The 111,271-nt window shown below is 61.2% G+C and carries 111 protein-coding genes, 1 other RNA gene and 1 riboswitch (1 of these 113 cut by a window edge); of the genes, 64 read left to right on the top strand and 48 right to left on the bottom strand.

What is annotated here, in order from left to right; all coding sequences use genetic code 11:
• From ACL9RI_RS19925 to ACL9RI_RS19910, 4 genes are all read right to left on the bottom strand, one after another.
• On the bottom strand, positions 1-1,996 hold the 5' portion of the coding sequence (locus ACL9RI_RS19925; protein ID WP_422728231.1) for a putative bifunctional diguanylate cyclase/phosphodiesterase. It extends 104 nt beyond the left edge of the window; the window shows 1,996 of its 2,100 coding nt (coding positions 1-1,996); its start codon is at positions 1,994-1,996; its stop codon lies off the left edge, out of view.
• Positions 1,997-2,183: 187 nt separating this feature from the next.
• Complete coding sequence (locus tag ACL9RI_RS19920; RefSeq protein WP_422728230.1) at positions 2,184-2,669, bottom strand: glutathione peroxidase; 486 nt, start codon at positions 2,667-2,669, stop codon at positions 2,184-2,186.
• A 1-nt stretch (position 2,670) separates the two neighbouring features.
• The gene (locus ACL9RI_RS19915) at positions 2,671-3,801 is read right to left on the bottom strand and encodes a PilT/PilU family type 4a pilus ATPase (RefSeq protein WP_422728229.1); all 1,131 of its coding nucleotides are present in this window, start codon (positions 3,799-3,801) and stop codon (positions 2,671-2,673) included.
• A gap of 5 nt (positions 3,802-3,806) precedes the next feature.
• Positions 3,807-4,850 (bottom strand): type IV pilus twitching motility protein PilT, encoded by a 1,044-nt coding sequence (locus ACL9RI_RS19910; protein WP_183680101.1) that lies wholly within the window; start codon positions 4,848-4,850, stop codon positions 3,807-3,809.
• Between the two features lie 78 nt (positions 4,851-4,928).
• Between ACL9RI_RS19910 and ACL9RI_RS19905 the strand changes: the two genes are divergently transcribed.
• A complete protein-coding gene (locus ACL9RI_RS19905; protein WP_422728228.1) occupies positions 4,929-5,630 on the top strand; it encodes a YggS family pyridoxal phosphate-dependent enzyme in 702 nt (233 codons plus the stop codon).
• A gap of 15 nt (positions 5,631-5,645) precedes the next feature.
• Entirely contained in the window at positions 5,646-6,476 is an 831-nt protein-coding gene (proC, locus tag ACL9RI_RS19900) for a pyrroline-5-carboxylate reductase (protein ID WP_422728227.1), read from the top strand.
• Between the two features lie 4 nt (positions 6,477-6,480).
• Here proC and ACL9RI_RS19895 read toward each other — a convergent pair whose 3' ends face one another.
• The 8 genes from ACL9RI_RS19895 to ACL9RI_RS19860 all read right to left on the bottom strand — a co-directional run bounded on the left by ACL9RI_RS19895 (position 6,481) and on the right by ACL9RI_RS19860 (position 11,662).
• Positions 6,481-7,188: an anti-sigma factor gene (locus ACL9RI_RS19895; protein ID WP_422728226.1), complete on the bottom strand. Its 708-nt coding sequence runs from the start codon at positions 7,186-7,188 to the stop codon at positions 6,481-6,483.
• Positions 7,185-7,742: a sigma-70 family RNA polymerase sigma factor gene (locus ACL9RI_RS19890; RefSeq protein WP_422728225.1), complete on the bottom strand. Its 558-nt coding sequence runs from the start codon at positions 7,740-7,742 to the stop codon at positions 7,185-7,187. The genes ACL9RI_RS19895 and ACL9RI_RS19890 overlap by 4 nt, the downstream gene beginning before the upstream one ends.
• A gap of 83 nt (positions 7,743-7,825) precedes the next feature.
• Positions 7,826-8,386, bottom strand: a complete 561-nt coding sequence (locus ACL9RI_RS19885; protein ID WP_422728224.1) for a DUF3455 domain-containing protein — start codon at positions 8,384-8,386, stop codon at positions 7,826-7,828.
• A 95-nt stretch (positions 8,387-8,481) separates the two neighbouring features.
• Positions 8,482-8,847 (bottom strand): hypothetical protein, encoded by a 366-nt coding sequence (locus ACL9RI_RS19880; RefSeq protein WP_422728223.1) that lies wholly within the window; start codon positions 8,845-8,847, stop codon positions 8,482-8,484.
• Positions 8,844-9,230, bottom strand: a complete 387-nt coding sequence (locus ACL9RI_RS19875) for a phage holin family protein (protein WP_422728222.1) — start codon at positions 9,228-9,230, stop codon at positions 8,844-8,846. Before ACL9RI_RS19875 ends, ACL9RI_RS19880 begins: the two co-directional genes overlap by 4 nt.
• Before the next feature lie 84 nt (positions 9,231-9,314).
• The gene (locus ACL9RI_RS19870; protein WP_422728221.1) at positions 9,315-9,668 is read right to left on the bottom strand and encodes a DUF883 family protein; all 354 of its coding nucleotides are present in this window, start codon (positions 9,666-9,668) and stop codon (positions 9,315-9,317) included.
• A gap of 128 nt (positions 9,669-9,796) precedes the next feature.
• Positions 9,797-10,651, bottom strand: a complete 855-nt coding sequence (gene ubiA, locus ACL9RI_RS19865) for a 4-hydroxybenzoate octaprenyltransferase (RefSeq protein WP_183680083.1) — start codon at positions 10,649-10,651, stop codon at positions 9,797-9,799.
• A gap of 75 nt (positions 10,652-10,726) precedes the next feature.
• Positions 10,727-11,662 (bottom strand): hydrogen peroxide-inducible genes activator, encoded by a 936-nt coding sequence (locus ACL9RI_RS19860; protein ID WP_422728220.1) that lies wholly within the window; start codon positions 11,660-11,662, stop codon positions 10,727-10,729.
• A 152-nt stretch (positions 11,663-11,814) separates the two neighbouring features.
• Between ACL9RI_RS19860 and ACL9RI_RS19855 the strand changes: the two genes are divergently transcribed.
• The 8 genes from ACL9RI_RS19855 (at position 11,815) to ACL9RI_RS19820 (ending at position 21,963) form a co-directional block, all read left to right on the top strand.
• Positions 11,815-12,018, top strand: a complete 204-nt coding sequence (locus tag ACL9RI_RS19855) for a DUF3717 domain-containing protein (RefSeq protein WP_422728219.1) — start codon at positions 11,815-11,817, stop codon at positions 12,016-12,018.
• 31 nt (positions 12,019-12,049) lie between these two features.
• Positions 12,050-12,526 carry a D-glycero-beta-D-manno-heptose 1-phosphate adenylyltransferase gene (gene rfaE2, locus ACL9RI_RS19850; RefSeq protein WP_183680077.1) on the top strand — a complete coding sequence of 159 codons (477 nt, stop codon included), beginning with the start codon at positions 12,050-12,052 and terminating at the stop codon, positions 12,524-12,526.
• Between the two features lie 267 nt (positions 12,527-12,793).
• Complete coding sequence (locus ACL9RI_RS19845) at positions 12,794-14,284, top strand: hypothetical protein (protein WP_422728218.1); 1,491 nt, start codon at positions 12,794-12,796, stop codon at positions 14,282-14,284.
• A gap of 8 nt (positions 14,285-14,292) precedes the next feature.
• Positions 14,293-15,765 (top strand): hypothetical protein, encoded by a 1,473-nt coding sequence (locus tag ACL9RI_RS19840; RefSeq protein ID WP_422728217.1) that lies wholly within the window; start codon positions 14,293-14,295, stop codon positions 15,763-15,765.
• Between the two features lie 54 nt (positions 15,766-15,819).
• Positions 15,820-16,260 (top strand): hypothetical protein, encoded by a 441-nt coding sequence (locus tag ACL9RI_RS19835; RefSeq protein ID WP_422728216.1) that lies wholly within the window; start codon positions 15,820-15,822, stop codon positions 16,258-16,260.
• Between the two features lie 32 nt (positions 16,261-16,292).
• Positions 16,293-19,994: a tubulin-like doman-containing protein gene (locus ACL9RI_RS19830; protein WP_422728215.1), complete on the top strand. Its 3,702-nt coding sequence runs from the start codon at positions 16,293-16,295 to the stop codon at positions 19,992-19,994.
• 14 nt (positions 19,995-20,008) lie between these two features.
• Entirely contained in the window at positions 20,009-21,208 is a 1,200-nt protein-coding gene (locus ACL9RI_RS19825; RefSeq protein WP_422728214.1) for a hypothetical protein, read from the top strand.
• Positions 21,209-21,228: 20 nt separating this feature from the next.
• Positions 21,229-21,963 carry a hypothetical protein gene (locus ACL9RI_RS19820; protein ID WP_422728213.1) on the top strand — a complete coding sequence of 245 codons (735 nt, stop codon included), beginning with the start codon at positions 21,229-21,231 and terminating at the stop codon, positions 21,961-21,963.
• Between the two features lie 6 nt (positions 21,964-21,969).
• Here ACL9RI_RS19820 and trmL read toward each other — a convergent pair whose 3' ends face one another.
• The gene (gene trmL, locus ACL9RI_RS19815) at positions 21,970-22,440 is read right to left on the bottom strand and encodes a tRNA (uridine(34)/cytosine(34)/5-carboxymethylaminomethyluridine(34)-2'-O)-methyltransferase TrmL (RefSeq protein WP_300759879.1); all 471 of its coding nucleotides are present in this window, start codon (positions 22,438-22,440) and stop codon (positions 21,970-21,972) included.
• Between the two features lie 51 nt (positions 22,441-22,491).
• Positions 22,492-23,229 carry a ComF family protein gene (locus tag ACL9RI_RS19810; protein WP_422728212.1) on the bottom strand — a complete coding sequence of 246 codons (738 nt, stop codon included), beginning with the start codon at positions 23,227-23,229 and terminating at the stop codon, positions 22,492-22,494.
• Positions 23,230-23,286: 57 nt separating this feature from the next.
• Here ACL9RI_RS19810 and ACL9RI_RS19805 point away from each other — a divergent pair, with 57 nt between their 5' ends.
• The 7 genes from ACL9RI_RS19805 (at position 23,287) to ACL9RI_RS19775 (ending at position 29,370) form a co-directional block, all read left to right on the top strand.
• Complete coding sequence (locus ACL9RI_RS19805; protein ID WP_422728211.1) at positions 23,287-24,204, top strand: methyltransferase domain-containing protein; 918 nt, start codon at positions 23,287-23,289, stop codon at positions 24,202-24,204.
• A gap of 456 nt (positions 24,205-24,660) precedes the next feature.
• A complete protein-coding gene (coxB, locus tag ACL9RI_RS19800; protein WP_422728210.1) occupies positions 24,661-25,869 on the top strand; it encodes a cytochrome c oxidase subunit II in 1,209 nt (402 codons plus the stop codon).
• A gap of 13 nt (positions 25,870-25,882) precedes the next feature.
• Positions 25,883-27,490 (top strand): cytochrome c oxidase subunit I, encoded by a 1,608-nt coding sequence (gene ctaD / locus ACL9RI_RS19795; protein WP_422728209.1) that lies wholly within the window; start codon positions 25,883-25,885, stop codon positions 27,488-27,490.
• A gap of 55 nt (positions 27,491-27,545) precedes the next feature.
• Positions 27,546-27,653: a cytochrome oxidase small assembly protein gene (locus ACL9RI_RS19790; protein ID WP_422728208.1), complete on the top strand. Its 108-nt coding sequence runs from the start codon at positions 27,546-27,548 to the stop codon at positions 27,651-27,653.
• Positions 27,650-28,234 carry a cytochrome c oxidase assembly protein gene (locus ACL9RI_RS19785; RefSeq protein ID WP_422728207.1) on the top strand — a complete coding sequence of 195 codons (585 nt, stop codon included), beginning with the start codon at positions 27,650-27,652 and terminating at the stop codon, positions 28,232-28,234. The genes ACL9RI_RS19790 and ACL9RI_RS19785 overlap by 4 nt, the downstream gene beginning before the upstream one ends.
• Positions 28,231-28,443 carry a DUF2970 domain-containing protein gene (locus ACL9RI_RS19780; RefSeq protein WP_422728206.1) on the top strand — a complete coding sequence of 71 codons (213 nt, stop codon included), beginning with the start codon at positions 28,231-28,233 and terminating at the stop codon, positions 28,441-28,443. The genes ACL9RI_RS19785 and ACL9RI_RS19780 overlap by 4 nt, the downstream gene beginning before the upstream one ends.
• A gap of 66 nt (positions 28,444-28,509) precedes the next feature.
• Complete coding sequence (locus ACL9RI_RS19775; protein WP_422728205.1) at positions 28,510-29,370, top strand: cytochrome c oxidase subunit 3; 861 nt, start codon at positions 28,510-28,512, stop codon at positions 29,368-29,370.
• 115 nt (positions 29,371-29,485) lie between these two features.
• Here the strand turns inward: ACL9RI_RS19775 and ACL9RI_RS19770 are convergent, their stop codons facing one another.
• Positions 29,486-29,686: a twin transmembrane helix small protein gene (locus ACL9RI_RS19770; protein WP_422728204.1), complete on the bottom strand. Its 201-nt coding sequence runs from the start codon at positions 29,684-29,686 to the stop codon at positions 29,486-29,488.
• Positions 29,687-29,764: 78 nt separating this feature from the next.
• On the opposite strand from ACL9RI_RS19770, the gene ACL9RI_RS19765 reads away from it, so the two are divergent.
• From ACL9RI_RS19765 to ACL9RI_RS19740, 6 genes are read left to right on the top strand one after another with little or no spacing between them, the layout of a single operon-like run.
• On the top strand, positions 29,765-30,457 hold the full coding sequence (locus tag ACL9RI_RS19765; protein WP_422728203.1) for an SURF1 family protein: 693 nt from the start codon (positions 29,765-29,767) through the stop codon (positions 30,455-30,457).
• Positions 30,438-31,067 (top strand): SCO family protein, encoded by a 630-nt coding sequence (locus ACL9RI_RS19760; RefSeq protein WP_422728202.1) that lies wholly within the window; start codon positions 30,438-30,440, stop codon positions 31,065-31,067. The genes ACL9RI_RS19765 and ACL9RI_RS19760 overlap by 20 nt, the downstream gene beginning before the upstream one ends.
• A gap of 29 nt (positions 31,068-31,096) precedes the next feature.
• The gene (locus ACL9RI_RS19755; RefSeq protein WP_422728357.1) at positions 31,097-32,266 is read left to right on the top strand and encodes a COX15/CtaA family protein; all 1,170 of its coding nucleotides are present in this window, start codon (positions 31,097-31,099) and stop codon (positions 32,264-32,266) included.
• Complete coding sequence (gene cyoE / locus ACL9RI_RS19750) at positions 32,267-33,160, top strand: heme o synthase (protein ID WP_422728201.1); 894 nt, start codon at positions 32,267-32,269, stop codon at positions 33,158-33,160. It begins immediately after the preceding gene.
• Positions 33,161-33,182: 22 nt separating this feature from the next.
• On the top strand, positions 33,183-33,779 hold the full coding sequence (locus tag ACL9RI_RS19745; protein ID WP_422728200.1) for an SCO family protein: 597 nt from the start codon (positions 33,183-33,185) through the stop codon (positions 33,777-33,779).
• 44 nt (positions 33,780-33,823) lie between these two features.
• On the top strand, positions 33,824-34,882 hold the full coding sequence (locus ACL9RI_RS19740; RefSeq protein ID WP_422728199.1) for an AI-2E family transporter: 1,059 nt from the start codon (positions 33,824-33,826) through the stop codon (positions 34,880-34,882).
• Here the strand turns inward: ACL9RI_RS19740 and ACL9RI_RS19735 are convergent, their stop codons facing one another.
• Together ACL9RI_RS19735 and ACL9RI_RS19730 are read right to left on the bottom strand one after the other, a co-directional pair.
• Positions 34,883-36,223 (bottom strand): hemolysin family protein, encoded by a 1,341-nt coding sequence (locus tag ACL9RI_RS19735; RefSeq protein ID WP_422728198.1) that lies wholly within the window; start codon positions 36,221-36,223, stop codon positions 34,883-34,885.
• Between the two features lie 108 nt (positions 36,224-36,331).
• The gene (locus ACL9RI_RS19730; protein WP_422728197.1) at positions 36,332-37,240 is read right to left on the bottom strand and encodes a LysR family transcriptional regulator; all 909 of its coding nucleotides are present in this window, start codon (positions 37,238-37,240) and stop codon (positions 36,332-36,334) included.
• A 114-nt stretch (positions 37,241-37,354) separates the two neighbouring features.
• On the opposite strand from ACL9RI_RS19730, the gene ACL9RI_RS19725 reads away from it, so the two are divergent.
• The 5 genes from ACL9RI_RS19725 to ACL9RI_RS19705 all read left to right on the top strand — a co-directional run bounded on the left by ACL9RI_RS19725 (position 37,355) and on the right by ACL9RI_RS19705 (position 40,798).
• A complete protein-coding gene (locus ACL9RI_RS19725; RefSeq protein WP_422728196.1) occupies positions 37,355-38,428 on the top strand; it encodes a DUF475 domain-containing protein in 1,074 nt (357 codons plus the stop codon).
• Between the two features lie 128 nt (positions 38,429-38,556).
• Complete coding sequence (locus ACL9RI_RS19720; RefSeq protein ID WP_422728195.1) at positions 38,557-39,132, top strand: TerD family protein; 576 nt, start codon at positions 38,557-38,559, stop codon at positions 39,130-39,132.
• A 45-nt stretch (positions 39,133-39,177) separates the two neighbouring features.
• Entirely contained in the window at positions 39,178-39,873 is a 696-nt protein-coding gene (locus ACL9RI_RS19715) for a TIGR00266 family protein (protein WP_422728194.1), read from the top strand.
• Between the two features lie 30 nt (positions 39,874-39,903).
• Positions 39,904-40,485 carry a TerD family protein gene (locus tag ACL9RI_RS19710; RefSeq protein WP_422728193.1) on the top strand — a complete coding sequence of 194 codons (582 nt, stop codon included), beginning with the start codon at positions 39,904-39,906 and terminating at the stop codon, positions 40,483-40,485.
• 94 nt (positions 40,486-40,579) lie between these two features.
• Positions 40,580-40,798: a YqaE/Pmp3 family membrane protein gene (locus ACL9RI_RS19705; RefSeq protein ID WP_422728192.1), complete on the top strand. Its 219-nt coding sequence runs from the start codon at positions 40,580-40,582 to the stop codon at positions 40,796-40,798.
• Between the two features lie 74 nt (positions 40,799-40,872).
• On the opposite strand, the gene ACL9RI_RS19700 is transcribed toward ACL9RI_RS19705, so the two are convergent.
• The 3 genes from ACL9RI_RS19700 to ACL9RI_RS19690 are packed head-to-tail and all read right to left on the bottom strand — an operon-like array spanning position 40,873 to position 44,666.
• The gene (locus ACL9RI_RS19700; RefSeq protein WP_422728191.1) at positions 40,873-43,197 is read right to left on the bottom strand and encodes a lysostaphin resistance A-like protein; all 2,325 of its coding nucleotides are present in this window, start codon (positions 43,195-43,197) and stop codon (positions 40,873-40,875) included.
• Positions 43,194-43,919 (bottom strand): ABC transporter ATP-binding protein, encoded by a 726-nt coding sequence (locus tag ACL9RI_RS19695; protein ID WP_422728190.1) that lies wholly within the window; start codon positions 43,917-43,919, stop codon positions 43,194-43,196. The genes ACL9RI_RS19700 and ACL9RI_RS19695 overlap by 4 nt, the downstream gene beginning before the upstream one ends.
• A 51-nt stretch (positions 43,920-43,970) precedes the next feature.
• Complete coding sequence (locus ACL9RI_RS19690; RefSeq protein ID WP_422728189.1) at positions 43,971-44,666, bottom strand: ArsR/SmtB family transcription factor; 696 nt, start codon at positions 44,664-44,666, stop codon at positions 43,971-43,973.
• A 76-nt stretch (positions 44,667-44,742) separates the two neighbouring features.
• On the opposite strand from ACL9RI_RS19690, the gene ACL9RI_RS19685 reads away from it, so the two are divergent.
• Together ACL9RI_RS19685 and ACL9RI_RS19680 are read left to right on the top strand one after the other, a co-directional pair.
• Positions 44,743-45,849: a cytochrome P450 gene (locus ACL9RI_RS19685; RefSeq protein ID WP_422728188.1), complete on the top strand. Its 1,107-nt coding sequence runs from the start codon at positions 44,743-44,745 to the stop codon at positions 45,847-45,849.
• Positions 45,846-46,193 carry an antibiotic biosynthesis monooxygenase family protein gene (locus ACL9RI_RS19680; protein ID WP_422728187.1) on the top strand — a complete coding sequence of 116 codons (348 nt, stop codon included), beginning with the start codon at positions 45,846-45,848 and terminating at the stop codon, positions 46,191-46,193. The genes ACL9RI_RS19685 and ACL9RI_RS19680 overlap by 4 nt, the downstream gene beginning before the upstream one ends.
• 12 nt (positions 46,194-46,205) lie before the next feature.
• Here ACL9RI_RS19680 and ACL9RI_RS19675 read toward each other — a convergent pair whose 3' ends face one another.
• Positions 46,206-46,658, bottom strand: coding sequence for a hypothetical protein (locus ACL9RI_RS19675; RefSeq protein ID WP_422728186.1), 453 nt, complete (start codon positions 46,656-46,658; stop codon positions 46,206-46,208).
• Positions 46,659-46,846: 188 nt separating this feature from the next.
• Here ACL9RI_RS19675 and ACL9RI_RS19670 point away from each other — a divergent pair, with 188 nt between their 5' ends.
• Entirely contained in the window at positions 46,847-47,113 is a 267-nt protein-coding gene (locus ACL9RI_RS19670) for a hypothetical protein (RefSeq protein ID WP_422728185.1), read from the top strand.
• Positions 47,114-47,203: 90 nt separating this feature from the next.
• On the opposite strand, the gene rpoH is transcribed toward ACL9RI_RS19670, so the two are convergent.
• The 4 genes from rpoH to ftsY all read right to left on the bottom strand — a co-directional run bounded on the left by rpoH (position 47,204) and on the right by ftsY (position 51,403).
• Positions 47,204-48,094, bottom strand: a complete 891-nt coding sequence (gene rpoH, locus ACL9RI_RS19665) for an RNA polymerase sigma factor RpoH (protein WP_422728184.1) — start codon at positions 48,092-48,094, stop codon at positions 47,204-47,206.
• Positions 48,095-48,680: 586 nt separating this feature from the next.
• Complete coding sequence (gene ftsX, locus ACL9RI_RS19660) at positions 48,681-49,604, bottom strand: permease-like cell division protein FtsX (protein ID WP_422728183.1); 924 nt, start codon at positions 49,602-49,604, stop codon at positions 48,681-48,683.
• Positions 49,601-50,338, bottom strand: coding sequence for a cell division ATP-binding protein FtsE (locus tag ACL9RI_RS19655; RefSeq protein WP_422728182.1), 738 nt, complete (start codon positions 50,336-50,338; stop codon positions 49,601-49,603). The genes ftsX and ACL9RI_RS19655 overlap by 4 nt, the downstream gene beginning before the upstream one ends.
• Positions 50,339-50,344: 6 nt before the next feature.
• Positions 50,345-51,403: a signal recognition particle-docking protein FtsY gene (gene ftsY, locus ACL9RI_RS19650; protein WP_422728181.1), complete on the bottom strand. Its 1,059-nt coding sequence runs from the start codon at positions 51,401-51,403 to the stop codon at positions 50,345-50,347.
• Between the two features lie 294 nt (positions 51,404-51,697).
• Between ftsY and ACL9RI_RS19645 the strand changes: the two genes are divergently transcribed.
• The 9 genes from ACL9RI_RS19645 (at position 51,698) to ACL9RI_RS19605 (ending at position 60,896) form a co-directional block, all read left to right on the top strand.
• Positions 51,698-53,011 (top strand): NAD(P)/FAD-dependent oxidoreductase, encoded by a 1,314-nt coding sequence (locus ACL9RI_RS19645; protein ID WP_422728180.1) that lies wholly within the window; start codon positions 51,698-51,700, stop codon positions 53,009-53,011.
• A complete protein-coding gene (locus ACL9RI_RS19640) occupies positions 53,001-53,804 on the top strand; it encodes a DUF1365 domain-containing protein (protein ID WP_422728179.1) in 804 nt (267 codons plus the stop codon). Before ACL9RI_RS19645 ends, ACL9RI_RS19640 begins: the two co-directional genes overlap by 11 nt.
• Positions 53,805-53,814: 10 nt before the next feature.
• Entirely contained in the window at positions 53,815-55,044 is a 1,230-nt protein-coding gene (locus ACL9RI_RS19635) for a class I SAM-dependent methyltransferase (protein WP_422728178.1), read from the top strand.
• Between the two features lie 2 nt (positions 55,045-55,046).
• Positions 55,047-55,634, top strand: coding sequence for a chalcone isomerase family protein (locus tag ACL9RI_RS19630; RefSeq protein ID WP_422728177.1), 588 nt, complete (start codon positions 55,047-55,049; stop codon positions 55,632-55,634).
• 7 nt (positions 55,635-55,641) lie between these two features.
• Entirely contained in the window at positions 55,642-56,922 is a 1,281-nt protein-coding gene (locus ACL9RI_RS19625) for an MFS transporter (protein ID WP_422728176.1), read from the top strand.
• The gene (locus ACL9RI_RS19620; protein WP_422728175.1) at positions 56,903-57,670 is read left to right on the top strand and encodes an SDR family NAD(P)-dependent oxidoreductase; all 768 of its coding nucleotides are present in this window, start codon (positions 56,903-56,905) and stop codon (positions 57,668-57,670) included. Before ACL9RI_RS19625 ends, ACL9RI_RS19620 begins: the two co-directional genes overlap by 20 nt.
• A complete protein-coding gene (locus ACL9RI_RS19615) occupies positions 57,667-58,125 on the top strand; it encodes a nuclear transport factor 2 family protein (protein ID WP_422728174.1) in 459 nt (152 codons plus the stop codon). The genes ACL9RI_RS19620 and ACL9RI_RS19615 overlap by 4 nt, the downstream gene beginning before the upstream one ends.
• 966 nt (positions 58,126-59,091) lie before the next feature.
• Positions 59,092-60,213 (top strand): porin, encoded by a 1,122-nt coding sequence (locus ACL9RI_RS19610; RefSeq protein WP_422728173.1) that lies wholly within the window; start codon positions 59,092-59,094, stop codon positions 60,211-60,213.
• Positions 60,214-60,365: 152 nt separating this feature from the next.
• Positions 60,366-60,896, top strand: coding sequence for a hypothetical protein (locus ACL9RI_RS19605; protein WP_422728172.1), 531 nt, complete (start codon positions 60,366-60,368; stop codon positions 60,894-60,896).
• A 62-nt stretch (positions 60,897-60,958) separates the two neighbouring features.
• Here ACL9RI_RS19605 and ACL9RI_RS19600 read toward each other — a convergent pair whose 3' ends face one another.
• Positions 60,959-62,662 carry a thiamine pyrophosphate-binding protein gene (locus tag ACL9RI_RS19600; protein WP_422728171.1) on the bottom strand — a complete coding sequence of 568 codons (1,704 nt, stop codon included), beginning with the start codon at positions 62,660-62,662 and terminating at the stop codon, positions 60,959-60,961.
• Between the two features lie 204 nt (positions 62,663-62,866).
• Between ACL9RI_RS19600 and rnpB the strand changes: the two genes are divergently transcribed.
• The 17 genes from rnpB (at position 62,867) to ACL9RI_RS19515 (ending at position 81,969) form a co-directional block, all read left to right on the top strand.
• Positions 62,867-63,218, top strand: an RNA gene (gene rnpB, locus ACL9RI_RS19595) — RNase P RNA component class A.
• A 661-nt stretch (positions 63,219-63,879) separates the two neighbouring features.
• Complete coding sequence (gene mraZ, locus ACL9RI_RS19590) at positions 63,880-64,308, top strand: division/cell wall cluster transcriptional repressor MraZ (protein ID WP_422728170.1); 429 nt, start codon at positions 63,880-63,882, stop codon at positions 64,306-64,308.
• A gap of 9 nt (positions 64,309-64,317) precedes the next feature.
• Complete coding sequence (gene rsmH / locus ACL9RI_RS19585; protein WP_422728169.1) at positions 64,318-65,295, top strand: 16S rRNA (cytosine(1402)-N(4))-methyltransferase RsmH; 978 nt, start codon at positions 64,318-64,320, stop codon at positions 65,293-65,295.
• A complete protein-coding gene (gene ftsL / locus ACL9RI_RS19580) occupies positions 65,292-65,561 on the top strand; it encodes a cell division protein FtsL (protein ID WP_422728168.1) in 270 nt (89 codons plus the stop codon). The genes rsmH and ftsL overlap by 4 nt, the downstream gene beginning before the upstream one ends.
• Positions 65,561-67,339 (top strand): peptidoglycan D,D-transpeptidase FtsI family protein, encoded by a 1,779-nt coding sequence (locus ACL9RI_RS19575; protein ID WP_422728167.1) that lies wholly within the window; start codon positions 65,561-65,563, stop codon positions 67,337-67,339. The genes ftsL and ACL9RI_RS19575 overlap by 1 nt, the downstream gene beginning before the upstream one ends.
• A gap of 8 nt (positions 67,340-67,347) precedes the next feature.
• Positions 67,348-68,862, top strand: a complete 1,515-nt coding sequence (locus ACL9RI_RS19570; RefSeq protein ID WP_422728166.1) for a UDP-N-acetylmuramoyl-L-alanyl-D-glutamate--2,6-diaminopimelate ligase — start codon at positions 67,348-67,350, stop codon at positions 68,860-68,862.
• Positions 68,863-68,864: 2 nt separating this feature from the next.
• Positions 68,865-70,301, top strand: coding sequence for a UDP-N-acetylmuramoyl-tripeptide--D-alanyl-D-alanine ligase (locus ACL9RI_RS19565; RefSeq protein WP_422728356.1), 1,437 nt, complete (start codon positions 68,865-68,867; stop codon positions 70,299-70,301).
• 2 nt (positions 70,302-70,303) lie between these two features.
• Positions 70,304-71,479, top strand: a complete 1,176-nt coding sequence (gene mraY, locus ACL9RI_RS19560; RefSeq protein ID WP_422728165.1) for a phospho-N-acetylmuramoyl-pentapeptide-transferase — start codon at positions 70,304-70,306, stop codon at positions 71,477-71,479.
• A gap of 17 nt (positions 71,480-71,496) precedes the next feature.
• A complete protein-coding gene (gene murD, locus ACL9RI_RS19555) occupies positions 71,497-73,050 on the top strand; it encodes a UDP-N-acetylmuramoyl-L-alanine--D-glutamate ligase (RefSeq protein ID WP_422728355.1) in 1,554 nt (517 codons plus the stop codon).
• A complete protein-coding gene (ftsW, locus tag ACL9RI_RS19550) occupies positions 73,050-74,261 on the top strand; it encodes a putative lipid II flippase FtsW (RefSeq protein WP_422728164.1) in 1,212 nt (403 codons plus the stop codon). The genes murD and ftsW overlap by 1 nt, the downstream gene beginning before the upstream one ends.
• Positions 74,262-74,305: 44 nt before the next feature.
• The gene (gene murG, locus ACL9RI_RS19545) at positions 74,306-75,361 is read left to right on the top strand and encodes an undecaprenyldiphospho-muramoylpentapeptide beta-N-acetylglucosaminyltransferase (RefSeq protein ID WP_422728354.1); all 1,056 of its coding nucleotides are present in this window, start codon (positions 74,306-74,308) and stop codon (positions 75,359-75,361) included.
• A 10-nt stretch (positions 75,362-75,371) separates the two neighbouring features.
• Positions 75,372-76,775: a UDP-N-acetylmuramate--L-alanine ligase gene (gene murC, locus ACL9RI_RS19540; protein ID WP_422728163.1), complete on the top strand. Its 1,404-nt coding sequence runs from the start codon at positions 75,372-75,374 to the stop codon at positions 76,773-76,775.
• 1 nt (position 76,776) lies between these two features.
• Positions 76,777-77,745: a D-alanine--D-alanine ligase gene (locus ACL9RI_RS19535; protein WP_422728162.1), complete on the top strand. Its 969-nt coding sequence runs from the start codon at positions 76,777-76,779 to the stop codon at positions 77,743-77,745.
• 1 nt (position 77,746) lies between these two features.
• The gene (locus ACL9RI_RS19530; RefSeq protein ID WP_422728161.1) at positions 77,747-78,559 is read left to right on the top strand and encodes a cell division protein FtsQ/DivIB; all 813 of its coding nucleotides are present in this window, start codon (positions 77,747-77,749) and stop codon (positions 78,557-78,559) included.
• A gap of 61 nt (positions 78,560-78,620) precedes the next feature.
• On the top strand, positions 78,621-79,853 hold the full coding sequence (gene ftsA, locus ACL9RI_RS19525; protein WP_183679971.1) for a cell division protein FtsA: 1,233 nt from the start codon (positions 78,621-78,623) through the stop codon (positions 79,851-79,853).
• Between the two features lie 157 nt (positions 79,854-80,010).
• Positions 80,011-81,219: a cell division protein FtsZ gene (gene ftsZ, locus ACL9RI_RS19520; protein ID WP_183748240.1), complete on the top strand. Its 1,209-nt coding sequence runs from the start codon at positions 80,011-80,013 to the stop codon at positions 81,217-81,219.
• Between the two features lie 243 nt (positions 81,220-81,462).
• Positions 81,463-81,969: a peroxiredoxin gene (locus ACL9RI_RS19515; protein WP_183679967.1), complete on the top strand. Its 507-nt coding sequence runs from the start codon at positions 81,463-81,465 to the stop codon at positions 81,967-81,969.
• A 136-nt stretch (positions 81,970-82,105) separates the two neighbouring features.
• Here ACL9RI_RS19515 and ACL9RI_RS19510 read toward each other — a convergent pair whose 3' ends face one another.
• The gene (locus ACL9RI_RS19510; protein ID WP_422728160.1) at positions 82,106-82,873 is read right to left on the bottom strand and encodes a class I SAM-dependent methyltransferase; all 768 of its coding nucleotides are present in this window, start codon (positions 82,871-82,873) and stop codon (positions 82,106-82,108) included.
• Between the two features lie 126 nt (positions 82,874-82,999).
• Here ACL9RI_RS19510 and ACL9RI_RS19505 point away from each other — a divergent pair, with 126 nt between their 5' ends.
• The 3 genes from ACL9RI_RS19505 (at position 83,000) to lpxC (ending at position 85,778) form a co-directional block, all read left to right on the top strand.
• Positions 83,000-83,773, top strand: a complete 774-nt coding sequence (locus tag ACL9RI_RS19505) for a helix-turn-helix domain-containing protein (protein WP_422728159.1) — start codon at positions 83,000-83,002, stop codon at positions 83,771-83,773.
• 151 nt (positions 83,774-83,924) lie between these two features.
• Complete coding sequence (locus ACL9RI_RS19500) at positions 83,925-84,767, top strand: DMT family transporter (protein WP_422728353.1); 843 nt, start codon at positions 83,925-83,927, stop codon at positions 84,765-84,767.
• 75 nt (positions 84,768-84,842) lie between these two features.
• Positions 84,843-85,778, top strand: coding sequence for a UDP-3-O-acyl-N-acetylglucosamine deacetylase (gene lpxC, locus ACL9RI_RS19495; protein ID WP_422728158.1), 936 nt, complete (start codon positions 84,843-84,845; stop codon positions 85,776-85,778).
• A gap of 1 nt (position 85,779) precedes the next feature.
• On the opposite strand, the gene ACL9RI_RS19490 is transcribed toward lpxC, so the two are convergent.
• Positions 85,780-86,289, bottom strand: coding sequence for a DciA family protein (locus tag ACL9RI_RS19490; protein WP_422728157.1), 510 nt, complete (start codon positions 86,287-86,289; stop codon positions 85,780-85,782).
• 273 nt (positions 86,290-86,562) lie between these two features.
• Here ACL9RI_RS19490 and secA point away from each other — a divergent pair, with 273 nt between their 5' ends.
• From secA to ACL9RI_RS19470, 4 genes are all read left to right on the top strand, one after another.
• Positions 86,563-89,328, top strand: a complete 2,766-nt coding sequence (gene secA / locus ACL9RI_RS19485; protein ID WP_422728156.1) for a preprotein translocase subunit SecA — start codon at positions 86,563-86,565, stop codon at positions 89,326-89,328.
• 141 nt (positions 89,329-89,469) lie between these two features.
• Positions 89,470-90,708 carry a bifunctional glutamate N-acetyltransferase/amino-acid acetyltransferase ArgJ gene (gene argJ, locus ACL9RI_RS19480; protein WP_422728155.1) on the top strand — a complete coding sequence of 413 codons (1,239 nt, stop codon included), beginning with the start codon at positions 89,470-89,472 and terminating at the stop codon, positions 90,706-90,708.
• The gene (locus ACL9RI_RS19475; RefSeq protein WP_422728154.1) at positions 90,705-91,568 is read left to right on the top strand and encodes an ATP-binding protein; all 864 of its coding nucleotides are present in this window, start codon (positions 90,705-90,707) and stop codon (positions 91,566-91,568) included. The genes argJ and ACL9RI_RS19475 overlap by 4 nt, the downstream gene beginning before the upstream one ends.
• Positions 91,568-91,987 carry an NUDIX domain-containing protein gene (locus tag ACL9RI_RS19470; protein ID WP_422728153.1) on the top strand — a complete coding sequence of 140 codons (420 nt, stop codon included), beginning with the start codon at positions 91,568-91,570 and terminating at the stop codon, positions 91,985-91,987. Before ACL9RI_RS19475 ends, ACL9RI_RS19470 begins: the two co-directional genes overlap by 1 nt.
• Positions 91,988-92,035: 48 nt before the next feature.
• Here the strand turns inward: ACL9RI_RS19470 and yacG are convergent, their stop codons facing one another.
• The 20 genes from yacG to ACL9RI_RS19370 form a co-directional block, all read right to left on the bottom strand.
• Positions 92,036-92,239, bottom strand: a complete 204-nt coding sequence (gene yacG / locus ACL9RI_RS19465) for a DNA gyrase inhibitor YacG (RefSeq protein WP_422728152.1) — start codon at positions 92,237-92,239, stop codon at positions 92,036-92,038.
• 19 nt (positions 92,240-92,258) lie between these two features.
• Positions 92,259-93,014: a cell division protein ZapD gene (zapD, locus tag ACL9RI_RS19460; protein WP_422728151.1), complete on the bottom strand. Its 756-nt coding sequence runs from the start codon at positions 93,012-93,014 to the stop codon at positions 92,259-92,261.
• A gap of 123 nt (positions 93,015-93,137) precedes the next feature.
• Positions 93,138-93,782, bottom strand: a complete 645-nt coding sequence (gene coaE, locus ACL9RI_RS19455) for a dephospho-CoA kinase (protein ID WP_422728150.1) — start codon at positions 93,780-93,782, stop codon at positions 93,138-93,140.
• Between the two features lie 5 nt (positions 93,783-93,787).
• On the bottom strand, positions 93,788-94,657 hold the full coding sequence (locus tag ACL9RI_RS19450) for a prepilin peptidase (RefSeq protein WP_422728149.1): 870 nt from the start codon (positions 94,655-94,657) through the stop codon (positions 93,788-93,790).
• Between the two features lie 169 nt (positions 94,658-94,826).
• Entirely contained in the window at positions 94,827-95,987 is a 1,161-nt protein-coding gene (locus ACL9RI_RS19445; RefSeq protein WP_422728148.1) for an acyltransferase family protein, read from the bottom strand.
• Between the two features lie 124 nt (positions 95,988-96,111).
• Complete coding sequence (locus tag ACL9RI_RS19440) at positions 96,112-97,308, bottom strand: type II secretion system F family protein (protein WP_422728147.1); 1,197 nt, start codon at positions 97,306-97,308, stop codon at positions 96,112-96,114.
• 75 nt (positions 97,309-97,383) lie between these two features.
• Complete coding sequence (locus tag ACL9RI_RS19435; protein ID WP_422728146.1) at positions 97,384-98,868, bottom strand: DHA2 family efflux MFS transporter permease subunit; 1,485 nt, start codon at positions 98,866-98,868, stop codon at positions 97,384-97,386.
• A 96-nt stretch (positions 98,869-98,964) separates the two neighbouring features.
• Positions 98,965-100,419, bottom strand: a complete 1,455-nt coding sequence (locus ACL9RI_RS19430; protein ID WP_422728145.1) for a cobyric acid synthase — start codon at positions 100,417-100,419, stop codon at positions 98,965-98,967.
• Between the two features lie 5 nt (positions 100,420-100,424).
• Positions 100,425-101,345, bottom strand: a complete 921-nt coding sequence (locus ACL9RI_RS19425; protein WP_422728144.1) for a cobalamin-binding protein — start codon at positions 101,343-101,345, stop codon at positions 100,425-100,427.
• Entirely contained in the window at positions 101,342-102,334 is a 993-nt protein-coding gene (cobD, locus tag ACL9RI_RS19420; RefSeq protein ID WP_422728143.1) for a threonine-phosphate decarboxylase CobD, read from the bottom strand. Before cobD ends, ACL9RI_RS19425 begins: the two co-directional genes overlap by 4 nt.
• Positions 102,327-103,280 carry an adenosylcobinamide-phosphate synthase CbiB gene (cbiB, locus tag ACL9RI_RS19415; protein ID WP_422728142.1) on the bottom strand — a complete coding sequence of 318 codons (954 nt, stop codon included), beginning with the start codon at positions 103,278-103,280 and terminating at the stop codon, positions 102,327-102,329. The genes cobD and cbiB overlap by 8 nt, the downstream gene beginning before the upstream one ends.
• Positions 103,274-103,840, bottom strand: coding sequence for a bifunctional adenosylcobinamide kinase/adenosylcobinamide-phosphate guanylyltransferase (cobU, locus tag ACL9RI_RS19410; RefSeq protein WP_422728141.1), 567 nt, complete (start codon positions 103,838-103,840; stop codon positions 103,274-103,276). The genes cbiB and cobU overlap by 7 nt, the downstream gene beginning before the upstream one ends.
• Before the next feature lie 7 nt (positions 103,841-103,847).
• Entirely contained in the window at positions 103,848-104,480 is a 633-nt protein-coding gene (gene cobO / locus ACL9RI_RS19405) for a cob(I)yrinic acid a,c-diamide adenosyltransferase (RefSeq protein WP_422728140.1), read from the bottom strand.
• Positions 104,477-105,250: an ABC transporter ATP-binding protein gene (locus ACL9RI_RS19400; protein ID WP_422728139.1), complete on the bottom strand. Its 774-nt coding sequence runs from the start codon at positions 105,248-105,250 to the stop codon at positions 104,477-104,479. Before ACL9RI_RS19400 ends, cobO begins: the two co-directional genes overlap by 4 nt.
• 2 nt (positions 105,251-105,252) lie before the next feature.
• Positions 105,253-106,278 carry a FecCD family ABC transporter permease gene (locus ACL9RI_RS19395; protein ID WP_422728138.1) on the bottom strand — a complete coding sequence of 342 codons (1,026 nt, stop codon included), beginning with the start codon at positions 106,276-106,278 and terminating at the stop codon, positions 105,253-105,255.
• An 88-nt stretch (positions 106,279-106,366) separates the two neighbouring features.
• The gene (locus ACL9RI_RS19390) at positions 106,367-108,229 is read right to left on the bottom strand and encodes a TonB-dependent receptor domain-containing protein (RefSeq protein ID WP_422728137.1); all 1,863 of its coding nucleotides are present in this window, start codon (positions 108,227-108,229) and stop codon (positions 106,367-106,369) included.
• 127 nt (positions 108,230-108,356) lie between these two features.
• Positions 108,357-108,592: riboswitch (cobalamin riboswitch) on the bottom strand.
• A gap of 44 nt (positions 108,593-108,636) precedes the next feature.
• The gene (locus tag ACL9RI_RS19385) at positions 108,637-109,191 is read right to left on the bottom strand and encodes a histidine phosphatase family protein (RefSeq protein ID WP_422728136.1); all 555 of its coding nucleotides are present in this window, start codon (positions 109,189-109,191) and stop codon (positions 108,637-108,639) included.
• A gap of 1 nt (position 109,192) precedes the next feature.
• Entirely contained in the window at positions 109,193-109,999 is an 807-nt protein-coding gene (locus tag ACL9RI_RS19380; protein WP_422728135.1) for an adenosylcobinamide-GDP ribazoletransferase, read from the bottom strand.
• A gap of 2 nt (positions 110,000-110,001) precedes the next feature.
• Positions 110,002-111,042: a nicotinate-nucleotide--dimethylbenzimidazole phosphoribosyltransferase gene (gene cobT, locus ACL9RI_RS19375; RefSeq protein WP_422728134.1), complete on the bottom strand. Its 1,041-nt coding sequence runs from the start codon at positions 111,040-111,042 to the stop codon at positions 110,002-110,004.
• 4 nt (positions 111,043-111,046) lie between these two features.
• Positions 111,047-111,271 (bottom strand): hypothetical protein (locus ACL9RI_RS19370; RefSeq protein WP_422728133.1); only part of this gene is annotated, 225 nt, incomplete at its 5' end.

Here is a 111,271-nt window from a genome sequence, read left to right as displayed (position 1 = left end):
CGTAGCCTTGCGCCAGGTCGCAGCCCAGCTGGATCAGGCGCGCGCCGTGTTCGATGCTTTCCACTCCTTCGGCGATCACCGTCAGCGAAAACGAGCGGGCCAGGCCGATCACGGCGCGCACCAGGTGCAGGTCGTCGTGGTCGTTGAGCATATTGCGCACGAAGCTCTGGTCGATCTTGACGATGTTGGCCGGCAGGCGCTTCAGGTAGGACATCGAGGAATAGCCGGTGCCGAAGTCGTCCAGCGCGAAGGTGATGCCCAGCGCCTGGCAGGCGCGGATGATGCGGCGCACGTGTTCGATATCGTGCAGGGCCGACGATTCGAGGATTTCCAGTTCCAGCATGCTGGGGCGCACGCCGGGAAATTCGCCGAGGATGGCTTTCAGGCGCGGCACGAAATCGGGTTGCTGGAAATGGCGCGCCGCGATATTGACGCTGACCACCCACTGCTGGCCGGCCGCGATCCAGCGCTGCATTTGCCACAGGGCCTGGCGCAGCACCCATTCGCCGATATCGATGATCAAATCCGTCTGCTCCACCAGCGGCAGGAACTGGGCCGGCGCCAGCACGCCGCGGCGCGGATGCTGCCAGCGCAGCAGCGCTTCCATGCCCACCACCGTGCCGGCGCGCATATTCACTTTCGGCTGGTAGTACAGGCGCAGTTCGCCATTGATCAGGGCCTGGCGCACTTCCGTGCGCTGGTTGTGGTGGGTGCGTACTTCCTCGTCCAGGTTGGTGTCGAAGAAGTGGTACTGGTTGCGCCCCGTCAGCTTGGCCTGGTAGGCGGCGTGGTCGGCCTGGCGCAGCAGGCTTTCCGCATTGAGTTCCTTGCCCGCGTAGACGGCGATGCCGGCGCTGGCCGTCATGTGCAAGGCTTGCTGGTCGCACTGGTAGGGACGGCCCAGTTCCTGCATCAGCAGGGCGACATTCTGTTCGATGGTGGCGATGCTGGCCTGGCCGCACAGCAGCATGACGAATTCATCGCCGCCCAGGCGCGCCGCATAGTGCACCTGCCCCGTGAAGTCATGCAGGCGCGCGGCCACCTGCTTGAGGATTTCATCGCCCGCTTCGGCGCCGTGGCGGTCGTTGATGCTCTGGAAATGGTCGAGGTCGAACAGGCATACGGCCAGCAGCCGCTGCCGCTCGCGCGAAAGAAACAGTTCCTGCTCGAAGCGGGCCGCCAGCGCCGCGCGGTTCGGCAAGCCGGTCAGCACGTCATTGTAGTTTTGCCACGACATCTTTTGCAGCGCCTTCTGCATGTGCACCGTCTCGCTGAGCTGCTCGCCCAGCCGTTTCTGGCTAGCTTGCAGCGACGACAGCATGTTGCCGATGTCGCCCGCCATGCTGTTGAACGAGCGCGACACGGCCTGCTCTTCCGGCGTGGCGCCGTCCGCCATGCGGATCGTGAAGTCACCGCTGCGGAAGCGTTCGGTGGCCACGGTCAGCCGCGCCAGCAGCTTGCGGTGCGAAGCCAGTATCAATCCCAGCAGGACGAAGATCAGGACGATGTTGATGGCGCTGAGCATGGCCTGGTGGCGCACGCGTCCCCACACTTGCTGCAAGGGCAGGTTGGGCGTGTAACGCACGTCGAGGATGCCGTCCCGGCCACCGGGCAGCGCCACCGTCAGGCGGCTGTTGATGGCCGTGATGCCAGCCAGGTGCACGAACCATGCAGGGACGGCAGCGGCCAGCTGTGCCTCCGGCGAGGTCTCGGCCAGCACTTCGATATGTTCGCTGGCGTTGTCCCAGCGTATCGAGGACAGGTTGCGGTTCAGCGGCAGGGCGCTGCGCAGCACGCGCGGCACGCTGGCCATATCCGTCTGCACGGCCAGCGGCAGCACGGTATTGGCCAGGTACAGGTCAAGCTGGCGCGCCTCGTTCTGATAGCGCGAGCTGGCCAGCGTGGTTTCCTGATTCAGCAAGGCTTGATAGCGAACAGCCGATACGCCGAGTATCAACAGTGAAATGGGAATGAAGAGGCGGGAATAAGACCCCATCCGCATCCATGAAGATAGTATTTTCCCAAAGACTGGCATCGTTATTTTGATCGATATCTGCGAAGAATTGTGCAAACATTATCACCGAAAAATTGCCATTTGGAACACAATATTAACGGCAATACTTAAATAAAATCAAATTTATTGATTTTACATCATAGTTGTTTAAAATTAATCTAATCTGACCTTATTCTGCTAGCAATTTTTCGATATCCGTTACCAGTTTTTGCGGTTTGCTGGCGCTGGCATAGCGGGCAAACACGGTGCCGTCCCTGCGCACCAGGAATTTGGTGAAATTCCATTTGATGGCTTTGGTGCCCAATATGCCGGGCGCCGCCTGTTTCAATTGCTGGAACAAGGGGTGGGTGTTGCTGCCATTCACGTCGATCCTGGCAAACAGGGGAAAGGTGACGCCAAAGTTCTTTTCGCAAAAGGCGCCGATCTCGGTGTTGGTCCCCGGTTCCTGGGCGCCGAATTGATTGCAGGGAAAACCCAGCACCACCAGGCCCTGTTCGCGGTAACGCCGGTATAGCGTTTCCAGTCCCTGATACTGGGGCGTATAGCCGCAGGCGCTGGCCGTATTGACGATCAGCACTACCTTGCCCCGGTATTGTGCCAGATCAACGGGTTTGCCATCGAGGCTATCGGCCTGGAAATCGTGGATATCCGCCATCTCAGAGCAATCCCCACGACGCCTGCTCTTGCGCCGTGCCGTGGAGCGCAGACGGTTTGCCGTCGAGCTTGATTGCCAGCCGCAGGTCGTTGACGGAGTCGGCGTTGCGCAAGGCGTCTTCATAGCTGATGAGTCCGGCCTCGTGCAGTTCGAACAGGGCCTGGTCAAACGTCTGCATGCCCAGTTCGCGCGATTTCTTCATCAGCTCCTTGATGTCATGCACCTGGCCCTTGAAGATCAGCTCGCTCATCAGCGGTGAATTGAGCAGGATTTCCATCGCTACCTTGCGACCGCTGCCATCGCGCGCTGGAATCAAACGCTGCGAAATCACGCCCTTCAGATTGAGCGACAGATCCATCAGCAGTTGCTGGCGCCGCTCTTCCGGGAAGAAATTGATGATGCGGTCCAGCGCCTGGTTGGCGTTGTTGGCGTGCAAGGTCGCCAGGCACAGATGGCCTGTCTCGGCAAACGCGATCGCGTGGTCCATCGTTTCGCGGTCGCGGATCTCGCCGATCTGGATCACGTCCGGCGCCTGGCGCAGGGTGTTTTTCAGGGCCGTGGCCCAGTCTTCCGTATCGACGCCCACTTCGCGCTGGGTGACGATGCAATTGCCATGCGGGTGGATGAATTCCACCGGGTCTTCGATGGTGATGATGTGGCCGTGGCTGTGTTCGTTGCGGTGGCCGACCATGGCGGCCAGGGTGGTGGACTTGCCGCAACCGGTGGCGCCTACCATGATGACCAGGCCCCGCTTGCTCATCACCACGTCCTGCAGGATGGCGGGCAGGCCCAGCGCGTCCAGCCTGGGGATGGCGGTATTGATCGTGCGCAAGACCATCCCCGCCAGGCCCATCTGCACGAAGGCCGACACGCGGAAGCGTCCCAGGCCATCCGGGCTGATGGCGAAATTGGCTTCGCGGCTGGCGGCGAAGTCGGTCGCTTGCCGCTCGTTCATGACGGCGCGCACGCAGGCGCTGGCTTGCGCCGCGCTGAACGGTTCCGATGCCAGCGGCGTCAGCTTGCCATCGAGTTTGATGGCCGGTGGAAAGCCTGCCGTGATGAACAGGTCCGAGCCGCCGCGCTCGCGCATCTGCGCCAGCAAGGTATGCATCGTTTGCAAACTATTGTCCATGCGGCTTACCCTGGAAAGTTTTCAGGCGACTTGGCGGCCGTGCGCGCCGTTTCCGCCGAAATCGTGCCGCGCCGCACCAGGTCCGACAGGCACTGGTCCAGGGTTTGCATGCCCACGCTGCTGCCGGTCTGGATGGCCGAATACATTTGCGCCACTTTGGCTTCACGGATCAGGTTGCGCACGGCTGGCGTGGCCAGCATGATTTCATGGGCCGCCACGCGGCCCGTGCCGTCCTTGGTTTTCAGCAAGTTTTGCGAAATCACGGCTTGCAAGGACTCGGACAGCATGGCCCTCACCATTTCCTTTTCTTCGGCCGGGAACACGTCGATGATGCGGTCGATCGATTTTGCGGCCGACGAGGTGTGCAGGGTACCGAACACCAGGTGGCCCGTTTCCGCCGCCGTCAGCGCCAGGCGGATGGTTTCCAGGTCGCGCAATTCACCGACCAGTATCACGTCCGGGTCTTCGCGCAGGGCCGAGCGCAGGGCATTGCTGAACGAATGCGTGTGCGAGCCCACTTCGCGCTGGTTGATCAGGCATTTCTTCGGTTCATGCACGAACTCGATCGGGTCTTCGATGGTCAGGATGTGATGGTTGAGCCGTTCATTGACGTGGTTCACCATCGCCGCCAGGGTGGTCGACTTGCCCGAACCGGTCGGCCCCGTCACCAGCACCAGGCCGCGCGGGCGCATCGCCAGTTCGCCGAAGATGCGCGGACTATTGAGTTCTTCCAGCGTCAGCACTTTCGACGGGATCGTGCGCAGCACGGCCGAGGCGCCCCGTTCCTGGTTGTAGGCATTCACGCGGAAGCGGGCCAGGCCGGGAATCTCGAATGAAAAATCGCACTCGAGCGCTTCTTCATAGGCCTTGCGCTGGCTGTCGTTCATGATGTCATAGATCATGCCGTGCACTTCCTTGTGCTCCAGCGGCGCCACGTTCAGGCGGCGCACATCGCCATTGACCCGTATCATCGGCGGCAAGCCGGCCGACAGGTGCAAATCGGATGCCTTGTTCTTGACGGAGAATGCGAGTAGTTCGGAAATGTCCATTTATAATCCCTGTGCCTGCAATATGGGCTGAATCGGCGGATGAAGTTTGCCGCAGCCCGAATCCACTAGAAAATGATTATGTCCACAATCGAACAGAACTTGCAAGCCGTACGCGGCAGTATCGCGCAGGCGGTCAAAGAGGCGCAGCGCCCAGCGCAAGATGTCACGCTGCTGGCCGTCTCGAAAACCTTTGCTGCCGATGCCGTGCTGCAAGCGGTGCAGGCGGGCCAGACGGCGTTTGGCGAAAACTATCTGCAGGAAGCGCTGGACAAGATTGCCGCCGTACAGGCCGCATTGCCGCAGGGCGGCCTCAGCTGGCATTTTATCGGCCCCATCCAGAGCAATAAAACCCGTCCCATCGCCGAACATTTTGACTGGGTGCACACGGTCGAGCGCGAAAAGATTGCCGTGCGCCTGTCCGAACAGCGCCCCGACGGCTTGCCGGACTTGAATATCTGTTTGCAAGTCAATATCAGCGGCGAAGCCAACAAGAGCGGCGTCACGCCGGCAGAACTGCCGGCGCTGGCGCGTGCGGTGGCGCAACTGCCGAAACTGCGGCTGCGCGGCCTGATGGCGATCCCGGAGCCGGAAACGGAGATAAGCCGCCAGCGCGCTGCGTTTGCCCAACTGCGCGTGCTGTACGAACAATTGCGCGCAGAGGGTCTGGCGCTCGATACCTTGTCGATGGGCATGTCGGCCGATTTGTCCGCCGCCGTGCTGGAAGGCGCCACCATCGTGCGCGTGGGTAGCGCGATCTTTGGTTCACGAAACTATTCTTGATTGGAAAGAACGCTCATGACGACAGCATTGAAAATCGCCTTTATCGGCGGCGGCAATATGGCGGCAGCCCTGATCGCGGGCCTGGCCGGCAAGTTGACGGACGGCAGCAATATCCACGTGGTCGATCCGCATGCACCGGCGCTGGAAAAACTGCAGGCGCAATTTGGCGTCAGCACGGCCAGCAGCGCCGGCACAGCCTTGCGCGCGGTGGACGTGATCGTGCTGGCCGTGAAACCGCAAAGCATGAAAGAAGTCACGGCGCAATTGCTGCCATTCATTGATGTGGAAAAACAGCCGCTGCTGCTGTCGATCGCGGCCGGCATCCGCGCCACGGATCTGTCGCGCTGGCTCGGCGATTACCCCGCCATCGTGCGCTGCATGCCCAATACGCCCGCCCTGATCGGCATGGGCATCACGGGCCTGGTGGCCAGCAGCGGCGTGACCGCTACGCAAAAAGCCCAGGCTGACGCCATCTTGCAGGCGGTGGGGAGCACCGTCTGGCTCGACGATGAAGCGCAGATCGACCCCGTGACGGCCGTCTCCGGCAGCGGCCCGGCCTATGTGTTTTACTTTATCGAAGCGCTGCAGCAAGCGGCCAGCGAGCTGGGCTTGACGGCGCAGCAGGGCACGCAGCTGGCGATCGCCACGTTTACGGGCGCGGCACAACTGGCGGCGCAGTCGACGGAAGCGGTGTCCCTGCTGCGCGAGCGCGTCACCTCGAAAGGCGGCACCACCTATGCTGCACTGACCAGCATGGAAGACAGTGGCGTGAAGGCGGCCATCGTCAAGGCGGTCAAGGCGGCGGCTCAGCGTGGGCGTGAGATGGGCGACGAGCTGGGAAAATAAGTAACTACATCACTTTGACGGCGCGGCCGATGTACAGCACCGGCCCCGTCGGCCGGCCTGTGGGCGAACCCGTGGCCGGTTCCAGCGTGATTTCAAACAATTGCTCCGGCTGCAGAGGCGGCAGTTGATCCAGCTTCATCTTGACGGTCTGGCCAGGTTGTACCAGACCCAAAGACACGGGGGCGCCCCAATCCTTGCCCTTGGTCCAGAACTGCAAGGCTTTTTGCCGTGGCACGGAAGTGGAGCCCAGCGGGATCAGGCTCAGGTCGCGGCTGCCTCGGTTGCCCGCCTGCACGATCCAGCCGGGCGCCTTGTCGTGCGGCGCCACCAGCACCACCAGATAGCCGGGACCGGTCGTCTCTTGTGTTTGCAAGGTCATGGTCACGGCCAGCACGAGTGCCGCCGTCAGGCCGCCGCCAGCCAGGATGCGCCAGAAAGCCAGATTATTCCACCACGCCTGCCAGCCGCCCGCTTGCCGCACTGTTTGCGGCGCAAACAGGCTGGCGCTGATGCGCGGCCACAACTGGCTGGATGGTTCCTGTGGCGGCGCCAACGCCGTCAAGGGCAGCAGGCGCTGCTCCCAGGCGTCGATGGCCTCGCGCAAGGCGGGTTCGTTTGCCAAACGTTGTGCCACTGCGGCCCGTTCATCGAGTGGCAGGGTGCCCAGCACATATTCGCCAGCCAGTTGCTGCAGATCATCATGGTCAGTCATCCCATGCACTCCCGCAAGGCGGCCAGGCCCCGCTTGACCCAGGCCTTGACGGTGCCCAGCGGCGCTTGCAGGCGTTGCGCAATTTCACTGTGGGTACAGCCGTCGACATAGGCGTACAGGATCGCATGGCGCTTCGATTCTTCCAGGTGGCCCAGGCAATCGTGCAGCCTGCCCATCCCGGCTTGCACGGCATAGGTTTCGTCGGGGCTGTCGTGCAGGCGTTGGTGCAGCAGGGTTTCCACGGTATCCTCGTCGGCCGATACTTCATGCGCGCGGGCGCGCATCAGGTTCAGCGCCTGGTGCCGCACCACCACATAGACCCAGCCCTTGCCGCTGCCGCGCGTGGCGTCGAAACTGCCGGCGCGGCGCCAGATGTTCAGGAAGGCGTCATGCAGCACGTCTTCCGCCAGCGCCCGCTGGCGCACGATGCGCAGGGCCACGCCCAGCAGATAGCGGCTTTCCTGCTGGTATAGCTGATGCAATGCCAGCTGCTCGCCCCGGGCACAGGCGCGCAGGGCGGCGTCGTAATCGAATGTGGCGGCGGGTGTTGGCAAGGTGGGCGCAATCGATCAGCAATAGTACGGTTGGCAAATTGAAAATGATTATAGGTTATTGCCAACCGTTCAGTTCCCACTCTTTAAGCTGCTTTCCAGAAAATGTAGTCGGCCTGGTAGGGCACCCACTGCTTGGCGCCGACTGTTTCAGCACTGCAACTGCTGCCCGGCGCCACGCCGCCGCTGGTGGCCACGCGCTGGATGTAGGTGACGCCCACCATGGCGCCGTTGCCGATGGCCGGATTGGCTTTCACCAATTGATACGGGATATTGCCGGCGCCGGCCGGTGCTACCGCCACTTGCGTTGCCGTCACTTTCGAGCCATCGAGGCTGGCCCAGGTGGCAGGCGGGCCGACATAGGTGCCGACCTGTTGGCCGTTGCGGTTGTTCAGGGCCGCGTCCGGTCCCACGAAGGCCCATTCGTGGCCATTGGCCTCTTTTTTTGCTTTGCATTCATAGGCGATCTTGCCTACGCCGACGGTTTGCAAGGCCACCTGATGGCCGTCGGGTACTTGCACGCTGGCAGGCAACTGAGCTTGCGAATAGCGCGCACCCATCGGGGCGCAGGCCGCTAGCAGGGCGGCGCTGCACAGCAGGATCAAGGCGGATGGAAGGATGTGCAATGCGGTGGCGCGTGGTGTCATGACGGTCTCCTGGCGGTGGTAACGATGTCAGCCTGATTGACTGATACCGGTACTACCCGCGAGGAGAACGTTTGGATGCAGCACAATAAAAATAATTATGGCGGTTGCCTTTCCACCGGTGGCGGCGCGCGTTTGCCGACGCGCTGCAGCACCGTGCGGATCAGGGGCCGGGCGGCGTTGGCGTGTTTCAGCAGCGACGCCCCGGCCAGCAGCAGCGGCACGAAGCGGCGCGGGCGTACCAGCAGCAAGCCGACGATGCCGCCACCTATCATCAGCGGCACCTTGAAGCGCGTGGCCAGGGTATGGCGCAAGTTGCCGCCCGTCAGCGGCTCCAGCAATTGCCGGGTTTCCACGTCCAGCGCCAGGCGCTGCAGCGCGCATTCGGCCACCAGCGCATCGCGCCGCTGGGCCAGGCTGGCGGCGCTGCCGAGCCGCGCCAATTTGGTGGGATGGGTGGTCATGAGGGCTCCGATCCGCGGCGCGTCAGCGCTTGCAAGCCTTCCAGGTCCTTGTTCAGCTCGGCCATGGTGAAAGACAGCAATTTCGGCTTGCTGCGGAAACTGGTCCGCACGCCCAGCAAGGTGGCGAGGGCGCCGACGATGAACACGGCGGCCGTCAGGCCGATGGCGGCGATGCGATGGGTATCCCAGAACAGCACGATGACCATGAAGATCAGCAAAACCAGGCCCACGAACAGGGACAGCAGGGCCAGCATGGCTAGCGCCAGATAGGTGAGGAAGCGCAGCGACTCTTCTTCCATTTCCACTGCCGCCAGCGCCAGGCGGGTCTGGACGATGGCGGCGATGGTGGCTGCGACTTGGGCGACATGATGAGCGATTGCCATGGGCTGCCTTTCGCGTCAGGATGAATCAGGCCAGTCGGTATGGCGGCCAGGCCGCCCGTGTATGCCTTGCGGTTGGCGGCTGAATTAGCGGCGCGACGACAGCAGCAGGCCGAACAGCACGCCCACGACGGCGCCGGCACCGACCGCTTTCCAGGGATTGTCCTGCACGTACTCGTCGGTCGCCTTGGCGGCCTTTTTGGTGTGGTGCACCAGGTCCTCTTCCAGTTTGCGCAAGTCGCGCTTGGCTGTTTCCACGGTGGCCAGGAACTTTTCCTTGACGGCCTTGATGTTTTCGCCCGTTTGCCCGGTAGCGCCGTCCAGCCAGCCTTCGGCTTCGTCGATGACGTCTTTCAAGTCGCCAATCAGCTTGTCGCGCGCCTTGTCGGCATCGGCCAGGACTTTTTCGCTATTGGATTTGCCGGTATGTGTTGAGCTCATGTATTACCTCATGGAAGTGAAACTGCACAATGAAATACCAGTGTAGGCAGCAGCGGCGACGCTGTCTTGCGCCGTCTCAACGGAAGCCTGAGCCACCGTCAGGACGGGCTGTCAGCCAGCCTGGATGGCTAGCGGAAAGCAAAATCGAGGACCACGCCCGCAAATACTGCTGCTCCTAGCCAGTTATTATGCCGGAATGCTGCAAAACACGGCATACGCTCGCGTGCGCGTATCAGGGTGTAGTGGTAAACGGCGCAACCGGCGGCCACCAGCAAGCCTGCCACGAACCAGCCGCGCAAGCCCAGATACCAGCCGCAGGCCAGCCACAGCAGCAGGAAAGCGGCATAGCAAAACATGATGATGGCCACGTCGTAGCGGCCAAAAGTGATGGCCGACGTCTTGATGCCGATCTTCAAGTCGTCATCGCGGTCGACCATCGCGTATTCCGTATCGTAGGCCACCGCCCAGAACACATTTCCTAGCAGCAGCAGCCAGGCGACCACCGGCACGGCGCCCGTGATGGCGGCAAAGCCCATCGGAATGCCGAAACCGAAGGCGATGCCCAGATAGGCTTGCGGAATGGCAAAGAAGCGCTTGAAATAAGGGTAGGTGGCGGCGATGATGACGGCGGCCACCGACAATTGCTTGGTCAGCGTATTGAGCGGCAGCACCAGGCAAAAGGCCAGCAGGGTCAACACGCCGGCCACGGCCAGCGCTTCCTTGCCACTGATGCGCCCGCTGGTAATCGGGCGCTCGGCCGTGCGCTTGACGAATTTGTCGATATCCTGGTCGGCGTAGTCATTGATGGCGCAGCCTGCCGAGCGCATCAGGAAGGTGCCGAGGGTAAAGATGAGGATCAGACGCCAGTCCGGCAGACCTTGCTGCGCCAGCCACAGCGCGCACAGGGTAGGCCACAGCAGCAATACGGTACCGATCGGCTTGTCGAGCCGGATCAGGCGGAAATACAGCGCCAGCTTATTCATGGGTAACTCAATCTTGTTGAAGAGAAACGCCGATTATCGCAAATAGTATGGCGCTGCAGGGTGAACAGCAGTTTTTTACGCTTCCAGGCAAATCGTATCGACGCCAGGCAGGTTGCAGCTGGCAATTGCCGCGCACAGGGCGTCGATGGCCGCCTTGCGGGTAAAGCTCTTGCGCCACAGCATTACCACCCGGCGCGAGGGCGCCGGTTCTTCGAACGGGCGGTAGGCCAGCATGCCGTCGGCGGCATCCATATTGGGCACGGAGGCGCGCGGCAGCACGGTCAGGCCGATGCCGCTGGCCACCATGTGGCGGATGGTTTCCAGCGAGGAGCCTTCGAAGGTGCGCTGCATGCCGTTGCCGGGCGAGGAAAAACGCGCCATTTCCGGACACACTTCCAGCACCTGGTCGCGGAAGCAGTGACCATTGCCCAGCAGCAGCATGGTTTCCGACTTCAAATCCTGGGCCGCGATCTGCTTGCGCGCCGCCCACGGATGGTGGCGCGGCATGGCGACCACGAACGGTTCGTCATACAAGGTCTGCATGGCCATGCCGTGTTCAGGCAGCGGCAAGGCCATGATGGCCACGTCCAGCTCGCCCTGGCGCAGCAGTTCCAGCAGGCGCACCGTGAAATTTTCCTGCAAGATCAAGGGCATTTGCGGCACTTGCTCGATCATGGCCTTGACCAGCGGCGGCAGCAGGTAGGGGCCGATGGTGTAGATCACGCCCAGGCGCAAGGGACCGGCCAGCGGGTCCTTGTTTTGCTTGGCCAGTTCCTTGATGGCGGCCGTCTGTTCCAGCACGCGTTCGGCCTGGGCGATGATTTGCGCGCCCAGCGGCGTGACGGAAATTTCGGCGCCGCCCCGCTCGAACAGCACCACGCCCAATTCGTCTTCGAGTTTTTTGATGGCCACTGACAAAGTCGGCTGGGCAACGAAGCAGGCTTCGGCGGCGTGGCCGAAGTGTTTCGCTCGCGCGACTGCAACGATATATTTCAGTTCAGTCAGTGTCATAAGGAGATTGAAACACAGGATGTACTTACTTGCAATTACTTGCATGGAATGCAAGGAGGCCAAGACGGCAGAAAGCGCCAAACTGTGGCGCGGATGGCGTATTGTAGCGGATCGGCCCCTATAATGCGGGCAGGGTCACGATGGAGGCGGTCATGGAACTGAGTCTGCAGGCATTGGAAGCGGCAATCAATTACTGGCGGGAACGGCAACCGGCACGCGGCAACGAATATGCGCTGTCGCCGCCCGTCAGCCGCCTGGCCACCGTGTATGCGCTGATGATATACCGTCACCAACTTACTATTGAGCAAGATAGCCTGGAGCCGGCCGTCCTGGCGCTGATCCACGAGCTGGACTGAAACTTATACTGAATGAGAAGAGACTATCTGTATGCCTGATTTTGAAAACAAGATTTGCAGCCGCGACACACTCAAGGAGCGCGCCGCTGCCCTGCCGAAACCGGTGGTCGTCACCAATGGCGTATTCGACATTTTGCACCGCGGCCACGTGACTTACCTGGCGCAAGCCCGTGCGCTGGGCGCCTCGCTGGTGGTGGCCATCAATACCGATGCCTCCGTCAAGCGCCTGGGCAAGGGCGATGACCGTCCGCTGAACAGTTGCGAAGACCGCCTGGCCGTGCTGGCGGCTTTGGCATCGGTGAGCCTGGTGGTGCCGTTTTCGGAAGACAGCGCGCTGGAAGTGGTGCAGGAAATCACGCCTGAAATCTATGTCAAGGGCGGCGACTACGACATGACGGCGATTCCCGAAGGCAAAGCGGTGCTGGCGTATGGCGGGCAAGCCGTGGCCATCGATTTCAAGCACGACCGCTCGACCACCAAGCTGCTGAGCAAGGTGCGCGAAAAATAGGGAATCAGTAGCTCAGCCAAGCGCAAGATCAAGGCGGACGTCTTGCGCTCGCACAAAGAACCGCTTGTTTGTTGTATTTACAATATCCCTGGGGCGGTGAGCGGCATGGTCAATGTTTCCACAAGGATAAAAAAGCGTTACTATGATCACCATGCCACGGCTGCGTGAAAATCAGCCGCAGCGCGTAGTGCCGCCTTTCCTTTTAGGTCTTAATTTACGCCACACGCCACGTCCCATGGCGGTCATCGTTTGCGACAGAAGAAATCAATGGATCATAAAACCACGGGAGAATGGCTGCTGCAGTCCGGCGTATGGATAGCCGATGAAGCGCAGTCAGGCTTGCAATTCAAGAGCAGTGCCTTGGGTCATGCGGTGTCGCCGCGCCTGAATGCCGATGATATCGGGCAACTGATGCGTACCCACCGCCTGCCTGACGATGCCAACGTGCATTTTCCACCCGAATTCCAATACAGTCCGTTTACGGGCATCGCCCTGAAGACGCCGGTCCAGAGCGGCCAGGCCAGCGCCTGGGTGCCGCCGTTTGGCGCGCGCGCCATCAATAGCAACGCGGTGCCCGGTGCGGTCGGACTGCGCCAGACGGGCCAGGCCTTGAAGCTGGTCCGCAGTCCCGCGCGCGACGCCTCGGCCGATGCCGGCGCCAATGCGGACCCAGACGTCAGCATGCCGGCGCCGCCGCCTGGCGAATACGCGTTTTTCTCGGCCCGCTTCGGCACCACGGGCGCGGCCCTGCTGGCGCTCGATGCACGCAAGGGCGCCCTGTATGGCTGGCTGCCAGGGCAGAAACTCTGGCTGGCGCTGGAGTCCATGCAGGGGGGCTTGCTGTCGGAATGCCTGCTGGGCGAGATGGCCTGGCGCGCCGAGCTGGCCACCGCCTACAACAGCCGCTTGTACGTGCCCAGCGGCCATGGCCTGGCCTGCATCACCGCCGATTTGCCTTCGCTCAGTTACCAGGTCGAGCACCTGGGCGACGCGCCATCGGTGGCCGCACCAATCTGGTTCCAGGGCCGCCTGTGGGCGCCGCTGCAGGGCGAAGACGGGGTAATCCGTTTCCTGAACCTCGACGTCAACAACCTGGCCGGCGCTGAAGTGCTGCTCGACGGCGCCGTTGCGCTGGGTAAAGTCAGCGCCCCCGTGGCCTATGGCCGCAGCGTGATCTGGCCGTGCGAACATGGCCAGCTGCGCCTGCAGCAGCGCCAGGATGGCAACATGGTGGCGAACTGGACCCCGTGGCCTGCCGGCTTGCTGCCGCAATTCGACTTCGGCTGCCCTTATCTGTCGCGCGACGGCGACCTGTGGCAGCTGTGTTTTGACAGCGGCGCCGACCGTTATGGTTATCTGAAGCTCGGTACGGTGGGCGAATTCGCCGTGGCGATGGAGCCGCGCCTGTGCTCGGGCAGTTGCAATTACCGTTTTTCCACCAAGCTCAAAAGTGCACCTTGGCAAGAGCCGGAGCATGGCGACGATGGCGGCAGCAGCAAGTCGGTGATGCCGCTGCTGGAAGCGGGCGACAGCGTGCTGGGCGTGCGTTTCGACACCCGCGTCAGCCTCGATACGGTGCTGCGCTCGAAAGAGCGCATGTATGCCACCCTGGTGCAGGACGACGAAGTGCGCGTATTGCCGTTCCACACCTTTTTTGTCGATGAACCGTGGCGCATGCGGCTGTTTACGCACCAGGGCACCCTGTGGGCGTATCACCCGTCGCTGGGCCGCATTGATGGCTGGAAATTGCAAGCATGATGGTTTCCATGTCCCGACTATTGCGCTCGGCCGTTGCCGTAGCGGCCTTCTCTCTGGCCTTGCCGCTGCAGGCAGCCGGCATCCAGCAAGCGTTCCTGGTGCAAAACTCGGGCTGGATGGAACCGTTTTACACGGACCCGCAATCGCAATTGAAAGCGCTGGTGGGCGCCGTGGCGCAGGCGGCCAGCACGCCTGACGACCAGCTGTTCCTGCTGGCCTTTAGCCAGAGCAATGGCGGCAATGTCTCGCCAGCGCTGCTGGGACAAGGCCGTGGCGCGGCCGCCATCGCGGGCCAGCTGGCGCCGCTGGGCCTGGCGCGCAAGGGGAGCGGCAATGCGCTGGCCGACACGGATTTCCAGGAAGCCGTGACGAAAACCATCACCGGCCCGTTCCGTTCGGCGTCCGGCATCGTGTGGATCTTCACGAATAACAAGAACAGCCCGAACAACGACAGCCAGACGGCCGAGCGCAACCGCGACTTTTACCGCCTGCTGCACCTGGAACCATCGATCACCAAGACCCTGGTGTATGCCTTGCGCATGCCGGTGCAGGGCAAGCTGTACAGCGCCAAGGGCTTGATGGTGTATGCGCTGGCGTATGGCCAGCCGGCCGCCGAGGCCCTGAACCGCATCCAGGCCGAAGGGCGCCTGTCGCAAGTGCTGACGCGCGCACCGGCCCGCTTGAAACCGGTCGACCAGGATGCCGTGCGCATCGTGCCGCAATCGGTGCAGAACAGCGCCAATGTGCACGCCAGCCTGGGCCGCGACGGGCGCACCATCGTGCTCGACGTGGACGCCGAAAAACTGGTGCCCAGGGTGGTCTTGCAGGCGTCGCTGCAAAACATGTTTTTCCCGTATGTGATCGAACACGCCACTGTGCAAGCGAGCCTGGCGGGCCAGGCTGCGCCGCTGCAGGTGAGCCCCGGCGAGATCAGCGGCTTGTTGCCGGGCGCCAGCCAGAAGGTGGAAGTGCGCTTTGACTTGCCGATGGCGCAGATTCCTTCGCCATGGTCGACCCAGGCGCTGGCCGCGATGGGCAAGCAGGTGTTGCTGCCGATGCAGGCCACGGTCGGCTTGAGCGGGCAAAAACTGGCCCTGTCGCCCGAGTTTTCCCGTGAATTGCAGGATTTGTTCCCTGGCGACCCGATCTCGGAAGTATTTACGCCGCCCGACAGCGTGCGCGCTTCGCACGCCACGGTGCCGCTGCTGGTGCGCATCCAGTATCCGCTGCTGCCGGTGCTGCTGATCACTGGCGCAATTCTGCTGCTGTTGCTGGCCTTCGTGCTGTTTGGCTTGCTGTCGACCAGCAGCAAGCGCTACCGGCTGGTGGTGAATGGCGTGCCGCGCCAGGTTTTGCTGAAACCATACAAGAGTCTCGTCATCAAAGATGATGGCGGGCGCGAGATCGGCACCATCCGGCGCGGCCTGGGCAAACCCGCCATCGTGCGCGTAACCGATGGCCAGAGCTTGAGCCTGGGCTGAACCCGTATCTATTTTTATCCCTGATTACCCCCTATTTACTATTCGAGGCAGACGATGGCACAAGAGACTCCCAAAGACAATGCAGGCTTCACCTTGCCGGCGCCGGCCAGCACGCCCGCCGACGCCAGCGCCAGCGTGCCTGCCGCTTCGGCCACCACGGCCAGCGTCGAGGCGCCCGCCACGCTGGACCCGGCCAGCGCCACCGATACCTCGGCGCGCGACACCCTGATCGGCGGCGCCGTGCTGCTGGTGCTGTTCATTGCCTTTTTCTTTGCCAAGAATGCGTATGCGAATGGCCTGGTGGCCAAGCGCTTGCCGCCGAACAAGGCCAACGCGTCGGGATGGTGGCTGTTCATCTTCCTGGCCAGCCTGGCGACGGCGGTCGTGCTGGCGGCCGTGAATGCGCATAAATTCCTCGCGCCGCTGTTCATGGGGCCGCTGCTGCTGGTGGGCCTGGTGGCGCTGGTGCTGACGTTTACGTCCAGCCGTAACTAAAGTACACAAATTAATTGAGCGGGCCACATACCATGTCAGACACCTTGAACCAGACCGTCGGCGCGCAGGGCGAGCGCAAGCAGGACAAGATCATCGATTTGCGCCCCACGCTGTTCATCGGCGTGGGCGGCACCGGCATGCAAGTGCTGATGCGCGTGCGCCGGCGCATCCTCAACACCCTGTGGGGCAATGCCGGCAATCGCACGCGCGTCGAGAACCTGACCGAGTTTCCCGTGGCCCAGTTCATCCATTTCGACCTCGACAATGGCGCGGTGGTGGAAAGCGGCGAATCGCAGGCGAAAGACTTGCAGTTCGACTTGCTGAAATTTACCGACGATGAAAAAGTGGTCGGTTCGTTCGACTCTGAGAAATATAGCCGCGATGACGACTCGCTGGAACGTTATCCGCATATCAAGGAATGGCTGCCGCTGACGCCGCAGAAAATCCGCGACCTGAACTTTGACATGCAGTCGGGTGCGGGCCAGGTGCGCGCCGTGTCGCGCCTGTATTTCTTCGATAAATACAGCAAGGTGCGCGACAAGATCCGCCTGAAGCTGAAAAACCTGAAGGCGGGCCTGTCGCACGAGCGCCAGTTGAGCGAACTGGGCCTGCGCATGGAAGCGGGCCGCTTCCGCATCGTGGTGGTCGGGTCGGTGGCGGGCGGCACCGGTTCCGGTTCCTTCCTCGACATGGGCTACCTGGCGCGCTGGATCGCCGAGACCGAAGTCGAGCACGCAGACGTGGAACTGATGCTGTTCCTGCCCAGCGGCTTTACCAAGAACAACAAGGACCGTACGGAAGGCAACGGTTATGCCGCGCTGATGGAGCTGGAATCGGCGATGATGGGCAACAAGAATTACCTGAGCCGCTGGGATGAGTACGACCGCCCGAAACTGGCGCGCGTGCCGTATAACGAAGTGTTCCTGGTCGATTCGGGCAATCTGGCCCAGCAGCACACGGACAGCGTGGACGACATCTATCACATGGTGGCCGACTCCCTGTTCGAAGACTTTGCCTCGGCCGACTTTGCCCGCGCCAAGCGTTCGATCGCCGTCAACCAGGCGCAGCACAAGAATTCCATGTACAAGGCGCCGGTACCGCAAAACCGCTTCGGCGACATGCGGTTGTATTTTTCCCGGCGCTTTTCCTCGTTCGGCATGGCCGTGCTCGATACGCGCCAGGAAGCGGCGCGCGACGAACGGGCCCATCGCTGGGCCGGCGCCATGTTGAAAGCCTTCTTTGGCGTCGGTGGCGTGGACGCCGGTGTCAACCGCGCCAATGACGATCAGCGCAATACCTTTCTGGCTGCCCACATGGGTTTGCGGCCTACGCCGTTCAACGATTTCCCCGTGTTTTCCGACAAGAGCATCGAACTGAAGCGTTCGAACGGCGCCTTCGAGGATTTCCAGATCGTCGACGATTTGCTGGCCGAGCGCCAGGGCAGCCTGCTCAGTGGCGTGGAAGAGCGGGTCAACCGCCGCATCGACGATATCCGCACCGGCTATGACCGCAAGGAATGGCCGGCGCAGGTGCGCGACGCCGTGCGCCAGCTGGAACGCGACGCCGTGCGCGACCAGGATTCCACCGCCGACACGACCGAAGACCGCATCGCCAAGCGGCGCCAGGAACTGTTCGAGAACATCAAGAAAGTGGTGCGCGACCAGTTGTACGGCTACCTGGACAACAAGCAGTTCGGCGGCCTGGAGTACGTGCTGTCGCTGGTGGAACAGATCAAGGACCGTATCGAAGCGCCAGGCAGCGGCCTGATCGCCCAGATCGACACCAACGCCGAGCGTTATCGCGAAATCAAGGAAGCCGTGCGCACGCGCGAATACGAGCGTTTGCTGAACAACCTGGAACAGACGCGCGGCGGCTTCTTCGGCAGCGGCGAGAAACAGGCCGGCGTGGTGATGGACCACCTGCGCACCGAGATCGCCAATGCGCTCAAATTCCATTTGCGGGGCCGGGCCGCCGAAGAGGCCGTGCTGCTGCTGCGCGACGTGTCGCGCTGGCTGGGCAACCGCACCGGCGTCGACGCCCAGGGCCGCGCCGTGTGGAATGGCCTGGTCGGCGAATTGCAGGCCGGCCGCGCAGGCGTGCTCGACATGCTGGCGCAATTGCAGACGGCCAATGTGATCGTGCAAAAGGATTTAAAGAAAGATCATGCCACCGCCATCGTGGTGCCCGTCACCGTGCGCGACATCGTCATGCCGGCCCCGGCCACCTTGCGTGAATGGGCCGATGAAGCATTCCAGGACATCGGCGGTTCGAAAACCCTGTTCCCGATGCTGGGCGAGCCGGCCCAGCGTACGGAGATATTGACCAAGGTCAAGCACATGGCGGAAAACCGCCTGGCCAGCATGGGCGTCAACGATGGTGGCGCGGCCCAGCCTGATCCACTGCTCGAGGCGCTGGAACAGATGGAGCCGGCGCGGCGCCAGGATTATTTCCGTAAATTGCTGGCTTGCGCCATGCCGTGGATCGACGCCAATATGGTGGGCGAATTCACGGTGGTGGCTGACCAGTACAAATGCGTGATCGGCGTGGCGGGCGCGCAAGCGTTCAAGGCCAAGTTCGGTGCGGAAATTTATGCTTGCGTGCAAACCCAGGCCGGCATCACCAGCAGCCAGGTGGAAATCGTGGAAACCGGCATCCAGGGCCGCGCCGTCGCCTATTGCGAACTGGCCGGCGTGCCGATGACGGTGCTGCGCGGCCTGGAAGGCTGGCGTACCAGTTACCGCAAGGAAAGCGATAACGACAAGGCGCCGATCCACACGCACATCGATTCGACCCAGTTCAATCACCCGATCGCACCTAGCACGGATGAAATCCGCCGCCTGGCCGAAGACTTCAGCCTGTTCCTGAAAGCCATCATGCTGGGCGTGCTGACGCGCCATAACGGCCGGGTGGTGCCGCTGGGACAATACCTGTTTGCCATGGGACGCGGCGACATGCGCCGCATCGGCAATGAGCGCTCGATACGCCAGAACGGGTTGTTGTCCGTCTTCCGTGGCCTGATCGAGGAACGCGTGGCGGCCCGCCTGGCCGAGTTCGACGACGTGCAGACGGTGGCCTTGTCGGCGCTGGCCAGCTATTACGCCAGCAATGTCTATACGCCGCGCCTGGTCGACATGACGGGCGGCGGACAGCTCGACAACAAGGGTTTCGGCAACGCCATCGCCAATGAAATCGCCGGCGACTTGCGTGAAAGCGCGCGCCGCAAGGGCATGACGGATACGGAAATCAAGCGCCTGGAAGAAAAGCTGCTGGATAACTTGAAGCTGTGGGCCAATGTGATCGCCGATTCCGATGCCGATGCGCATGAATGGGAAGTGCGCGAAGCCGATGAAGACGGTTTGCCGCGCCTGAAATATGCGCTCAAGCCGGAAATATTAGAGGCAGGCGCCTTACAGGTCCTGTTTGCGCCAGCAGCAGCTCCGGTGGCTGCGCCCCTGTTTGCCGCGCCATCGTTGCACAGCGCGCCACCACCGCTGTTTGCGCCGCCGCCACTGGTGGAATACCAGTATTTCCTCGGTATCGATGGCAAGCAGCAGGGACCGTTCACGGCCCAGCATATCGTGCAATTCGTGCGCGCCGGGCAAATCGTGCCAGCCACGACCAAGGTCTGGCGTGAAGGCTTGCCTGCCTGGCTGGACCTGGCGCAATTCCCGGAACTGGCGTCCTTGCTGTTCAGTGCTCCGCCGCCCCTGATGACGCCACCGCCGCTGGTTTGAATGAAGGAAGTGTTGTGATCAAGTGTGTCAAGTGTCAACAGACGCTGGTGGAGGGCGTGCCGTTCTGTCCGTTTTGCGGGCATGCCGTCGCCGGCGTTGCTGCGCCCAAGTTCGTGCCGCCGCCTGTGCCGGTAAACAGCGCGCCGAAAGCCGAAGCAAAGACCGAGCCTGTGGCCGTGCCCAAGGTGGCGCCGCAGGTAGCACCAAAGGTGGAGGCCAAGCTCGAAAGCAAGCCTGGTGCCAGGGTGGAACGGACAACTGAACCTGCGCCCAAGCTGGTCCCGCCACCTCCGCCACCGCCGCAACCTGTGCCGGCCAAAAAATGGCCGCGCTGGCTGGCCGGTGTGGTCGTGGCAGGGCTGGCGATTGTCTATATCAACGGCAAGTTTTCTAACAAGCAAGATAGTTTATGCAATGACGCGATCGACAGCGGCCTGGCGCTGGTGACGAAGGGCAGCCTCGATGGTGCGCGCGTCAAGCTGTCGGAAGCGCAGAATGTCTGCACGGGCAAGTCCAGCGCCAAGATTGACGATTTGCAGGCGGCGATCAGCAAGGCGGTGGTGGCTTCGGGTGGCTGCCAGCGCAGCGTGCGCGCCATCGAACGCGATCTGAATGGCCACCGCTTGCAAAGCGCCAGCAAAGGACTCTCTGCATTGGATAGCGATTGTGCAGGCGCATCGACGGTAGACCAGTTGCGCAAGCAGCTGGCGCGCCAGCAGGCGGCTGCCGCATCGATCCAGGTGGGCGTGCGCCAGGCGCTCGATAATAAAGACGGTGCGGCGGCCAGGAGTGGCATCGCCAAGCTGGAAGCGCTGGACCGCGAATTTCCTGAGCTGGCGCAATTGAAGGCAGACTTGCAAGCCTTGGCGGACGCCGCTACGCCTGCCCCTGCACCAGCGCCGGTGCTTGAGACAGCGCCAGCGCGCCCCGTGCAAAGTGAACCTGCGCCGCCGCGCGTGGTCGAACGAACTAGCCCTGCGCCCGCGCCGGTCCCGGTTCCGGTCGACAATGGCGCGGCCATGCGCAATGAGATGGCGTCATCCTTCTTGCGCGATGCCGAGCGGTCGATGAACGACGGCAAATTCGATGCGGCCAAGACGTACCTGGACAGTGCGCGCCGCGTTGACCCTAATAATGCGCGTATCGACAACTTGTCGCGCCGCATCCGTGAGCGCGAGCGGCAAGTGCTGCAGACGGAAACGACGATCAAATAAAAAAACCACTGGGAGTAGCTATGCTGAACAAGACCACCGTGCGGACCACTGCCGCATTGACCCTGGCCGCCATGCTGGCCGGCTGCGCCACGGCGCCCATGCATCCGAATGGCGTGCGCCAGGATAACAGCCAGTATCCGCAGGCTGCCGACGAAGACCCGTGCAGCGTGGGCAAGACGGCGGCGGCCGGCGCGGCCGTAGGCGCCTTGCTGGGCGTGCTGGTCAGCGGCAAGGATGGCGCCTTGAAAGGCGCGGCCATCGGCGGCGGGCTGGCCGCCGCCGGCTGCCTGGCCTTCAACGTCAATTCGCGCCAGACCAAGACGGCAGCGCAGGCGGACCGCGACTATATCCGCGCCCGTGGTGCGCTGCCGCGCGAGCCGCAAGTGGTGTCGTACACGCCGCAGCTGAGCGCCGGCACCGTCAAGCGCGGCCAGCCGTTCAAGGTCACGTCCGTGGTGGAACTGGTCAATGGCAGCGCGCAAAGCGTGACCGACGTGCGCGAAGAACTGGTGGTGCTGGACCCGCAAGGCCAGCCGTTCAAGTCAGGCTCGAAAGAATTGTCCAACACCAACAAGACGGGCGGACGCTTTGAAAACTCGTTCGAGCTGACCTTGCCGCCGGGCGTGTCGCAAGGCGTGTATGGCGTCAAGACCAATCTGTACGTGAACGGCAAGCTGGCCGCCACGCGCGACATGCGCACGCAGCTGGTGATCATTGACGCAGATCATAACGCTCCGCAGCTGGCGCTGCGCTAACGTTATTCAGGCACCGCCCAAATAGCCGTGCTGGCGCCAGGCTTCATACACGACGACCGCCACTGTATTGGACAGGTTCAGGCTGCGGTTGTCGGGGCGCATCGGCAGGCGGATCCGCTGTTCGGCGGGAAAACCGTCGCGCAGGGCAGGATCGAGTCCTTTCGTTTCCGAACCGAATACAAACACGTCGCCCGGTAAAAAGGCGACTTCGCCAAACGGGCGCGAACCGCGCGTGGTCATGGCGAACATGCGCGCCGGGTCCGGTTGGGTGTCGGCCAGGAACGCTTCCCAGTTCTTGTGTACTTTCATGTTGGCATAGTCGTGGTAATCGAGGCCGGCGCGTTTCATCTTGGAATCGTCGAGCGGAAAGCCCAGCGGTTCGACCAGATGCAGCTGCGCGCCCGTGTTGGCGCACAGGCGGATGACGTTGCCCGTGTTGGGCGGGATTTCAGGTTCTACCAGGACGACGTGAAACAAGATGCTCTCCTCTGCTAATACAGTTCAATCAATTCGTGTCAATCAATTCGTTCAATGCGGCGGCGTGCGCGCCACCACCAGTATGCTGACCTTCACCGCGCCATGCCGCTTGAAGGCGGCGGCCAGCGCGTCTGCCGTGTGGCCGCTGCTCATCACGTCGTCGACGATGCCGACATGGCTGCCGCGCACCCTGGCCGCATATTCAGGCGCCACGATAAAGGCGCGCGCCAGGTTGGCTTTGCGTTCGCGCGGCGCCACGCCGCTTTGCGCCTTTGTTTCACGCACCCGTATCGCCAGCCGGGGCAGCAAGGGAATGGCCAGTGTCCGCGCCAGCGGCCGGGCAATTTCCAGTGCCTGGTTAAAACCCCGTTCGGCCAGGCGGGCAGGGCCCAGCGGCACGGGACACAGCCATTGCGGCGCCTCCCAGCTTGCCTGGCGCTGTATGGCTTCTGCCAGCAGCTGCGCCAACAAGGGCGCCAGCGCCAGGCGGGCGCCGAATTTCAGCTGCAACAGCAACTGGTCGACGGGCGCCGCGTAATCGGCCGCCGTCACGGTGGCGTCATAGGCGGGCGCATGGCGCAGGCAGCGTCCGCACAAGGTGGATACCTCGTCGAGCGGATTGGCGCAGCGCCGGCAGCGGGGGCGAAGCTGGCCCAGGTATTGCGCGCGGCACGGCCCGCACAGCACTTGCGCACAAGCGCCGCCGCACAGCGCGCACTGGGCCGGCAGCAGCTTGCTCCCCAGCCATTGCAGCGCAGTGACACCCACCTGGTAAAAGCCGCTGCCCATCGCGATGGCCCCGTTCCATGTACACTGCCGACATTATCTCATCTCACCCGATTGCCCATGTCAGTTCCCACCAATCCGCCCAAAATGAGTGCGCCCATCGATGCGGTGCAAGTACGCGATTTATTTTCCCGTCCGGCGCGGATCGCGCCATCGGACTTTTTGCGCCGCGAAGTATCACAGCGCATGCATGAACGCCTGGAACTGGTGAAAATCACGCCCTTGCGTGTGCTCGACGCCGGTTGCGGCCCCGGCGCCGACCTGGCGCAGCTGCACAAGGATTATCCGGCCGCGCAAATCATCGGCCTCGACGCTTCGCAAGCGATGCTGCAGGCGGCGCGCGGACCTGCGTCCAAACTGTCTGGCCTGAACCAGTTCCTCAGTAAACTATTGCCCTCAAAGACGGGCGTGGACTTGCTGTGCGGCGATCTGGGCGACTTGCCGCTAGCCGCCAGCAGCATCGACCTGGTGTGGTCCAACCTGGCGCTGCACTGGCATGCCCAGCCCGACCGCGTGTTTGCCGAATGGCGGCGCGCCTTGCGCCTCGATGGCTTGCTGATGTTTTCCTGTTTCGGTCCCGATACGTTCCGCGAAGTGCGCGACGCGTTTGCGCAGGCGGACCTGTTCCCCCACGCGCTGCCGTTTGTCGACATGCATGACTTTGGCGACATGCTGGTGGAGACGGGGTTTTCCACTCCTGTGCTGGACATGGAAATCATTACCGTCACCTACGACACGGCCGAGAAGCTGCTGGCCGACGTGCGCGCCTTTGGCGGCAACCCCTTGACCACGCGCCGCCGCAGCCTGATGGGCAAGGCGGCCTGGCAGCGTTTGCTGGACGCGCTGGAAAAGATGCGCCGTCCCGACGGCAAGCTGGGCCTGAGCTTTGAAATCATCTACGGCCACGCCTTCCGTCCGGCGCCCAAAGTGACGCGCAATGGCGAAGCCATCATCCAGTTCAGGCCGCGTAATCCCTGACGATGGCCGGCGGCGCAACAGACTGCGCCGCTATCTTGCTGACAAGTGTTGCAAAGCGCGCCAGCGTTGGCGCGGGTGCGCGCGCACGCGCTGATTATTGTTGATGCATTCAACTTTTCTTGCTTATAATCGTTGATTGTTTGTCAGCTTGTTAAGCCATAAAAACAAGTGGCCAGAAAAAAATTATCAAACAAAGCAAGATTATTAGAAGTTACTGCATTAGTATAGTAACCATCTTGCACGCAGGGCCATGGTTGGCCGCGCAAGAAAAAATAGAATTCCAGCATGGTTGTTCGTACAAGACTTTGTGTGTGCAAACAGCATGGAATTTGCTGGTGCTTGGCACTCGCGGCGGCATGAATGCGGCGATGCTTTCCTGGAGGAGCGGCAGCGGTGTAACACGGAGCTTTCCGCAGCCGTTTAAAATATCATTATTTTTGGGTGGTTGGGGAAAACATGAAACATGCAAAGCGACTTCAATCGTTGATGCTCGGGCTGTCGCTGACAGCGCTAGTGGTCGGGCGATGGGCCACGGCGGCACCGGCTGCCAGTACCTATCCCGGCACCGGCGGACCCAGGCCGCTCGAACTGAACCTGCAACCGCCGGCGACACAGATCGCCCACGAAATCTACGATTTGCACACCTGGATGATGATCATCTGCCTGGTGATTTTCGTGGCCGTGTTCGGCGTCATGTTTTATTCCATCTTCAAGCACCGCAAGTCGGTGGGCCACAAACCGGCCACCTTCCACGAAAGCACCACCGTCGAGATCGCCTGGACAGTGGTGCCTTTCCTGATCGTCATCGGCATGGCCCTGCCTGCCACGCGCACCGTGGTCGGCATGAAAGACACCTCCAATGCCGACCTGACCATCAAAGCCACTGGCATGCAGTGGAAATGGGGCTATGATTATCTGAAGGGCGAAGGCGAAGGCATTTCCTTCCTGTCCAACCTGGCCACGCCGCGCTCGCAAGTGGGCGCGCCGGGCGTGCCGCCCACCGAAAAACGCGGCGAAAACTATCTGATCGAAGTCGACAATGAACTGGTGGTGCCGGTGCACAAGAAGGTCCGCATGGTGCTGACGGCCAATGACGTGATCCATGCCTGGTCCGTGCCGGCCTTCGGCGTGAAACAGGATGCGATTCCCGGTTTCGTGCGCGACACCTGGTTCAAGGCTGACCATATCGGCACCTTCCGCGGCAATTGCGCGGAACTGTGCGGCAAGGAACACGCCTTCATGCCCATCGTCGTGAAGGTTGTGTCGGCCGAAGATTACAAGGTCTGGGTGGACGGCAAGCTGAAAGAAATGGCCGCGCTGGCTGATGATCCCACTAAAACCTGGACCATCGACGAGTTGAAGGTCAAGGGCGAAAAAGTCTACGCAACCAATTGCGCGGTCTGCCATCAGGCGACAGGCAAGGGCGTGCCGGGTACGTATGCGCCACTCGATGGCTCGGCCGTGGTGAACGGTCCGAAGGCGGAACAGATCCATGTTTTGTTGAACGGGCAAAAGAGCGGCAAATACCAGGCTGAAATGCCAGCCTGGAAACAACTGTCTGACACGGAAATTGCGGCAGTGATCACTTACACGCGCAATAACTGGTCGAACAAGGCCGAAGAAAATATCGTTCAACCAGCCGAAGTCGTGGCTGCACGCAAGTAATCAGGAGCCGTTTATGAGTACGAGTATCTTGGATCACGCCGGTCACGACGACCACGCACATCACGATCACGCACATCATGATCATCCCAGTGGCTGGCGCCGCTGGCTGTTTGCCACTAACCACAAGGATATCGGCACGCTGTACTTGTGGTTCTCATTCATCATGCTGCTGTCGGGCGGCGTGCTGGCCCTGATGATACGCACGGAACTGTTCCACCCTGGCTTGCAGTTCTTCCACCCTGAATTCTTTAACCAGCTGACCACCATGCACGGCCTGGTGATGGTGTTTGGCGCCATCATGCCGGCCTTCGTCGGCTACGCCAACTGGATGATCCCGCTGCAGGTGGGCGCCTCCGACATGGCGTTCGCGCGCATGAACAACTTCTCGTTCTGGCTGCTGCCGCCGGCGGCCCTGCTGCTGGCCACCTCCTTTTTGGTGCCTGGTGGCGCCACCGCCGCCGGCTGGACCCTGTATGCGCCGCTGTCGACGCAGATGGGCCCCGGCATGGACATGGCGATTTTCGCCATGCACCTGATGGGCGCTTCGTCCATCATGGGCTCGATCAACATCATCGTCACCATCCTCAACATGCGCGCACCGGGCATGACCCTGATGAAAATGCCGATGTTCTGCTGGACCTGGCTGATTACTGCGTATCTGTTGATCGCCGTCATGCCCGTGCTGGCCGGCGCCATCACCATGACCCTGACGGACCGCCACTTCGGCACCTCCTTCTTTAACGCGGCCGGTGGCGGCGACCCCGTCATGTACCAGCACATCTTCTGGTTCTTCGGCCACCCCGAGGTCTACATCATGATCTTGCCGGCCTTCGGCATCGTTTCGCAAATCCTGCCCGCGTTTGCCCGCAAGCCGCTGTTCGGCTATGCCTCGATGGTGTACGCCACGGCGTCGATCGCGATCCTGTCCTTCATCGTCTGGGCGCACCACATGTTTACTACCGGCATGCCGGTCACCAGCCAGCTGTTCTTCATGTACGCCACCATGCTGATCGCCGTGCCGACCGGCGTCAAAGTGTTCAACTGGATCGCTACCATGTGGAAGGGCTCGATGACCTTCGAGACGCCGATGCTGTTCTCGGTGGGCTTCATCTTTGTGTTCACCATGGGCGGCTTCACGGGCCTGATCCTGGCCGTCACGCCGATCGACATCCAGCTGCAGGATACCTATTATGTGGTGGCCCACTTCCATTACGTGCTGGTGGCCGGCTCGCTGTTTGCCCTGTTTGCCGGTTTCTACTACTGGAGCCCGAAATGGACCGGTCATATGTACAACGAAACGCGCGGCAAGATTCACTTCTGGCTGTCGCTGATCACGTTTAACGTGACCTTCTTCCCGATGCATTTCCTGGGCCTGGCCGGCATGCCGCGCCGTTACGCCGATTATCCGGCGCAGTTCACGGACTTCAACATGATCGCCTCGATCGGCGCGTTTGGTTTTGGCTTCATGCAAGTGTACTTCCTGCTGTTCGTGGTCTTGCCGACCATCCGCGGCGGCAAGGTTGCCGAAGCGAAACCATGGGAAGGGGCGGAAGGGCTGGAGTGGACCGTACCGAGTCCGGCCCCGTTCCACACGTTTGAAACGCCGCCGACCGTGAAGTAATCGAGGTAGCACGGGCCGGCGTGTGCGCTGGCCCGCTTTGAATAAAGTGCCTGCCATGAACGAACGTAAAAAACCGAATAATCTGCGCACCGGACTGATACTGGCTGCCCTGGCCGCCTTTTTCTTCCTGTCCGTGTTCGCCAAGCGGCTGTGGCTGTCGTGACGACGCCGGAACAACAGGAAACACGCGGACTGAACCGCAAGATGCTGGGCAAGCTGGTCGTGATTGCCTGCGTGATGTTTGGCTTTGGGTATGCCCTGATTCCCGTCTACAAGCAGATTTGCGAAGTGATGGGCATCAATGTACTGACGCAAAAAGATGGCACGGTGGCTTACGACAACAATACCCAGGTCGACGCCACGCGCAGCATCACCGTGGAATTCGACGGCAATGCGCAGGGGCCATGGCGTTTCCGTCCCGTGGTTTCTTCCATGCAAGTGCATCCGGGCGAGCTGGTCACCGTCATGTATGAAGTGGTCAATACGCAAGACCGCACCGTCAATGCGCAGGCAATACCCAGCTACGCACCGCAGAGCGCAACGCCGCATTTCAAGAAGGTCGAGTGTTTCTGCTTCAAGCAGCAAACCCTGAAACCGCATGAGGCGCGGCAGATGCCGGTGGTGTTCTTCCTCGATCCGGCGCTGCCGAAAGAGGTCAAGACCATCACCTTGTCGTACACGTTTTTCGAAATTGCAGGGCTGAGCAAGGCGCCGGCGCCCTCCGTGCAACAGGGGAATTTATGAGCGACGAGAAGCCTACCCAAGCACCGCAGGCTTCCTTCCTGTATTCGCTCCGGGCAGTGGTCTGGTCGTTTACGGGGTTGCGCCGCAAGAGCGATTTCGATACGGATTCGGCCAGGCTCAATCCCGTGCACGTGGTGATTGCGGCGCTGCTGGCCGTGGCTTGCCTGATCGGCATTTTGATTACGATCGTCAAATTAGTTGTTCCATAATCAGTGATCCAATCAGTTATCTATAACAAATAAAAACCACCCTACAAGTTTTTTGAGGAGATGATGATGAGTTCCAAGCACGCCGCCGCCCCGTATTATTTTGTGCCCGGGCCTTCACGCTGGCCCCTGCTGGGCGGCGCCAGCCTGCTGCTGACCATGATAGGCGCCTCGGCCTGGGTCAACGATGTGGCGTGGGGACCGTATCTGAACCTGGCTGGCATTGCCGGCATCTTGCTGGTGCTGTACTTCTGGTTCGGCGACGCCATCGGCGAATCCGAAAAAGGTTTATATAGCGAACGCATCGACCACTCCTTCCGCTGGAGCATGAGCTGGTTCATCTTTTCCGAAGTCATGTTCTTTGGCGCCTTCTTCGGCGCCCTGTTTTATGCGCGCAGCATCTCGATGCCATGGCTGGGCGACCTGGACAACAAGCTGATCTGGCCAGACTTTGCTGCCCACTGGGGCAATACGGGCCCGGCCGGCACGGTGCAGGATTTCGTTACCATGACGCCGTTCTGGATACCGACGATTAACACTGCCTTGCTGCTGCTGTCGGGCGTGACCCTGACCATTTCCCACCATGCGCTGCGCGCCGGCCACCGGGGCGCCACGGCCTTGTTCCTGTTCGCCACGATTGTGCTGGGCGCCGTCTTCATGGGTTTCCAGGTGTATGAATATGTGCATGCCTACACCGAGCTGAATTTGAAATTGACGTCAGGCATCTACGGCGCCACCTTCTTCATGTTGACGGGGTTCCACGGTTTCCACGTGACCATGGGCGCCATCATGCTGTCGGTGATTTTGTACCGTGTGCTGAAAGGCCACTTTACGCCCGAACACCACTTCGGCTTCGAAGGCGCCGCCTGGTATTGGCACTTTGTCGACGTGGTCTGGCTGGGCCTGTACGTGGTCGTGTATTGGTTATAATGGCGGGGCAGGGCGCGCGCTGTTGAAGCTTGCGCCTGCACCATAAAAAAGCCGTGCCGGGGAATCCCGGGTACGGCTTTTTTCTTGGTCTGAAAAATTTGCTAATGAGGCAATATTAGTGGATGCCCGTCGGCTGGATGTATCCAAGCTTGTACGCCAGCAAGATCAGCAGGAAGAGGACAATCGACAAGCCCACGCGCATGGTCAGCGCTTGCACGGTGCGGTTGCTCTTGCCCTTGTCGCGCATCAGGAAAAACAGGGCCGAGCCCAGGCTGGCCAGGATCAGGATAAAGGCAATCGCGACGATGATTTTCATGGATGGCAAGGCCCTGTTTGAGGAGGTTCCATTGTAATGCGTATACGCTTCCGTTTTAGATGGATCCCTTTTGTTGTCATGCTGCTACTGGTGGTGCTGGGCATCTCGCTGGCGCAATGGCAGCAGCGCCGCGCTGAAGAAAAACTTGCCCGCGCCGCGAAACTGGAAACGGGCAATCTGGCTGCGTCGCTGCTGTTGACGGCGACGCCCTTGCCGCCCGCCGAAGCGCCAGTCATGGAATTTCGCCGCGTCACCGTCACCGGCCACTTCGTGCCCGCCTGGACGGTGTATCTCGATAACCGCCCCTACCACGGCCAGGCCGGTTTCCACGTACTGACGCCCTTTCAAATTGACGGTTCCAGCATGCATGTGCTGGTGGCGCAGGGCTGGTTGCCGCGCAACAATGTCGAGCGCACGCGCATCCCCGACTATGTTACTCCCACAGGCACGGTCACCATCAGCGGCATCGTCCGCCTGAATGCGGGCCATGTGATGCAACTGGGTACGGCGCCGCCGCTGACGCCGCAGGCCATCGTGCAAAATGCCGAGATCGCCCAGCTGGCCCAGGCCAGCGGATTCGTCTTCCAGCCCATTTTGATAGAACAAACCGCGCCGCCAGCCATCAGCCAGCTTCCCATACGCGACTGGCCCGCGCCCGACCTGGGAGCGGACAAGCACCGCGGCTATGCATTCCAGTGGTACGCACTGGCTCTGATGGCTTTTTTATTTTTTGTTTTGACAGGATTTCGACGTGCAAACAAACAACCCTGAAATACAGCAAGCCAACCTGGATAAACAGGCGCAACATAGCGGCCGCCTGAAGCTGCTGGCCGTGATCGCCGTGTGCGCTTTTCCCATCATCGCTTCCTATCTGACGTATTACGTGATCAAACCCACGGGACGCAATAATTATGGCGCGCTGATCGACCCCCGTTTGCATCCGATTCCTGAAGCGCAGCTGCATGTGACCGAGCTCGATGGCCAGGCCTCGCCGCTGGCGCAATTCAAGGGCAAGTGGATCTTGCTGCAAACGGGGCCGTCCGATTGCCAGGAAGCGTGCCAGAAGCAGCTGTTTGCCATGCAGCAGCTGCGTTTGATGCAGGGCAAGGAAATGGAGCGCATCGAGCGGGTCTGGCTGGTGACGGATGCTCAACCGCTGGAAACCTTGATCATGCGCGAATTTGACGGCACCAATATGTTGCGCGTCAATGCCGATGCCTTGAAGGCCTGGCTGCCGGTGGAACAAGGGGGCAAGGCGGAAGATCATCTGTATCTGATCGATCCGCTGGGTAACCTGATGATGCGTTTCCCGAAAGACGCCGATCCGGGCAAAGTGAAAAAAGATATCGCCAAGCTGCTCAAAGCTTCGGCGATCGGTTAAAGAAGAGGTTGATGTCTACTATGCCTACGATGCATTTTTCTGCACTGGCCCAGCTGGGCCTGACTGGTTTGCTGGTGGCCTTGCTGCCGTTGACCGTCGTCTGGATTTCGTCCGACGCGAATAAATACCGCAAGCTGGTCTGGGTCGCCGTGTTCCTGACCCTCGACCTGATCATGTTCGGCGGCTTTACGCGCCTGTCCGATTCGGGCCTGGGTTGCCCCGACTGGCCCGGCTGCTATGGTTCGGCCAATCCTTTCCTGGCCCATGAACATATCGTGGCGGCCGAAGCGCTGATGCCGACCGGACCCGTGACGGTGGCCAAGGCGTGGATCGAAATGACGCACCGCTACCTGGCGATGGCGATAGGCGTGCTGATCGTGGCGATGATGGTGCAAGCGTGGCGCCAGTGGCGCAAAAGCAAACGCCAGGAATTTGCCCCCGCCTTGCCGACAGCCTTGTTCCTGTTCGTCTGCCTGCAGGGCGCATTCGGCGCCTGGACCGTGACCATGAAGCTGCAGCCGATTATCGTCACTATCCACTTGCTGCTGGGCATGGGGCTGCTGGCCTTGCTGACCTGGCTGGGCGGGCGGCAGGATAATGCCGTTTCGCCCGTGCTGCGCGCCGAGGCCGACGTGTCCGTGCTGCGCCCCGTGCGCGCGCTGGCGATGTTTTCGGCCGTGCTGCTGACGGCGCAGATCGCGCTGGGCGGCTGGGTCAGCACCAACTATGCCACGCTGGCCTGCACCGACTTTCCCCTGTGCGGCGGCAAGGTGATCCCGGAGATGGATTTTGAGCACGGTTTTCACTTGTGGCGCGAGCTGGGCAAGACGGCTGCCGGCCACTATCTGCCGTTTTCCGCCCTGACGGCGATTCACTGGGTGCACCGCAATTTTGCCTTTTTCGTGCTGCTCGGCATCGGTTACACGGTGTACCGCGCCTGGTCCCTGCCGACACTGCGCAAACCGGCAAGATGGATCGCCGTGGTGCTGGCCGTGCAGGCGTGCACGGGTCTGGCGACCATCTACCTGAACTGGCCGCTGGCCATTGCCGTGCTGCATAACGGCGGGGCGGCGCTGCTCGTGTTGTTGCTGACCATGTTAAACTACAAGGCTAAATTTCAACTCGATGTAGCGCGGACCTCCGCTTCCGCCGCCGCGACAGTGCCCCCGGCACTCGGCAGTATTTCCCGTACCCCATAAATGACTACTCAGACACTCAGCCGTAAACCTGCCCCTAGAATCGCCCAGTATTGGGCGCTGACCAAGCCGCGCGTGACGCAACTGGCCGTATTTTGCGCCGTGATCGGCATGTTCTTGGCCAGCGACGAGATGCCGGACTGGCATGCCGTGGTGTTCGGCACCATCGGCATCTGGTTGCTGGCGGGCGCAGCGTTTGCCGTCAATTGCCTGGCCGAGCGCGAAATCGATGCGCGCATGGCCCGCACGGCGCGCCGTCCGATGGCCATGGGCGACATCACCGTCAGGCAGACGGTGGTGTTCGCGCTGGTGATCGGCGGCCTGGGCATGGCGACCTTGTATTACCTGGTCAATCCGCTGACCATGTGGCTGACCTTTGTCACCTTTGTCGGCTATGCGCTGATTTATACCTTGATACTGAAACCGGCCACGCCGCAAAACATCGTCATCGGCGGCCTGTCCGGCGCCATGCCGCCGGCGCTGGGCTGGGCGGCGGTCGCCAATGACGTACCGATGCAAGCGTGGCTGCTGGTATTGATCATCTTTATCTGGACTCCGCCCCATTTCTGGGCGCTGGCCATGTACCGCCGCGACGATTACGCCCGTTCCGGCCTGCCGATGCTGCCCGTTACGCACGGCTTGAAGTTTACGCAATTTCACGTCTGGCTGTACTCGATCGCGCTGGCCGCCACCACCTTGCTGCCGTACGCCGTGCGCATGAGCGGCCTGATTTATTTATTTTCCGCCATCGCCTTGAACGCCGGTTTCCTGTATTACTCATGGAAGATGTACCGCCATTACACGGACTTGATCGCGCGCAAGGCCTTTGCTTATTCCATCGTCTACCTGGCGCTGTTATTCGTGGCCTTGCTGGTCGATCATTATTTCTTCTTCTAAGCTTCTTTCGAGCACGCTGACCATGAAAAAACGTTTTTATCTGCTGTTGACTGCCCTGTTTGCCACCGCCTTGCTGGCTGGCTGCGGCAAGCCGGAAGCGCCCAAGCTGGCGTTCAAGAACATGGATATCACCGGCGCCGCCTATGCGCGTGAATTCTCGCTGACCGACCACACGGGCCAGCGCCGCACCCTGGCCGACTACAAGGGCAAGCTGGTGCTGATGTTCTTTGGCTACACGCAATGCCCGGATGTGTGCCCCACCACCATGGCCGACATGGCCCAGGTGATGAAGGAAATGGGGCCGGATGCCGACAAGGTGCAAGTGCTGTTCGTCACGGTCGACCCGGAACGCGATACGCAGAAATTGCTGGCCGAATACGTGCCTGCCTTCGACAAGCGTTTCGTGGGCCTGTATGGCACTCTCGATGAAACGGCCAGGGTGGCCAAGGAATTCAAGGTGTATTACGCCAAGGTCGAAGGCGAAACGGACAATAGTTATACGGTCGACCATACGGCCGGCACCTATGTGTTTGACCGCGAAGGCAAGATCCGTTTGTTTATCCGCCACGGCGAAACCCCGGCGGCAGTAGCGCACGATCTTAAACTTCTGCTATCCTGAGCCGGTCGCGCCCCTGAGGCGCCCTCCACTGGATAACTGGGTTTATGGAAAAACGTTTTGAACCGTATGCCCGCCTGGCAGCCATCATCTTCCTGGTGATCGGCTGCTTTTTTGTTTTACGGCCCTTCCTGGCGGCGATGCTGTTCGCCGTCTGCGTCAGCATTTCCAGCTGGCCCCTGTATCTGCGCCTGCTGCACAGGCTGAAAGGCCGGCGCAACCTGGCTGCTGCCGCCATGACCGTCTCGCTGGTGCTGGTGGTGGTGCTGCCTTTGGCACTGGTCACCTACAACCTGGCCGACAATGTGTCGCGCATGGTGGACCAGGTCCGCACGGCGCTGGAAGCGGGCGGCTTGCAGCCGCCGTCCTGGCTGGCCAGCATTCCGCTGGTGGGCGAAAGCATCGACGGTTATCTGCGCAGCCTGATCGGCGACCGCGAAGAATTGTTGAGAGTGGGCAAGACCTTGCTGGAGCCGGCGCGCCATTTCCTCACGTCCGGCGGCCTGGTGCTGGGCAGCGGCGTGGCGCAAACCAGCCTGGCCGTGTTCGTCAGTTTCTTCCTCTACCGCGATGGACAGCAATTGCAGCTGGCCTTGCTGACGGGCAGTACGCGCATCATCGGCGACAGTGCGCCTGGCGTGCTGCTGACGATCAGCCGCACCGTGCGCGGCGTCATGTATGGCTTGCTGGGCACGGCCCTGGCGCAGGCGCTGGTGGCCGTGGCAGGCTTTTTGATCGCCGGCGTGCCGGCCGTGGCCCTGCTGGGCATCGCCACCTTTATCCTGTCGCTGATACCGGTGGGGCCGCCGCTGATCTGGGGCGGCGCCGCCATCTGGCTATTTAACGAGGGGCACACGGGCTGGGGCATTTTCATGCTGGTGTGGGGCGCCTTGCTGATCAGCGGCGTGGACAATGTGGTCAAGCCCATGCTGATCAGCCGTGGCAGCAGCCTGCCATTTTTACTGGTGCTGCTCGGTGTGTTGGGCGGCGTGCTGGCGTTCGGCTTCGTGGGCCTGTTCATCGGCCCGACCTTGCTGGCGGTACTGTACAGCCTGCTGCAAACCTGGACGGTTGGAGCAACTTCCGTGCCGCAGGTGAAGGAATGATCAGTCCCGTGCATCGGGATCCAGGTCCCGTTCCTGCTTCGGAATCACCTTGATCAGCACGATGCGGGGCCCGTTCATTTTCTTGACGACGATATCGAAGTCGACAAAGGTGATGCGCTGGCCCTGTTTCGGGATATCGCCCAGCTTGACCATGATCAAGCCGCCCACCGATTCCACGTCTTCCAGCCCCAGTTCCTCGTTTTCGATATCGATGCCGAGGATACGTTCCAGTGAAAAGATGGGCAGGCTGGCCTTGCCGATCAGGGTGCCGTCGCTTTGCTTGAGCCAATCGTTTTCATTGCGGCGGAATTCATCGCGAATCTCGCCGACCATGGCGCCCAGCAAGTTGTCCAGGGTAATAAAACCCAGCGGACGCTTGTTCTTTTCGCCGATCAGCGCGAAGTGGGGCGCGCCATCGCGGAAGCGGCGGAACAGTTCCAGCGCCGGCGTGCGCGCAGAAATGATGTCTACCGGACGCAGGAAGGGCGTGAGCGAGGTGATAGGCTTGCCGGCCTGCTGCGCGAAAAACAAGTCTTTCAGGTGTACCACGCCCAGTACATCGTCGCCATTGGTGTCAAAGTAGGGGTAGCGGCTGAAGCGGTTGCGCAGCACCGTCTCCAGGTTTTCTGCCAGGCTTTGCGAAGCGTACAGGGCGCTCACTTCATTGAGCGGGCGCATCAGGTCCGACACCGTCATCTGTTCGAAATCGAGCGACTGGGCCAGGATGTTGCGTTCGTCGCGGGTAAATTTTTCGCCGGGCTGGCTGGTGCGCAATATCAGTTTCAATTCATCGGACGAGTAATGGGCGTCGTGGCTGCCCTTGCCGGACAAACCTGCCACGCGCAGCACCCAGTTGGCGCTGGCGTTGAGCAAATAGATGGCCGGGTACATGGTCCAGTAAAAGCCGTACAGGGGAATCGCGCTCCACAGGCCGATTGCTTCCGGGTTGCGGATGGCCAGCGATTTGGGCGCCAGTTCGCCCACCACGATATGCAAAAAGGAAATCACGCTGAAGGCCAGCACGAAGGAAATGCCGTGGATCAGTTCTTGCGAGCTGACGCCGAGGGCGGCAAACAGCGGCGTGACCAGGCCCGCAAAGGCCGGTTCTCCGACCCAGCCCAGGCCCAGCGAAGCGAGCGTGATGCCCAGCTGGCAGGCGGACAGATAGGCGTCCAGCTCGCCATGTACCTTGGCCAGGATGCGTCCCCGTAGTCCCCGTGTCTTGGCGATGGCGCGGATGCGGGTGCGCCGCAAGGTGACGATGCCAAATTCGGCGGCAACAAAAAAACCGTTCAGCGCGACCAGGAAGAGGGCGAGCAGGACAAGCAAGACATTGTGCATGGGGGCGCAATAAGAGATGGGCTATAAAAACGTCATCTTAAACGACGAAGGGCGGCATAACCTAATTTTGCCAGTCTCTTATTGGATTTTTAACGATTTTTCAGGGTTTTACAGCAGTTTTCCTCCACTGCCCTGGGCCGTGGCCAGGATCACATCCAGCGCCGGGTGCCTGATCTTGCGTTCATTCGAAATCACATAGAACTGTTCGCGCAAGGTCGCTGCCTCTCCCACCAGCACGGCGCCGAATTGCTCCTCGATCTCGGCTGCCAGGCTGGCCGAGGCGAAGAACAGGCCCAGGCCCTTGCGGCCGAAGGCGTTCAGCATGGCGTTGTCTTCGAATTCGCCCAGCACGTCGGGCCGCACGCCTTGTTGCACCATCCATTCATCGATGCGCCCGCGCAAGGCGTTATTGCGCGCGGGCAGCAAGAACGGCGCGCCATTCAGGCTGCCTGGAAAACCGGGGCCATAGCGGGCGGCCAGCGCCGGTGCGCCGAACAGTTTCATCGAGCTTTCTCCCCATAAATGGCTCGACACGCGCAGGCTGGCGCCGGCCGGCACGGCGCGGTCGGTCAGCACCAGGTCCAGTTTGTGCAGGGCCAGGTCGGCCAGCAAGGATTCGAATTCATCTTCCAGGCAGACCAGCTTGACGGGTTGACCGAGGCTGCGCGTGGCGTCCAGCATGCGGTAGGCCATCAGTTTCGGCAGCGAGTCGGAAATGCCCACCGTCAGCCGCATCTTTTCTGCATCGGCATCGCTGAGCGCATCTTGCATCTGCTCGCCCAGCAGAAAAATCTGGTCCGCATAACCGAGCGCCAGCCGGCCCGCTTCGGTGGGCACCAGGCGGCGTCCCTGTGGCTGCAGCAGGGATTTGCCCAGCTCCTTTTCCAGCAGCGCCAGCTGGGTGCTGATGGTTTGCACGGCCAGGCCCAGGCGTTCGGCCGCCCGCGTCACGCCTCCTTCGCGGGCTACGACCCAAAAGAAATACAAATGCCGGTAATTGAAGCCCGTGGTTTTCATGCCTGCGTCCTATCTTCTGTTTTTACGAAGTAATGCTTCCATTATCTTCCATTTTTAAATCAGTGTACTGTCCCTATACTGCTTGTCATTCAATCGTGACAACAAGGAGAATCGATGAAGCATTTCAGAGTGTCATTTCTGGTGACATTTGTCTGCCTGGCCATCGCGGCCTGGTGGGGTTATACGCACGGCGGCGTCTCGGCCATGATGTCGGCGCTGGGTATCGCGGTGATCCTGGGGGTGATGGAAGTGTCGCTGTCGTTCGACAACGCGGTGGTCAATGCCTCCGTGCTCAAGACCTGGGACAAATTCTGGCAAAACCTGTTCCTGGGCGTGGGCATCATCATCGCCGTGTTCGGCATGCGCTTGCTGTTCCCGCTGGTGATCGTGGCGCAGGCGGCTGATTTGGGCCTGCTGCAAGTATGGGACCTGGCCTTGAGCGATCCGCAACAGTATTCGATGCACCTGACCAATCACCACGCAGAAGTGGCAGCCTTCGGCGGTATTTTCCTGCTGCTGGTGTTCCTGAACTTCTTGCTCGATGACGAGAAAGAAACCCACTGGCTGGGCCGCTTTGAAGAAAAGCTGGGCGCGCTGGGCAAGGTGTCGTCGATTTCCGTGATGATCGCGCTGGGCACGTTGATGGCCAGCCTGAGCATGATCGAGCCGGGCCAGAAACTGGTGGTGCTGACGGCCGGCTTGTGGGGCGTGCTGACGTATGTGGGCGTGGATGTGATCAGCGGCTTGCTGGAAGGCGACAACGGCAATGGCAATGTGGGCGACATCGTCAAGCGCGGCGGTATCGGCGGTTTCCTGTACCTGGAAGTGCTCGATGCCTCGTTCAGCTTTGACGGCGTGATCGGCGCGTTTGCCATCACCAAGGATGTCGTGATCATCATGCTGGGCCTGGCTATCGGTGCCATGTTCGTGCGTTCGATGACAGTGTTCCTGGTACGCAAGGGCACCCTGGACGAGTTCGTCTACCTGGAGCATGGCGCGCATTATGCGATCGGCATCCTGGCCCTGATCATGTTGGCCAGCATGAAGTTCCACATTCCCGAGATCTTCACGGGCCTGATCGGCGTGGCGTTTATTCTGGCTTCGCTGTGGTCGTCGATCCGCTACAAGCGTCGTATGGCTTTGCTGGAAGGCGAGCCGGAGCCAGCACTGGAAACGGCCAAGGCTTAATCGTAAGAAAACTGCGGCAAACGTTCACACCCGTTTGTCAGCGTGAGGCAGCAAGCGTCGCCGCCGGCCCGGTGAGTCGGGCCGGTGGAGGGCGCCAGGTGTTTTATTTCATAGAGGAGCAACACATCATGGCTATCAATCTGCAAAAAGGCGGCAACGTCAACCTGAGCAAGGAAGCACCTGGCATCGCCAAAATGATCATCGGCCTGGGCTGGGATGCGCGCGTCACCGATGGCGCCGCCTTCGACATCGACGGCTCGGCCTTCCTGCTGAAAGCCGACGGCAAGGTGCGTGCGGACATCGACATGATTTTTTATAACAACCTGAAGTCGAGTGATGGCGCCGTTACCCACACGGGCGACAACCGCACCGGCGCCGGCGATGGCGACGATGAAAGCGTGGTGGTCGACCTGGCCAGGGTGCCGGCCGACGTCGACAAGATCGCCGTTTGCGTGACCATCCACGACGCCGAAGCGCGCAAGCAAAACTTCGGCATGGTCTCGAAAGCTTATGTGCGCTGCGTCAATGAAAACGGCAACACGGAAATCGCCCGCTTCGACTTGTCGGAAGATGGCTCGACCGAAACGGCGATGGTCTTCGGCGAAATCTACCGCAATGGCGGCGATTGGAAATTCAAGGCCATCGGCCAGGGTTACAAGGGCGGCCTCGGCCCCCTCGCTGCCTCGTTCGGTGTGGGCGTTTAAGTTGTAATAGTTTTATCATCACCATCGTCAGGAAGGAGTTGTTGTATGCCAATTTTTAACGTGACCGGAGAGGTCGATCCGTTTTTGCATATCTCGCTGACCAAGGGCGAAAAGATTTATTGCGAATCCGATGCGATGGTGATGATGGAAACCAATCTGGAGCTGAAAGGCAAGATGACGGGTGGTATAGGCGCCGCGCTGATGCGTACCTTTGCCAATGGCGAATCGTTCTTCCAGCAGCATATCGAGGCTTTGCGCGGCGATGGCGATTGCTTGCTGTCGCCGATTTTGCCGGGCGCCATGCGTGTCTTGGACGTTGGTAGCCAACAATACATGATCAGCGATGGCGCTTTCGTGGCAGCCACCTCTGGCGTGGAATTGAAGGTGCGCACGCAAAGCCTGGGCAATGCGCTGTTTGCCCAGAGCGGTGGCTTTTTTATCACCGAGACGGCAGGCAGCGGCCAGCTGGCGGTGTCCGGCTTTGGCGCCATGTCCGAACTGGAAGTGACGCCTGGCAAGGATGTGGTGATCGATAACTCGCACGTGGTGTGCTGGGACAACCGCCTGCAATACGAAATTTCGATGACCACCGGCAGCAGCGGGGGCTTCCTGGGCAATCTGATCAATAGCCAGACCAGCGGCGAAGGCATCGTGCTGAAATTCAGGGGGACAGGGAAGATCCTTGTGTGCTCGCGCAACCGCGCAGCCTTCCTTGCCTGGACGCAAAGCAAAGCATCGTAATCAATACAGTGAATTGAAGGAGAAAAGAGAATGTCTGTTAATTTGAGCAAGGGCCAGAAGATATCCCTGGACAAGGAAGCTGGCGCCAGCCTGACCCGCATCACCATGGGCCTGGGCTGGGATTCGATCAAGACCAAGGGCTTTTTCGGCTTCGGCGCGAAAACCGAAGCGATCGACCTGGACGCTTCCTGCGTGCTGTTCGATGACACCAGCAAGCTGGCCGATATCGTCTGGTTCCGCCAGCTGAAAAGCCGCGACGGCAGCATTGTGCACACGGGCGACAACCGCACCGGCGCCGGCGATGGCGACGACGAGCAGATCAATGTCGACCTGACCAAAGTGCCGGCGCAGGTGAAGAGCCTGGTCTTCACCGTCAACAGTTTTACGGGCCAGAACTTCTCGCAGGTGGAAAATGCCTACTGCCGCATTGTCAATGCGGGCAACCAGCAGGAAATCGCGCGCTTCAACCTGTCGGTGCAAGGCGCCCACACGGCGCAGATCATGGCCAAGCTGTATCGCCATAACGGCGAATGGAAAATGCACGCGATCGGCGAAAACGGCAATGGCCGTACCTTTGACGATTTGATGCCACAGATCGCGGCGCATTTGTAAGGGGTAATCCCGAGGAGTAGTCCGCAGCGGGCGGGGACCGGACCGGATACCGGGCCTTGCCCGCTGCTCTTAGATTGAAGGAGAGTATGTTGTGATGCGTTTGCTGATAGCCCTGCTGCTTCCATGTCTGACGTTCTTTATGCTGGGGCGCCCGCTGGCCGGTGCTGCCACCCTGATCATGCAGTGCACTGTGATCGGCTGGGTGCCGGGGGCCCTGTGGGCCCTGCACACGGTGAACCAGCACAAGACGGAGCAGGAACTGGAAGGAGCCGTCAGCCGCAGCTACATGCGCAGGCGTAGCCGGGTGATCTGAGAACGGTCAAGCGGCACCATGCAAGCCCGCACAAGTGATTGTGCGGGCTTTTTTGCATGTCGAGGGGGCTGAACTCAGGCGAACAAGAATCGCTGGCACAGCAAAATCGCGGCGTTGTAGCCGGCGTGGGTCAGCATCGGCGCCAGCAAGGAGCCGCTGCGCTGGTAAGCGTAGCCTGTGCACAGGCCCAGCACGAACACGGGCAGCATCGAGGCGGGCGGATGGACGATGGCGAAGATGGCGGCGCTGATGGTGATCGCCTGCCAGGCGGGCAGCGAGCGGCGCAAGCCGCCCTGTATCAAGCCACGGAAGATGAATTCTTCGCACAGGGGCGCGGCCAGCAAGGTCAGGCCGGCCAGCCACAGCCAGTCCCGGTTCCAGCCGGCGGCATGCAGCAGCGGCGCGGCCGGCAGTTGACCGCTGGCCTGCAGGGCGTACAGATAGACGATGCCGCAGATGGCTGCCAGGCCTGCCGCCATGCCGGCCCGGCGCAGCGGCTGCTGGCCACCGAGCACGCGCGGCACGCCGGTCGTCTTGCTGCGCCAGTACAGCAGGCGCACCAGCACATAAGTCAGTCCGCCGGCGCCGCCGAAGGCCAGCGCGATGTGCAACATGCTGGGGGATTCCTTATTTTTGAGCAGCAGCAAGATCAGCACCTGCGCCACGAAGAACAGCATGGCGGCCATCAGGCCATCCGAAGCGGACACGCGGGCCGGCGGCGAAGCGGCGGGGTCAAGCAGATACGGTATCTGGTCGCGCGCTTTTTGCCATAGCGCCAGCGCCAGCGCGACTGTCAGCACCAGGAACACCAGCCGCTGCACCAGGCTGCCGGCCGACAGGGCGCCGATGTACAAGCCCGTCAGCAGCATGTACAGATACAGATAGGTAGGACGCACTTTTGCCTGCGCCTCGATGGCCAGCGGATCGCTGGCAAATACGCCCAGCGCCACGGCGATCACGCTATACAGGGCGATGCCGGCCAGCGCCAGCAGCATCAGGCCGGCCAAGTCCCAATGCCATTGCGGTATGAGTAGCAGGGTGGCGCCAAACAATATCAACGGATAGAGCATGGACAGCACGGCCCACAGCTGGGCTTTTTCCCGCAGCGCCTGTTCGACGGAAACGGGGAAGGTGTACAGCATCCACAACGAACCGCCTTCCTTGTTCAAGGTCTGGAAGGCGGACATCATCAGCGTGTAGGTGCCGAGGAAAAAACCGGTCGAGACCAGCAGGGCAGGTCTGTCCAGCAGCTCGCGGACATCTTGCAGGCGGCCCGTGAATATCACCTGGCTGCCCAGGATCACGAGTGGCAGCAGCAAGGTTTGCACGAAGAAGTTGCGGTCGCGTTTGAGCAGGCTCAATTCACGCCGCTGTATCACCGTGCCGAAACGCCAGCGGCTGGACGGTGGTGCTGCTACCTTGGAGGCCGTGCGCACGCTGGCACGCTGGCCGCTGCCGACGACGCCATCGCGCAGCTGGCGGCGCAGGATCAGCATGCCCAGCCACAGCAGCACGGCCACTTGCAACAGCAGCGCTGCGGCGGCCGGCACGGTGGGGCGGTTCAGCAGTTGCAGCACCAGGCCCGGCGGCGTCCACGCGCTCCAGGCGGGCATGGCGGCAGCCCAGCCGAGGGCAAAACCCTCGCGGCCCATGCCGAAGGACATGGCGATATACATGGGCAGCACGCCGACGATGGAAATCACGGCTTGCAAATTACCCAGGCTCGATGGCGACAGCGTCAGGCGCAATCCCGTATCGACCAGGGTGCGCAGCATGGCCGCTGCCAGCAACAGCAACAGGCTGAGGGCCAGTGCGGGCAAGGGCGCCAGCCAGCCATAACCGCCATACCAGGCGATCACGGCGGTCGGTGGCAGCAAGGCCACCAGGCCGACCGGATTGGCGATCGTGCGTTCAAACACGCGCGCCCATAGCAAGGTGGCTTTGGAGGCGGGCAGGGTGACCAGCCATTCCAGGTCCCAGTCCGGCCTGGACAGCTCGCCCGTGCCCAGCGGCAGCAACACGCTGATCAGCCACAGCAGACATAATTGCAGGCTCAGGCCTGCCAGCAGCGCCGTACTGAACGGTGTTCCCGTCAACTGGGCCGCGACGATGTCCATGCCGTCTCGTCCGTGGCAGTTGCCGACGGCGTCCAGCGCGCAATGCAGGTTCAGCACGCTCTGGTTGGCGATGTTGCCGAAGGAAAATAGCATCGACGCCAGCACCAGTGCGCTGACCAGCCACGTGCCGCGGCGCTTGCCGGCCGTGGCAGGGCGGGAGACGACGTCGGCTTGCTTGCGCTTGAACCTAAACCGTGCGCCGCCGGCATTGAGCATGCGCCGCAGGCGCAAACGGATCAGCAGCCAGGTGGCGCGCAAGGGCGTGACGGGCACGGTCTTCATTGCGCGGGCTCCGTCAATTGCAGGAAGAGTTCTTCCAGGCTGCCTTGGCTGGCCAGCTGCTGCCGGATATCGTCCAGGCTACCGGTGGCCGCCAGCGCGCCCTGGTGGATGATGGCGACCCGGCTGCAGAGTTTTTCAGCCATGTCCAGCAAGTGCGTGGAAACGAAAATGGTGGTGCCGGCGGCGGCGATGCGCAGCAGCCGTTCCTGCACCTCGCGCGAGGCGCGCGGGTCCAGTCCGTTGATCGGTTCATCGAGGATCAGCACGGCAGGATCGTGGATCAGCGCGCACGCCAGGCCCAGCTTCTTTTTCATGCCCAGCGAATAATTGACGGCGAAATCGTCACTTGCTTCATCGAGGCCGAATTCGCCCAGCAGGCGCGCCGTGCGCGTTGCTGCTTCCGCGCGCGAAAAGCCATGCATTTCGGCGACGAACTGCAGGATTTCGCGGCCGCGCAAATAATCATAAAAGATGGGATTGTCGGGTAAATAACCGACCTTGCGCTTGACGGCGGGGCCATCGCGGTGGCAATCGAGGCCATCGATCAGCACCCGGCCCGCGCTGGGCACCAGGATGCCCATCATCATGCGGATGGTGGTGGTCTTGCCGGCCCCATTGGGCCCCAGGAAGCCGAATACTTCTCCCTTGCCCACTTGCAGTGTGAGCGGCTTGAGCGCCTCGAAACTACCGTATTGCTTGGATAAACCTTCGAAGGCGATCATCTTGCATCCTAGAAAGAATAAATGGGTTGCAAGATAATAGCCTGCACTTAATTAGTTGCCAAATGCTTCTATCAACCGTTGTTGGCCCTTGGGTGTGATGCGCAGGGCGCGGCTGTCGAGCTCGCGTTCGGCCCAGCCCTGGCGCAGCGCCAGCTGCAAGATGGCGGCGCCCAATGCACCGCCGAGATGAAAGCGCCGCTCGCTCCAGTCCAGGCAGGGACAGGCAAAGCGGCGGCGCTGGCGCTGCAGCGCGGCAACGTCGATACCGAGGGCAGACATGGCGGTTGCGCCGGTTGGCGAGAGACGGTAATGGTTTTCCTCTGGCAGCAACCAGCCCCGCGCGCACAGCTGGTCGTGCAAGGTGACGGCCACCGTGCCGGCCATATGGTCGTAGCAGGTGCGCGCATGGCGCAAACGGTCCGGCGTACCGGGCATGAAGGGCTGGCGCGGTGCGCCGGCCACCACCAGCAGCGCTTCGAGCGCCTGGCCCACCTCGCTGCTGGCCAGCCGATAGTAACGGTGCTTGCCTTGCGCCACGACCGAGAGCAAGCCGTCGTCGCGCAAGCGGCCCAGATGCGCGCTGGCCGTCGAGGCGCCCACCTCCGCCAGCACCGACAATTCGGTGGCCGTGCGCGCATGGCCGTCCAGCAGCGCGCACAGCATGCGCGCGCGGGCCGGTTCGGCGATGGCGCCGGCCAGTTGCGCCAGGCTGGCATCGGCCGTGTGGGGAGCGCTGCTGTCATCCATGATTCGTTCCTGAGCGAAGTGTAGTCGTCATCTGGCCAGCATACTCGCGTCTTATCTTCATCGCAATGGAAACGCCATGTTCGCCAACGATCCTGCCCACCCGCTCGCCGCTGTCACGCATGCGGCGCCCTATGCGTATTATCGGCGCCTGGCGGAAGGCCCGCCGCTGCATTTCGACGCTCAGCTCGATTGCTGGCTGGCGACGGGAGCGGCCGGCGTACAAGCCGTGCTGGAGCATGTCGATTGCCGCGTGCGCCCACCGGGCATGGCGGTGCCGGAAAACCTGGCGGGCACGTCCTGCGGGGCGATCTTTGCCGAGCTGGTGCGCATGAATGACGGGGCGCGCCATGCTGTGCCGAAACAAGTGCTGGCTAGTATGCTGGGCCAGGTGGACCTGGCGCGCCTGCGTCACAGCACGCTGCAGATTGCCCGAGATCATCTCCCCACCGGTGCCGCCAGCCTGAATCAAGCCATGTTTGAATTACCGCTGTTTGGCATGGCAGGCTTGCTGGGCTTTGCGCCTGCGCAATGGCCGCAGCTGGCCAGCTGGACGCGTGACTTTGTGGCCTGTCTGTCGCCGCTGTCCAACAGCGATCAGCTGGCTGGCGCGCAGGTGGCTGCCGCATCGTTGTTGCAACGGTTTAAATTGTTGCTGGGTGAGTCCGTGCCGGACAGCTTGCTGGTCAATCTGATTGGCTTGCTGTCGCAAACCTGTGAAGCGACGGCTGGCCTGATCGGCAATGCCGTGCTGGCCTTGCGCCTGCAAACGGGTTTGCAGGCGCAACTGCAGGCCGACCCCAGTTTATGGCCAGCCATGCTGCGGGAAGTGAGCCGGCACGATCCGTCGATCCACAATACGCGCCGCCATACGGCATGTGCACTGGAAATCGGCGGGGCAGCCTTGCCGCAAGGACAGATGATATTGGTGCTGCTGGCCAGCGCCGGCCACGATGCCAGCGTGCATGCAGAGCCGGGCCACTTCATGCTGCAGCGTCCCGTTTCGCCCATCCTCGCGTATGGCCATGGACGACATGCCTGTCCGGGCCAGCAACTGGCGCAGACGATGGCGGCGGCGTGTCTGCAGGCCTGGGCCGATGTCCTCGCCGGCATGCCGCTGGCCTGGCGCTACCAGCCATCGTTGAATGCCCGCATACCCGTATTCATGGAAGGAGCAGCAGCATGATTGCCGTGATATCCGAAGTCTGGCCCAGTGCCGATGGGCGCGGGCATTATCTGGACCTGGCCGCATCCTTGCGCCCCTTGCTCGATGAAGTCGATGGTTTTATTTCCATCGAGCGCTTCAGCAGCCTGAGCGAGCCGGGCAAATTATTGTCGCTATCGTTCTTTCGCGATGAGGCGGCGCTGGTCCAATGGCGGCAGCTGGAAGCACATCGCGCGGCGCAGAGCGCGGGACGGCAGGGTGTGTTTGACGATTACCGGCTGCGCATCGCCAGCGTGGTGCGCGATTACGGCATGCAGGACCGGCAGCAGGCTCCGCCGGACAGCCGCCAGCGCCACCAGGCTTAGCGCTTAGCGTGTTTAGCGTGGTACGGCGTTCTGCGTAATCCTGACCTTTACCCGATAGACAGGCTCGGCCGCATTCATGGCGGGCGGGGTGTCCGGATCGACGTCGAGCAGGGTAAAGGTCAGGTGATTGACGGTGACGGAACTGGCGCCGCCGGGCATCGAGTCGGACAGGGTGATGTCGGTAGTGGCCGTCTTGCCGATCAGGCTAAAACTGTAGCTGACATAGCCCTTCCAGACGCAGACGGCGCCCTTGCGGCAGCGGCTGTCGTTGACGCGCTCCAGTTTCAGGGTATCGGTGGCCGTGATGGTCACTTGCTGGCCCGGTGTCAGTACTTGCGTCACCATGCGCGGGGTGTTTTCGGCATCGCTGGCGCTGCTGGGGGCACCGCAGCCGGCCAGCACGGCCAGGCAGGCGATGAATAGAGGCAAGACCAGGCGACGATAGGTGTGGCTCAGATAAGACATGTTTTTCCTTTCAGGTACTGATCGCTAAGGCGTCCTTGGCGTGCCCTGCACGCATAAGATTAAAATGATAATAACAAAATGTTATTTTTCAGGCGCTCTCCTGGCGCCATGCCGATGAATTGCGGCGCCGGCTACGCGGCGCCATGATTACTGCGTAGAATGGCTGTTTTGAAAATCAGGAAACAACCATGAAAAAAACCGACCTGGCCAAAAGCGATGCCAAGAAATTGATGGGAAAGATGCATGTTCCCGGCGCTGGCGCCTTCGGCAAGGAAGCGGCGGTCGTCGACCGCCGCGAGCAGCGCAAGCGCGACCAGGCCCTGGGCCTGGTGCCATTCGCTGTCAAGCTCAACAGCGAGCTGGTGTTGCAATTGCAAAACCTGGCCAAGGAGCGCGGCGTGGACTTGAATCAAGCCGTCGCTGAGGTGTTGACCAAGGGCCTCGCTGCAGCATAGCTGCAAGAAATATTGGCCTGTTGCTAAATATCGAAGAACAATGGAAAAGGCGCCTTGCGGCGCCTTTTTTACTGCGGCTTTGCTGCGTTGTTACATATACGCGGCCAGCGCGCCCTTCATTTTTTTCAATGCCGCCACTTCGATCTGGCGGATGCGTTCGGCCGATACGCCGAACTCTTCCGCCAGCGTATGCAAGGTGGCGCCCGAACCGTCGTCGTTGGCCAGCCAGCGCGCTTCGATGATGCGGCGCGAACGGTCATCGAGCTTGCCCAGCGCTGTTTCCAGGCCTTCCGATTGCAAACGCGTTACTTGTTCCGCTTCCAGTACCTTGGTCGGTTCGCTTTGCTCCGACGACAGGTAGGCGATCGGCGAAAACTTGTCATCTTCATCGTCGCTCGGCGATTCCAGCGCGATGTCGCGGCCGCTCAGGCGGGTTTCCATCTCGATCACTTCTTCGCGTTTCACATCGAGCAGCTTGGCCAGCGCATCGATCTGTTTCGGCGTCATCGCGTCCAGGCCCGTCTTGTGGCTGCGCAGATTGAAGAACAGCTTGCGCTGGGCTTTCGTCGTCGCCACTTTGACCAGGCGCCAGTTTTTCAGGATGTACTCATGCATCTCGGCTTTCACCCAGTGCATGGCGTACGACACCAGGCGCACGCCCTGGTTCGGGTCGAAACGCTTGACGGCTTTCATCAAACCAATATTGCCTTCCTGAATCAGGTCGGCGTGCGGCAAGCCATAACCGAGGTAGCCGCGGGCAATCGACACCACCAGGCGCAGATGCGACAGCACCAGCTCCTGGGCGGCACCCAGATCATTTTTTTCGCGCAGGCGCGTGGCCAGCGAGATTTCTTCTTCGTGGGTCAACATGGGCAGACGGTTCACGGCCGAAATATAGGCATCGATATTGCCCAGATTGCCGGTAAAACCGAGGCCCAGTGCATTACTCTTGCTCGGAACCAGTGCGGACATCGTCGTCATGTTTACTCCTCGTAGTCTTGCTTCGTTCCCTGTGGCCATGTGTTGTACATGGCGCCATTGTGTGTTCTGTCAGTTGCTGTATCTGATCGTGATGCTCTTGTTCTTGGCAGATGGCGCCACCATCTGATCTTGGTGGCATGACTGTTCTGCTAACGGTATGCCATATATTAGCACTCTCTGGTGATGAGTGCCAATCGGCTCCTCTAATCACCCTGATAGCCTAAATACTATGGCCCTGTGATACTTGATAATGAGACCACATGGCCCCTGCAAGCCCCAGCCTGGGCCGTTGTTGCATATGCCAGACACTTTTTGATGAAGCCAGTCTACGGGACTTGCCTGAAGCGAACCTTAAGAATACTTGCTAAATATCAAGTGAATTTATGGCAATGGATGGGGAGTATGGAGAGAGAAGGGCGGCGCCGGTAGTGCCGCCCTGTACAACAGATTTACAATGCCTAACAAAACCGTAGCGAGCGGATGAGAGTTGTGGCTGAGAAGCGGAGCCGTGCTTGCACGGGGCCGCCGAGGTAGTGAGCATCGCAGGCCGCAAATCTCGACGCGCAGAAGGTTTTGATAGGCGTTCTTAATTGACGCGCGCCAGGTGGCGCTGCACGCACAGGAAGGCGCCAATCAGGCCCAGGCCGGCGCTCATTGCCAGCAAGGCCGCCATCGGCAGCGGCGCCAGCGGCACCAGCTGGAATTCCGACGCATACAGGCGGGCAAACTCGGCAATCGCCGTATTCAATGGCCGCAAGGCCAGTGCCACGGCGCCCAGCGCCAGCACGCCTGCGCACAAGCCCAGCAGGGCGCCCGTGTAATAAAACGGCCGGTGGATGAACGTGTCGGTGGCGCCAATCAGCTTGGAGACGCTGATTTCATCGCGCTGCGTCATCACTTGCAGGCGAATGGTATTGAACACCACGGCAATCACGGCCGCACCCAGGGTAATGGCCAGCAACAGCAGCACCAGGCGCAGCACGCCCAGCAGGGCGGCAAGGCGCTTGACCCAGGCCGAATCGACTTGCACCGATTCCACACCGGGCAACTGGCGCAATTGTTCCGCTACCGCATCGACGTCTTGCGCTTCAGTGGCGCTGTTAAAAGCGTCCAGCTTCAGCACATAGCTGTCAGGCAAGGGATTGTCGCCCAGGGTATTCAAGACATCGGCCAGGCCGTTCTTGCTTTTCAGCGAGTCCAGCGCATCTTCGCGGGGGATGAAGACGATCTTGGCTTTCTTGTTACCCTGCACGATCTTGCGGATCTCGCCCGCCAGGCCCTTGGCCTGTTCACGTGGCGTATCGATTTTCAGGAACACGCTCATTTCCGGATCGACCGACATCTGTTCCGACATCGGGCGTACATTGTCGAGCATGGTCAAGCCGGCGAACGGCAGCGACAGGGCGATGGCCACCACGAACACGTTCAGCAAAAAGCCGCCCGGCGACTTGCGCAAATGAATCAGCGCCGAGCCCAGCGCAAAGCGGTGTTGACGGAACCAGCCTCTCATGGCGATTCTCCTTCCACGTTGCCGAAACCGGGGGCAAAGTTGGGATCGGGCGGCGCGAACACGGGGGCTTGCGTGGCTTTTTCGATGGAAATCAATTGACCGTTTTTCAGGTGGATCACGCGCGCGGCGGCGTCCAGCATCTGTTCATCGTGGCTGGAAATGAGGCAAGTTACCCCCACCGAATGAAAGGCTTTCAGGGCGTCGAGCACCTTGTCGGCGGCGGCGCGGTCCAGGTTGGCGGTCGGTTCGTCGGCCAGGATGATTTGTGGCCGGTTGACGATGGCGCGCGCGATCGAGACGCGCTGCTGTTCGCCGCCGGACAGCGACAGCGGGCGCGCCAGGGCGCGGTCCAGCAGGCCGACCTTGTCGAGCGCGGCGCGGGCGCGTTGCTCTGCAGCGACCTTGTGCGCGCCGACCACCAGCAGCGGCAACATGACGTTGGCCAGGATGGAGCGGTCGTTCAGCAGTTTTTGTTGCTGGAAGATCAGGCCCAGGTTACGGCGCAGGAAAGGTACGCCAGCCGGCTTGAGCTTGCCGATATCCTGGCCGTTGACGATCAGCTTGCCCGAGGTAGGGCGTTCCATGGCGGCGATCATTTTCAGCAGGGTGGACTTGCCGGCGCCCGAAGGCCCCGCTAAAAATACCAGCTCGCCTTTGGCAATGCTCAGCGAAATGTCGCTGAGCGCCACTGCGTCGGGGGAATATTGCTTTGAGACGTGCTGAAATTCAATCATGTAGGCTTATCCGAGCAGCGCTTCGACAAATTCGGCAGCCACGAAGGGCTGCAAGTCTTCAATTTTTTCACCGATGCCGATGAAATACACGGGCACGGGACGCACGCGGGCAATCGCCGCCAGCACGCCGCCCTTGGCGGTACCGTCCAGCTTGGTGATCACCAGGCCGCTCAACTGCAATGCATCATCGAAGGCCTTCACTTGCGTCAACGCATTCTGGCCTGTGTTGCCGTCGATGACAAGCAGGGTTTCGTGCGGTGCGCCATCCATGCCCTTGCCGATCACGCGCTTGATTTTCTTCAATTCTTCCATCAGGTGCAACTGGGTCGGCAGGCGGCCGGCCGTGTCGACCATCACCACGTCGATGCCGCGCGCTTTCGCCGATTGCACCGAGTCGTAGGCGACGGCGGCCGGATCGCCCGATTCCTGCGAGATCACGGTGACGTTATTGCGCTCGCCCCAGACCATCAATTGCTCGCGGGCAGCGGCGCGGAAGGTGTCGCCCGCAGCCAGCAAGACGGATTGGTTATTCGACTGCATATGCTTGGCCAGCTTGCCGATGGTGGTGGTCTTGCCGGCGCCGTTGACGCCGGAAATCATCATCACCAAGGGTTTGTGGCGACCCAGCTCGAAGCGCTTTTCCAGCGGGATCAACAGTTCGATCAGCAGCGCCTTCAAGGCGGCCTTGACCTGGGCTGCATCGAGCAGCTTGTCTTCCTTGACCTTTTTCTTCAAGGCCGTGAGCAGATAGTCGGTGGCGTCGATGCCGGCGTCGGACATCAGCAGCGCCGCTTCCAGCTCTTCATACAGCGCATCGTCGATCTTCGCGCCCACGAACAGCACCGACAAGGTGGACGAGGTCTTCGACAGGCCCGCTTTCAGGCGCGCCATCCACGATTTTTTCTCCGGCTCGACCGCAATGATCGCGGGTACAAGCTCGGCCGGGGCGCCGCTCAGGCTGGCGGCGGAAGGTGGGCTGGGCGGTGTGGCGGCAGGCGGCGGCGCGGGCACAGCGGCGGGCGCAGCTTCAGGGGCTACAGGTTTTTTCTTGAAGAAACTAAACATGGATAGATGGTGGCGGGTGCTTACGCTAGGCCCGGCGGCGCCGGACACTTTGACTGGCTATTCTACCAGAGCGCGCAGCGGCCTACCTTCTTTACTGTTTGATTAGCAACATTGCACGCTCCCTTCCTGCGCGTCGACCCAGTCGCTGAATAAATAGCTGAATCCGATTGAAAGTTGCCTGCGTATAAGTTTGTGAACTCCCGGAACACGTATTGACATAGGTCAATAATTATCTGACTATTAACTATCAATGCAGCCTATCTTGTCCGGGACCAACATGACACAGGTGCTTATATGAAAATCGCGGTCGTCGGAGCGGGAATTGCAGGGCTGTCATGTGCGTATCGCCTGGCGCAAGAAGGCCAGGATGTCACCTTGTATGAAGCGGGTGATTATTTTGGCGGTCACAGCCACACGGTCGATGTCACCCTCGATGGCGTCACGCATGGCGTCGATACGGGTTTCCTGGTGTTTAACCACGCCACCTATCCTAACCTGGTGCAGCTGTTCGACGAGCTTGGCGTCGAGGCGGCCGACAGCGACATGTCGTTTTCCGTCAAGATGCCTTTGGGCAGCGCACCGGGGGCGCGCGTGCTGGAATGGGCGGGCGCCAATCTCGATACCGTGTTTGCCCAGCGCAGCAACCTGCTGCGGCCCGCTTTCCTGCGCATGTTGCGCGACATTTTACGCTTCAACCGCCAGGCCAGCGCGATTGCCACGGCGCAGCTGCCGGCGCCCGCCATCAGCCTCGGCGATTTTCTCGACCTGCATGGCTATGGCAGCGAATTTCGCCACTGGTACTTGCTGCCGATGGCTGCCTGCATCTGGTCTTGTCCGGCGCGCCAGATGCTGGCCTTCCCGCTGGCCACTTTCATCCGCTTTTGCCATAACCACGGCTTGCTGCAAGTCAATGACCGGCCCCAGTGGCGCACGGTGCGTGGCGGCTCGCGCGTGTATGTGGAAAAACTGTTGGCAGGCATACCGCAGCAGCGCCTGGCTTGCCCCGTGCTGGGCGTGCGCCGCCAGCAGCACGGCGGCGCGCGCACGGTTGAACTGCTGACGGCGCACGGTGTCGAACATGTCGATCAGGTGGTGCTGGCTTGCCATAGCGACCAGTCGCTGGCCTTGTTGTCGGACGTGCGCGACGATGAACGTAAAGTGCTGCAAGCCGTGCGCTACCAGCCTAACCGCGCTGTGCTGCATACGGATGCCTCCTGCCTGCCGCAACGGCGCCGTGCCTGGTCGGCCTGGAATTACCAGGGCCGTCCGGCCGTGGAAGAGGGCGAGGCGCCGCAAGTGTGCGTGCATTATCTGTTGAACCAGTTGCAGCCCTTGCCCTTCAGCACGCCTGTGATGGTGTCGCTCAACCCGCTCGATGAACCGGATCCGTCCAAGGTCATCGCCGAATTTTCCTATGCGCATCCGGTGTTCGACGGCGCGGCCATCGCGGCGCAAAAGCGCCTGGCCAGTTTCCAGGGCATGCAACATACCTGGTTTGCGGGCGCCTGGACCGGTTACGGCTTCCATGAAGATGGCTTGAAATCGGGCCTGGCCGTGGCGGCTACCCTGGCCAGCATGGCGGCGGCGGAGCTGGGCCATGCCGCGTGATCCATCCTTGCCCGTGACGGCGCAGCCGCAGCTGTGCCTGGGGCAAGTGCGCCATACGCGCTTGCGGCCGCGCCGGCATTTCTTTAGTTACGGCATTTATTACTTGCGTTTGCCCCTGCGCAGCATGGGAAATGTCGACTTCGATGCGCGCCTGATCTCGCGCAATGGCGCCAACCTGCTGTCGTTTCGCGATAGCGACCATGGCGATGGCGCCACGCCCTTGCTGGACTGGATCGATGGTCTGCTGCAGGAACACGACGTGACGGACGCCGACGGCGAAATCTGGCTGCAAACCATGCCGCGCGTGTTCGGTTACGTCTTCAATCCCGTCAGTTTCTGGTTTTGCCACCGTGCCGATGGTGCGCTGCGCGCCGTGCTGTGCGATGTGCGCAATACCTTTGGCGAACGCCATCTGTATCTGCTCGACCATGGCGCAGCGATTGCCTATGGCAGCGAATTGCGCGCCAACAAAATCTTTCACGTTTCGCCCTTTTGCAAGGTCGAGGGCAACTACCGTTTCCGTTTTCTGCGCAGCAAGCATGGCGCGGGGCAGGGCGAACGCCACCTGGCCTGCGTCGATTACGACGACGCCAGCGGCCCCTTGCTGCAAACCAGCTTGTCCGGCATCGCCGTGCCCTTGCGCGATGGCGCGCTGGGCCGCGCCCTGCTGCGTTATCCGCTGATGACATTCGGCGTGATGGCCCGTATCCACTGGCAGGCGTTGCGGCTGTGGCTGCGGCGCGTGCCGTTTTTCAGCAAACCCCATCCTCCCCAGGAAAAGCTGTCACGATGAAAGGTGTACGATGAATACGAAATCCCTGCCCAATGGCTTGCATGTGCGCAGCGGCGCATCGTACGAGCACCTGGAATTGCCTGCACCGGCGCGCATGATTTTGTCCCTGCTCGACAAGTTGAAATTTGGCGCCTTGCGCCTGCGCACGCCCGATGGCACCGTACTGGTGTATGGCGACGGTAGCGTGCCCATTCACCTGGATTTGCATAACTGGAATATATGTTCGGCCGTCTTGCGCTCCGGCGACATCGGTTTTGCGGAAACTTTTATTGCCGGCGACTGGCGCACGGATAATCTGCCCGGCCTGATCGAGCTGATGATACGCAACCGCGCGCAGATCGAAGCGCTGATCTATGGCAGCTGGTGGGGCAACCTGCTGTATCGATTGCGCCATCTGCTGCACCGCAATTCGCGCGCGGGCAGCAAGAAAAACATCCACGCCCATTACGACATCGGCAATGCCTTTTATCAATTATGGCTGGACCCGTCGATGACCTATTCCAGCGCCCTGTTCAGCGAGGGCGATAGCCTGGAGCACGCGCAACTGGCGAAATACCGGCGCATCGCCGACCAGCTGCAATTGCCGCCTGGCGCACAAGTGCTGGAAATCGGCTGTGGCTGGGGTGGTTTTGCGGAAACGGCGGCACGCGAGCAGGGCGCCCACATTACCGGATTAACCTTGTCTACCGAGCAACTGGCCTATGCGCGCGCGCGCCTGCAGGACGCCGGCCTGGCCGGGCAAGCCGATTTGCAACTGTGCGATTACCGCGACAGTGCCGGCCAGTACGACGCGATCGCCTCGATAGAAATGTTTGAAGCCGTGGGGCAAAGTTACTGGCCGGGCTATTTTGAGTGTGTCGCGCGCAATCTGAAACCGGGCGGGCGCGCCTGCATCCAGACCATCGTCATCGCCGACGAATTGTTTGAGCGCTACAGCAAGAGCACCGATTTTATTCAGCAATACATTTTCCCGGGCGGCATGCTGCCATCGCCAGCCGAGTTTCGCCGCGGCGCCGAAGCGCAGGGCTTGCGCGTGGTCGACGCCTTTAGCTTCGGCCTCGATTACGCGGAAACCCTGCGCCAGTGGCGGGCCAGTTTCCTGGCCCAGCGCGTGGCGCTGGAAAAGCAGGGTTTTGATGGCCGTTTCCTGCTGACCTGGGAATTTTATCTGGCCTATTGCGAGGCGGCCTTTCAGGCTCATAATACGGATGTCATGCAATTTACCCTGCTGAAAGGATGACCATGCGCCGTTTGCTGTCCGTGTTTTTGTTTTCCTGCTCCGTGTTGTCGGTATCGGCCCATGCCGCGCCGCCGGCAAGCCCCTCATCGCCTGCCGCTTTTATCAGTGCCGACGTGCCCGAAGCCCGCCTGGCGGGCGAGGGCGACTATACCTGGTTTGGCATGCGTATTTACAACGCGCAACTATGGGTAGGGCCGCAAGGCTATCAGGGCCTGGTCTCGGCCACCGCACCGTTCGTGCTGGAACTGCGTTATGCGCGCGGACTCGACGGCAGCAAGATTGCCGAGGCCAGCTATGAACAGATGCAGAAAATCCAGGCCGGCACGGAAGCGCAGCGCCTGGAATGGCTGCGTACCATGCAGCGCATCTTCCCGGACGTCAAGCAAGGCCAGCGCATCGCCGGCGCCTACCGGGCTGGCGTGGCGCCTGGCGTACGCTTTTATCTGGACGGCAAGGTGATGGCCGATGTGACCGATGGCGATTTTGCGCGCGCCTTCTTCTCTATCTGGCTCTCGCCCGACACCACGGCGCCCAAACTGCGTAGCGCCCTGCTGCAGAATGCGCTACCGCAGGCGTCTGCCTTGCCATGAGTACGTCATGAGCGCGCCAGGCAGTCCGCTGGCGCTGCCTGCCGTGTTCTCGTATGGCCTGTTTGGCCTGCCGCTGGCCATGCTGGCCTTGCCCATCTATATATATGTTGCGCCGTTTTATACGCAGCGCAGCAGCCTGGGGCTGGCGCAGATCGGCGCCGTGCTGCTGGCGGCGCGGATTGCCGCCGCCTTCATCGATCCGGCCCTGGGCGCCTGGATCGCCCGTGGCACGCGCAGCTATCCTGCGTGTATCGCGCTGGCCCTGCCTTTGCTGTTGCTGGGCTTTGGCGCCCTGTTTCATCCACCGGCACTGTCCGAAGGCGCTACCCTGGCCTGGTTCCTGGTCGCCTTGCTGCTGGTGTATGCCGCTTACGGCCTGGCCAGCATCGCGCACCAGAGCTGGGGGGCGGCGCTGAGCCAGGCGCTGGCCCAGCGTTCCCGCGTGACGGCCGTGCGCGAAGGCTGCGGCTTGCTGGGGGTGGTGCTGGCGGCCGGGCTGACTTCCGTGCTCGGTTATGAAGGCCTGTCGCTGGTGTTTGCCGTCTGCCTGCTCGCCTGCGGTGCGGTATTGCTGCGCTACGGACCCCGTCCGCCGCAGCGGGTCGCCTCCCTGACCATGCCGGCCACTTCGTGGCGCGTGCCTTTTCGCCAGCGTGCTTTCCGGCATGTGTTTGCTGTCCTGCTGATCAACGGCGTGGCGGCTGCCATCCCCGCCACCCTGTTCCTGTTCTTTGCCGGCGACTATCTGCATCTCGGTTCCTATGCCGGCCTGTTCCTGATCGTGTATTTCTGTGCGGCCGCCGCCTCGATGCCGCTGTGGGTAGCGCTGGCCCGCCGGTATGGCGAGGCACGCGCCTGGTCGGCCAGCATGTTGCTCGCTGCACTGGTGTTTGTCTGGGCCTACGCACTGGGGGCCGGGGCAATGTGGGGTTTTGGCGCCATCTGCCTGTTGTCCGGGCTGGCGCTGGGCGCCGACCTGGCCTTGCCTTCCGCCTTGCTGGCGGGCCTGATTGGTGCTGCCGGTCAGGCGGGCCGGCATGAAGCGGCGTATTTCGGCTGGTGGAACTGGGGTGTGCAGATGAGCCTGGCATTGGCTGCCGGCATCGCCTTGCCCCTGCTGGCCTGGCTCGGTTATGTGCCGGGGCAGGGCGGCGGGCTGCCAGCCCTGTCCGCCGCCTATGCCTTGCTGCCCTGCATTTTGAAGGTGGCCGCCGCGGTGCTGCTGTGGCGCGCGCCGCTACAACATATATATAAGGAGATCAGACTCCATGAACCGCAAGATCGATAGCTGGGTGGGGAAGCGGGTGTGGATCATCGGCGCGTCCACCGGCATCGGCGCCGCCTGCGCCAGCCTGTTGCTGGAGCAGGGCGCCAGCGTGGCCCTGTCGGCGCGCCACCGCAGCAAGCTGGAGCAATTGTGCGCAGGCCAGCCGCTGGCGCTGGCCCTGCCGCTCGATATCACCGAGCCTGTGCAAGTGCAGGCCGTGTGCGCCACCCTGCAGCAGCAATGGTCGCGCATCGATCTGGTGCTGGTGGTGGCCGGTGGCTATACCGCCATGCGCGCCGACGATTTTGATTTGGCGCAAGCGCAGAGCTTGATGGACTTGAATGTGGGCGGCGTATTTGCTTGTCTGGCGCCAGTCTTGCCGCTGCTGCTGAAGCAGGGCGCGGGTGGCATCGGTATTGTCGCTTCAGTGGCCGGTTACGGCGGCTTGCCCAAGGCGCTAGTCTATGGCGCCAGCAAGGCGGCGCTGATCAACCTGACGGAATCACTGTACCTGGACCTGCATCCGCGCGGCATCGATGTGTACCAGATCAATCCCGGTTTCGTCGATACGCCTTTGACCGCCGGCAATGATTTCAAGATGCCGGCCCTGATGACGGCGCACGATGCGGCGTCTGCCATGCTGCGCGGCATCGAGCGGGGCCAGTTTCATATCCATTTCCCGAAACGTTTTACGAACAGCATGCGCCTGGCGCGCCTGTTGCCGTATCGCGCGTATTTTTGGCTGATCAACAAGGTGACAGGCTTATGAGCATGGACTTGACCGCATCGCCGCTTGAGGGCGAGCACGCCCTTGCGCGCCTGGTGGCATTTTATGAAAACCTGCGCCTGGAAAACCTGGCCCAGCTGGGCGCCGTGTACGCGCCAGACGCCAGTTTCAAGGATCCTTTCAATGAAGTGCAGGGCCATGCGGCCATCCTGGCTATCTTTGAACACATGTTCGTGCAAGTCGATGGCCCCCGCTTCATCGTGCTTGAAAGCATGCAGCAGAATGGGCAGGCGTTCCTGACCTGGGAATTCCGCTTCCGCATGCGGCGCTTTGTGTCGGGAGAGCAGTGTGTGCGTGGGGCAACGCACGTGCGTTTCGATGCGCAGGGCCGGGTATTGCTGCATCGGGACTATTGGGACGTGGCCGAGGAGCTGTATCAGAAACTGCCGCTCCTCGGCGGCTTGATGCGCTGGCTGCGGCGCGCAGGCCAGCGCTAGCGCGGCAGGCGGCGTTGGAATTTCCTCAAAGAAAAAGACAATCTTGTCAGACTGGCTAATGAAATGCGGAGCCGCACGCGCAATGTCGTTTTTCCGACACAAGAAAAGCCTGATATTTAGAAAGCAAGTTTGTAAGAAATTGTTTCAATTGGCGCGAAATTTACCAGCAACAGTCGTTGCCAGCAGCCTCAGGCCAGGTCGCGGCGGCCGGCAGCGCGGGGCAGGAAAACATTTCTAGAGCGGCAATTTAAATTACCGAAGAGTCAGTAATTCACTTATGACTCTGTCACTGTCTGCCGCTTGTATGTCAACGCCAAAATAACCCACTACGCCCCTGAATAAGGCGCCGATGCACCAAATTGGGGCGCACCGTTGCGCATTTTTGGACGGTCGGCAGCAAAGATTCGGGATGCGGTGTATGCTTCGTCCCGTTTATCCATTATCACCTTACAAATTGTCCGCTTTGTCGCGTAAGTTATGTAAAGGAAATGATGGCTTAAGCATGTTGGCTTTTTGATCATAGTGCTGCTACTGTTGCGCTAATACAACGGCTGCCGAGATGGCATGCGTTATGATGGAAGGGTCAATCAGGCCAATGCATAGTTTGGCAAGGGGCACTGGCTCTGTCGTGCAGTCTGGTTAGCGATGGTCGGGATGCCTGAAAAAGCCCCCTGGCCTGGTACTGGAAGTAACATGTCAGAACTTGATGGAATGTGAAACGGTCGTTATAGTGCCGCTTCCGGTGCCACTTGAGCACCGAACCGGCGCACGAAATACGGTCGTCATGCAGCCTTCTTGCTTGTCGGTGCAATAGCGTGCCGATGCTGATATGAATGTTCCTCTGACCGGAACAGTACAGCGGCAGGTGGAGACCTTGCCCTCACTCATAAAAAGCGTTCTTGTAGAGCGCAGCACGAGATGCATAGGCCGTATTACTTTTTGCTTCAAAATTAAAGGAAACATGCAATGAAAAAAACTCTGATCTCCCTGGCAGTTCTGGCAGCAGCTAGCACCGGCATCGCTCACGCTCAATCGAGCGTCACCATCTACGGTACCGTTGACGCAGCTTTCGTCAGCGAGCGTGGCGGTGCAGCAGGTACGGTTAACAAAATCAGCAGCGGTACGTCGTCGGCTTCGCGTATCGGTTTCAAAGGCACCGAAGATCTGGGCAACGGCCTGTCGGCTCTGTTCGTTCTGGAGTCGGGTTTCAGTGTTGACACTGGCGCACAAGACAAAGCAGGTTCCCTGTTCAATCGTCAATCGTACGTTGGTCTGACCAGCAAAGACACCGGTACCCTGACCCTGGGTCGTCAATACACCCCGTACTACAACACGCTGTCGAAAATTGCTGACCCGTTCGCAGTTGGCTACGCTGGTTCCGCTAAAAACTTGTTCCCATCGAACACCCGCACCAGCAACACCGTGTACTACACCTCGCCTAAGTTCAACGGCTTTGACGCTGACGTGGCTTACACCTTCGGCGAACAAGCTGATTCGAACAAATCCGGTCGTCAAATCGGCGCATCGGCTGGCTACGCCAACGGTCCTCTGAACGCACGCCTGGTGTACAACCTGGTTAACAACCAAACCTCGGCTAACAGCAACATCGGCAGCGGCCGTAACCTGTTGGCAGCTGCTAACTACGATTTCGTTGTTGCCAAGGCTTACCTGGCATACGGCGTGAACAAAGGCGTGAACAGCAATGTTTATAACTCGGGCCTGAGCAACACCAACTTCGCTGCTAACGGCGGCGCTTACACCGGTTCGAGCAGCCTGAACGCCTACGCTTACCAGGCAGCTGCTCCTAGCATCGACAGCACCACCCTGCTGGTTGGCGCAACCGTACCAGTCGGCGAAGCCGGCACGTTCATGGCTTCGTACATCAAAGCCAACGACAAAGGTATCGCTAACGCTGATGCTGATCAATTCGCACTGGGCTACTCGTACGCTCTGTCGAAACGTACCAGCACCTACGCTTCGTACGCCAAGATCAAAAACAAAAACGGTGCAGTCTACACCGTTGGTGGTAACAGCGACGCTGGTTCGGGCGACAAAGCCTTCAACGTTGGTCTGCGTCACTCGTTCTAATATTCGTGTAAACGAAGCTTAGATCTGCCACAAACATCCCTGCGGGGATGTTTGCCAGCAAAAAAACGCGCCGCCAGGCTTCAGTCTGGCGGCGCGTTTTTGCGTCTGCACATAGGTTAAAATGTTGCTGTTACTAAAGTAGGGGGAATCCCATGTACCAAATGAAATCGCCGCGCGCCACTGCCATGCTGGCCGCCTTGCTGCTGGCTGGCGCCACCGGCGCTGCGTTCGCGAATGCGAAGGCCAAAAAGCCTGCCGGCCTGGAGCGCTATGGCGTGGCCGTGTATTCGGACCTGTGCATGCAAAAGGATAGCGGCGAGATCGGTGGACAGCGTATCACCCTGCACCGGTTTGCCGAAGCCGATACGGTCATCTATGAATTCACGGCCGGTTCCCTGAGCTATCCTATCGTCGGCAACGACGTCAACCTGGATGCGGCCACGGGCGCCTTCGATTTCACGATCCAGTCTGCCGATGGCGAAGAACGCAAGTTGGCCGGCAAGTTTTCCAAGGATGGGCAGACCCTGACCATGGAAGGCGATTATTGTGGCGGCAGCGTGCATATGCCCATGAAGCTGAGCCGTGTACGCGACTTTGGCCGTCCATTGAAAAACTGCACGCCATGCCCGGCCGTGCCGGCAGCGCCGGTGGAACCCGATAACGCCAGCGCACCAGTAGGCTGAGCGCAGATTGCCCAGTAAAAAAGGCCCGGCATTGACCGGGCCTTTGTTGTTTCTGTCGCAGCTTACTTTGCCGCCCTGGCCTTTTCCGCCGTGCTGCGGATGGCGGCCAGTGTCGTGTTCGGCGTGATCAGGTTGCCGTCATAGCGCAGCTCGATCAGGGCGGGCAGGCTGTGCGCCCTGGCATGGGCCAGCGCGCGTTGCAGGGCGGGGGCGAACTCTGCCGTTGTGTTGACCACTTCCCCATGGGCGCCATACGCCTGCGCCAGCGCCGCGAAGTCGGGATTGTGCAAGGTGGTGCCCGACACGCGGCCCGGATAATCGCGTTCCTGGTGCATGCGGATGGTGCCAAACATCTGGTTATTGAAGACGATGATTACCAGGCCGGCCTTGTATTGCACGGCGGTCGCCAGTTCCTGCCCATTCATCAGGTATTCGCCATCACCGGCAAAGGTGATCACGCTGCGTTCCGGGTGCACGATCTTGGCGGCGATGCCCGATGGCACGCCATAGCCCATGGCGCCGTTGGTGGGCGCCAGCTGCGTGCGCAGGCCGCCGTAGCAGTGGAAGCGGTGCGCCCACGAAGCGTAATTGCCGGCGCCATTCGTCACGATGGTGTCGTGCGGCACTTGCGCCATGATGTCTTGCGTGACTTGCCACAGGTTCAATGGCGCCTGGCCATCCTGGAAGACGGGCGGCTGCTGTTGCCAGGCGGCCAGCTCAAGCCTGGCTTCGGCCGGTGTGTGCTGCCAGGCGGAGGCGTCGACGGGTTCCAGCGCAGCCAGCATGGCGCACGCTTGCGGCATGCCGCTGTTGATCATCAGTTCGGCCTGGTAGACGCTGCCCAGTTCCAGCGCATCCGTATGGAAATGCACCAGGCGCTGGCGTGGCACGGGCGATTCGAACAGCGTGTAACCGCCAGTCGTCATCTCTCCCAGGCGCGGACCGATGGCGATCACCAGGTCGGCCTGTTTCACGCGCGCCGCCAGCTTCGGGTTGATGCCAATGCCCACGTCGCCGATATAGTTCGGGTGCGCATTGTCGAGCAAATCCTGGAAACGGAAGGCGCAGGCGACCGGCAAGTGGTTCGCCTCAGCAAAATGTTGCAGGTCGGCGCAGGCTTGCGGCGTCCAGGTGCTGCCGCCCAGCAGCAGCAGCGGGCGTTGTGCCGCGGCCAGCATGCTGCGCAGTTGCGCCATCTGCGGCGCCGAGGGCGCTGCCTGCACGGGCCGGTAGGGGCGCGTATCGGCCACGCTCGCCAGCGAGGTCAGCATATCTTCAGGCAAGGCCAGCACCACCGGCCCAGGGCGGCCGCTGGTGGCCACCTGGAACGCGTGTGCCAGGTATTCGGGGATGCGTTCGGCGCGGTCGATCTGCGCCACCCACTTGGCCATTTGCCCATACATGCGGCGGTAATCGATTTCCTGGAATGCTTCGCGGTCGATGAAGTCGTTGCCGACCTGGCCGATGAACAGGATCATCGGCGTCGAGTCCTGGTAGGCTGTGTGCACGCCGATCGAGGCATTGGTGGCGCCGGGGCCGCGCGTGACGAAGCAGATGCCAGGTTTACCCGTCAGCTTGCCATGGGCTTCGGCCATGAAGGCGGCGCCGCCCTCCTGGCGGTTGATGATGAAACGGATGCCGGAATCGTGCAGGGCGTCGAGCACGTCGAGGTAGCTTTCGCCAGGCACGCCAAAGGCGGTGTCGACACCGTGGATCTGCAGGGCGTCGACCAGGATCTGGCCGCCGGTACGGGATGGTTGCGTCATGGTTGGCTCTTTATTCTGGTTGTATCGTCAAAGAAAACAGGATCAAGCGCGGGCAGGCGCGGCGATGCGCGCGGCTTGCTCCATTCTATGTGAGCCGATTTGTTGCGGCTTTTGAAATGGCGACACCGAATTTTACAATTGCCCCGCAGCGTAGCGGCACGCTGCTTTTGCAGAATCATGCTGCGGCGCGGTACAATGGCGGGTGAAGCAGGCCAGACAGTCGCTGGCCGGTGCAGCAATGCACTGGCGGGAGGAAGGTCCGGACTCCATAGAGCGGGGTGACGGTTAACGGCCGTCCGCCGAAAGCCGCAAGCGCAAGCCCATGGTATAAGGCGAGGAATAGGGCCACAGAGACGAGCGTATTAAGTTACGGTGAAACGCGGTAACCTCCACCTGGTGCAATTTCAAATAGGCACGCGATGATGCTGCTCGCGGAGCGTGCGGGTAGAAAGCTTGAGCGCCCGAGTAATTTGGCGCCTAGAGGAATGACTGTCATAGCGCCGATTCGCAAGAGGACGCGCCGTAACAAAATCCGGCCTACCGGCCTGCTTCACTTGAATACCGATCATCCTGGCCAGCCAGGGTGATCACACCGGAGCGCAGGGATGCCTCCGCTGCAATGCCAAAAAGCCCCCGCAACGGGGCTTTTTTTGTTTTTAAATGAACATCGTTTACAAATAAGTTGTATAGACAATTGAAATGGATAATAGGTTAAAGTTTCTAATATTTAATTAATTGCTGCAATGCAAAATAAATTTCCAGTTGCGCGCCCAGCCCGGAGAATGACTGGCCTGTGAGCGGAAACGGTTAAAAACTTGGCGGTTCAACATGACTTTTCGGTGCCGGATTTGTTCTTGTGTGCGGAGGATGAAAATATTGTCATGTATCAACTAACTGTAAAAATTTCAATTTTTTGATTTCGCATTTTTCGATCTTTATAGTAGGAAAACACATGTGTGCAGATGAGGTAGCACATTCAGTATCGTCGATAAGTATCTAATTTATCGATATATTTTTATTTGAGACTCCTTCAACGATATGCGCTAAGTCCTTAATTTCATTAACAAAATTCCTGTTTTACCAATCGGAAACCGCTTGACCACTATCTTTGCTTACTCTAAAGTGGGCAACTGTGTGAAAAAGTGTGTTTTTGTGGGAATTTTTCCCTCTGCAGCGCGATACGACGGTGTCGCAAACCCAGCTCAAAAAGGTCTTCCGTGTTTCAAGGCGCGTCCGCAATCAATCTCGATGCCAAAGGCAGGATGTCTATCCCTGCCAAGCACCGTGACGCGCTGGCGATTCAATGCGAAGGCCGCCTGACCCTGACCAAACACCCCGATGGCTGCCTGCTGTTTTTCCCCCGTCCCGTGTGGGAAAGCCACCGCCAGCAAATCGCCGCCTGGCCCATGTCGGCGCGCGCCTGGCAGCGCATCTTCCTCGGCAACGCCGTGGATGTCGAGCTGGACTCGGCTGGCCGCGTGCTGATCTCGCCCGAGTTGCGCAACGCCGTCGGCTTGTCGCGCGAAGTGATGATGATGGGCATGGGCAGCCACTTTGAAATATGGGACGCCGCCCGACTGGCCGAGCAGGAACAGCAGGCGATTGCCGGCGGCACACCCGATGTACTTTCCAATTTTTCTTTCTAAGGCTCCGTAATGACACTACTCACGGTGCCGGAATTTCAGCATCGCACGGTGCTGCTCGATGAAGCGGTCGATGCGCTCGACCTGTCGGGCAACCGCGCGCACGGCATTTATGTCGATGGCACGTTTGGCCGCGGTGGTCACAGCCGTTTGATCCTGTCGCGGCTGGCCAGCGATGCGCGCCTGATCGGTTTCGACAAGGACTTGCAGGCGATCGCCACCGCCGAACAGATCGGCGACCCCCGTTTTGAAATCGTCCACGACAGCTTTGCCACCATGACGGCCAGCCTGGCCGCGCGTGGCGTGCAGCAGGTGGACGGCATCCTGCTCGACCTGGGCATCTCTTCGCCGCAGGTCGACGATGCGGCGCGCGGTTTCAGCTTCCGCAACGACGGACCGCTGGACATGCGCATGGATACTACGCGCGGCATTTCCGCAGCCGAGTGGCTGGCCGTGGAAACCGAGCAGAATTTAGAAAAGGTGATACGCGATTATGGGGAAGAACGGTTTGCTTTTCAGATTGCAAAGGCGATTGTTGCTGGCCGGGCAGTCCAGCCAATTTCAAGCACACGACAGCTTGCCAGCCTCGTGGCAGGCGCCGTCAAGACCCGCGAGAAGGGTAAGGACCCCGCTACCCGCACCTTTCAGGCCATACGCATTTTCATTAACAAGGAGCTCGAGGATCTCGAGATCGGCCTGAACCAGGCGTATGCCAGCCTGGCGCCCGGCGCGCGCATGGCCGTGATCAGTTTTCACTCGCTGGAAGACCGCATGGTCAAGCGCTTCTTCGCCTCGAAGGCGAACGTGGAGCAGCCTGACCGCCGCCTGCCGATCCGCGCGGCCGACTTGCCGCAGCCGGAAATGAAGCTGATTGCGAAGATGAAGCCGTCCGATGCCGAAATCGACGCCAATCCGCGTGCGCGTTCGGCCGTGATGCGCGTGGCGCAGCGCCTGCCGCTGGCCGCAACCGCCACGGGTGGTGCGCGATGACTGGCAAGCTGTGCGTCGTGCTGTCGGCCCTGCTGGTCGCGTGCGGCCTGTCGCATGTGAATGCGCAGTACCAGTCGCGCCATCTGCTGATCGACCTGGACCGCGCGCAGCAGCTGTCGCGCCAGCTCGACATCGACTGGGCGCAGCTGCAGCTGGACCAGTCGACACTGGGCAAGCATGAACGTATCGAGGCGATTGCACGGCGCGACTTGAGCATGACGCCGCTGACGGCGTCGCGTACCCAATATCTGACGGAGGGTGAGTAATGAAGTTGGGTAGTAACAGCAACGGCCGGGTGGCGGCGTCGAAAGGCGTGCCATTCTCGAAGAACCCCGTACTGGCGGTGCGCCTGCCCGTATGGCGTTCGCGCGTCGTGCTGTTCCTGCTGTTCTTCTCCTTCGTCGGCCTGGGCGCGCGCGCCATGTGGCTGCAAGGCGTATCGACGCAGTTCCTGCAAAAACAGGGCGCCGCCCGCTATGAGCGCACCCTCGATTTGCCGGCCACGCGCGGCAAGATCACCGACCGCAATGGCCAGGTGCTGGCCTCGTCCGTGCCCGTGAAAGCCATCTGGGCGATCCCGGAGGATGTGCTGCAGGCGCCGCCTGAAAAAATCAATGCGCTGGCCGGCCTGCTGGAAATGAACGTCACCGAATTGCGCAAGAAGCTCGATTCCGACCGCAGCTTCGTGTACCTGAAGCGCCAGGTCGAGATGGACGTGGCCGACAAGATCGCCAAGCTGCGCATCGGCGGCATCGACGAGCGCAAGGAATACAAGCGTTATTATCCGCAGGGCGAAGTCATGACCCACCTGGTCGGCTTCACCAATGTGGAAGACGTGGGCCAGGAAAGCATGGAACTGGCGCAGCAGAAAACCCTGGCCGGCAGCGACGGCAGCCGCCGCGTGATTAAGGACCGCCTGGGCCATATCGTCGAAGACATCGGCTTCATCCACGAACCGCACGACGGCAAGGACCTGACCCTGTCGGTCGACAGCAAGATCCAGTACATCGCGTTTACGCAGCTGAAGGAAGCGGTCCAGAAATTCAACGCCAAGGCCGGCGGCGCCGTGGTGCTGGACGTGCACACGGGCGAAGTGCTGGCCCTGGCCAATTACCCCAGCTACGACCCGAACGACAGGCGCACCCTGACCGGCCAGCAATTGCGCAACCGCGTGATGACCGATACCTTCGAGCCGGGTTCGACCCTGAAACCGTTCACGGTGGCGCTGGCGCTCGACGAGGGCCGGATCAAGCCGACCACCCTGATCGACACGGGCCGGGGACGCTACACGATTGCCGACCGCACCATCACCGACACCTCGGCGCATGGCGTGATCAGTGCCTCGGAAGTGATTGAAATGTCGTCCAATATCGGCGCCTCGAAGATCGCGCTGAGCATGCCGGCGCAGGATATGTGGGAAATGTTCACCAAGGTGGGCTTTGGCCAGCAGCCGAAATGGGGATTCCCTGGCGCCGTGGCAGGCCGCGTGCGTCCATATAAATCGTGGCGTCCGGTGGAACAGGCCACCATGAGCTACGGTAACGGCATCTCGGTCTCGCTGATCCAGCTGGCGCGCGCCTACATGATGTTTGCGCGCAATGGCGACACGATTCCGTTGTCGTTCCAGAAGGTCACCGAACCGCCGGTGGGCCAGCAAATCATCAAGCCGCAAACGGCTGCCGACATGCGCGCCATGCTCGAACTGGTGGTGTCGGGCCCGCATGGTTCGGCCAAGCGGGCGCAGGTCGCCGGCTACCGCGTGGGCGGCAAGACGGGTACGGCTTACAAGGTTGAAAACGGCAAGTACGCGATGCCGCGCAAATATATCGGTTCCTTCGTGGGACTGGCGCCGCTGTCGGCGCCGCGCTTCATCATTGCGGTGATGATCGATGAACCGACGGGCCTTTACCATTACGGCGGCCAGGTTGCCGCCCCTGCGTTCGCGGCGATTGCGACCAACGCGCTGCGTGCAGCGAACGTGCCGCCCGATTCTTCCGTTACCGAAATCGTGGTCCCCGCCAATGGCGGTCCGGAGGCCATGTGAAGTCACTCATGACCATACAAGACATCAGTTTGTGGATCAAGGCAGCTGCGCCCTCGGGGCAGCTGACATCCGATTCGCGCCGCGTGCAGCGCGGCGACGTGTTTTTCGCCTATGCAGGCGCGACGCATTTTATTCCCGCCGCCATCGCCCAGGGCGCGGCCGCCATCGTGTATGACGATACCGGTTTTGCCTGGGATTCTAACTGGAACGTGCCGCAGCTGGCCGTGGCCGGCCTGAAAACCCAGGCCGGTCCCATTGCGCACGCGTTTTACGGCATGCCCGACAGCGCCATGTTCAGCGCCGGCGTGACGGGCACCAATGGCAAGACTTCCTGCGCACTGTGGCTGGCGCAGGCGCTGGCGCACCTGGGCGAGACTGCATCCGTGATCGGCACCCTGGGCGTGGGCCTGTGCAAGCCGCGCGGCGAGATCGAATTTGACGTTACCGGCTACACCACGCCCGACGCCGTGCTGCTGGCGCGCAAACTGGCCGCCATGCGCGACGCCGGCGCGCAGGCGGTGGCGATCGAAGTATCGTCGATCGGGCTGGACCAGCAGCGCGCGGCCGGCATGCATTTCGACGTGGCGATGTTTACCAACCTGACGCGCGACCACCTCGACTACCACGGCGACATGGCAGCCTACGAGGCGGCCAAGGTCAGGCTGTTCGACTGGCCCGGCCTGAAGACGGCCGTGATCAACCTCGACGACGCCATGGGTGTGCGTTTGGCGGCGCACGTGGCGGGCAAGCTGGCGGGCGAGATTCCCGTGATTGCTTATACCTTGCAAGATGCAGCAGCGCTGCCGGACCTGCCGGGCGTACTGATGCTGCGCGCCAGCCAGTTCCGCAGCCGTAACGCCGGCACCGACTTCCACCTGGAATGTCCGCTCGGCGTGGCGCTGGTCAAGACCCAGCTGGTCGGCCACTTCAACATCAGCAATGCGCTGGCCGTGCTGGGCGCCTTGCTGGCGCACGGCGTCGGCTTGCGCGCGGCCATCGACGGTATCGAGTCGCTGCAGCCGGCCCCCGGGCGCATGCAGCAGGTGGGGGGGCAGGAAGCGCCGATGGTGGTGATCGATTACGCCCATACGCCCGACGCACTGGAAAAAACCCTGGCGGCCTTGCGGCAAGTGGCGCAGGAACGCGGTGGTGAGCTGTGGTGCGTGTTTGGCTGCGGCGGCGACCGCGATCCGGGCAAGCGTCCGCAGATGGGCGCCATCGCGCAGCTGGCCGACCACGTGCTGGTCACCAGCGACAATCCGCGCAGCGAAGATCCGCACGCCATTATCGGGCAGATCATGGCCGGCATGCGCGCCGACGGTCCGCAACCGCAAGCGATCGAAGACCGCGCCGCCGCCATTCTGTCGGCCATCAAGCACGCCGCCAAGCCGGACGTGATCCTGTTGGCAGGCAAGGGCCATGAACCGTACCAGGAAATCAAGGGTAAAAAATTGCCGTTCTCCGATGCCGACCATGCGCAACTGGCCTTGTCGGCGCGCCTGACCATGATGAGGACGAATTGATGATGCACGCTACTTTGTCCGAACTGCTGCCTTCGCTGGACGGCGCCAAGCTGGCAGGCGATGCGGCCCGGGCGTTTGCCGGCGTGTCTACCGATAGCCGCAGCGCGCCGGCCGGCTCGCTGTTTGTCGCCCTGCGCGGCGAGAGTTTCGACGCCCACGATTTCCTCGCCCAGGTGGCGGACAAGGGCGTGGCGGCGGTGGTGGTCGAGCGCTTGCCGGAAGGCTGGGACAGCAGCAAGGTGCCGGCCATCGTGGTGCCGGATACGCTGGTGGCGCTGGGCCGCATCGCCAATGCCTGGCGCCGCCGTTTCAGCGTGCCCGTGATCGGCGTCACTGGCAGCAATGGCAAGACCACCGTCAAGGAGATGATTTCCTCCATCCTGGCGGCCGCCTTTGGCGAAGAGGGCCGCCTGGCCACGCGCGGTAATCTGAACAATGAAATCGGCGTGCCGCTGACCTTGTTCCGTCTCGAGACCAGCCACCAGGCGGCCGTGATCGAAATGGGCATGAACCATGCTGGCGAAATCGGCCGCCTGGCGGCGATCGCTGCGCCGACCCTGGCGATGGTCAACAACGCCCAGCGCGAACACCAGGAATTCATGCATACCGTGGAAGCGGTGGCGCGCGAAAATGGCGCTGCGCTGTCGGCCCTGGCGGCGGATGGCGTGGCCGTCTTCCCGCACGACGATACATTTACGCCGCTGTGGCGCGCGCTGGCCGGTGCGCGCCGCGTGATCACCTTTGGCCTCAGCAAAGAGGCAGACGTGAGCTGCACCCATCGCGCGGCCGAAGACTTTGGCAGCGACATGTTTGTCAGCGTGCGGGCCCAGGATGGCGGCGTGCGCCAGTTCTTCGTCGCGCTGCAGGCGGCAGGCGAACACAATGTGCGCAATGCGCTGGCGGCGGCGGCGTGCGCGATCGGCGCCGGCATCGCGCCTGAACAGGTCAAGCAGGGCCTGGAAGCGTTTGCGCCAGTGGCCGGACGCCTGCAGAGAAAACGCGCGCTCAATGGCGCCACCATCATCGATGACACGTATAACGCCAATCCCGATTCCGTGCGGGCGGCCATCGATGTACTGGCGCAAAGCAGCGCGCCACGCATCCTGGTGCTGGGCGAGATGGGCGAAGTCGGCACGCAGGGGCAGCAGTTCCACGAAGAGATCGGCGCATACGCCGCCGCCAAAGGCATAGAGCATGTGCTGGCGACGGGCGGCTTGACGCGCTATATAGTCAATGCGGTCAAGGCCGGCGCAAGCCTGGACTCGGGCACGGTCGTGGAGTATTTCGAACAGTTCGACGGTTTGCTGGCGGCGCTCGATGCGCACCTGGCCGGCCGTTCGGATGCAACAGTATTAATCAAGGGCTCCCGCTTCATGAAGATGGAACGGGCCGTGCAGCATTTGATTGGTTCAAATAACAGTAACAAGGAAGCTCACTAATCATGCTGCTCTGGCTCGCTCAGTATTTCCAGGACACTATTGGCCCGCTACGGGTCTTTAACTTCATCACGTTCCGCGCCGTGTTCGCCACCTTGACGGCGATCCTGATCGGCCTGTGCGCCGGTCCGGCCGTGATCCGCATGCTGACCCGCATGAAGGTCGGCCAGGCCGTGCGTACCGATGGTCCGCAAACGCATCTGAAAAAACACGGCACGCCGACCATGGGCGGTGTGCTGATCCTGATCGCCATCGGCATTTCCACCTTGCTGTGGGCCGATCTGTCGAACCGGTTCATCTGGCCCGTGCTGATCGTCACGCTGGGTTTTGGCGCCGTCGGCTGGGCCGATGACTACCGCAAGGTGGTGCATCAGGACCCGGAAGGCATGCGCTCGCGCGAAAAATACTTCTGGCAGTCGCTGATCGGCATCGTCGCCGCGTTTTACCTGGCGTTTTCCGTCTCGATTTCCGAACCGAATGCGGGCCAGGTATGGAACCTGATCTACGCCTGGGTGCAGTCGGGCTTCGCGATGGACTTGCCACCGAAGGCCGACCTGATCGTGCCTTTCTTTAAAACCATCAGCTATCCGCTGGGCGTGTGGGGTTTCATCGCGCTGACCTATTGCGTCATCGTCGGCACCAGCAATGCCGTCAATTTTACCGACGGCCTCGATGGCCTGGCCATCATGCCGACCGTGATGGTGGGCACCGCCCTGGGCCTGTTCGCCTACCTGACCGGCAACGCGACCTATGCGCGCTACCTGTTCATCCCGCACATTCCGGGCGCCGGCGAACTGGTGATTTTCTGCGGCGCGCTGGCCGGTTCCGGCCTGGCCTTCCTCTGGTATAACACGCACCCCGCCAAAGTCTTCATGGGCGATGTGGGCGCGCTGGCCCTCGGCGGCGCTCTGGGCACCATCGCCGTCATCGTGCGCCAGGAAATCGTCCTGTTCATCATGGGCGGCATCTTTGTGGTGGAAACCCTGTCCGTGATCATCCAGGTTACCTGGTTCAAGTACACCAAGAAGCGCTATGGCGTGGGCCGCCGCGTTTTCCTGATGGCGCCCTTGCACCACCATTTTGAACAAAAAGGCTGGAAAGAGACGCAAGTGGTCGTGCGTTTCTGGATCATCACCATGATGTTGGTCCTGCTGGGACTGACTACTTTGAAGCTGCGTTAATGGATGCCGCCGTGAAGATGTACGACGCTAAAACTGCATTGGTGCTCGGTCTCGGAGAGTCGGGACTGGCGATGGCCCTGTGGCTGGCCCGCAGCGGCGCTGCCGTGCGCGTGGCCGATACGCGCCAGGCGCCCGAACGCCTGGCAGCGCTGCAGACAGCTTTGCCGGATGCGCAATTCATCGCCGGCCCGTTTGGCGCCGGTTTGCTCGAGGGCGTCGATTTTGTCGCCGTCAGTCCCGGCCTGGCGCCGCAGCGCGAACTGGCCGGGATCGCGCCGGCCGCACTCGAACAAAATATCCCCGTGTGGGGCGAGATCGAACTGTTCGCGCAGGCGCTGGCGGCGCTGAAGGCCGAACGCGGCTATGCGCCGAAAGTCATCGCCATCACGGGCACCAATGGCAAGACCACGGTCACCAGCCTGGTGGGCCTGCTGTGCGAACGCGCGGGCTTGACGGTGCGCGTGGCCGGCAATATCAGCCCGGCCGCGCTGGACGTGTTGCGCGAAGTGCTCGACGCCGAGCCCGCGCCAGTGGTGGCAGAAGAGGGGGGCGAAGCCAGCGAACCGCTTGCGAGCAGCTTGCCGCAAGCCTGGGTGCTGGAGTTGTCCAGCTTCCAGCTGCATACGACCTTCAGCCTGCAAGCCGATGCGGCCACCGTGCTGAACCTGTCGCAGGATCACCTGGACTGGCATGGCGACATGGCCGCCTACGGCCAGGACAAGGCGCGCATCTTTGGCGCCGAGACCGTGCGCGTGCTGAACCGCGACGATGCGGCGGTGATGCGCATGGCCGATCCGCTGGGCGAGACCGTTACATTTGGCACCGGCGAACCGATCGATGTCGACAGCTTTGGCCTGGTCAATGAGCGCGGCATTTTCTGGCTGTCGCAGGCCGTGCCCAGCGAAGAAGTGATCGAGAAAAAACGCCGCAAGAATGATCCGGCGCCGGAACCGGTGCCGACCCTGGCGAAAAAACTGATGCCGGCGGACGCCTTGAAAATCCGCGGCCAGCACAATGCATCGAATGCGCTGGCGGCGCTGGCCCTGTGCCGCGCCATCGGCCTGCCATTTGCGCCGCTGCTGCACGGCTTGCGCGAATACCAGGGCGAGCCGCACCGCGTGGAATTGATCACGGCTGTCAATGACGTCGAATACTACGACGACAGCAAAGGCACGAACGTGGGCGCCACGGTGGCGGCCCTGTACGGCCTGGGCAAGGCCTTCGGCGGCGCGGAGCAGCGCCTGGTGCTGATCGCCGGTGGCGATGGCAAGGGTCAGGATTTTTCGCCGCTGGCCGAACCCGTGTCGCGCTATGTGCGTGCGGTGCTGCTGATCGGCCGCGATGCCCCCGCCTTGCGCGCGGCCCTGGAGCCGGCCGGCGTGGAGCTGGTCGATTGCACCACCTTGCCTGAAGCGGTCAAGCGCGCCAGCGAACTGGCGCAAGCGCATGATGCCGTCCTGTTGTCGCCTGCGTGCGCCAGCCTGGACATGTTCAAAAACTATGCGCATCGCGCGCAGGTGTTTGTCGACGCCGTGCGCGACATCGCCCTGGAAAATGGACAGGATCTCTGATGGCCTTCCAGTTGCCATTCGGTTTCGGTACCCCATCGGCTGGCAAGCCGCTCGATAGCCGTGCGCGGCAATCGAAGATGATGGAGTACGACAAGCCGCTGGTATGGGTGGTGCTGCTGCTGATGTTGCTGGGCATGGTGATGGTGTATTCGGCATCGATCTCGCTGTCCGATGCGCGCAAGTTCGCCGCCTATACCAACAATTATTTCGTTGTCCGCCAGGCCCTGTTCATCGCCATTTCGGTGGTCGTCAGCGCACTGGTATTCCGCATCCGCGTCTCGACCTGGCAAAAAATGGCGCCCTGGCTGTTCATTGGCACCCTGGTGCTGCTGGTGATGGTGCTGGTGCCGGGTCTGGGCGTGTCCGTCAACGGCGGCCGCCGCTGGCTCAATTTGCCGGGTTTGCGTCCGCAGCCGTCCGAGCTGATGAAGGTCGTAATGGTGCTGTACGCGGCCGATTACACGGTGCGCAAGCAGGAGTACATGCACAAGCTGACCAAGGGCTTCATGCCGATGGCGCTGGCTGTGAGCTTTGTCGGCTTGCTGCTGCTGATGGAACCCGACCTGGGCGCCTTTGGCGTGATCGTCTGTATCGCCATGGGTATCTTGTTCCTCGGTGGCGTCAACGCCATCTGGTTTGGCGGCATCGGCGCCATGCTGACCATGATTTTCGTGACCATCATCGCCTTGTCGAAATTCCGCCGTGAGCGGTTTTTTGCCTATCTGGATCCGTGGCAGGAAGACAATGCGCTGAACAAGGCGTATCAGCTGACGCACTCGCTGATCGCCTTCGGGCGTGGTGAAATATTTGGCGTGGGCCTGGGCGGCAGCGTGGAAAAACTGCATTACCTGCCCGAGGCGCACACGGACTTCCTGCTGGCCGTGATCGGCGAGGAACTGGGCCTGGTGGGCGTGCTGATCGTGATCGGCATGTTTTACTGGATTATCAAGCGCGCCTTCGACATCGGCCGCCAGGCGATCGCCATCGACCAGACCTTCGCCGGCCTGACGGCCAAGGGCATCGCCATCTGGATCGGCGTGCAGACGTTTATTAATATGGGCGTAAACCTGGGCCTGCTGCCAACCAAAGGCCTGACCTTGCCGTTAATGAGTTATGGCGGCACGGGTGTGCTGATCAACTGTATCGGCCTGGCGATTTTGCTGCGTATCGATTATGAAAACCGGATCCTGATGCGCGGAGGCCGGCTATGACTGACGTAAAGACTGTAACGAATTTGAAACCCGCGAAAAAACTGATGATCATGGCGGCCGGTACCGGCGGCCATATTTTCCCTGGCCTGGCGATTGCGCAGACGATGCGCGCGCGCGGCTGGGAAGTGAGCTGGCTGGGCACCACGCACGGCATGGAGCAGGAGCTGGTACCGAAAAGCGGCATCCCGATGGACGCCATCGCGTTCTCCGGCATGCGCGGCAAGGGCCTGGCCCACACCATCCAGGGCGGTTTCAGGATGCTGGCCAGCTTCTTCGCCATCCGCCGCTTCATCTCGGCCCGCAAGCCGGACGTGGTGATGGGCATGGGTGGTTATGTGACGGTGCCGGGTGGCTTGATGGCGCGCCTGAAAGGCGTGCCGCTGGTGCTGGTCAATGCCGATGCGGCGCTGCTGCTGTCCAACAAGACGCTGGCTCCGCTGGCGCAGCGCGTATGCTTCGGCTTCCCTGCCGATTTCGGTGCTGCCGCCGGCAAGGCCGTCGTCACGGGCAATCCCGTGCGCCAGGAAATTCTCGATATGGCGGCGCCGGCCGAGCGCTATGCAGGCCGCAGCGGTCCATTGCGCATCTTGGTAGTGGGCGGCAGCCTGGGCGCGAAAGCGCTGAACGACAGCTTGCCGGCCGCGCTGGCGCTGCTGCCGGCAGGCGAGCGTCCGCAGGTGACGCACCAGTCGGGCAAAAAGAATATCGATGCCTTGCGCGCGGCGTATGCGCAGGCGGGCGTGAGTGCCAACGTGGTCGATTTTATCGACGACATGGCCAGGGCCTATGCCGACGCCGATGTGGTGATTTGCCGCGCAGGCGCGATCACGCTGTCGGAATTGACGGCCGCCGGCGTGGCCAGCGTGCTGGTGCCGCTGGTGGCGTCGACCACCAGCCATCAGCGCAATAACGCGCAATGGATGGCGAAACAAGGGGCGGCGATTCATTTGCCGCAGCATGAAATGAGTGCAGCGTCGCTGAGCGCCCTGCTGGCGTCGCTGGGCCGCGACACTTGCCAGCAGATGGCGCAGGCGGCACTGGCAGCAGGCAAGCGCGACGCCAATGCGGCGATCGCAAATGTATTGGAAAAATTGGCATGAGGTTAGCTCTGTGAAGCATAAAGTAAACAATATCCACTTTGTCGGCATCGGCGGCAGCGGCATGAGCGGCATCGCCGAAGTGCTGGTCAACCTGGGCTACAAGGTGTCGGGCTCCGACCTGGGCAGCAATGCGGCAACGCAGCGCCTGGCGAGCCTGGGCGCGACCGTCATGCTCGGTCACGCGGCAGAAAACATCGGCGACGCCGATGCAGTGGTGACGTCGGGCGCCGTCCCGGCAGACAATCCGGAAGTGGCGGCCGCGCGCGCGCGCAAGATCCCGCTGGTGCCGCGCGCCGTGATGCTCGGCGAATTGATGCGCTTGAAGCGCGGTATCGCCATCGCCGGCACGCACGGCAAGACCACCACCACCAGCCTGGTCGCTTCCGTACTGGCGCAGGGCGGACTCGATCCGACCTTCGTGATCGGCGGCCGCCTGACCAGCGCCGGCGCCAACGCCAAGCTCGGTTCCGGCGATTACCTGGTGGCCGAGGCCGACGAATCGGATGCGTCATTCCTGAACCTGGCGCCGATGATCGAAGTCATCACGAATATCGATGCCGATCACATGGACACCTACGAGCACGATTTTGAAAAGCTCAAGCAGGCCTTCGTGCAGTTCACGCACCGCTTGCCTTTCTATGGCCGCGCCATGCTGTGCATCGACGACCCGCACGTACGCGCCATCATCCCGTTTGTCACCAAGCCGGTGACCACCTACGGTTTTGCCGAAGACGCCGAAGTACGCGCCATCAATGCGCGCGCCGTGGGCCTGGAAATGCACTTCACGGTGCTGCAGGAAGGTTATCCCGACCTCGACATCGTGCTCAACCAGCCCGGCATGCACAATGTGCAGAATGCCTGTTCGGCGGTGGCGATTGCGCGCGAAATCGGCGTCGCCGACAGTGCCACGCAACAGGGCCTGGCCGAATTTTCGGGTGTGGGCCGCCGCTTCACGCGTTATGGCGACGTGGTGCTGCCGAACGGCGGCAGCTTCGCGCTGGTGGACGATTTTGGCCACCATCCGGTGGAAACCGAAGTGACCCTGGCGGCTGCGCGCGCCGCCTATCCGGGCCGCCGCCTGGTGCTGGCCTTCCAGCCGCACCGCTACAGCCGCACGCGCGACCTGTTCGAAGATTTCGTCAAGGTGCTCGGTGCGCCCGACGTGCTGCTGCTGTCCGAAGTGTATGCGGCCGGTGAAGCGCCTATCGTGGCTGCCGACGGCCGTTCGCTGGCGCATGCGCTGCGCGCGCGCGGCAAGATCGAACCGATTTTTGTCGAGTCCATGACGGACATGGCTGACACCATCATGAGTGTGGCGCGCGACGGCGACGTCGTGCTGACCATGGGCGCCGGCTCGATCAGCGGCATCCCGAACCAATTGACCAAGTACCAAACCAACACTGTAAAGGCCTGACGTGAACGCAGCTTCAGCTATCGATGTAAAACAACTGGGCAAGGTCGGCGTGCTGTTCGGCGGCCGCTCTGCCGAGCGCGAAGTGTCGCTGATGTCCGGCACCGGCGTGCTGGCCGCGCTGTTAAGCCGCGGCGTGGACGCGCATGCGTTCGACACGGGCGAGCGCAGCCTGGCCGAACTGGCCGCTGAAAAATTTGACCGCGTCTTTATCGCGCTGCACGGCCGTTACGGCGAAGACGGCAGCCTGCAGGGCGCGCTGGAACAGCTGGGCATATCCTACACGGGCAGCGGCGTGATGGCGTGCGCGGTCGGCATGGACAAGGTCTACACCAAGATGATCTGGCTGATGCACCAGTTGCCGACGCCGAAATATGCGGTGCTGAACGACAGCGCCGACCTGGCCAAAGTCGCGGCAGAACTGGGCTTGCCGCTGATCGTCAAGCCGCCGCATGAAGGGTCGAGCATTGGCATCACCACTGTCCATGAAGTCTCGGCCTTCCAGGCTGCGTATGACATTGCCGCCGGTCTCGATGATTCCGTGCTGGCTGAAGAATTCATCACGGGCCGTGAATTCACGGTGGCGATTCTGGGCCAGGGCGCCACGGCGCGTGCGCTGCCGCCGATTGAAATCGTCGCCCCGCAAGGCAATTACGATTACCAGAACAAGTACTTCACGGATGACACCAAGTATTTCTGCCCGCCGCAGCTGGACCCGGCGATCGTGGCCGAGATGGAGCGCATCGCGGTGGAAGCCTACCGCGCACTCGGCTGCGAAGGCTGGGGACGGGTGGATGTCCTGATGCGCAATGCGGACAGCAAGCTGTTCCTGCTGGAGGTGAATACCTCGCCCGGCATGACCACGCACTCGCTGGTGCCGATGGCGGCGCGCGCGGTGGGCATCAGCTATGAAGACCTGTGCCTGGAAATCGTGGCGGCGGCGCGTTTGAAAATGGTCAAGGGACAGAACTGATATGTGGCATGACGCTAAAAGCCTCAATACGACAGCCAACGGCTTGCTCGCCGCGGTCCTGGTCGTGTGCGTGGCTGCCGGCGTCTGGTGGGTGTCGCAGCGCCCGATGTTCGACCTGCGCTCGATCAAGGTCGAGAGCGTGGACGACAAGGGTCTGCGCCATGTGAATTACCTGACTTTGCGCAGCGGTACCCTGGGCCGCATCAAGGGCAATTTTTTCACTGCCAACCTGGAAAGCGTGCGCAGCGTGTTTGAAGCGGTGCCCTGGGTGCGCCGCGCGAGCGTGCGCCGCGAATGGCCGAACCAGTTGATCGTGGCGCTGGAAGAACATGACGCTCTGGGCACCTGGGGCGAAGATGGCCGTCTGCTGTCGGTCAAGGGCGATGTGTTTACGGCCAACGTGGCCGAAGCCGAGGATGACCATGTGTTGCCCGCCTTTGCAGGGCCGGACGGCAGCGAGAAAGAAGTGCTGGCCACGTATGGCGAGCTGCAGAAGTGGTTTGCGCCGCTGAAGATGTCGCTCGAAGAGCTGACCTTGTCGAGCCGCTATGCGTGGACCGTCAAGCTCAGTAACGGCATGGTGGTGGCGCTGGGACGTGAACAGAATCATACGACCCTGAAGGAAAGGGTCGACCGCCTGGTGGGGATTTATCCACAGCTGGCGAGCAGGCTGGAAAATATCGACACGATCGATATGCGTTACCAGAATGGCCTGGCACTGAGTTCCGCCGGGCTGGTGATACCGCCGGAAGGCAAGGATGGCCGGCCCGTGATGCGCAAGAAAACGAGTAGTCCGGTCAAGAAACCGGCTTGACCGAATAATCAATTCGAATAACCAATTAAACAATTAATAGCCCATACCTTAGGCGACAGAAATGACAAAAGACGCGAAAAACCTGATCGTCGGTCTCGACATCGGCACCTCGAAAGTGGTGGCGGTGGTAGCCGAAGTGATGTCCGACGGGCGCCACGAAGTGATCGGGCTGGGCCAGCACGAATCGAAGGGCCTGAAAAAAGGCGTGGTGGTCAATATCGAGGCCACGGTGGAGTCGATCCAGCGCGCGCTGGAAGAGGCCGAGCTGATGGCCGACTGCAAGATCCGCAATGTGTACGCGGGCATTGCGGGCAGCCACATCCGCAGCTTCAATTCCAGCGGCATGGTGGCCATCAAGGACAAGGAAGTGACGGCGACCGATGTGGCGCGCGTCATCGAGACGGCCAAAGCGGTTAACATTCCGACCGACCAGCAATTGCTGCATACGGTGCCGCAGGAATTCATCGTCGACAGCCAGGAGGATGTGCGCGAGCCGATCGGCATGAGCGGCATCCGCCTGGAAGTGAAAGTACACATCGTCACCGGCGCCGTGTCTGCCGTGCAGAACATCGTCAAGTGCGTGCGCCGCTGCGGCCTGGAAGTGTCGGACCTGATCCTGCAGCCGATGGCCTCGGCCGACGCCGTATTGACGGCCGATGAAAAAGAGCTGGGCGTGGTCCTGATCGACATCGGCGGCGGCACCACCGACGTGGCAGTGTTTTCCGATGGCGCGATCCGCCATACGGCCGTCATCCCGATTGCCGGCGACCAGATCACCAATGACATCGCCATGGCCTTGCGCACGCCGACCGCGGAAGCGGAAGAAATCAAGATGCGTTATGGCGTGGCCAAGCAGGTGCTGGCCGATCCTGGCGAATCGCTGGAAGTGCCGGGCCTGGGCGACCGCGGCCCGCGCAATCTGTCGCGCCAGGCGCTGGCGGCAGTGATCGAACCGCGTGTCGAAGAGCTGTTCGCGATGGTGCACCAGGTGGTGCGCGAATCCGGTTACGAGGGCGTGCTGTCGTCGGGCATCGTGCTCACCGGCGGCACGTCCATCATGCCTGGCATGGTGGAAATGGCGGAAGACATCTTCTTGAAACCGGCGCGCCTGGGCACGCCGGAGTATCGCGGCCAGCTGGCCGACGTGGTGCGCAGCCCGCGCTACGCCACCGTGCTGGGTTTGTTGTTGGAAGCGAAAAAGCAGTACCTGCGCGGTCACATCGTGACGCGTCAGGACGGCTCGGTGAAGGCAGTCTGGCAGCGCATGAAGGAATGGTTTTTAGGGAATTTTTAAGGGCAGTTATTTCGCCCGGCAGCACAGGTTTTTCGGCAGCATCGCAGGTACACACAAACATATTTTATTTTATAGTTAACCGCAGTTTTCAATCTCCAGTTCTCCTACCTAATATGAGGCCTGGCGCTTGGAAACCGCATTCTGATAGGAGCACATCATGGAGTTCGATATGGTCGATAACACAGCTTTAGGTACCGTCATCAAGGTCGTTGGCGTCGGCGGTGCGGGTGGCAATGCAGTCCAACACATGATTAACAAAGGCATGTCGGGCGTGGAGTTCATTGCCGCCAATACCGACGCACAGGCCCTGTCGACATCGAAGGCCCACAACATCATCCAGATCGGCGATACCGGCCTGGGCGCAGGGATGAAGCCTGCCGTCGGCCGCCAGCTGGCCGAGGAATCGCGCACGCGCATCGCCGATTCGCTGCGCGGCGCGCACATGGTCTTCATCGCGGCCGGCATGGGCGGCGGCACGGGGACAGGCGCGGCGCCCATCGTGGCGGAAGTGGCCAAGGAACTGGGCGCGCTGACGGTGGCCGTGGTTTCCAAGCCATTCTCGTACGAAGGCCAGAAGTGCATGGATATCGCCGACGAAGGCCTGGAGCAGCTGTCCCTGCACGTCGATTCGCTGATCATCATCCTCAATGAAAAACTGGAAGAGATCTACGAAGATGAAAGCATGTTGGAATGGATGCAGCACGCCGACGACGTGCTCAACAACGCGGTGGCGGGCATCGCTGAAATAATCAATGTCCCTGGCCATATCAACGTCGACTTCAACGACGTGAAAACCATCATGGGCGAGCAGGGCAAGGCCATGATGGGGACGGCAACGGCGTCCGGCGTGGACCGCGCGCGCATCGCTGCCGAACAGGCAGTCGCTTCGCCGCTGTTGGATGGCATCGACCTGTCCGGCGCGCGCGGCGTGCTGGTCAACGTCACGGCCAGTCGTGGCCTGAAGGGCAAGGAAATCAAGGAAGTCATGGCTGCCGTGCGCGCGTTTGCCGCTCCGGACGCGTCGATCGCGCAAGGTATCGCCTACGACGACGCCATGGGCGACGATATCCGCGTCACCGTGGTGGCGACGGGCCTGGGCCGCGCCAAGAAAAACATCCAGCTGGTACCGCAGCAAGTGCTGCGCACCGGTACGCACAACAGCCCGTTGAGCCCGTCGGCTGCATTGGGTGGCGCGCAAACTGTGGCCACTTCGGTGGGCGCGGCCACGCCAGCGGCTGGTTTTGACGGCATGAAGGCGCCGGCAGTATGGCGCCGTGAATCGGCCTCGGAGCAAGTGCGCGCGATGGAAAAAAATGGCATGGAAACGTATGACATTCCAGCGTTTTTGCGCAAGCAGGCAGACTGATTGCCTGATGAGGTGATCTGATGCCAGCATTCCTGGCGGCGGCCTTCGGGCCGCCGTTTTTTTTGTATTTCCTTGATCTCTGTCTTTGCGTTTTTCTTTGTCTTCCTGGCTATTTTCTGCACAAAGGCGGCAAGTCAGGCATACTATCGCGCAGTGTCGGCATCGACCGGCAACACCCTATTCCACGCGTGTCCGCGCATCGCACGGGCGCGCTTCCATGAACAATCACTTACAGGAGTCAACATGACCATCAAAATCGGCGACACCCTGCCAGAAGGCACCCTGGCTGAATTTATCGAAAACGAAACCGAAGGCTGCGCACTGGGCCCGAACACGTTCAACGTGCAAGACTTGGTCAAAGGCAAGAAGATCGCCATCTTCGGCCTGCCGGGTGCTTACACCCCAACCTGCTCCGCACAGCACGTGCCAGGTTATGTGCAGCACGCTGCCGACCTGAAAGCCAAAGGCGTCGATGAAATCTGGTGCATCTCCGTCAACGATGCGTTCGTGATGGGCGCCTGGGGCCGCGACCAGAAAGCCACCGGCGTGGTGCGCATGATGGCTGACGGCAACGCCGCCTACAGCAAGGCCCTGGGCCTGGACGCCGATTTCTCGAAGTTCGGCATGGGCACGCGCTCGCAGCGCTACTCGCTGCTGGTCGACAATGGCGTCGTGACGCAATTGAACATCGAGCAAGGCGGCAAATTCGAAGTATCGAATGCAGAAACCCTGCTGGGCCAGCTGGCTTAAGCGTTTCTCGTTAAGTTATATGGGGTCAGACCCGGAGGGGGAATATGCTCCAGTGGAGCATATTCCGATCCCGAAGGGACTGACCCCGGTAGTAAATCAAACGGCGCTGAATTGATTCAGCGCCGTTTTTTTACATCTATTGCATCGAGGGTTTCTTCGCCTCGAACATGGCCGCGTCGATGCTGAACGAATAATCATCCTGCAGCGCAAAGTAGCGGCGCGCTTCTTCGGGCGCGGCGTCGAACAGCTTGCGGATGGCGACCACCCGTTCAGCCGGTGTGCGCATGCGCGCCACCCAGTCGTCAAACTTCATTTGTAACTTCCACACGCTGCGCAACTGGTGCGTAAAACCTGCGTTGTCGAACTTGGCGCCCCATTCGCACGTGCGGTAGTCGCGTACGTGGGAACCGTCGCGCAGCAATTCCACCGCTTGCAGGGTGGTGTCGTACAAGGCGGTTTTCGGCGCCACGATATCGATCACCAGCAAGCTGCCGTTCGGGCGCAGCACGCGCCAGGCTTCGGCCAGTGCGCCAGCCACGTCATTCCAGTGGTGGGCGGAAAAACGCGTGACGACCAGATCGAAACTGGCGTCGGCAAACGGCAGCCTGGCCACGTCACCCTGTTGCGTGCTGATGTTGTGCAAGCCACGCTGCGCCCTGGCATGCTCGACCACGTCCAGCATTTGCGGCGCCAGGTCGTACGCCACCACCGATGTCGCCACGGGAGCGATGGCAAAGCTGGCGTGGCCGGCGCCGCAGCCCAGGTCGAGCACTTGCGGCTTGCCATGGCGGCGCGCGCATTCCTGCATCAGCACCAGGTCGGCGCCTTGCGCGTGCACCGCGCTGCTCAGGTAGGCGTTGGCGGTCTGGCCAAATTGTTCGGCGACGACATCGTGCTGCTGCATGGTTTTCTCCTGTGAATGAGTGAGTTCATGCAGAATAGAAGCATTTTTATCCTGTAACAAGACAATAACTTATACTGGTATAACTACTACCATGCAAAAGATGAGAGATGCGAATGAAAGATGATTATGTCGAGCAAACTGGCTGAATTCATCCGCGCCCGGCGCGAAGCCGTGACCCCTGCCATGGCCGGTTTGCCCGGTGGTGGACGGCGCCGCACGCCCGGTTTGCGCCGCGAAGAGCTGGCCCAGCTGTGCGACGTCAGTCCCACCTGGCTGACGTGGCTGGAGCAGGGCCGGCCCGTGTCGGCGTCAAGCAAGATGCTGGCGCGCCTGGCGCAGGTGCTGCAATTGAGCGTGGCCGAGCGCGCCTATCTGTTCGAAGTGGCCGACAAGGCGGACCCGCACCATGGGGCAGGCGAGGGCGATGGCGCCGCTGCCAGCGAACTGGCAGCCATCGTGGCGGCTATCGCCGGGCCAGCCTATATCCTCGACCGGGCATGGAACGCCGTGGCCTGGAATGCACACGCGGCCAGCCTGTTTGCACCCTGGCTGAGGGCGGAAGCGGTGGCGCCCAACCAGCTGCGATTCATGTTCCTGGAACCCGGTGCACGCACCCTGGTGGACGATTGGCCCGAGCGCGCGCGGCGGCTGGTGGCCGAGTTTCGCGCCGATATCGGCCGCCATGCGGACCAGGCGCCGCTGGCCGGCCTGATCGCCGAACTGTCGCAAGCGAGCAGCGAATTTCGCCAGTGGTGGCAAACCCAGCAGGTGCAGGGCCGTGATGGCGGCTTGCGCCGTTTCTGGCATCCGCAGCAAGGTTCGCTGGCCTTTCACCAGGTGACTTTGCACCTGGCGCGGCAGCATGACTTGAAGCTGGTGATGCTGCTGCCAGTGCCGTAAGGCAGCATCGCTTGCTATAATCGCCACGACCGCATGAGCTTTTCTGGCCAGCGCGTCCTGGCTCCGGTCGTCGCCATGATGACGATCCCAAGCAACTCGCCAGGAGTTTTTCTTGACATCCCCCTCGCACAATCTGCGCAGCATCTATGCGATGCTGACGGCTGCCGGCATGTTTTCCCTGATGGATACAGCCATGAAGCTGCTATCCGAACATTACCCCGCGATGCAGGTGACGGCCTTGCGCGCCTTGTCATCCTTGCCGCTGGTCTGCCTGTACCTGCTGTACCGCGGCGCATTCAAAAACGTGCTGAAAGTGCGCTGGTCGCTGCATTTGCTGCGCGGCGCGCTGGGCGTGGCCATGATCACCCTGTTTGCCTATGGCTTGAAACGCATGTCGCTGGCCGAGGCATATTCCCTGTTTTTTATCGCACCGATGTTGATTACGGCCCTGTCCGTTTTTATCCTGAAGGAAAGAGTGGACCTGGCGCGCTGGTGCGCGATCGCCGTCGGCATGGGCGGCGTGCTGGTGGTGCTGCGCCCCGATGGCGGCGAATTTTTTTCGATCGCCGGCCTGGCCGTGCTGGGCGCGGCGGCCTGTTACGCCGTCTCGGCCATTACGGGCCGTATCCTCAGCCGTACGGACGCCAGCGAAAGCATGGTGTTCTGGCTGATGGTGATGATGGCGATCGGTGGCGTTGCCCTGTCGGCGCACGAGTGGGTGGCGATACGGCGTGCAGACTGGCTGCTGTTGCTGGGGCTATCGGTCAGCGGTTTCCTGGGGCAACTGGCCATCACGGAAGCGTTTCGTATCGGCAAGGCATCCAGTGTGGCGCCGTTCGAATATTCGGCCCTGGCCTGGGGCATGGGGCTCGATTGGCTGCTGTGGCGCACCTTGCCCGATGAATACACCCTGATCGGCGCCGCCATCATTATCGGCAGCGGTATTTATCTGGTGCGCCGCGAAGCGGTGCATGCGGAAAGCGAGCATCCCTGAACCGGGAGTGTGGCTTTTTTGGCGTGGAATGGGCCGCGCCGCAACGAAAATCCGGCAAATCGCTATAATCGAGCCATGTTAAAACAACGCACTATCAAACAATTGGTCCGCACCATTGGTGTCGGCTTGCACTCCGGCACCAAGGTGGAACTGACCTTGCGCCCGGCCGCCATCGGCACCGGCATCGTGTTTCGCCGCATCGACCTCGATCCCGTGGTGGAGTTCCCGGCCAGCGCGATGGCCGTCGGCGATACCCGCATGGCTTCCGTCCTGATCAAGGATGGCGCCAGGGTTTCAACCGTGGAACACCTGATGTCGGCTGCAGCCGGCCTGGGCATCGACAATATGTATATCGACGTGAATGCGGAAGAAATTCCCATCATGGACGGTTCCGCCTCCTCCTTCGTGTACTTGCTGCAACAGGCTGGCGTGGAAGAGCAGGCGGCGGCGAAGAAATTCATTAAGGTCATCAAACCGGTGGAAGTGCGCCAGGGCAAGGGCGACGCCGAGAAATGGGCCCGCTTGACGCCGTATGACGGTTTTAAACTCGATTTCTTTATCGAGTTCAATCATCCGGCTGTCGACGGCACCATGCAGCGCGCTTCCGTCGATTTTGGCGACGTGTCGTATATCCACGATGTGGCGCGGGCGCGTACCTTCGGTTTCATGCAGGATGTGGAAAGCTTGCGCGGCATGGGCCTGGCCCGTGGCGGTTCGCTGGAAAACGCCATCGTGATGGATGAATACCGCATCCTCAATGCCGACGGCTTGCGCTATGAAGACGAGTTCGTGCGCCACAAGATCCTCGACGCCATCGGCGACCTGTATCTGGTCGGCCACCCGCTGCTGGCTTATTACACGGCGCATAAATCGGGCCACGCGCTCAATAACCTGCTGCTGCTGGCGCTGCTGGAACAGCCGGACGCGTATGAAGTGGTGTCGTTTGCCACCAACGAGGAAGCGCCCCAGTCGTATCTGCGCCAGATGGAACGTGAATGGTCGCTGTCCTGATTTAATCCCTGGGTTCGCGGTGGTGGCGCACCATGTTGCGCAGCGCCGCGATCAATTGCTCGTTCTGTTTCGACGCGGGCAGGGCCGTGCTCAGCTCTTCCAGCGCCGACATGGCTTTTTCCGGCAAGACCAGCGCCCGTGTGTGCACGATGGGCGCGATGCTCTTGATGACCTGCACTTTCAGCTTGATGCCTGAAATTTGCCAGCCCTTCTTTTCCAGTTCTACTTGCAGTTTCGGCAATTGCTGCTTGAGCTTGGCTGCCAGCGCCGCGTTGGGCGTGGCCAGCACCAGTTGTCCGCCCTCGAATTGCAGGATGTCGCAATGCTCGAACATGACCGGCAAGGCTTTGGCGCAATCTTTTTGCAGGGCGGCCAGGCGCGTGACGGTAGGCATCAAGGCCGCCATCGTCGCATTGCCGCGCAAAAAGTCGGTGGCGCCCGTGACGGCCGGGCCCGAGCGGGCAAAGCCATAGCTGCGGCGCGGCGCGGGAGAATAAGTGGGAGTTCGCATGGCCGAAACATAGCATACTGGCCTGCACATGGCGAGCACCGCGGTGGGTGCGGCGGCGCCAGCGTATTTCCTTACAGTATGGAAAATGTCCGTATTTTCCCGTATTTGTTTGTCTTTCCGCTATTGTTATATGGAGCATTACCCCAACCTTGGCGGGAACGCATGATAAAATCATCGTCTTTTGCCATAGTCGAACTCCGTGCGGTCACGCGATCATCACCTCGCTGTCAGCTACCGAGCTTTTTTTAACGGCGTTTTTTCAAGAATTCAAGCATGTCATTACTGACCCAGATTTTCGGTAGCCGCAACCAGCGGCTGCTCAAGCAATACCAAAAAACGGTACGCGAGATCAATGCGCTCGAGCCGGTCATCGAAAAGCTGTCGGATGCCGAGCTGCAAGCGAAGACGCCGGCCTTCAAGGAACGCATCGCCGCTGGCGAATCGCTCGATACCTTGTTGCCTGAAGCGTTCGCCGTCTGCCGCGAAGCGTCCAAGCGCGTGTTGCGCATGCGCCACTTCGATGTCCAGATGATCGGCGGCATGGTCTTGCACTACGGCAAGATCGCGGAAATGGGTACCGGCGAGGGCAAGACCCTGATGGCAACCTTGCCCGCCTACCTCAATGCACTGTCCGGCAAGGGCGTGCATATCGTCACCGTCAATGATTATCTGGCACAGCGCGATGCGGACACCATGGGCCGCCTGTATGGCTGGCTGGGTCTGTCGACCGGCGTGAACATGTCGCAAATGGAGCACAGCGCCAAGCAGCAGGCGTACAACTCCGACATCACCTACGGCACCAACAATGAATTCGGTTTCGACTTCCTGCGCGACAACATGGTCTACGAAGCGCGCGACCGCGTGCAGCGTGCCCTGAACTTCGGCATCGTCGATGAAGTCGACTCGATCCTGATCGATGAAGCCCGTACCCCGCTGATCATTTCCGGCCAGGCCGAGAACCATACGGACCTGTACCACAAGATCAATGAAGTGCCACGCCTGCTGACCCTGCAAATCGGCGAAGAAACGCCGGACGGCAAGGGCAAGGTCGAGGTGCCAGGCGATTACACCAAGGATGAAAAAGCACACCAGGTGCTGCTGACCGAAGCCGGCCACGAAAAAGCCGAAGGCATCATGATGCAAATGGGCTTGCTGCCCGAAGGCGCGTCGCTGTACGACTCGGCCAATATCACCCTGGTGCACCACCTGTACGCCGCCCTGCGCGCGCACGCGCTGTACTTCAAGGATCAGCACTACGTGGTGCAGAACAATGAAGTGGTGATCGTCGATGAATTCACGGGCCGTCTGATGACGGGTCGCCGCTGGTCCGATGGCCTGCACCAGGCCGTCGAAGCGAAAGAGGGCGTGAAAATCCAGAACGAGAACCAGACGCTGGCCTCGATCACCTTCCAGAACTACTTCCGCATGTACGCCAAGCTGGCCGGCATGACCGGTACGGCCGATACCGAAGCCTACGAATTCCAGGAAATCTATGGCCTGGAAACGGTGGTGATCCCGCAAAACCGTCCATTGCAGCGCAAGGACCGCCAGGATCAGGTCTACAAGTCGTCGGCGGAAAAATACAATGCGATGCTGATCGATATCCGCGATTGCTACGAACGCGGCCAGCCCGTGCTGGTGGGGACCACCTCGATCGAAAACTCGGAACTGCTGTCGGGCATCCTGGACAAGGCAAAGCTGCCGCATAACGTGCTGAACGCGAAACAGCATGCACGCGAAGCGGAAATCATCGCCCAGGCAGGCCGTCCGAAAGCCATTACCATCGCCACCAACATGGCCGGCCGCGGTACCGACATCGTGTTGGGCGGTAACGTGGAAAACCAGATCAAGTTCATCGAGGCGAATGCGGAACTGAGCGACGGCGAGAAGTCTGCCCAGTCGCAAAAACTGCGCGATGAATGGCAATCCTTGCATGACCACGTGGTCAATGCGGGCGGCTTGCACATCATCGGTACCGAGCGCCACGAATCGCGCCGCGTCGACAACCAGCTGCGTGGCCGTGCCGGCCGCCAGGGCGATCCGGGTTCGTCCCGCTTCTACCTGTCGCTGGATGACGCGCTGCTGCGCATCTTCGCCGGCGATCGCGTGCGTGCCGTGATGGACCGCCTGAAAATGCCGGAAGGCGAACCGATCGAAGCGGGCATCGTGTCGCGCTCGATCGAATCGGCCCAGCGCAAGGTGGAAGCACGCAACTTCGACATCCGCAAGCAATTGCTGGAATACGATGACGTGGCCAACGACCAGCGTAAAGTGATTTACCAGCAGCGTAACGAGCTGCTGGAAACCACCGATATTTCGGAAATGATCGCTTCCCTGCGCCATGGCGTGTTCACCGACCTGGTGCATGGTTACGTGCCGCCTGAATCGGTGGAAGAGCAATGGGATATCAAGGGCCTGGAAAAAGTCCTGACCGGCGAATGGCTGATCGACATGCCGTTGCAGGCGATGCTGGAGGCCGATCCGACCCTGAACGATGAAGAGATCGTCGAAAAAGTGCTGGTGGCTGCCGATGCGGTGTACCAGTCGAAGATCGATATCGTGGGCAAGGAATCGTTTGGCGGCTTCGAGCGCAGTGTCATGCTGCAAAGCGTGGACAGCCACTGGCGCGAACATCTGGCGGCGCTGGACCACCTGCGCCAGGGTATCCACCTGCGCGGTTACGCGCAAAAGAACCCGAAACAGGAATACAAGCGCGAAGCGTTTGAACTGTTCGGCCAGATGCTCGACATGATCAAGAACGACGTCACCAAGCACGTGATGACGGTGCGGATCCAGTCGCGCGAAGAAGTCGATGCGGCCGAACAGGCGCTGCAGCAGTCGCACGTGGAAAACGTGCACTACCAGCATTCTGAGTTCGACCCGAACGCGGCGCCGGAAGAACTGCTGGCGCCTGCCGCCGGGGGCAATCAGGATGTGGACGACCTGAGCCTGAGCATGGGCGTCAAGGTAGGCCGTAACGATCCGTGCCCATGCGGCAGCGGCAAGAAATACAAGGCTTGCCACGGTAAACTGGCTTAAACCCGGTTCGCTGGCTTAAGCAAAAACGGAGACTGCGGTCTCCGTTTTTTTATGCTTTTTCAATTTGCGGACCTGCATTTTCCATGACTCCGCGAAGGCGCTACAATAGCGCTTCCATTTCCCCCTAGCAGAAGAACTCATATGGCCGTCAATTCTCCCAAGCCCGTCGCCGCCGACTTGAAAGCCGTTCCCGGCATTGAAATCGGTGTTGCCGAAGCAGGCATCAAGAAACCGAACCGCAAGGATTTGCTGGTATTGAAACTGGCGCCGACGGCCACCGTCGCTGGCGTGTTTACCCTGAACCGCTTCTGCGCCGCCCCGGTGCAGGTGGCCAAGGCCAATCTGGCGGCCGTAACCCAGGGCGCCGCGCCTATCCGCGCGCTGCTGGTCAACACGGGCAACGCCAATGCGGGCACCGGAGAACAGGGCCTGGCCGCAGCGCAGGAAAGCTGCGCCGCGCTGGCCGGGCTGCTGGGCTGCACGCCGCAACAGATTCTGCCGTTTTCCACCGGTGTGATCCTGGAACCGCTGCCGGTGCCGCGCCTGGTGGCCGGCTTGCCGCAAGCCGTGTCTGCATTGACGACCGATAACTGGTTTTCGGCCGCCGAAGCCATCATGACCACCGACACGCAGCCGAAAGCCGGTTCGCGCACGGTCACCATCGCCGGCCATACGGTCACCCTGACGGGCATCAGCAAGGGCGCCGGCATGATCAAGCCGAACATGGCCACCATGCTGGGCTTTTTGGCGTTCGACGCCAACGTGGCCCAGAGCGTGCTGGACCAACTGGTGAAGCAGGCGGCCGATCAATCGTTCAACTGCATCACCATCGATGGCGACACCTCGACCAACGATTCCTTCATGCTGATCGCCACCGGCGCCGGTACTTTGCGCATCGACAGTGTCGACTCGCCTGAATACGCGGCACTGGCCGCTGCCGTGACCGAGCTGTCGACCTTCCTGGCGCAAGCCATCGTGCGCGATGGCGAAGGCGCGACCAAGTTCATGACCGTGACCGTGGAAGACGGCCGCAACGTGGAAGAATGCCGCAAGATCGCCTATTCGATCGCCCATTCGCCACTGGTGAAAACGGCGTTCTTTGCGTCCGACCCGAACCTGGGCCGCATCCTGGCCGCTATCGGCTACGCGGGCGTGGATGACCTGGAAGTGGAAAAACTGAACCTGTACCTGGACGACGTGTGGGTGGCCAAGAATGGTGGCCGCAACCCGGACTACCAGGAGCAGGACGGCCAGCGCGTGATGCAGCAAAGCGAAATCACCATCCGTGTCAAACTGGCGCGCGGCGAAGCACAAGCGACCTTGTGGACCTGCGACCTGTCGCACGACTACGTGTCGATCAACGCCGACTACCGCTCATGAGCACCCTCGATCAATTCCTGCTGCGTGCCGAAGCCTTGCTGGCGCGCGTGGAAGCGATCTTGCCGCTGGCGGCGCCTGCGCCAGACTGGAGCAGCTTTGCGTTCCGCTGGCGCCGCCGTCAGGGCGCGGTCAGCCATCTGCAGGCAGTGGCCCACGTGTCGTCGATCGCGTTGGACGATTTGCACAATATCGGCACGCAAAAAGCGCAGATCGAACAAAATACGCGCCAGTTCGTCGCTGGCCGCCCGGCCAACAACGTGCTGCTGACGGGCGCGCGCGGCACCGGCAAGTCGTCGCTGATCAAGGCTTGTCTGAACCAGTTCGCCAGCCAGGGCTTGCGCCTGATCGAGGTGGACAAGGCTGACCTGGCCGACTTGCCCGACATCGTCGAGCTGGTGGCGGCGCGCCCCGAGCGCTTCATCATCTTTTGCGACGACTTGTCGTTCGAAGAAGGCGAGGGCGGCTACAAGGCGCTGAAAGTGGCGCTCGACGGCAGTATTGCCGCGCAATCGGACAATGTGCTGATCTACGCCACCTCGAACCGGCGCCATCTGATGCCGGAACGCATGTCCGACAATAGCAGCTACAAGACGGACGACGATGGCGATTTGCATCCGGGCGAGACGGTGGAAGAGAAAATCTCGCTGTCCGAGCGCTTCGGTTTGTGGCTGTCGTTTTACCCGTTCAAGCAGGATGATTATCTCGATATCGTGGCCCATTGGCTGTCCTCGTTCGGCTGCACCTCGGAACAGATCACCGAAGCGCGCGGCGACGCCCTGCGCTGGGCCTTGCAGCGCGGCTCGCGTTCGGGCCGGGTGGCCTGGCAATTTGCACGGGATTACGCAGGGAAATTGCCATAATGACTGACAAAGTGATCAAACCGGTCGACGTGGCCGTCGGTATCCTGATGAAGCCCAATGGCGACGTGCTGCTGGGCCAGCGCCCTGCCGGCAAGCCGTATGACGGGTATTGGGAGTTTCCTGGGGGAAAAGTCGAGCCCGACGAAACCATCCTCGATGCCTTGAAACGCGAGTTTGTCGAGGAACTGGGCTTGCAGATCGACAGCGCCGAAGCCTGGTGCGGGGTAGAATATGTGTATCCGCATGCCCATGTGCGCCTGCATTTCTACATCAGCCGCGACTGGCGCGGCGAGCCGCAAAGCCTGGAAGGGCAGGCGTTCGCCTGGCAGGGTACGGTAGGCGTGGAACCCTTGCTGCCAGCTACGATTCCTCTGCTGGAATGGCTGGACGAGGTGCGCCGGGAAACAGTCGCTGTTTAGCTGCGTTGCGTGGCCCGGCCCGGGCTGCGCAAGAGGCCGCTTGACGTATTAATGGGGCGAATGGGGCGTGACTTTGGCGTCATCGCCTTCGAGTCCGTCATCGAGCGGATTGGCGGCCGGGATCGTGTATTTTTCCTCGGCCCAGGCGCCCAGGTCGATCTGTTTGCAGCGCTCCGAGCAGAATGGGCGGAATTTGTTGGCTTCCGTCCATTCAACTTTGGCGGCGCAGGTAGGGCAATTAACGACGGTCATAAAAATGCAATAAAATCAATTAAAAATTACAGAGCGTCAGCTCGAAGGGGACATCCTCTTCCAGCGGCTTCGGTTTCAAGTCGCCGCCCTGGGTAGTGAAGCGTACCCACAACATGTATTTGTTGGCGGAGATTTCCGGGATGGCGCCGCTGTTTTCATCCAGGGTCAGCCGCAGCATCTGGTAAACCTTGCCTTGCAGCATTTGTTGGTAGCTGCCGGCGCTGGCGATCAGCTTGACGGGGCCGCCCGAGTCGCGCAGCAGGCGCAGCACCAGGGCCAATGCCGCAAACAGGGGCGCCAGCGGGGCAAACCAGGCATGGATATCGGCCAGCCGTTGTTCCGAGCTGCGTTGTTGCCACGCATAATAGGATGGCAAATCGAATTCACAGGCGCCGCCCGGGATGATGGTACGGCCCCGTATGCTCATCAGCCATTCATTGTCACGGATATTCTGGCCCGTCTTGCCCTGCGCCGATACCAAAGCACCGCTCACGCTGTCGAGTTCGCTCAGTATCGCGTCCAGCGTATGCGGTTCCACATTGGGATTGCTGCGATAGCCGAGCAGGCTTTGACGCTGGCGTTCGAGTTCTTGCAACAGGTCCGATTTCAGGTCGGCGCGGCCGGCCACTTCGAGCATGTCGAAGATTGTCGCCAAGGCAACATGGTGTTGCATGGCATGTTCTTGCTGGATAAAGAACTTGAATTTGTCGTACAGGTCTTCCAGCCGCAACAGCGTACGTATGCGTTCGTTGAAAGGGTATTCGTAGACAATCAAAATAACATCCCTTTGGTAACAGCCGGCAAAACGGTATCTTGCCCGTTGCTGTAAGTACGTCTGAAAACGCGGTGATTATGGACCCGCAAACAATTCCGTGATTTTGAACCAAGCGTCGACAAATTACAAACGTTGCGAGCCCATTCCAGTGATTCTTTTTGAAAATGCCATATATACATCGTGTAACTGGGCGATCTGCGGCTCCAGCGCTGCCAAATCGCCATTGTTATCGATCACATCATCGGCTGCCGCCAGCCGCATGGCACGCGTGGCTTGGGTCGCCATGATGGCGCGAACTTGTTCTTCTGGCAAATTATTGCGTGCCATCACGCGTGCCACTTGCAAGCTTTCCAGACAATCGATGACCAGCACGCGGTTGACCCGCTCGACCCAGCCGCCGGACTCGACCAGCAGGGGAACGGCAAAGATGACGTAACTGCCCGTCGCTTCGGCCGCCGCCGTCAAGGTGGCCTGACGTATGCGTGGATGCAATATCGCTTCCAGTCTGGCCTTGGCGCTGGCGTCGGAAAACACCAGCGCGCGCATCTTGGCCCGGTCCAGCGCGCCGTTTGCATCGGCGTACGAAGAGCCGAATTCAGCCACCAGGGCTGGCATGGCTGCGCCATCGGGCGCCGTCAGGCTGTGGGCGACCTGGTCGGTATCGACGATGGAGGCGCCGCGCGCGGCAAACATGTCGGCCACGGTGCTCTTGCCGCAACCGATGCCGCCCGTCAGGCCGACGCTGAAATAAGAGGACGTGATAGTCATATGTCTTAGCTGACCAGGGCCAGTGTAAAGTGCGACAACGGCGTACCGTACAAGAGCGCGATCAAGCCTGCCGCCGCCAGGTAAGGGCCGAACGGTATCGGCTTGTCGCGCCCGTGCCTGGCAGCCACGATCAGGGCGATGCCGACCACGGCGCCGACCAGGGACGACAATAATATGATGGTCGGCAACATCGTCCAGCCCAGCCAGGCGCCCAGCGCCGCCAGTAATTTGAAGTCACCATACCCCATCCCTTCCTTGCCTGTCGCCAACTTGAAGGCCCAGTACACGCTCCACAAGGCCAGGTAACCGGCGGCCGCGCCGATCACCGCGTCTTGCAGTGGTACAAAAGTGCTATTGATATTGACCAGCAAACCTGCCCACAGCAGGGGGAAGGTCAGGTCGTCGGGCAGCATTTGCGTATCGGCATCGATAAAGGTCATGGAGATCAGCAGCCACAGGAACACCAGGCTGGCCAGGCCTGTCCAGCCGCTGCCGAAATGCCAGATGAGTACGGCCGACAAGGCGGCTGTCAACAATTCCACCAGTGGATAGCGTATCGAAATGGGCGCCTGGCAGGCGCGGCATTTGCCTCGCAGCAGCAGATAGCTGATGACAGGTATATTTTCCATCGCCGTGATCTTGTGGCCGCAGGCGCCGCAATGCGAATGCGGCAGCATCAGGTTGTAGCGCCCCGTATGTGGCGGAGGCAAACCGCTTTCCAGCGCCACATAGTTATCGGACTCGCGCTGCATCATTTTTGGTATGCGGTGTATCACCACATTGAGGAAGCTGCCGACGATCAGGCCGAACAGGGCGGCGACAAGGGTGACGAACAGATTGCCGGGCGCGGCGAACAGCAGGGTGTCTGGGAGCATTATTTTTAATCGTAATCCGATATGGACTGTTTGATGGCCGCGCTATCAATGTTTAAGCATGTCGCTGAAGCGGCGTTGAGTGATGAGGCAGTATAGAGTATTTATCCTCCGGCGTGAGGTTAAGGCGGTATGTAAAAACGTCGCGATAACCATCATCGCGACATCTGTATTATTTTTCAGCCACGATAGTCGTGGCCGCGTATCCTTGATCACTGTGCTGCGATTTTTTATGACCGATCAGGAGTGTCAGCAATTTGTTACGTATGTATTCTGAAAGGGCTTTTTCCAGGTAGCGATGTACGACTGCTGCGACCGAAATTGCTGTTACGGTGGTGATGAAAATATAACCCCACGTGTGCATATGCGGCTCCATTCCCAGTTTGAGCATGATTACACCAAAATAGTGCTGGGTAATCGTATGGCTGAGGTAGAGGGAAAAAGAAATTGAACCCAACCACACCAATACTGGTGGAATATAAAACTTGATGGTTTTGCTGGCGATGGCGATGACCAGCACGGTCATTGCCAGTGCACTTCCCCATTTTGTGGGGCCGTGAAAATCAGATACCCGCGAGTAGCTGAACCAGATGGTAAACGCGATGCTCAGGCTCAGGAGGTGATAGGCAATGATAGGGTTCTTGATTTTGGCCCAATCCTGCAGATATAACAGACCGATGGCGACGCCTGCCAGGAACTCAAGAATAATCGGATTACTCATCAGATTCAAGTAGGTGAAAGAGAATGAAAAATTCTTGATGACATCAAAAGACTGGTTTGATTCTTGTAGCATGGGGAGCAACATGACTGTGGCGATCATCCATGTAAACAGTACCGGCCAGCGCCATTTCTTGAAAAACAGGGACAGGCAAAATATGGCATAAAAGTACATCTCGAATTCCAGTGTCCAGCCCAGGGGGAGTACCGCGCCGAAGTATGGTTGATTATTTATCGAGGTAGGAAAGAAAAAAATACTCTTCAAGAACAGGACGATATTTTCCGTGGAACTAAAATAAGTGAAAATATTTTGTTCTGCGCCTATCCAGCATACGGTCATGACGACGTAAACAGGCCAGATCCGTGCGAACCGTTTGATCGCAAATGTCTTGGCATAAGACGGGCTGCCATCCGAGTTTTTCGTCGAGTAAGCCATGATGAAGCCACTAATGATGAAGAACAAGTCCACACCCATGGCTCCTGGCCTGAGGAATTCTTCGGCCTTGTCCCAATTGACGGTGTTGAACATGAAGTATCTGGCGTGTGTCAAGACGACTAAAATGGCTGCAATCCCCCTGAGCGCTTCTAGCCAGTCCAGCTTATTATGAATTTTCATGTATAAAAAGTGATTATTTATAAGACGTTTTTTGTATCGCAGCAGTCTGCCCCTCTACAGAACGCATGTCAACGCGGTAAAGATACTTTTGATGATGTATTGGAGGGTGAAGTATTGCCTGCGGTCAAATGACCGCACCCAATTTAAAAATCGGCAAATACAGGGCAATCACCAGCCCGCCCACCAGCACGCCCAGCACCACCATCAGGGCCGGTTCCAGCAGCGAGGACAGGATGGTGACGGTGGCGGCGATTTCTGCTTCGATGATGTCGGCCGCGCGCGTCAGCATGGTGTCGAGCACACCCGATTCTTCGCCGATCAGGGCCAGTTGCGTCAGCAGTTCGGGAAATACGCCGCTGTGATCCATCGCCAGGGCCAGGCTGCCGCCGGCGCGGATTTCGCGCTCGATGCGCAAGGTGGCGTCCTGGTACAGCGGATGGTTGGAGGCGGCGCCGACCAGTGCCAGCGAGTCGAGCAGCGGTACCCCGGCGGCAAACATGGCAGCCAGGGTGCGCGTCCAGCGGGCGATGGCGGCGCAGCGCAGCAGCGGGCCGAACAGGGGCAAACGCAGCGCCTGCAATTGCACTTGCCTGCGTAGGGCGGGCGAACGCCGCCAGGCCAGGTGCAGCAGTAAAACAAGCGCCGCCAGCACGGCCAGCATGGCCAGCCAGTAACGGACGAAAAAAGCCGAGATGGCCATCACCATCAAGGTTGGCAGCGGCAAGGGGGCGCCAAAACTGTCGAACACCTGGCGAAACGCGGGCACGACCCAGCTCATGATGATGGCCGTGACGAAGACGGCAACGAGCACGATGGCCAGCGGATACATGATGGCGCCGCGTAACTGGCGGCGCAGGGCGATGGTTTTTTCCTGGTGCGTGGCCAGGCGCGCCAGCAATTCCTGCACGATGCCGGCTTGCTCGCCAGCCGCCACCAGGCTGCAATACAGGCTGTCGAACAGCCTGGGGAACTGGCGAAACGCTTGCTGCAGGCTGCTGCCTGCCTCGATATCGTGGCGCAAATCGGCCATCAGCTCGGTGATGGCCGGCTTGGCGTGGCCCTTGCCGGCGATGTCGAAAGCATGCAGCAGGGGCACGCCGGCCGCCATCATGGTCGACAGCTGGCGCGTGAAGAGGGCGATATCCTTGTGCGTGATGGCCTTGCCCGGTGCATGGCGGCGGGCGCGCACGCGGGTGGCGAGGATGCCCTGGCGGCGCAAGGCCAGGGTGACGGCGGCGGGATCGGCCGCGCGCAGCATGCCGTGCACGCGCTTGCCGTGGCGGTCAGTACCTACCCACGCAAATTGCCGTTCTCCCGTCATGTGCGCCCCCAGCGCTCACCTTAGCACCGGCGGGGTAACAGCCGCCAGCGCGTACGCCGGCGGGTTTGATGCGGCTCAGTTTGCGGTTTGATTCTTCGCTGTCTGCACTTCCGTTTGCACGACGGCCTGGGCCTTGACCTCGTCTGCATCGTCGTCGTCGCCCTCCGAACCCTTGCTGATGCTTTCGCCATCGTTGCGGCGCAGGGTCCAGAAGGTCAGCGAAGACAGGACGGTCAGCGCCGCCAGGGCCAGGAAGGCGTGGTGCAAGGCACTGGTCAGCTGCACCCGGTCCGATTGCGGCATGTCGCCCAGGAACCAGCCGGTGATCAGCGAACCGAAGGCCAGGCCAAAGCTCATCGACAGTTGCTGCATCGAACTGGCAATGGTGCTGGCCATGCTGGAATCGCTCTTGTCCACGTCCGCATAGGCGATGGTATTCATGCTGGAAAACTGCAGGGAATTGAAAAAGCCCAGGCACAGGCTGATGGCGACGATCACATAAATCGGCGTGTTGGCGCCCACTTGCGAAAACATGGCGATGGTGACGCCGATCAGTACCGTATTGATGACCAGTACCTGGCGGTAGCCGAAGCGGGCCAGCACGCGCGCGGAAATGAATTTCATGAACATGGCGGCGGCCGCCGACGGCATCATCAGCAAGCCTGATTGCCAGGCCGGCAAGCCCAGGCCCAGCTGATAAAGCAGCGGCAGCAGGAAGGGCAGGCCGCCCACGCCCAAACGCGTGACGAAGCCGCCCACCACCGACACGCGGAAGGTGCGGATCTTGAACAGGGCCAGGCGCAGCAGCGGGTGCAGTACTTCGCGCGAGTGCCAGGCATAGGCGGCCAGCAGGCTGATGGAGATGAACAGCAGCACGGCGGCCGAGGTGAGGTCCAGCTTGTGCTCGCCGAAAATTTCCAGCAGCCAGGAGAGCAAGGCGATACCGGTGCCGAACAGCACCAGGCCGATCAAGTCCAGCGGGCGCTGCTTGTCGCCGTAATAATCAGGCATGTAGCGGTGCGCCAGGTACAGCGCCGTCAGGCCGACCGGTACGTTGACGAAGAAAATTTCACGCCACGACAGCCAGTGCACGATCAGTCCGCCCACGGTCGGCCCCAGCAAGGGACCGATCAGGGCGGGGATAATCACGAAATTCATGGCCGCCAGCAATTGCGACTTGGGGAAGGTGCGGATGATCGCCAGCCGTCCTACCGGCATCATCATGGCCGCGCCCACCCCTTGCAGCAGCCGCGCCGCCACCAGCATCGGCGAATTGACGGACAGGCCGCACAGGATGGAAGCGATGGTAAAGATGGCGATGGCGGCGGAAAACACGCGCCGTGTACCGAAGCGGTCGGCCATCCAGCCGCTGATGGGGATGCACACGGCCAGGCTCAGGATGTAGCTGGTGACCACCGCCTTCAGGCTCAGCGGCGTCACGTTCAGGCTGGCGGCCATGGCGGGAATCGCGGTGTTGACGATGGTGGAGTCGAGCTGCTCCATGAAAAGGGCGGTGGCGACTACCCAGGGAAGGTAGCTTTTAACGGCAGAACTGGACATGGATGCGGAGCCTGAGAAGGTTGGAACGGAGCCAACAGTGCCCTGAATTGTTACACAAAAGGCGCTTGCGCGCCGCCATCCGTGCGCGTTTGATCATTAAACCTGGTTTAACTTGTCCAGTGCATCGAGCAAGGGTTGCGCCGCATCGGCGATGCGATCCAGGCTGGCTTCGCGCAAGGCGGCGGTATCGACCGTAAGGTCCGAGTCCAGCCCGGCCCAGCGCAGTAGCGCCGAACAGGCGCCGGGCGTATCGAACATGCCGTGCAAATAACTGCCGAGGATTTGCCCGTCCGGCGACACGGCGCCTTCCGGCCGGCCATCGATGACAAAGGCCGGTATCGACAGGGCCGGACCTTGCGACACGCCCATATGGATTTCATAGCCACCGACTTTTGCATCGGCAAACGCGCAGTGGCCGCTGACCTGCTCCAGCCGCTTTTCCGATGTCAGCTCCGTCGTCATGTCCAGCAAGCGCAGCCCTGGCGAGCTTCCGGCCATGCCTTCCACGCCCAGCGGATCGTGCACGGCGAGCCCCAGCATCTGGAAGCCGCCGCAAATGCCGATCACCTTGCCGCCGTAGCGCAAGTGTTTGGCCAGGTAGGCCGGCCAGCCTTGCTGCTGTAGCCAATCGAGGTCGCCGCGCGTGTTTTTACTGCCGGGCAGGATCACCAGGTCGGCCGGCGGCATGACTTGCCCTTGCTGGATGAATTGCAGGTCGATGCCCGGGTGGGCGCGCAAGGCGTCGAAATCCGTATGGTTGCTGATGCGCGGCAGTCGCGGCACCACCACCTTGAAAGCCCCCCGTTCCGTTTGCGTCGCTTCGACGGCGTCTTCCGCGTCAAGGAATAGCCCTTGCAGATACGGCAGCACGGCCAGCACCGGTTTGCCCGTCTGCTGTTCCAGCCATTCGATGCCGGGTGTCAGTAGCGAGATGTCGCCCCGAAAACGGTTGATGACGAAGCCGATGATGCGCGCCCGTTCGCTGTCGGACAAACACGCCAGGGTGCCGATGATATGGGCAAACACGCCGCCCCGGTCGATATCGGCCACCAGGATCACCGGGCAATCGACGGCTTCGGCAAACCCCATATTGGCGATATCGCGTGCCCGCAAATTGACTTCGGCCGGGCTGCCTGCGCCTTCGACGATGATAGCCTCGTACTGCGCGCGCAGGCGTCCATGCGATTCCAGCACGGCGCCCATCGCCACGGTTTTATATTGCTGGTAGTCGCGGGCGTTCATTTCCGCGCGCACCTTGCCATGGATGATCACTTGCGCACCCGTGTTCGACGACGGTTTTAATAGCACCGGGTTCATGTCCGTGTGCGGCGCGATGCCGGCCGCCAGCGCCTGCAATGCCTGGGCGCGGCCGATTTCTCCGCCATCTGCCGTGACGGCGCTGTTCAGGGCCATGTTCTGCGGCTTGAACGGCGCCACGGAAATGCCACGGCGTTTCAGCAAGCGGCACAGGGCGGCGACCACGGTGCTCTTGCCGGCATCCGAGGTGGTACCCTGCACCATCAGGGTGGAAAAGAGCGAGGGTGTGCTCATGGTGCTTATGGCGCGCTTTGTGCCGCTGGATTCGTGCGGTGCAAACGGGCCAGCTCGATTTTTTCGCACAGGGCGGCCGTGCCTTCGATCATGCGCGGGCCGGCGCGGTTGAGCAAATCGCCATTCAGGCGGAACAGGTTATTGCTGCGCACCGCCTTCATCGACGGGAAGGCACGCCACATGGCCAACCCGCCTTCGCTGCGCGGATCGCTCTTTTCACTGGTGCCGAAAATCGCTTCCGGATCTTCCTGCAGCACGCCTTCTTGTGTGACGACGGGCGCCACCACCTTCAAGGCTGCGAAGATATTCTGCGCGCCGCACACGCGCATGGCGTCGCTGACGATGCTCGCCCCGCTCAGGGTGTACAGCGGCTTGTCCCACACCTGGTAAAACATGCGCACGGGCGGGCGCTGCGCATAGCGCGCCGTCAGGCTGGCCAATTGGCCGCGCAGCTGGGCCGCAACGGGTTTGGCCACGCTTTCCGTGCCCATCAGCTGGCCCAGGCGCTCCAGGCTGTCGGGAATATCGGCCAGCTTGCGCGGTTCGCTATGAAAGATCGGCACTTTTAGCTGACGCAGCATGGCGATCTGGCGTTCGGCGCTGCCATGCATCCAGACCACGATCAGGTCGGGTTTCATGGCGATGATGCGTTCCATGTCGAACTGGCGGTTGTCGCCCACCTGCGGCAGTTTTTTTGCCGCTTCCGGATAATCGCTGTAGCTGACGACACCGGCGATCTTGTCGCCGCCGCCAGCGGCAAACAGCAATTCCGTGATGTGCGGCGCCAGCGCCAGGATGCGCTGCGCCGGCTTGTCGATGGTGACGAGATTGCCATCGTCATCGCGCACCGAGATGGCGGCGTGCGCGTTGAGGGAAGTGATGGTAGCGAAAGTGGCCAGCAGGGCGGCGATATGTGAGCGTTTCATGTGTTGTCCTTGTTCCATGCGGTGAGTGCCTGTGACAGGCTGTGCCAGGTGGCATCGTCGGGCGGCAGTCCCAGGCGGATGCCGCGCGCGGCCTGGCGGAATAATCGTACCCAGATACCGCGCTGCGCCATGTGCCGCCAGAAGTCTTCGGCACGTGCTTCGGGCCACCATTGAAATAAATCCGTGCCTTGACTGGCGATGCCATGCGCGGCCAGCAGTTGTCGCAGCCGCGCAGCTTCCTGCTGCAAGCGGCTGCGCATGGCCGTTTGCCATGGCGTATCCGTCAGCGCTGCCAGCGCCACCTGCTGCGCCGGGCCGCTGACGGTCCACGGCCCCAGCAAATCGGCCAGTTGTGCCAGCAAGCGAGGATGGGCGGCCACAAAACCCAGGCGCAGGCCGGCCAGGCCAAAGAATTTGCCGACCGAGCGCAGCACGATCAAGCCAGGCATGTGCGTATGCGGCCCAAGGCTGGCCTGCGTTTCCGTGTCGCCGAATGCTTCATCGACCACCAGCCAGCCGCCGCGCGCCGCCAGCCGGCTGGCCCATGCCAGCAGCAATTCGGGCGCGATGCGTTCTCCGGTGGGATTGTTCGGGTTGCAGATCACCAGTACCTCGCAGCTATCGACGGCGCCGGCCAATTGCGCATACGGCACTTGCGACAACTGGTGGCCGTGCTGTCCCCAGTGGTGCGCATGTTCGGCATACGACGGTGCGGCGACGACCACGCGCGATGGTGGCCGCAAGCGGGGCAGGGCCTGGATGGCGGCCTGCGTACCGGCCACCGGCAGCATGGCTGGCGCGCCATAATAGGTGCAAGCGGCGGCCGCCAGCGCGGGGTCGGCTTCTGGCAAACGGTGCCAGGCGTTGGCGTTCGGTGCTGGCGCTGCATACCAGTGCGGGTTGATGCCGGTCGACAGGTCGATCCAGTCTGCCAGCGGCCGGCCATATTCGCGCGCCGCGTCGCGCAGGTTGCCGCCATGTTCAAGCATGGAAGACCCCGCGCACATATACCAGGCCCGCCGCCAGCGCCATCCAGATCAGCCACAGCACGGCCGTTTCCGCCACCAGCCGCCAGGCGCGGTCGATGTCGCGTGCTTCGGCCGGGCGTCCGCTGCCCAGCGGCGGGCGGCTTTCCAGTACGCCGTCGTAGATGGCGTCGCCACCGAGCGCCAAGCCCAGGGCGCCGGCGCCGCTGGCCATCACGGGCCCTGCATTCGGGCTGCCCCAGGCGGGGGCTTGCGTGCGCCAGCAAAACCACGCGCGTTTTTTATCCGCCATGGTTTTACCCAGCAAGACATACGACAAAGCCGTCAGGCGCGCCGGCAGGTAGTTGAGGATATCGTCGATGCGTGCGGCGCAGCAGCCGAACCAGTCAAACCGCTCGTTGCGGTAGCCCCACATGGCGTCCAGCGTGTTCGCCAGGCGGAACAGCACGGCGCCGGGGCCGCCCGCCACTGCGAACCAGAACAGGGTGCCGAAGACGGCGTCGTTGCCGTTTTCCAGCAGGGATTCGGTGCTGGCCTTGGCCAGGCTGGCCGCGTCGGCGTTGGTAGTATCGCGGCTGACGATGCGCGCCGTCAGCAGGCGTGCGTTATCGAGATCATCGAGCGCCAGCGCATCGGCGATCGGCTGGTTATGGTCGCGCAGGCTGCGCAGCCCCAGGCACAGATACAGCAGAAATACGTGCAGCGCTGCGCCAGCCCAGCCGCATAGCCAGGCGGTGAGCACGGTGATCGGCAGCACGGCCAGCATCCACGCCAGCGCACCGCGCACAAAGCGTGCGCGGCCCCGGTTCAGCAATCGTTCGATAGCGTTGGCGAGGCGGCCAAAGCCGACCAGCGGATGCCAGCGCCGCGTTTCTCCGAGGATGATGTCGAGCAGTACGCCGGCCGTCATCAGCGCGGCCAGCATGGGCAGGGACAAGCCACTCAGCATGCGCCGCCCTTCAGGTGTAGCGGCAGACCGGCTGCGACAAATATGGCCTTGTCGCAGATGGCCGCCACTGCCTGGTTCAAACGTCCCGCTTCATCGGTGAAACAGCGCGAAATGGCGCCGTAAGGCACGATGCCCATGCCGACTTCATTCGATACCAGCACGATGTCGCAACCGCTGTCTTCCAGGTCGGCCAGCGCGTACAGCAGCAGCGCGCGTTCACTGTGAAACCGTTCGGGCAGGACGATATCGCCCACGTCCGGATACGTCTCGCCAGTGGAAAACAGCAGATTGGTCAGCCAGAGGGTCAGGCAATCGACCAGCAGCAGGCGATTGGGGCGCGCCTGCTGCAGGATGACTTCGCCCAGGCAGAGCGGTTCTTCCAAGGTGATCCAATCGGCCGGGCGCTGCAGGCGATGGTGGACGATGCGTGTGGCCATCTCGCCATCGCCGGCTTGCGCGGTAGCGATGTAGGTGACTTGCTTGCCCGAGCTGCGGGCCAGTTGTTCGGCGTAGGCGCTCTTGCCGGAACGGGCGCCGCCGAAGACCAGGGTGCGCGTCATGGCGCTGTTACCACTCGGTACCGGCCTGCGCGCCGATGCCGGCCGCATACGCGTGCTTGACGACCGCCATCTCGGTGACGGTGTCGGCAATCGCGATCAGTTCTTCCGGTGCGCCGCGGCCCGTGATGACGACGTGCTGCATGGCCGGGCGTTCCAGCAGGTCGGCAATCACCTTGTGTACATCCAGGTATTTGTATTTGAGGGCGATATTGAGTTCGTCGAACAGCACCAGGCCGTAGCTGGGATCAGCCAGGAAAGTCTTCGCCTGCTGCCACGCCAGTTCCGCTTTTTCGATGTCGCGCTCGCGGTTCTGGGTTTCCCAGGTATAGCCTTCGCCCATGGCGTGAAAACTGATTTCATCGGGGAAGCGGCGCAGGAATTTTTCTTCACCGGTCGACATGGCGCCCTTGATGAACTGCACCACGCCCACTTTCATGCCATGGCCCATGGCGCGTATCGCCATGCCGAAACCGCTGGAGCTTTTACCTTTGCCGTTGCCCGTGTTGACGATGATGATGCCGATTTCCTTGTCGGCCTTGGCGATGGCCGCATCGATGATGGCCTTCTTGCGCTCCATGCGCACGCGGTGGCGTTCGTTGATGGCGGCAGTTTCTGCATCGATGGTTTTGTTCTCGCTCATGCTATGTCCTCTTTCGGTATGAATATCTTGCGTTTGCCATGTTCGATGATCTCGATCGGGTGGCCCAGGTAGTGGCCCAGGATGGATGCCTGCATCATTTCGGTTACGGGGCCGGCCAGCCAGCCGCCGTCGCCCATCAGCAGCAGCGAGTGGGTCGAGACGCTATGCGCCAGGTTCAGGTCATGGCCCACCATCACCACGGTTTTATGCTGTTCGCGGCACAGTTTTGCCAATAGTCCCATCACGCTGACCTGGTGCGCCAGGTCCAGCGCATTGGCCGGTTCGTCGAGCAGCAGCAGCGGCGTATCCTGCGCCAGCATGGCGGCGATCGCCACGCGCTGGCGCTCGCCGCCCGACAGGCTGCGCACGTCGCGCGCGGCCAGGTGATCGACTTCCATCGATGCCAGTGCGGCGAGGGCAAGGTGCTGGTCGTCGCTGCCTTCCCAGTAATGGTTGTCGTGATACGGATGGCGCGCCGACAGCACTGTCTCGATCACGCTATACGAAAATGCATCGTGCCGCGCCTGCGCCAGAAAGGCCCGTTCGCGCGCCAGTTCCGTCAACGGCCAGTCGCCCAGGGCGCGGCCTTGAATAGTGACATGGCCCGTGTCCGGTTCGCGCAGGCCAGCCAGGGTGCGCAGCAGGGTGCTCTTGCCGGCGCCGTTGCGGCCGATCACGCTCCAGCATTCACCTGCGCTGATGCTCCAGTTTAAATTGTCCACCAGCGTGCGCGTGCCCGCTTTCAGATTCAGTTGGTCGGTACGTATCATATTCACCCCCGGCGCAAGCGGTGCAGCTGGTACAGGAAGACAGGCGCGCCTATCATTGCCGTGATGACGCCGACGGGCAGTTGCAGCGGCGCCAGCACGGTGCGCGCCAGGGTATCGGCCAGTACCAGGAAAGTGCCGCCCACCAGTGCTGCGGCCGGAATCAACAGCCGGTGGTCAGGGCCGCAGGCAAAGCGCAGCGCATGCGGCACGATCAGGCCGACGAAACCTATGCTGCCGGCGCTGGTGACGGCGCTGGCCGTCAGCAGGCCGGAACAAAAGAACAGGCCCTTGCGCAGTGCGCCCACGCGCACGCCCAGAGTACTTGCCGCTTCCGCATGCAGTGCCATTACATTCATGGCGCGCGCGCTGCGCAGCGCAAACACCAGGGCGGCGGCCAGTACCAGCCAGGGCATCAGCCGCGCGGGTGCGCCGGACAGGTCGCCTATCATCCAGAACACCATGCTGCGCAAACGGCTCTCGGGCGCGATCGACAGCATCAGGGTGACGATGGCCATGCAGGCCGACGACAGGATCACGCCCGTCAGCAACAACAGCGAAGCGCCGCCTTCTGCCGCGGTACCGCCGCGCAGGTCGCGCCGGGCAAACAGGTACAGCAGCATGGAGATGCCGACCGCGCCGGCAAAGGCAGCCGCATCGACCACCCACAGCGCGCACATGAACAGCAGGGCCGCCAAGGCGCCCACGGAAGCGCCGGCGGAAATGCCCAATACATAGGGGTCGGCGAGGGGGTTGCGCAGCAAGGCCTGCATCATCACGCCGGCCAGCGACAGCGCCGCGCCGGTGACGAAGGCGGTCAGTGCGCGGCCCAGGCGCAGGTCGAGCAGGGTGGCGGCGAGGGTATCGGTTTTGCCCTGGATCAGGTGGAGCAGGGCGGAAGGCAGGTCGGCGAGCGGAATCGCTACGGAGCCGGTCATGCCGGAGAAAATCAGGCTGGCAATCGCGCATACGATCAGCATCGTGAGGATCAGGATGGCGCGGTGGCGCAGATTGCGAAAAAATGGGTGCATGTACTGCCTTTAACTCGGGGACTGCAGAACTGCAGCTGCGGGCGATGGCGACATGCCACCGCCCGCAGCTTACCTCATTACAAGGTGTTTATTTCATGCCGTAGCGTACGCCGACGAACAAGTTGGAACGTGGCGTTGCGTAGAAGCGTGCCAGTTCGTAGTTCTTGTTGGTGATGTTGTTCCAGCGTGCCAGCACCGACCAGTCGCGTGTGAACTGGTAGGTGCTGTACAGGTTCAGCAAGCCATAGCCACCCAGGGTGTTTTTGTTGGCGGCATCGTCAAAGCGCTTGTCCGACAACTGCCATTCTGTACCCGCGGTCAGTGGACCGGCGGTATAGTCGGCGTTGAAAGTCGCGTGTTTCTTGGCGCGGCGTTGCAGCTGCTTGTCCTTGGTTTGATCGCGTGGGTCTTGCAGGTCGATGTTGCCGCTGATGTTGAACGCGCCGAACTTGCGGCTGCCGGCCAGGGTCAAGCCTTCCAGCAGCGCCTTGTTGACGTTGTAGGCGCAACCAAAAGTACCGTTGAAGGTCGGATCAGGGCATGGGGTGGTGTTGACGATCAGGTCGGTGACCTTGTTGTGGTAGTAGCTTGCGCTCAGCTGCGATACACCGTCGTTGTAGTGCAGGCCGATTTCCGCATTGCGGCCCGTTTCCGGCTTGTTCGACGCCAGGCCATAGCCTGGGTAGAACAGTTCATTGAACGTTGGGGCGCGGAAGCTGGTGCCATAGCTGGCGTTGGCGCGCAGGCTATTGCTGAAGCGGTAGCCGTAAGCGACGCTGCCCGTGTTGTGGGAGCCGAATTTCGAGTTGTCGTCGTTGCGTGCACTGATGCTGACCAGGTGCTCGCCGCGTACCATATTGTACGAAGCGGCGTAGGACTTGGTATTGCGTCCGCGGCTCACTTCTGGCGTGCTGCTCGACATCACGTCTTCGTTGCGATAGTCAGCCAGCAATTGCAGATTGTCGCTGCCGATACGGATATCGTGCTGCCAGGTGATATCGGTTTGCTTGGTGTCGATTTCGCTCTTGCCCCACGATGCCGCGCTGCTGTCGTCGCCCGACTTGTCGCGTGCTTCAGCGTAGCGCAGTTCGCTGGTCCAGTTCGGCAGGAATTGGTTTTTCGTGAAGACCGAAACGTTTTCCAGCTTCTGGTTGCTGCGCGCGTCGTAGCCTGGGCCTGCGTCGTACTGTGACTTCAGTTCCGAATTGAGGAAAACCAGGCCGACTTCGTGGCCTTTGGCCATTTGGTAGCTGAATTGGCCGCTGGCGCTTTGTTTGTCGTAGCCGTCCTTGTCCGGATTGTAGGTGAACGACGATGCGCCCAGCTTGGAAGCCGAGAAGCCGTCCGACTTTTCCTTGCCTGCGGTCAGCGAGTAGTTGAAATTGTTGATGCTACCAGCCACGCTGGCTTCGGCCTGGCGGGTGTTGTAGCTGCCGTAGCCGGCGAAAGCGGAGAAGCGCGCCGGGCCGTCGCCTTTTTTGGTGAAGATCTGGATTACGCCGCCGATTGCATCAGCGCCGTACATGGTGCTTGCAGGGCCGTAGACGATTTCAACGTGATCGATGCTCGACAGGGGCAGGGCGCTCCAGTTGGCGGTGCCCAGGGTGGACGAACCGATGCGCACGCCGTCGACCAGGACGATATTCTGGTTGCTGTTTGCACCGCGAATGAAGACGCTCGATGCCGTGCCTGGACCGCCGTTGCGGGCCACTTCGATGCCGCGTTGTTTTTGCAGCAGATCGACCAGCGAACCGGCGCCCGAGCGCGCGATTTCTTCGGAGCTGATGGTCACGGTATCGCTCAATACTTCGCTCAGGTGCTGCGGATAGCGGTTGGCGGTAACGACGACAGGATCGAAAGTGTCGGGCGTGGTCTGGGCGAAGGCGGCAGGCGCAGCAATGGCTAGCGCGAGCGACGTGAGCGCCGCATGGCGGGAAACAGCATGAGTCATGATAATTTTCAGTAAGTAATTTGCAACCGGCCTACGTCCCCGTTGGCCAGATTGAACAGAAGCGGGAAACTGAGGACGGCGATCGAAGATGGCCTTCGCCATTTGGATCGCAAACCTCCCCGTTCGCACACTTCCACCTGTCCTGGCCGGTATCCGGGCTGGCAAGTATGGCGATCCCACCTTCCCATGCCGTTATCGGCACAGTGGTTGTCAGGGATGGCTAGCCATTCGTATCTGCTTGAGATGAATGACACTTGCTTACCGTTGCGGGGGCAGCACACGTTCACCGCACTGCGGCATCGTGTTTCCCGTTTAACTGCGCTCATGGACATGGGCGCGGGCACCAAAACCCCTCCATTATACGTGCAGAGGGCCTGACCCGAAATGTCAGGATTGACATTCAATCATCAAAAGTTGATGACAGTTGTCGTGCCATAGTCGATTTTATGGGCAGAAGAGGCGGCCAGCAGGGCGGTTTCTTCCAATGATAAACGCGCCTGCAACGCTGTCAGCAGGCGGATGGTGCCCGCATGGCAGATGAGGATGGCTACACCGTGTTGTTCGCGCAACAGATCGTGTTGAAAGGCCTGCAGCCGGGTGGCCATGCCCAGCACATTTTCGCCGCCGCCCGGCCGGTAGTGCGCCAGATCGGCTGCCCAGGCATCGATTTCCGTACGGGGAATGGTGTGCCAGGGCCGCATTTCCCACGTGCCGAAATCCATCTCTGCCAGGCGGGTGTCAAGATGCAGGGCGCTGGCGGACAAGTCTTCAGCTAGTTGCTGTGCCAGATCCAGGCAGCGCAGCAGGGGGCTGGTGTAGACGGGTATATGGGGCGGCAAGCGGTGCCGCAGGCTGGTCCGTACTTTTTCTCTTTCGTGGTGAGCAACGGCCACATCGCTGCTGCCATAGCAAATACCGCTGGACACTTGCGGTGCAGGGTGGCGGACAAGAATCAAGCGCATGCTAATACAAGCGCACGGGCGGCTGGACGCTGGACAGGATAGCCAGGTAAATCAGCACTTCCGCCACTTGCTGCACGGCGCCCAGGCAATCGCCCGTATAGCCTTGGATGCGCCGCTGGCATGTGCGGCCCAGCCACCACGCGGCGCCCGCCGCTACCAGCGCGGCGATCAGCAGCGCACTCCAGGCGACGATCCCCAGAATGCCGCACACGATGGCGGGCAGCAAGCCGCAAACGGTGGCGATGGTAAATTCTCCCGTGCTCATCGATTGCGCCATTGGCTTGGCCTTGCCTTCATCGCGCGCGTAGTCCATGCACCATATCAGCGAGACGGCGGCCAGGCGTGACAGTGGATGGGCAATCAGCAGCGCTGCCACCACCGCGGCAGGCGGCAGCGAGGCCAGCGCCACGCATTTGATGGCCAGCAGGCACAGTATGCCGATGGCGCCATACGCGCCGATGCGCGAGTCTTTCATGATTTCCAGTACCCTCTCACGCGTATAACCGCCGCCGAAACCGTCGCACATGTCGGCGAAGCCGTCTTCATGGAAGGCGCCCGTCAGGTAGATGCCGGCGGCGACGGCCAGCAGCACGGCCACCGTCGATGGCAGGAAGCAGCTGGCCAGCAGATACACGGCGCTGGAAATCGCCGCCACTGCCAGGCCCACCAGCGGAAAATAGCGCGACGCGTGCTGCAGCCAGTCAGGCTCAAAACCTACCCAGCGCGGTATCGGCAAGCGCGTGAAGAACTGCAGCGCGATAAAAAACAATCGGCACTGGTGGATGAGAGCATGGACGGGCTTGATCATGGTTAATCTGGCGTGGATTTTTCGCTGACCTGGGCCGAGGCGAACGTCGCCATCTCGCGCATGAAATTGACAGCCGCGTGCAGCAGTGGCAAGGCCAGCGCGGCACCCGTGCCTTCACCCAGGCGTAAATCGAGCTGCAGCAGCGGGCGTGCGGCCAGGCTGGCCAGTAGCTGGCGGTGGCCGTGTTCATCGGAACAGTGCGAAAACACGCAGTAGTCGAGGATGGCAGGTTGCAGCCGGGCCGCAACCAATAATGCGCTGCTGACGATAAAGCCATCGATCAGCAAGATCATGCGCTGTTCGGCGGCCTTCAGCATGGCGCCAGCCATCATGGCGATCTCGAAGCCGCCAAAGGTGGCCAGCACGTCGAGCGGATCGGTAACACCCGCATGATGCGCGACGGCCGCCTCGATCACCTTCTGCTTGTGCAGGATGCCGTCGACAGACAGGCCCGTGCCGGCGCCCACGCAGTGCGCGACCGGCGTCTGCGTCAGCTTGTGCATCAGTGCCGCAGCGGCGGTCGTATTGCCGATACCCATTTCGCCGAAGCCCAGCACATTGCCATCCAACGTGGCAACCAGGTCCATGCCCGCCTGCAGGGCTGCCAGGCATTGTTCGCGGCTCATGGCCGGTTCCCTGGCAAAGTTGCGCGTGCCTGGGCCTTGCTTGCGGTCGATCAGCCCGTCGCGCGGGCCGAAGTCGTGCTTCACGCCCGCATCGACTATATACAAGGCGCTATTGTTCTGGCGGGCGAAGACATTGATGGCTGCGCCGTTGCCCAGGAAGTTTTCCACCATTTGCCAGGTCACGCTCTGCGGATAGGCAGAAATGCCTTCGTCCACCACGCCATGGTCCGCTGCAAATACGATGATGGCGGGATCTCGCAGGGTCAGTTGCGTACTTTGCTGTATCAATCCGATCTGGCGTGCCAGTGTTTCCAGCAGCCCCAGGCTGCCCAGGGGTTTGGTCTTGCTATTGAAGGCGTGTTCGAGTTTGCTGGACAGGGCGGAATTGGCGGTAGGGAGGATGTGTGGGATAGGCATGGGATCAAGATAAAGGAGGCGGCGCAGTTGCCAGCGCTACGATAGCACAAGGCAATATTGGCCAGTCCCTGAAATAGCCCTTGCGGGGCGAGCGTGCCTTGGCTATAATTCGCCCCCTCGCTGAACGACGCATGCAAATGCTGAACGAAGCGGAGAAAAAAGAAGGTTGACGAAATGTGCGAAACGCTTCATACTCTTCCTTCTTCGCAGCTGACAAACACAACGCTTT

The sequence above is a fragment of the Janthinobacterium sp. Mn2066 genome (genome assembly GCF_049319705.1).
Classification (GTDB): Bacteria; Pseudomonadota; Gammaproteobacteria; order Burkholderiales; family Burkholderiaceae_D; genus Janthinobacterium.
The sequence above is the reverse complement of the archived record's forward strand: the minus strand, read 5'-3'. Positions and strand labels throughout refer to the sequence as shown.

What these genes read in the sequence shown, in the direction of transcription:
- argJ (WP_422728155.1), top strand. Translation starts at nt 89,470, where the DNA reads ATGGCCGTCAATTCTCCCAAGCCCGTCGCCGCCGACTTGAAAGCCGTT.
- ACL9RI_RS19870 (WP_422728221.1), bottom strand. Translation starts at nt 9,668, where the DNA reads ATGAGCTCAACACATACCGGCAAATCCAATAGCGAAAAAGTCCTGGCC.
- ACL9RI_RS19835 (WP_422728216.1), top strand. Translation starts at nt 15,820, where the DNA reads ATGGCACAAGAGACTCCCAAAGACAATGCAGGCTTCACCTTGCCGGCG.
- ACL9RI_RS19615 (WP_422728174.1), top strand. Translation starts at nt 57,667, where the DNA reads ATGAGCATGGACTTGACCGCATCGCCGCTTGAGGGCGAGCACGCCCTT.
- ACL9RI_RS19780 (WP_422728206.1), top strand. Translation starts at nt 28,231, where the DNA reads ATGAGCGACGAGAAGCCTACCCAAGCACCGCAGGCTTCCTTCCTGTAT.
- ACL9RI_RS19905 (WP_422728228.1), top strand. Translation starts at nt 4,929, where the DNA reads ATGTCCACAATCGAACAGAACTTGCAAGCCGTACGCGGCAGTATCGCG.
- coaE (WP_422728150.1), bottom strand. Translation starts at nt 93,782, where the DNA reads ATGACTATCACGTCCTCTTATTTCAGCGTCGGCCTGACGGGCGGCATC.
- yacG (WP_422728152.1), bottom strand. Translation starts at nt 92,239, where the DNA reads ATGACCGTCGTTAATTGCCCTACCTGCGCCGCCAAAGTTGAATGGACG.
- ACL9RI_RS19740 (WP_422728199.1), top strand. Translation starts at nt 33,824, where the DNA reads ATGGAAAAACGTTTTGAACCGTATGCCCGCCTGGCAGCCATCATCTTC.
- cobU (WP_422728141.1), bottom strand. Translation starts at nt 103,840, where the DNA reads ATGACGCGCACCCTGGTCTTCGGCGGCGCCCGTTCCGGCAAGAGCGCC.
- ACL9RI_RS19885 (WP_422728224.1), bottom strand. Translation starts at nt 8,386, where the DNA reads ATGACACCACGCGCCACCGCATTGCACATCCTTCCATCCGCCTTGATC.
- ACL9RI_RS19630 (WP_422728177.1), top strand. Translation starts at nt 55,047, where the DNA reads ATGCGCCGTTTGCTGTCCGTGTTTTTGTTTTCCTGCTCCGTGTTGTCG.
- ACL9RI_RS19720 (WP_422728195.1), top strand. Translation starts at nt 38,557, where the DNA reads ATGGCTATCAATCTGCAAAAAGGCGGCAACGTCAACCTGAGCAAGGAA.
- ACL9RI_RS19690 (WP_422728189.1), bottom strand. Translation starts at nt 44,666, where the DNA reads ATGGATGACAGCAGCGCTCCCCACACGGCCGATGCCAGCCTGGCGCAA.
- ACL9RI_RS19810 (WP_422728212.1), bottom strand. Translation starts at nt 23,229, where the DNA reads ATGGGCAGCGGCTTTTACCAGGTGGGTGTCACTGCGCTGCAATGGCTG.
- ACL9RI_RS19670 (WP_422728185.1), top strand. Translation starts at nt 46,847, where the DNA reads ATGAAAAAAACCGACCTGGCCAAAAGCGATGCCAAGAAATTGATGGGA.
- ACL9RI_RS19400 (WP_422728139.1), bottom strand. Translation starts at nt 105,250, where the DNA reads ATGATACGTACCGACCAACTGAATCTGAAAGCGGGCACGCGCACGCTG.
- ACL9RI_RS19635 (WP_422728178.1), top strand. Translation starts at nt 53,815, where the DNA reads ATGAATACGAAATCCCTGCCCAATGGCTTGCATGTGCGCAGCGGCGCA.
- ACL9RI_RS19685 (WP_422728188.1), top strand. Translation starts at nt 44,743, where the DNA reads ATGTTCGCCAACGATCCTGCCCACCCGCTCGCCGCTGTCACGCATGCG.
- ftsA (WP_183679971.1), top strand. Translation starts at nt 78,621, where the DNA reads ATGACAAAAGACGCGAAAAACCTGATCGTCGGTCTCGACATCGGCACC.
- ACL9RI_RS19385 (WP_422728136.1), bottom strand. Translation starts at nt 109,191, where the DNA reads ATGCGCTTGATTCTTGTCCGCCACCCTGCACCGCAAGTGTCCAGCGGT.
- ACL9RI_RS19845 (WP_422728218.1), top strand. Translation starts at nt 12,794, where the DNA reads ATGGATCATAAAACCACGGGAGAATGGCTGCTGCAGTCCGGCGTATGG.
- lpxC (WP_422728158.1), top strand. Translation starts at nt 84,843, where the DNA reads ATGTTAAAACAACGCACTATCAAACAATTGGTCCGCACCATTGGTGTC.
- ACL9RI_RS19775 (WP_422728205.1), top strand. Translation starts at nt 28,510, where the DNA reads ATGAGTTCCAAGCACGCCGCCGCCCCGTATTATTTTGTGCCCGGGCCT.
- ACL9RI_RS19395 (WP_422728138.1), bottom strand. Translation starts at nt 106,278, where the DNA reads ATGCACCCATTTTTTCGCAATCTGCGCCACCGCGCCATCCTGATCCTC.
- ACL9RI_RS19565 (WP_422728356.1), top strand. Translation starts at nt 68,865, where the DNA reads ATGCACGCTACTTTGTCCGAACTGCTGCCTTCGCTGGACGGCGCCAAG.
- ftsX (WP_422728183.1), bottom strand. Translation starts at nt 49,604, where the DNA reads ATGAGAGGCTGGTTCCGTCAACACCGCTTTGCGCTGGGCTCGGCGCTG.
- coxB (WP_422728210.1), top strand. Translation starts at nt 24,661, where the DNA reads ATGAAACATGCAAAGCGACTTCAATCGTTGATGCTCGGGCTGTCGCTG.
- rfaE2 (WP_183680077.1), top strand. Translation starts at nt 12,050, where the DNA reads ATGCCTGATTTTGAAAACAAGATTTGCAGCCGCGACACACTCAAGGAG.
- ACL9RI_RS19380 (WP_422728135.1), bottom strand. Translation starts at nt 109,999, where the DNA reads ATGATCAAGCCCGTCCATGCTCTCATCCACCAGTGCCGATTGTTTTTT.
- ACL9RI_RS19600 (WP_422728171.1), bottom strand. Translation starts at nt 62,662, where the DNA reads ATGACGCAACCATCCCGTACCGGCGGCCAGATCCTGGTCGACGCCCTG.
- rpoH (WP_422728184.1), bottom strand. Translation starts at nt 48,094, where the DNA reads ATGACGACGATGTCCGCACTGGTTCCGAGCAAGAGTAATGCACTGGGC.
- ACL9RI_RS19390 (WP_422728137.1), bottom strand. Translation starts at nt 108,229, where the DNA reads ATGACTCATGCTGTTTCCCGCCATGCGGCGCTCACGTCGCTCGCGCTA.
- ACL9RI_RS19490 (WP_422728157.1), bottom strand. Translation starts at nt 86,289, where the DNA reads ATGCGAACTCCCACTTATTCTCCCGCGCCGCGCCGCAGCTATGGCTTT.
- murG (WP_422728354.1), top strand. Translation starts at nt 74,306, where the DNA reads ATGATCATGGCGGCCGGTACCGGCGGCCATATTTTCCCTGGCCTGGCG.
- ACL9RI_RS19915 (WP_422728229.1), bottom strand. Translation starts at nt 3,801, where the DNA reads ATGGACAATAGTTTGCAAACGATGCATACCTTGCTGGCGCAGATGCGC.
- ACL9RI_RS19530 (WP_422728161.1), top strand. Translation starts at nt 77,747, where the DNA reads ATGTGGCATGACGCTAAAAGCCTCAATACGACAGCCAACGGCTTGCTC.
- ubiA (WP_183680083.1), bottom strand. Translation starts at nt 10,651, where the DNA reads ATGAATAAGCTGGCGCTGTATTTCCGCCTGATCCGGCTCGACAAGCCG.
- ACL9RI_RS19470 (WP_422728153.1), top strand. Translation starts at nt 91,568, where the DNA reads ATGACTGACAAAGTGATCAAACCGGTCGACGTGGCCGTCGGTATCCTG.
- ACL9RI_RS19735 (WP_422728198.1), bottom strand. Translation starts at nt 36,223, where the DNA reads ATGCACAATGTCTTGCTTGTCCTGCTCGCCCTCTTCCTGGTCGCGCTG.
- ACL9RI_RS19655 (WP_422728182.1), bottom strand. Translation starts at nt 50,338, where the DNA reads ATGATTGAATTTCAGCACGTCTCAAAGCAATATTCCCCCGACGCAGTG.
- ACL9RI_RS19425 (WP_422728144.1), bottom strand. Translation starts at nt 101,345, where the DNA reads ATGAAACGCTCACATATCGCCGCCCTGCTGGCCACTTTCGCTACCATC.
- ACL9RI_RS19715 (WP_422728194.1), top strand. Translation starts at nt 39,178, where the DNA reads ATGCCAATTTTTAACGTGACCGGAGAGGTCGATCCGTTTTTGCATATC.
- ACL9RI_RS19435 (WP_422728146.1), bottom strand. Translation starts at nt 98,868, where the DNA reads ATGTCCAGTTCTGCCGTTAAAAGCTACCTTCCCTGGGTAGTCGCCACC.
- proC (WP_422728227.1), top strand. Translation starts at nt 5,646, where the DNA reads ATGACGACAGCATTGAAAATCGCCTTTATCGGCGGCGGCAATATGGCG.
- ACL9RI_RS19770 (WP_422728204.1), bottom strand. Translation starts at nt 29,686, where the DNA reads ATGAAAATCATCGTCGCGATTGCCTTTATCCTGATCCTGGCCAGCCTG.
- cbiB (WP_422728142.1), bottom strand. Translation starts at nt 103,280, where the DNA reads ATGCTGAGTGGCTTGTCCCTGCCCATGCTGGCCGCGCTGATGACGGCC.
- ACL9RI_RS19895 (WP_422728226.1), bottom strand. Translation starts at nt 7,188, where the DNA reads ATGACTGACCATGATGATCTGCAGCAACTGGCTGGCGAATATGTGCTG.
- ACL9RI_RS19475 (WP_422728154.1), top strand. Translation starts at nt 90,705, where the DNA reads ATGAGCACCCTCGATCAATTCCTGCTGCGTGCCGAAGCCTTGCTGGCG.
- mraY (WP_422728165.1), top strand. Translation starts at nt 70,304, where the DNA reads ATGCTGCTCTGGCTCGCTCAGTATTTCCAGGACACTATTGGCCCGCTA.
- ACL9RI_RS19730 (WP_422728197.1), bottom strand. Translation starts at nt 37,240, where the DNA reads ATGAAAACCACGGGCTTCAATTACCGGCATTTGTATTTCTTTTGGGTC.
- ACL9RI_RS19920 (WP_422728230.1), bottom strand. Translation starts at nt 2,669, where the DNA reads ATGGCGGATATCCACGATTTCCAGGCCGATAGCCTCGATGGCAAACCC.
- secA (WP_422728156.1), top strand. Translation starts at nt 86,563, where the DNA reads ATGTCATTACTGACCCAGATTTTCGGTAGCCGCAACCAGCGGCTGCTC.
- ACL9RI_RS19855 (WP_422728219.1), top strand. Translation starts at nt 11,815, where the DNA reads ATGGAACTGAGTCTGCAGGCATTGGAAGCGGCAATCAATTACTGGCGG.
- ACL9RI_RS19445 (WP_422728148.1), bottom strand. Translation starts at nt 95,987, where the DNA reads ATGAAAATTCATAATAAGCTGGACTGGCTAGAAGCGCTCAGGGGGATT.
- ACL9RI_RS19910 (WP_183680101.1), bottom strand. Translation starts at nt 4,850, where the DNA reads ATGGACATTTCCGAACTACTCGCATTCTCCGTCAAGAACAAGGCATCC.
- ACL9RI_RS19605 (WP_422728172.1), top strand. Translation starts at nt 60,366, where the DNA reads ATGTACCAAATGAAATCGCCGCGCGCCACTGCCATGCTGGCCGCCTTG.
- ACL9RI_RS19625 (WP_422728176.1), top strand. Translation starts at nt 55,642, where the DNA reads ATGAGCGCGCCAGGCAGTCCGCTGGCGCTGCCTGCCGTGTTCTCGTAT.
- ACL9RI_RS19695 (WP_422728190.1), bottom strand. Translation starts at nt 43,919, where the DNA reads ATGATCGCCTTCGAAGGTTTATCCAAGCAATACGGTAGTTTCGAGGCG.
- ACL9RI_RS19450 (WP_422728149.1), bottom strand. Translation starts at nt 94,657, where the DNA reads ATGCTCCCAGACACCCTGCTGTTCGCCGCGCCCGGCAATCTGTTCGTC.
- cobO (WP_422728140.1), bottom strand. Translation starts at nt 104,480, where the DNA reads ATGAGCGAGAACAAAACCATCGATGCAGAAACTGCCGCCATCAACGAA.
- ACL9RI_RS19880 (WP_422728223.1), bottom strand. Translation starts at nt 8,847, where the DNA reads ATGACCACCCATCCCACCAAATTGGCGCGGCTCGGCAGCGCCGCCAGC.
- ftsL (WP_422728168.1), top strand. Translation starts at nt 65,292, where the DNA reads ATGACTGGCAAGCTGTGCGTCGTGCTGTCGGCCCTGCTGGTCGCGTGC.
- ACL9RI_RS19640 (WP_422728179.1), top strand. Translation starts at nt 53,001, where the DNA reads ATGCCGCGTGATCCATCCTTGCCCGTGACGGCGCAGCCGCAGCTGTGC.
- ACL9RI_RS19620 (WP_422728175.1), top strand. Translation starts at nt 56,903, where the DNA reads ATGAACCGCAAGATCGATAGCTGGGTGGGGAAGCGGGTGTGGATCATC.
- ACL9RI_RS19700 (WP_422728191.1), bottom strand. Translation starts at nt 43,197, where the DNA reads ATGAAGACCGTGCCCGTCACGCCCTTGCGCGCCACCTGGCTGCTGATC.
- cobT (WP_422728134.1), bottom strand. Translation starts at nt 111,042, where the DNA reads ATGCCTATCCCACACATCCTCCCTACCGCCAATTCCGCCCTGTCCAGC.
- ACL9RI_RS19840 (WP_422728217.1), top strand. Translation starts at nt 14,293, where the DNA reads ATGTCCCGACTATTGCGCTCGGCCGTTGCCGTAGCGGCCTTCTCTCTG.
- ACL9RI_RS19745 (WP_422728200.1), top strand. Translation starts at nt 33,183, where the DNA reads ATGAAAAAACGTTTTTATCTGCTGTTGACTGCCCTGTTTGCCACCGCC.
- cyoE (WP_422728201.1), top strand. Translation starts at nt 32,267, where the DNA reads ATGACTACTCAGACACTCAGCCGTAAACCTGCCCCTAGAATCGCCCAG.
- murD (WP_422728355.1), top strand. Translation starts at nt 71,497, where the DNA reads ATGTACGACGCTAAAACTGCATTGGTGCTCGGTCTCGGAGAGTCGGGA.
- ACL9RI_RS19755 (WP_422728357.1), top strand. Translation starts at nt 31,097, where the DNA reads ATGCATTTTTCTGCACTGGCCCAGCTGGGCCTGACTGGTTTGCTGGTG.
- ACL9RI_RS19765 (WP_422728203.1), top strand. Translation starts at nt 29,765, where the DNA reads ATGCTGCTACTGGTGGTGCTGGGCATCTCGCTGGCGCAATGGCAGCAG.
- ACL9RI_RS19430 (WP_422728145.1), bottom strand. Translation starts at nt 100,419, where the DNA reads ATGAGCACACCCTCGCTCTTTTCCACCCTGATGGTGCAGGGTACCACC.
- ACL9RI_RS19510 (WP_422728160.1), bottom strand. Translation starts at nt 82,873, where the DNA reads ATGCAGCAGCACGATGTCGTCGCCGAACAATTTGGCCAGACCGCCAAC.
- ACL9RI_RS19680 (WP_422728187.1), top strand. Translation starts at nt 45,846, where the DNA reads ATGATTGCCGTGATATCCGAAGTCTGGCCCAGTGCCGATGGGCGCGGG.
- ftsW (WP_422728164.1), top strand. Translation starts at nt 73,050, where the DNA reads ATGGCCTTCCAGTTGCCATTCGGTTTCGGTACCCCATCGGCTGGCAAG.
- ACL9RI_RS19505 (WP_422728159.1), top strand. Translation starts at nt 83,000, where the DNA reads ATGTCGAGCAAACTGGCTGAATTCATCCGCGCCCGGCGCGAAGCCGTG.
- ACL9RI_RS19440 (WP_422728147.1), bottom strand. Translation starts at nt 97,308, where the DNA reads ATGACGGGAGAACGGCAATTTGCGTGGGTAGGTACTGACCGCCACGGC.
- ACL9RI_RS19875 (WP_422728222.1), bottom strand. Translation starts at nt 9,230, where the DNA reads ATGGCAATCGCTCATCATGTCGCCCAAGTCGCAGCCACCATCGCCGCC.
- ACL9RI_RS19575 (WP_422728167.1), top strand. Translation starts at nt 65,561, where the DNA reads ATGAAGTTGGGTAGTAACAGCAACGGCCGGGTGGCGGCGTCGAAAGGC.
- cobD (WP_422728143.1), bottom strand. Translation starts at nt 102,334, where the DNA reads ATGCTTGAACATGGCGGCAACCTGCGCGACGCGGCGCGCGAATATGGC.
- ftsY (WP_422728181.1), bottom strand. Translation starts at nt 51,403, where the DNA reads ATGTTTAGTTTCTTCAAGAAAAAACCTGTAGCCCCTGAAGCTGCGCCC.
- ACL9RI_RS19710 (WP_422728193.1), top strand. Translation starts at nt 39,904, where the DNA reads ATGTCTGTTAATTTGAGCAAGGGCCAGAAGATATCCCTGGACAAGGAA.
- rsmH (WP_422728169.1), top strand. Translation starts at nt 64,318, where the DNA reads ATGACACTACTCACGGTGCCGGAATTTCAGCATCGCACGGTGCTGCTC.
- ACL9RI_RS19610 (WP_422728173.1), top strand. Translation starts at nt 59,092, where the DNA reads ATGAAAAAAACTCTGATCTCCCTGGCAGTTCTGGCAGCAGCTAGCACC.
- ACL9RI_RS19830 (WP_422728215.1), top strand. Translation starts at nt 16,293, where the DNA reads ATGTCAGACACCTTGAACCAGACCGTCGGCGCGCAGGGCGAGCGCAAG.
- ACL9RI_RS19820 (WP_422728213.1), top strand. Translation starts at nt 21,229, where the DNA reads ATGCTGAACAAGACCACCGTGCGGACCACTGCCGCATTGACCCTGGCC.
- ACL9RI_RS19645 (WP_422728180.1), top strand. Translation starts at nt 51,698, where the DNA reads ATGAAAATCGCGGTCGTCGGAGCGGGAATTGCAGGGCTGTCATGTGCG.
- ACL9RI_RS19725 (WP_422728196.1), top strand. Translation starts at nt 37,355, where the DNA reads ATGAAGCATTTCAGAGTGTCATTTCTGGTGACATTTGTCTGCCTGGCC.
- ACL9RI_RS19515 (WP_183679967.1), top strand. Translation starts at nt 81,463, where the DNA reads ATGACCATCAAAATCGGCGACACCCTGCCAGAAGGCACCCTGGCTGAA.
- ACL9RI_RS19570 (WP_422728166.1), top strand. Translation starts at nt 67,348, where the DNA reads ATGACCATACAAGACATCAGTTTGTGGATCAAGGCAGCTGCGCCCTCG.
- ctaD (WP_422728209.1), top strand. Translation starts at nt 25,883, where the DNA reads ATGAGTACGAGTATCTTGGATCACGCCGGTCACGACGACCACGCACAT.
- ACL9RI_RS19805 (WP_422728211.1), top strand. Translation starts at nt 23,287, where the DNA reads ATGTCAGTTCCCACCAATCCGCCCAAAATGAGTGCGCCCATCGATGCG.
- ACL9RI_RS19500 (WP_422728353.1), top strand. Translation starts at nt 83,925, where the DNA reads ATGCTGACGGCTGCCGGCATGTTTTCCCTGATGGATACAGCCATGAAG.
- ACL9RI_RS19860 (WP_422728220.1), bottom strand. Translation starts at nt 11,662, where the DNA reads ATGACACTGACTGAACTGAAATATATCGTTGCAGTCGCGCGAGCGAAA.
- ftsZ (WP_183748240.1), top strand. Translation starts at nt 80,011, where the DNA reads ATGGAGTTCGATATGGTCGATAACACAGCTTTAGGTACCGTCATCAAG.
- ACL9RI_RS19705 (WP_422728192.1), top strand. Translation starts at nt 40,580, where the DNA reads ATGCGTTTGCTGATAGCCCTGCTGCTTCCATGTCTGACGTTCTTTATG.
- ACL9RI_RS19790 (WP_422728208.1), top strand. Translation starts at nt 27,546, where the DNA reads ATGAACGAACGTAAAAAACCGAATAATCTGCGCACCGGACTGATACTG.
- ACL9RI_RS19675 (WP_422728186.1), bottom strand. Translation starts at nt 46,658, where the DNA reads ATGTCTTATCTGAGCCACACCTATCGTCGCCTGGTCTTGCCTCTATTC.